Origin of the sequence: Pararhizobium sp. LjRoot238 (assembly GCF_964252955.1) — a bacterium.
In the GTDB taxonomy this organism is placed as follows: Bacteria; Pseudomonadota; Alphaproteobacteria; order Rhizobiales; family Rhizobiaceae; genus Pararhizobium.
Window position 1 is genome coordinate 111,269 of the sequence record NZ_CAXUPP020000004.1, and the last position, 115,343, is coordinate 226,611.

Annotated in this window: 94 protein-coding genes, 13 pseudogenes and 2 riboswitches (2 of these 109 running past the window's edge); of the genes and pseudogenes, 53 read left to right on the top strand and 54 right to left on the bottom strand. The window is 59.9% G+C overall.

Features of this window, described 5'->3' with window-relative positions:
• Nucleotides 1-690, bottom strand: partial view of a muconate/chloromuconate family cycloisomerase gene (locus ACSQ3F_RS26845; protein ID WP_436103228.1) — the 5' portion only. It extends 492 nt beyond the left edge of the window; 690 of the gene's 1,182 nt are visible here — the first part of the coding sequence; the start codon lies at nt 688-690; its stop codon lies beyond the left edge, outside the window.
• A 163-nt stretch (nt 691-853) separates the two neighbouring features.
• On the opposite strand from ACSQ3F_RS26845, the gene ACSQ3F_RS26850 reads away from it, so the two are divergent.
• Nucleotides 854-1,795: a LysR family transcriptional regulator gene (locus ACSQ3F_RS26850; protein ID WP_436103229.1), complete on the top strand. Its 942-nt coding sequence runs from the start codon at nt 854-856 to the stop codon at nt 1,793-1,795.
• 521 nt (nt 1,796-2,316) lie between these two features.
• Here ACSQ3F_RS26850 and ACSQ3F_RS26855 read toward each other — a convergent pair.
• The 4 genes from ACSQ3F_RS26855 to ACSQ3F_RS26870 form a co-directional block, all read right to left on the bottom strand.
• Nucleotides 2,317-3,357 (bottom strand): IS110 family transposase, encoded by a 1,041-nt coding sequence (locus tag ACSQ3F_RS26855; RefSeq protein WP_436103230.1) that lies wholly within the window; start codon nt 3,355-3,357, stop codon nt 2,317-2,319.
• Nucleotides 3,358-3,510: 153 nt separating this feature from the next.
• Nucleotides 3,511-4,728, bottom strand: a complete 1,218-nt coding sequence (locus tag ACSQ3F_RS26860) for an IS256 family transposase (RefSeq protein ID WP_436103231.1) — start codon at nt 4,726-4,728, stop codon at nt 3,511-3,513.
• Nucleotides 4,729-4,972: 244 nt separating this feature from the next.
• Nucleotides 4,973-5,284 (bottom strand): hypothetical protein, encoded by a 312-nt coding sequence (locus tag ACSQ3F_RS26865; protein WP_436103366.1) that lies wholly within the window; start codon nt 5,282-5,284, stop codon nt 4,973-4,975.
• Between the two features lie 764 nt (nt 5,285-6,048).
• On the bottom strand, nt 6,049-7,377 hold the full coding sequence (locus ACSQ3F_RS26870; protein ID WP_436103232.1) for a PLP-dependent aminotransferase family protein: 1,329 nt from the start codon (nt 7,375-7,377) through the stop codon (nt 6,049-6,051).
• A gap of 101 nt (nt 7,378-7,478) precedes the next feature.
• Between ACSQ3F_RS26870 and ACSQ3F_RS26875 the strand changes: the two genes are divergently transcribed.
• The 5 genes from ACSQ3F_RS26875 to ACSQ3F_RS26895 all read left to right on the top strand — a co-directional run bounded on the left by ACSQ3F_RS26875 (nt 7,479) and on the right by ACSQ3F_RS26895 (nt 12,403).
• Entirely contained in the window at nt 7,479-8,468 is a 990-nt protein-coding gene (locus ACSQ3F_RS26875) for a nitrate ABC transporter substrate-binding protein (RefSeq protein WP_436103233.1), read from the top strand.
• A gap of 37 nt (nt 8,469-8,505) precedes the next feature.
• The gene (locus ACSQ3F_RS26880; protein WP_436103234.1) at nt 8,506-9,396 is read left to right on the top strand and encodes an ABC transporter substrate-binding protein; all 891 of its coding nucleotides are present in this window, start codon (nt 8,506-8,508) and stop codon (nt 9,394-9,396) included.
• Nucleotides 9,393-10,361, top strand: coding sequence for an amino acid ABC transporter permease (locus ACSQ3F_RS26885; protein ID WP_436103235.1), 969 nt, complete (start codon nt 9,393-9,395; stop codon nt 10,359-10,361). The genes ACSQ3F_RS26880 and ACSQ3F_RS26885 overlap by 4 nt, the downstream gene beginning before the upstream one ends.
• A complete protein-coding gene (locus ACSQ3F_RS26890) occupies nt 10,358-11,137 on the top strand; it encodes an amino acid ABC transporter ATP-binding protein (RefSeq protein WP_436103236.1) in 780 nt (259 codons plus the stop codon). The genes ACSQ3F_RS26885 and ACSQ3F_RS26890 overlap by 4 nt, the downstream gene beginning before the upstream one ends.
• Before the next feature lie 87 nt (nt 11,138-11,224).
• Entirely contained in the window at nt 11,225-12,403 is a 1,179-nt protein-coding gene (locus tag ACSQ3F_RS26895) for a M20 aminoacylase family protein (RefSeq protein ID WP_436103237.1), read from the top strand.
• A 32-nt stretch (nt 12,404-12,435) separates the two neighbouring features.
• On the opposite strand, the pseudogene ACSQ3F_RS26900 reads toward ACSQ3F_RS26895, so the two are convergent.
• Nucleotides 12,436-12,649, bottom strand: a pseudogene (locus tag ACSQ3F_RS26900) (Tn3 family transposase); the annotation flags it as partial.
• A 578-nt stretch (nt 12,650-13,227) separates the two neighbouring features.
• Here ACSQ3F_RS26900 and ACSQ3F_RS26905 point away from each other — a divergent pair.
• The 4 genes and pseudogenes from ACSQ3F_RS26905 to ACSQ3F_RS26920 all read left to right on the top strand — a co-directional run.
• On the top strand, nt 13,228-13,608 hold the full coding sequence (locus tag ACSQ3F_RS26905; RefSeq protein WP_436103238.1) for a hypothetical protein: 381 nt from the start codon (nt 13,228-13,230) through the stop codon (nt 13,606-13,608).
• A 316-nt stretch (nt 13,609-13,924) separates the two neighbouring features.
• Nucleotides 13,925-14,230 (top strand): annotated as a pseudogene (locus tag ACSQ3F_RS26910) (carbon-nitrogen hydrolase family protein); the annotation flags it as partial.
• A gap of 115 nt (nt 14,231-14,345) precedes the next feature.
• Nucleotides 14,346-15,065 (top strand): DUF6088 family protein, encoded by a 720-nt coding sequence (locus ACSQ3F_RS26915; RefSeq protein WP_436103239.1) that lies wholly within the window; start codon nt 14,346-14,348, stop codon nt 15,063-15,065.
• Nucleotides 15,046-15,549 (top strand): annotated as a pseudogene (locus ACSQ3F_RS26920) (nucleotidyl transferase AbiEii/AbiGii toxin family protein); the annotation flags it as partial. The gene ACSQ3F_RS26915 and the pseudogene ACSQ3F_RS26920, both read left to right, overlap by 20 nt.
• Nucleotides 15,550-15,740: 191 nt before the next feature.
• Here ACSQ3F_RS26920 and groL read toward each other — a convergent pair.
• Entirely contained in the window at nt 15,741-17,366 is a 1,626-nt protein-coding gene (gene groL / locus ACSQ3F_RS26925; protein ID WP_436103240.1) for a chaperonin GroEL, read from the bottom strand.
• Between the two features lie 66 nt (nt 17,367-17,432).
• Complete coding sequence (gene groES, locus ACSQ3F_RS26930; RefSeq protein WP_436103241.1) at nt 17,433-17,729, bottom strand: co-chaperone GroES; 297 nt, start codon at nt 17,727-17,729, stop codon at nt 17,433-17,435.
• Nucleotides 17,730-19,094: 1,365 nt separating this feature from the next.
• Between groES and ACSQ3F_RS26935 the strand changes: the two are divergent.
• From ACSQ3F_RS26935 to ACSQ3F_RS26950, 4 genes and pseudogenes are all read left to right on the top strand, one after another.
• Nucleotides 19,095-19,740: pseudogene (locus tag ACSQ3F_RS26935) on the top strand (Tn3 family transposase); the annotation flags it as partial.
• Between the two features lie 83 nt (nt 19,741-19,823).
• Nucleotides 19,824-20,027, top strand: coding sequence for a hypothetical protein (locus tag ACSQ3F_RS26940; protein WP_436103242.1), 204 nt, complete (start codon nt 19,824-19,826; stop codon nt 20,025-20,027).
• A 768-nt stretch (nt 20,028-20,795) separates the two neighbouring features.
• Entirely contained in the window at nt 20,796-21,065 is a 270-nt protein-coding gene (locus ACSQ3F_RS26945; protein ID WP_436103367.1) for a hypothetical protein, read from the top strand.
• A 339-nt stretch (nt 21,066-21,404) separates the two neighbouring features.
• Nucleotides 21,405-22,289: a transglutaminase family protein gene (locus ACSQ3F_RS26950; RefSeq protein ID WP_436103243.1), complete on the top strand. Its 885-nt coding sequence runs from the start codon at nt 21,405-21,407 to the stop codon at nt 22,287-22,289.
• A 318-nt stretch (nt 22,290-22,607) separates the two neighbouring features.
• On the opposite strand, the gene ACSQ3F_RS26955 is transcribed toward ACSQ3F_RS26950, so the two are convergent.
• A complete protein-coding gene (locus ACSQ3F_RS26955) occupies nt 22,608-22,781 on the bottom strand; it encodes a hypothetical protein (protein WP_436103244.1) in 174 nt (57 codons plus the stop codon).
• A 134-nt stretch (nt 22,782-22,915) separates the two neighbouring features.
• On the opposite strand from ACSQ3F_RS26955, the gene ACSQ3F_RS26960 reads away from it, so the two are divergent.
• Nucleotides 22,916-23,191, top strand: a complete 276-nt coding sequence (locus ACSQ3F_RS26960; protein WP_436103245.1) for a hypothetical protein — start codon at nt 22,916-22,918, stop codon at nt 23,189-23,191.
• 382 nt (nt 23,192-23,573) lie between these two features.
• Here the strand turns inward: ACSQ3F_RS26960 and ACSQ3F_RS26965 are convergent, their stop codons facing one another.
• Entirely contained in the window at nt 23,574-23,741 is a 168-nt protein-coding gene (locus ACSQ3F_RS26965; protein WP_436083224.1) for a hypothetical protein, read from the bottom strand.
• Nucleotides 23,742-24,521: 780 nt separating this feature from the next.
• On the opposite strand from ACSQ3F_RS26965, the gene ACSQ3F_RS26970 reads away from it, so the two are divergent.
• The gene (locus ACSQ3F_RS26970) at nt 24,522-24,749 is read left to right on the top strand and encodes a hypothetical protein (protein ID WP_436103246.1); all 228 of its coding nucleotides are present in this window, start codon (nt 24,522-24,524) and stop codon (nt 24,747-24,749) included.
• 307 nt (nt 24,750-25,056) lie between these two features.
• Here the strand turns inward: ACSQ3F_RS26970 and ACSQ3F_RS26975 are convergent, their stop codons facing one another.
• From ACSQ3F_RS26975 to ACSQ3F_RS26985, 3 genes are read right to left on the bottom strand one after another with little or no spacing between them, the layout of a single operon-like run.
• Nucleotides 25,057-26,148, bottom strand: coding sequence for a lipocalin-like domain-containing protein (locus ACSQ3F_RS26975; RefSeq protein WP_436103247.1), 1,092 nt, complete (start codon nt 26,146-26,148; stop codon nt 25,057-25,059).
• Nucleotides 26,138-28,546: an ABC transporter permease gene (locus tag ACSQ3F_RS26980; RefSeq protein WP_436103248.1), complete on the bottom strand. Its 2,409-nt coding sequence runs from the start codon at nt 28,544-28,546 to the stop codon at nt 26,138-26,140. The genes ACSQ3F_RS26975 and ACSQ3F_RS26980 overlap by 11 nt, the downstream gene beginning before the upstream one ends.
• Entirely contained in the window at nt 28,546-29,202 is a 657-nt protein-coding gene (locus ACSQ3F_RS26985; RefSeq protein ID WP_436103249.1) for an ABC transporter ATP-binding protein, read from the bottom strand. Before ACSQ3F_RS26985 ends, ACSQ3F_RS26980 begins: the two co-directional genes overlap by 1 nt.
• A gap of 575 nt (nt 29,203-29,777) precedes the next feature.
• Here ACSQ3F_RS26985 and ACSQ3F_RS26990 point away from each other — a divergent pair.
• From ACSQ3F_RS26990 to ACSQ3F_RS27020, 7 genes and pseudogenes are all read left to right on the top strand, one after another.
• Nucleotides 29,778-30,485, top strand: coding sequence for a TIGR01458 family HAD-type hydrolase (locus ACSQ3F_RS26990; protein ID WP_436103250.1), 708 nt, complete (start codon nt 29,778-29,780; stop codon nt 30,483-30,485).
• Nucleotides 30,486-30,534: 49 nt separating this feature from the next.
• A pseudogene (locus ACSQ3F_RS26995) lies at nt 30,535-31,134 on the top strand (amino acid ABC transporter ATP-binding protein); the annotation flags it as partial.
• A 79-nt stretch (nt 31,135-31,213) separates the two neighbouring features.
• Nucleotides 31,214-31,939 carry an aspartate/glutamate racemase family protein gene (locus tag ACSQ3F_RS27000; RefSeq protein ID WP_436103251.1) on the top strand — a complete coding sequence of 242 codons (726 nt, stop codon included), beginning with the start codon at nt 31,214-31,216 and terminating at the stop codon, nt 31,937-31,939.
• Nucleotides 31,940-31,959: 20 nt separating this feature from the next.
• A pseudogene (locus tag ACSQ3F_RS27005) lies at nt 31,960-32,949 on the top strand (NAD(P)/FAD-dependent oxidoreductase).
• Nucleotides 32,850-33,233 carry an NAD(P)/FAD-dependent oxidoreductase gene (locus ACSQ3F_RS27010; RefSeq protein ID WP_436103252.1) on the top strand — a complete coding sequence of 128 codons (384 nt, stop codon included), beginning with the start codon at nt 32,850-32,852 and terminating at the stop codon, nt 33,231-33,233. The pseudogene ACSQ3F_RS27005 and the gene ACSQ3F_RS27010 overlap by 100 nt, the downstream one beginning before the upstream one ends.
• Entirely contained in the window at nt 33,230-34,036 is an 807-nt protein-coding gene (locus ACSQ3F_RS27015) for an aspartate dehydrogenase domain-containing protein (protein ID WP_436103253.1), read from the top strand. The genes ACSQ3F_RS27010 and ACSQ3F_RS27015 overlap by 4 nt, the downstream gene beginning before the upstream one ends.
• A gap of 70 nt (nt 34,037-34,106) precedes the next feature.
• Entirely contained in the window at nt 34,107-35,861 is a 1,755-nt protein-coding gene (locus ACSQ3F_RS27020) for a thiamine pyrophosphate-binding protein (RefSeq protein ID WP_436103254.1), read from the top strand.
• Between the two features lie 214 nt (nt 35,862-36,075).
• On the opposite strand, the pseudogene ACSQ3F_RS27025 reads toward ACSQ3F_RS27020, so the two are convergent.
• From ACSQ3F_RS27025 to ACSQ3F_RS27050, 6 genes and pseudogenes are all read right to left on the bottom strand, one after another.
• A pseudogene (locus ACSQ3F_RS27025) lies at nt 36,076-36,920 on the bottom strand (IS5 family transposase).
• A 74-nt stretch (nt 36,921-36,994) separates the two neighbouring features.
• A complete protein-coding gene (gene ribB / locus ACSQ3F_RS27030) occupies nt 36,995-37,630 on the bottom strand; it encodes a 3,4-dihydroxy-2-butanone-4-phosphate synthase (protein WP_436103255.1) in 636 nt (211 codons plus the stop codon).
• Nucleotides 37,631-37,720: 90 nt separating this feature from the next.
• A riboswitch (FMN riboswitch) is annotated at nt 37,721-37,867 on the bottom strand.
• Nucleotides 37,868-37,926: 59 nt separating this feature from the next.
• Nucleotides 37,927-38,715, bottom strand: a complete 789-nt coding sequence (locus tag ACSQ3F_RS27035; RefSeq protein WP_436103256.1) for an SDR family oxidoreductase — start codon at nt 38,713-38,715, stop codon at nt 37,927-37,929.
• A 17-nt stretch (nt 38,716-38,732) separates the two neighbouring features.
• The gene (locus ACSQ3F_RS27040) at nt 38,733-40,220 is read right to left on the bottom strand and encodes a sugar ABC transporter ATP-binding protein (protein ID WP_436103257.1); all 1,488 of its coding nucleotides are present in this window, start codon (nt 40,218-40,220) and stop codon (nt 38,733-38,735) included.
• 31 nt (nt 40,221-40,251) lie between these two features.
• Complete coding sequence (locus tag ACSQ3F_RS27045) at nt 40,252-41,190, bottom strand: substrate-binding domain-containing protein (protein WP_436103258.1); 939 nt, start codon at nt 41,188-41,190, stop codon at nt 40,252-40,254.
• Nucleotides 41,191-41,315: 125 nt separating this feature from the next.
• On the bottom strand, nt 41,316-42,290 hold the full coding sequence (locus tag ACSQ3F_RS27050) for an ABC transporter permease (protein WP_436103259.1): 975 nt from the start codon (nt 42,288-42,290) through the stop codon (nt 41,316-41,318).
• A 208-nt stretch (nt 42,291-42,498) separates the two neighbouring features.
• On the opposite strand from ACSQ3F_RS27050, the gene ACSQ3F_RS27055 reads away from it, so the two are divergent.
• From ACSQ3F_RS27055 to ACSQ3F_RS27080, 6 genes and pseudogenes are all read left to right on the top strand, one after another.
• Complete coding sequence (locus ACSQ3F_RS27055; protein ID WP_436103260.1) at nt 42,499-43,308, top strand: transketolase; 810 nt, start codon at nt 42,499-42,501, stop codon at nt 43,306-43,308.
• On the top strand, nt 43,308-44,276 hold the full coding sequence (locus ACSQ3F_RS27060; protein WP_436103261.1) for a transketolase family protein: 969 nt from the start codon (nt 43,308-43,310) through the stop codon (nt 44,274-44,276). Before ACSQ3F_RS27055 ends, ACSQ3F_RS27060 begins: the two co-directional genes overlap by 1 nt.
• Nucleotides 44,277-44,357: 81 nt before the next feature.
• A complete protein-coding gene (locus tag ACSQ3F_RS27065; protein WP_436103262.1) occupies nt 44,358-45,827 on the top strand; it encodes an FGGY family carbohydrate kinase in 1,470 nt (489 codons plus the stop codon).
• Between the two features lie 22 nt (nt 45,828-45,849).
• The gene (locus tag ACSQ3F_RS27070) at nt 45,850-46,800 is read left to right on the top strand and encodes a sugar-binding transcriptional regulator (RefSeq protein ID WP_436103263.1); all 951 of its coding nucleotides are present in this window, start codon (nt 45,850-45,852) and stop codon (nt 46,798-46,800) included.
• A gap of 50 nt (nt 46,801-46,850) precedes the next feature.
• Nucleotides 46,851-47,636, top strand: coding sequence for an SDR family oxidoreductase (locus ACSQ3F_RS27075; RefSeq protein ID WP_436103264.1), 786 nt, complete (start codon nt 46,851-46,853; stop codon nt 47,634-47,636).
• Nucleotides 47,637-47,954: 318 nt separating this feature from the next.
• Nucleotides 47,955-48,258 (top strand): annotated as a pseudogene (locus ACSQ3F_RS27080) (hypothetical protein).
• Between the two features lie 207 nt (nt 48,259-48,465).
• Here the strand turns inward: ACSQ3F_RS27080 and ACSQ3F_RS27085 are convergent.
• Nucleotides 48,466-49,411, bottom strand: a pseudogene (locus ACSQ3F_RS27085) (3'-5' exonuclease).
• Between the two features lie 112 nt (nt 49,412-49,523).
• On the opposite strand from ACSQ3F_RS27085, the gene ACSQ3F_RS27090 reads away from it, so the two are divergent.
• Complete coding sequence (locus tag ACSQ3F_RS27090) at nt 49,524-49,730, top strand: hypothetical protein (protein ID WP_436103265.1); 207 nt, start codon at nt 49,524-49,526, stop codon at nt 49,728-49,730.
• Nucleotides 49,731-49,765: 35 nt separating this feature from the next.
• On the opposite strand, the gene ACSQ3F_RS27095 is transcribed toward ACSQ3F_RS27090, so the two are convergent.
• Nucleotides 49,766-50,008 carry a hypothetical protein gene (locus tag ACSQ3F_RS27095; RefSeq protein ID WP_436103266.1) on the bottom strand — a complete coding sequence of 81 codons (243 nt, stop codon included), beginning with the start codon at nt 50,006-50,008 and terminating at the stop codon, nt 49,766-49,768.
• A 229-nt stretch (nt 50,009-50,237) separates the two neighbouring features.
• Between ACSQ3F_RS27095 and ACSQ3F_RS27100 the strand changes: the two genes are divergently transcribed.
• Nucleotides 50,238-50,846 (top strand): J domain-containing protein, encoded by a 609-nt coding sequence (locus tag ACSQ3F_RS27100; RefSeq protein ID WP_436103368.1) that lies wholly within the window; start codon nt 50,238-50,240, stop codon nt 50,844-50,846.
• A gap of 358 nt (nt 50,847-51,204) precedes the next feature.
• Nucleotides 51,205-52,302 (top strand): IS1595 family transposase, encoded by a 1,098-nt coding sequence (locus ACSQ3F_RS27105; RefSeq protein WP_436103267.1) that lies wholly within the window; start codon nt 51,205-51,207, stop codon nt 52,300-52,302.
• 172 nt (nt 52,303-52,474) lie between these two features.
• On the opposite strand, the gene ACSQ3F_RS27110 is transcribed toward ACSQ3F_RS27105, so the two are convergent.
• The 9 genes and pseudogenes from ACSQ3F_RS27110 to ACSQ3F_RS27150 form a co-directional block, all read right to left on the bottom strand.
• Complete coding sequence (locus ACSQ3F_RS27110) at nt 52,475-53,689, bottom strand: IS701 family transposase (protein WP_436103268.1); 1,215 nt, start codon at nt 53,687-53,689, stop codon at nt 52,475-52,477.
• A 107-nt stretch (nt 53,690-53,796) separates the two neighbouring features.
• Nucleotides 53,797-55,272, bottom strand: coding sequence for a group II intron reverse transcriptase/maturase (gene ltrA / locus ACSQ3F_RS27115; protein WP_436103269.1), 1,476 nt, complete (start codon nt 55,270-55,272; stop codon nt 53,797-53,799).
• A gap of 293 nt (nt 55,273-55,565) precedes the next feature.
• Nucleotides 55,566-56,825 carry a group II intron reverse transcriptase/maturase gene (gene ltrA / locus ACSQ3F_RS27120; RefSeq protein ID WP_436103270.1) on the bottom strand — a complete coding sequence of 420 codons (1,260 nt, stop codon included), beginning with the start codon at nt 56,823-56,825 and terminating at the stop codon, nt 55,566-55,568.
• A gap of 1,029 nt (nt 56,826-57,854) precedes the next feature.
• Nucleotides 57,855-58,288 (bottom strand): annotated as a pseudogene (locus ACSQ3F_RS27125) (transposase); the annotation flags it as partial.
• A 3-nt stretch (nt 58,289-58,291) separates the two neighbouring features.
• Nucleotides 58,292-58,749 (bottom strand): annotated as a pseudogene (locus ACSQ3F_RS27130) (NADPH-dependent F420 reductase); the annotation flags it as partial.
• Between the two features lie 135 nt (nt 58,750-58,884).
• A complete protein-coding gene (gene tnpA, locus ACSQ3F_RS27135) occupies nt 58,885-59,319 on the bottom strand; it encodes an IS200/IS605 family transposase (protein WP_436103271.1) in 435 nt (144 codons plus the stop codon).
• A gap of 55 nt (nt 59,320-59,374) precedes the next feature.
• Nucleotides 59,375-60,022: a TetR/AcrR family transcriptional regulator gene (locus ACSQ3F_RS27140; protein ID WP_436103272.1), complete on the bottom strand. Its 648-nt coding sequence runs from the start codon at nt 60,020-60,022 to the stop codon at nt 59,375-59,377.
• Nucleotides 60,023-60,163: 141 nt separating this feature from the next.
• Entirely contained in the window at nt 60,164-63,274 is a 3,111-nt protein-coding gene (locus tag ACSQ3F_RS27145) for an efflux RND transporter permease subunit (RefSeq protein ID WP_436103273.1), read from the bottom strand.
• Nucleotides 63,274-64,386, bottom strand: coding sequence for an efflux RND transporter periplasmic adaptor subunit (locus tag ACSQ3F_RS27150; protein WP_436103274.1), 1,113 nt, complete (start codon nt 64,384-64,386; stop codon nt 63,274-63,276). The genes ACSQ3F_RS27145 and ACSQ3F_RS27150 overlap by 1 nt, the downstream gene beginning before the upstream one ends.
• Before the next feature lie 98 nt (nt 64,387-64,484).
• Here ACSQ3F_RS27150 and ACSQ3F_RS27155 point away from each other — a divergent pair, with 98 nt between their 5' ends.
• Complete coding sequence (locus tag ACSQ3F_RS27155) at nt 64,485-65,072, top strand: TetR/AcrR family transcriptional regulator (RefSeq protein WP_436103275.1); 588 nt, start codon at nt 64,485-64,487, stop codon at nt 65,070-65,072.
• Between the two features lie 189 nt (nt 65,073-65,261).
• Nucleotides 65,262-66,527, top strand: coding sequence for a beta-ketoacyl-ACP synthase II (fabF, locus tag ACSQ3F_RS27160; protein WP_436103276.1), 1,266 nt, complete (start codon nt 65,262-65,264; stop codon nt 66,525-66,527).
• A 219-nt stretch (nt 66,528-66,746) separates the two neighbouring features.
• On the opposite strand, the gene ACSQ3F_RS27165 is transcribed toward fabF, so the two are convergent.
• Nucleotides 66,747-67,328, bottom strand: coding sequence for a MarR family winged helix-turn-helix transcriptional regulator (locus ACSQ3F_RS27165; RefSeq protein ID WP_436103277.1), 582 nt, complete (start codon nt 67,326-67,328; stop codon nt 66,747-66,749).
• A gap of 125 nt (nt 67,329-67,453) precedes the next feature.
• Between ACSQ3F_RS27165 and ACSQ3F_RS27170 the strand changes: the two genes are divergently transcribed.
• The gene (locus tag ACSQ3F_RS27170; RefSeq protein ID WP_436103278.1) at nt 67,454-68,890 is read left to right on the top strand and encodes an MATE family efflux transporter; all 1,437 of its coding nucleotides are present in this window, start codon (nt 67,454-67,456) and stop codon (nt 68,888-68,890) included.
• Nucleotides 68,891-68,894: 4 nt separating this feature from the next.
• On the opposite strand, the gene ACSQ3F_RS27175 is transcribed toward ACSQ3F_RS27170, so the two are convergent.
• Complete coding sequence (locus ACSQ3F_RS27175; RefSeq protein WP_436103279.1) at nt 68,895-69,887, bottom strand: LacI family DNA-binding transcriptional regulator; 993 nt, start codon at nt 69,885-69,887, stop codon at nt 68,895-68,897.
• Between the two features lie 215 nt (nt 69,888-70,102).
• On the opposite strand from ACSQ3F_RS27175, the gene ACSQ3F_RS27180 reads away from it, so the two are divergent.
• The 6 genes from ACSQ3F_RS27180 (at nt 70,103) to ACSQ3F_RS27205 (ending at nt 75,342) form a co-directional block, all read left to right on the top strand.
• On the top strand, nt 70,103-71,050 hold the full coding sequence (locus ACSQ3F_RS27180) for a sugar ABC transporter substrate-binding protein (RefSeq protein ID WP_436103280.1): 948 nt from the start codon (nt 70,103-70,105) through the stop codon (nt 71,048-71,050).
• Nucleotides 71,051-71,181: 131 nt separating this feature from the next.
• A complete protein-coding gene (locus ACSQ3F_RS27185) occupies nt 71,182-72,303 on the top strand; it encodes an ABC transporter permease (RefSeq protein ID WP_436103281.1) in 1,122 nt (373 codons plus the stop codon).
• 2 nt (nt 72,304-72,305) lie between these two features.
• Nucleotides 72,306-73,106: an ATP-binding cassette domain-containing protein gene (locus ACSQ3F_RS27190; protein ID WP_436103282.1), complete on the top strand. Its 801-nt coding sequence runs from the start codon at nt 72,306-72,308 to the stop codon at nt 73,104-73,106.
• A gap of 25 nt (nt 73,107-73,131) precedes the next feature.
• A complete protein-coding gene (locus tag ACSQ3F_RS27195; protein WP_436103283.1) occupies nt 73,132-73,929 on the top strand; it encodes a TIM barrel protein in 798 nt (265 codons plus the stop codon).
• A gap of 30 nt (nt 73,930-73,959) precedes the next feature.
• Nucleotides 73,960-74,982 (top strand): Gfo/Idh/MocA family oxidoreductase, encoded by a 1,023-nt coding sequence (locus ACSQ3F_RS27200; protein ID WP_436103284.1) that lies wholly within the window; start codon nt 73,960-73,962, stop codon nt 74,980-74,982.
• A gap of 33 nt (nt 74,983-75,015) precedes the next feature.
• Entirely contained in the window at nt 75,016-75,342 is a 327-nt protein-coding gene (locus ACSQ3F_RS27205; protein WP_436103285.1) for an RpiR family transcriptional regulator, read from the top strand.
• 145 nt (nt 75,343-75,487) lie between these two features.
• On the opposite strand, the gene ACSQ3F_RS27210 is transcribed toward ACSQ3F_RS27205, so the two are convergent.
• The 11 genes from ACSQ3F_RS27210 to ACSQ3F_RS27260 form a co-directional block, all read right to left on the bottom strand.
• The gene (locus ACSQ3F_RS27210) at nt 75,488-76,957 is read right to left on the bottom strand and encodes an NAD-dependent succinate-semialdehyde dehydrogenase (RefSeq protein ID WP_436103286.1); all 1,470 of its coding nucleotides are present in this window, start codon (nt 76,955-76,957) and stop codon (nt 75,488-75,490) included.
• Nucleotides 76,954-77,727: a TSUP family transporter gene (locus ACSQ3F_RS27215; RefSeq protein WP_436103287.1), complete on the bottom strand. Its 774-nt coding sequence runs from the start codon at nt 77,725-77,727 to the stop codon at nt 76,954-76,956. Before ACSQ3F_RS27215 ends, ACSQ3F_RS27210 begins: the two co-directional genes overlap by 4 nt.
• A gap of 2 nt (nt 77,728-77,729) precedes the next feature.
• Nucleotides 77,730-79,721: an alpha-glucosidase gene (locus ACSQ3F_RS27220; RefSeq protein ID WP_436103288.1), complete on the bottom strand. Its 1,992-nt coding sequence runs from the start codon at nt 79,719-79,721 to the stop codon at nt 77,730-77,732.
• Between the two features lie 41 nt (nt 79,722-79,762).
• Nucleotides 79,763-80,527 carry an SDR family NAD(P)-dependent oxidoreductase gene (locus tag ACSQ3F_RS27225; RefSeq protein WP_436103289.1) on the bottom strand — a complete coding sequence of 255 codons (765 nt, stop codon included), beginning with the start codon at nt 80,525-80,527 and terminating at the stop codon, nt 79,763-79,765.
• Between the two features lie 3 nt (nt 80,528-80,530).
• The gene (locus tag ACSQ3F_RS27230) at nt 80,531-81,415 is read right to left on the bottom strand and encodes an SMP-30/gluconolactonase/LRE family protein (protein ID WP_436103290.1); all 885 of its coding nucleotides are present in this window, start codon (nt 81,413-81,415) and stop codon (nt 80,531-80,533) included.
• Between the two features lie 10 nt (nt 81,416-81,425).
• A complete protein-coding gene (locus ACSQ3F_RS27235; protein WP_436103291.1) occupies nt 81,426-82,229 on the bottom strand; it encodes an HpcH/HpaI aldolase family protein in 804 nt (267 codons plus the stop codon).
• 10 nt (nt 82,230-82,239) lie between these two features.
• Nucleotides 82,240-83,985, bottom strand: a complete 1,746-nt coding sequence (gene araD / locus ACSQ3F_RS27240; RefSeq protein WP_436103292.1) for an L-arabinonate dehydratase — start codon at nt 83,983-83,985, stop codon at nt 82,240-82,242.
• Nucleotides 83,982-84,836: a carbohydrate ABC transporter permease gene (locus ACSQ3F_RS27245; protein ID WP_436103293.1), complete on the bottom strand. Its 855-nt coding sequence runs from the start codon at nt 84,834-84,836 to the stop codon at nt 83,982-83,984. Before ACSQ3F_RS27245 ends, araD begins: the two co-directional genes overlap by 4 nt.
• A 5-nt stretch (nt 84,837-84,841) precedes the next feature.
• Nucleotides 84,842-85,777 (bottom strand): carbohydrate ABC transporter permease, encoded by a 936-nt coding sequence (locus tag ACSQ3F_RS27250; RefSeq protein ID WP_436103294.1) that lies wholly within the window; start codon nt 85,775-85,777, stop codon nt 84,842-84,844.
• Between the two features lie 145 nt (nt 85,778-85,922).
• Entirely contained in the window at nt 85,923-87,158 is a 1,236-nt protein-coding gene (locus ACSQ3F_RS27255) for an ABC transporter substrate-binding protein (RefSeq protein WP_436103295.1), read from the bottom strand.
• A gap of 59 nt (nt 87,159-87,217) precedes the next feature.
• Entirely contained in the window at nt 87,218-88,282 is a 1,065-nt protein-coding gene (locus ACSQ3F_RS27260; protein ID WP_436103296.1) for an ABC transporter ATP-binding protein, read from the bottom strand.
• Nucleotides 88,283-88,566: 284 nt separating this feature from the next.
• On the opposite strand from ACSQ3F_RS27260, the gene ACSQ3F_RS27265 reads away from it, so the two are divergent.
• The 11 genes and pseudogenes from ACSQ3F_RS27265 (at nt 88,567) to ACSQ3F_RS27315 (ending at nt 102,909) form a co-directional block, all read left to right on the top strand.
• On the top strand, nt 88,567-89,595 hold the full coding sequence (locus ACSQ3F_RS27265; protein ID WP_436103297.1) for a LacI family DNA-binding transcriptional regulator: 1,029 nt from the start codon (nt 88,567-88,569) through the stop codon (nt 89,593-89,595).
• A gap of 185 nt (nt 89,596-89,780) precedes the next feature.
• Nucleotides 89,781-90,839, top strand: a complete 1,059-nt coding sequence (locus tag ACSQ3F_RS27270; protein ID WP_436103298.1) for an LLM class flavin-dependent oxidoreductase — start codon at nt 89,781-89,783, stop codon at nt 90,837-90,839.
• A 329-nt stretch (nt 90,840-91,168) separates the two neighbouring features.
• Nucleotides 91,169-91,279, top strand: a riboswitch (guanidine-I (ykkC/yxkD leader).
• Between the two features lie 75 nt (nt 91,280-91,354).
• Nucleotides 91,355-92,428, top strand: a complete 1,074-nt coding sequence (locus ACSQ3F_RS27275; RefSeq protein ID WP_436103299.1) for a putative urea ABC transporter substrate-binding protein — start codon at nt 91,355-91,357, stop codon at nt 92,426-92,428.
• A 67-nt stretch (nt 92,429-92,495) separates the two neighbouring features.
• Nucleotides 92,496-93,314 carry an ABC transporter permease gene (locus ACSQ3F_RS27280; RefSeq protein WP_436103300.1) on the top strand — a complete coding sequence of 273 codons (819 nt, stop codon included), beginning with the start codon at nt 92,496-92,498 and terminating at the stop codon, nt 93,312-93,314.
• Nucleotides 93,311-94,138 (top strand): ABC transporter ATP-binding protein, encoded by an 828-nt coding sequence (locus ACSQ3F_RS27285; protein ID WP_436103301.1) that lies wholly within the window; start codon nt 93,311-93,313, stop codon nt 94,136-94,138. Before ACSQ3F_RS27280 ends, ACSQ3F_RS27285 begins: the two co-directional genes overlap by 4 nt.
• Before the next feature lie 2 nt (nt 94,139-94,140).
• Nucleotides 94,141-94,959, top strand: a complete 819-nt coding sequence (locus tag ACSQ3F_RS27290; protein WP_436103302.1) for an urea amidolyase associated protein UAAP1 — start codon at nt 94,141-94,143, stop codon at nt 94,957-94,959.
• Between the two features lie 13 nt (nt 94,960-94,972).
• Nucleotides 94,973-95,635: an urea amidolyase associated protein UAAP2 gene (locus ACSQ3F_RS27295; protein WP_436103303.1), complete on the top strand. Its 663-nt coding sequence runs from the start codon at nt 94,973-94,975 to the stop codon at nt 95,633-95,635.
• Nucleotides 95,636-95,640: 5 nt separating this feature from the next.
• Nucleotides 95,641-99,180, top strand: a complete 3,540-nt coding sequence (gene uca / locus ACSQ3F_RS27300; protein WP_436103304.1) for an urea carboxylase — start codon at nt 95,641-95,643, stop codon at nt 99,178-99,180.
• A gap of 1 nt (nt 99,181) precedes the next feature.
• A complete protein-coding gene (gene atzF, locus ACSQ3F_RS27305; protein ID WP_436103305.1) occupies nt 99,182-100,996 on the top strand; it encodes an allophanate hydrolase in 1,815 nt (604 codons plus the stop codon).
• Nucleotides 100,997-101,282: 286 nt separating this feature from the next.
• A pseudogene (locus ACSQ3F_RS27310) lies at nt 101,283-101,984 on the top strand (DUF692 domain-containing protein).
• A 472-nt stretch (nt 101,985-102,456) separates the two neighbouring features.
• On the top strand, nt 102,457-102,909 hold the full coding sequence (locus ACSQ3F_RS27315; RefSeq protein WP_436103306.1) for a YHS domain-containing (seleno)protein: 453 nt from the start codon (nt 102,457-102,459) through the stop codon (nt 102,907-102,909).
• 4 nt (nt 102,910-102,913) lie between these two features.
• On the opposite strand, the gene ACSQ3F_RS27320 is transcribed toward ACSQ3F_RS27315, so the two are convergent.
• From ACSQ3F_RS27320 to ACSQ3F_RS27340, 5 genes and pseudogenes are all read right to left on the bottom strand, one after another.
• Nucleotides 102,914-104,797, bottom strand: coding sequence for an adenylate/guanylate cyclase domain-containing protein (locus tag ACSQ3F_RS27320; RefSeq protein WP_436103307.1), 1,884 nt, complete (start codon nt 104,795-104,797; stop codon nt 102,914-102,916).
• A gap of 197 nt (nt 104,798-104,994) precedes the next feature.
• Nucleotides 104,995-105,606, bottom strand: a pseudogene (gene tnpC / locus ACSQ3F_RS27325) (IS66 family transposase); the annotation flags it as partial.
• Between the two features lie 462 nt (nt 105,607-106,068).
• On the bottom strand, nt 106,069-106,398 hold the full coding sequence (locus ACSQ3F_RS27330; protein ID WP_436103308.1) for a type II toxin-antitoxin system RelE/ParE family toxin: 330 nt from the start codon (nt 106,396-106,398) through the stop codon (nt 106,069-106,071).
• On the bottom strand, nt 106,395-106,670 hold the full coding sequence (locus tag ACSQ3F_RS27335) for a type II toxin-antitoxin system ParD family antitoxin (protein WP_436103309.1): 276 nt from the start codon (nt 106,668-106,670) through the stop codon (nt 106,395-106,397). Before ACSQ3F_RS27335 ends, ACSQ3F_RS27330 begins: the two co-directional genes overlap by 4 nt.
• Before the next feature lie 367 nt (nt 106,671-107,037).
• Nucleotides 107,038-109,041 carry an aldo/keto reductase gene (locus ACSQ3F_RS27340; protein ID WP_436103310.1) on the bottom strand — a complete coding sequence of 668 codons (2,004 nt, stop codon included), beginning with the start codon at nt 109,039-109,041 and terminating at the stop codon, nt 107,038-107,040.
• A 381-nt stretch (nt 109,042-109,422) separates the two neighbouring features.
• On the opposite strand from ACSQ3F_RS27340, the gene ACSQ3F_RS27345 reads away from it, so the two are divergent.
• The gene (locus tag ACSQ3F_RS27345; protein WP_436103311.1) at nt 109,423-110,292 is read left to right on the top strand and encodes a helix-turn-helix domain-containing protein; all 870 of its coding nucleotides are present in this window, start codon (nt 109,423-109,425) and stop codon (nt 110,290-110,292) included.
• A 150-nt stretch (nt 110,293-110,442) separates the two neighbouring features.
• Here ACSQ3F_RS27345 and ACSQ3F_RS27350 read toward each other — a convergent pair whose 3' ends face one another.
• The 6 genes from ACSQ3F_RS27350 to ACSQ3F_RS27375 form a co-directional block, all read right to left on the bottom strand.
• Nucleotides 110,443-110,604, bottom strand: a complete 162-nt coding sequence (locus ACSQ3F_RS27350) for a hypothetical protein (protein WP_436103312.1) — start codon at nt 110,602-110,604, stop codon at nt 110,443-110,445.
• 49 nt (nt 110,605-110,653) lie between these two features.
• The gene (locus tag ACSQ3F_RS27355) at nt 110,654-111,502 is read right to left on the bottom strand and encodes a sugar phosphate isomerase/epimerase family protein (RefSeq protein ID WP_436103313.1); all 849 of its coding nucleotides are present in this window, start codon (nt 111,500-111,502) and stop codon (nt 110,654-110,656) included.
• 4 nt (nt 111,503-111,506) lie between these two features.
• A complete protein-coding gene (locus ACSQ3F_RS27360; RefSeq protein ID WP_436103314.1) occupies nt 111,507-112,502 on the bottom strand; it encodes an ABC transporter permease in 996 nt (331 codons plus the stop codon).
• Nucleotides 112,499-113,500 (bottom strand): ABC transporter permease, encoded by a 1,002-nt coding sequence (locus ACSQ3F_RS27365; protein WP_436103315.1) that lies wholly within the window; start codon nt 113,498-113,500, stop codon nt 112,499-112,501. Before ACSQ3F_RS27365 ends, ACSQ3F_RS27360 begins: the two co-directional genes overlap by 4 nt.
• Nucleotides 113,493-115,007: a sugar ABC transporter ATP-binding protein gene (locus ACSQ3F_RS27370; protein ID WP_436103316.1), complete on the bottom strand. Its 1,515-nt coding sequence runs from the start codon at nt 115,005-115,007 to the stop codon at nt 113,493-113,495. The genes ACSQ3F_RS27365 and ACSQ3F_RS27370 overlap by 8 nt, the downstream gene beginning before the upstream one ends.
• 99 nt (nt 115,008-115,106) lie before the next feature.
• On the bottom strand, nt 115,107-115,343 hold the final stretch of the coding sequence (locus ACSQ3F_RS27375) for an autoinducer 2 ABC transporter substrate-binding protein (RefSeq protein WP_436103317.1). The gene runs 741 nt beyond the window's last position; only the last 237 of its 978 coding nucleotides appear in the window; its start codon lies off the right edge, out of view; the stop codon is at nt 115,107-115,109.

Below are 115,343 nucleotides of genomic sequence, written 5' to 3' on the forward strand. Positions count from 1 at the left end.
GGCGTCGGCCAGCGCCGCCATGCCATAGACGGCCTCGGTCTCGCTCCAGGCCATGTTGACGTCGACGCGCACCGCACCGCGGTCGCCCAGCGCATGCTTGATCGCGGCGACATGGGCAATATCCTCGCGGATCGGCCTGGCGCCGATCTTCAACTTGAAGACCTTGTGCCTGCGGATGGAGAGCATCTGTTCGGCTTCAGCGATATCCTTTGCCGTATCGCCCGAGGCGAGCGTCCAGGCGACCGGAAGGCGATCGCGGCGGCGCCCGCCGAGCAATTCGCTGACCGGAAGCCCAAGCCGCTTGCCGTGTGCATCGAGCAGCGCGGTTTCAACCGCACTCTTGGCAAAGCGGTTCTCCTTCACCATTTTGCCGAGCCGCGCCATCAACGCCTGCACGCGGGAGGCATCCTGACCGACCATCACCGTCGCGAAATAGGTGTCGATGGCCAGCTTCATGCTTTCCGGGCTTTCGCCGCCATAGGCCAGCCCGCCGATTGTGGTGCCCTCGCCTACGCCGACGATGCCGTCGCTGCAGCGAACTTTGACCAGCATCAGGGTCTGGCCATTCATCGTCGCCATCGACAGCTTGTGCGGGCGTATGGTCGGAAGATCGACGAGCAGAGTCTCGACACGTTCGACGAGCGGGAACGCTGCTGCAATCGGGACAACGGATGTTGAGGTCGTGTTCATGGTTCGAATTTGCGCCGACCAAGGAGCGTCGTCCAACATCATTTGCGTCTGCTATGATACCTATATGGTATCATATCGCAAAAAATGCTAACCTATCTGCACTTACCGCACCTGCAACATGTGATAAACGGTGGTAAAATAGTCATAACGGATTGGACCAAGGATGGATCTTCGCCAGCTGCGCTATTTCGTGGCCGTCGCGCGGGAGCGAAATTTCACGCGCGCCGCCCAGACGCTGCACATCGCTCAACCGCCGCTGAGCCGACAGGTCCAGTTGCTGGAGGATGAACTGGGCGTCCCGCTCATCATCCGCAAGGTCCGGCCCGTCCGGCTGACGGAGGCGGGACGGCTGTTTTACGAACAGGCTCTGCAGGTGCTCGGCCGGGTCGAGCAGATGCAGGCGGCAACGCGTCGGGTCGGCCTGAACCAAAACAGCGTGCTTTCCATTGGCTTTGTGGCGTCGACCTTGTACGGCGGACTGCCTTCATTGGTGCGAAAGCTGCGGCAGCACGCGCCGGAGCTGGACATTCAGTTACTGGAAATGGTCTCTGTCCAGCAGATCCCAGCGCTTAAGGAAGGCCGCATCGACATTGGTTTCGGTCGCCTGCGGCACAGTGACCCGAACGTGGTCGGGACGGTTCTGCGTGAAGAAAGTTTGGTCGTGGCAATTCCGAAAGGCACGCCGCTCGCCCAGGATCCTTCGCCCCTGCGGGTCGCGGCGCTGGCCGGCCAGAAGATCATCGTCTACCCCAAGGAGCCGCGACCCGGCTATGCCGACCATGTGTTGAGCCTCTTGCACGGCCACGACGCGCGGCCGGCAGAAGTGCAGGAGGTGCGGGAAATCCAGACAGCCTTGGGCCTGGTCGCCGCTGAAGCCGGCGTGTGCATCATCCCCGCCTCCGCGCGCCAGATGCGCTCGGACGTGCACTATCGGCTGCTCGACGGTAAGGGCGCCACCTCACCGGTGATCCTCAACCACCGGGTCGGCGACAATTCGAGCTATATCGACCTCGTCAAGCAGCTGATCGAGGAAATGTATGCAGAGGATCCGCCCTGGTTGGACCTGGAACACAATCTTCTTCACCGTCCGCTTCTTAACCGCTAGGCCAGCTGAGCACGTTTAGAAGTGTTGGCATTCTGTGTGTACGCCTTGAAGGGATCCGAACCGAAGAACATGATATTCTGAAGCGCCTTACGCGCCTGTTTCTGCCGTTCTGGCTTCGTATTTGACATCAGCGCCCCCTAACCGCTGGCGAGTTTTTGTCGCAATGTAGTCCCAAGCCGACTGCGTATCCGACCTTATGGCCTTATTCGCACCATCCGTGAATCCCGCCTGCTGCACCAAATATGCGGAAGAACCCTTGTTCGTCGATCGTGTCCCGGGAGGTTCTCTAATCGCGGTTGTCAAGCTGGGCTCAGTTGGTATCGCGGGTCAGGCTCATGGTTCTCTTCGAGGTCGGTATTTCGACCGCCTCATCATGGCGTTGGATAGGCTCAGTCGACCAATGTGGTGTTCGCGGTTATCTGGACGAACCAGCACTCGCATTCCTGGGATCGGTCTTGACTGCGCCACCGTCCTGACCGGACGATTTCGCTGATCTCAGCAAGGCATAGACTTCGTTGCGATCATGCAAGCTCGTTTGGATCTTGCGACGACCAGCGGAACGGCTCGCCGGATATCCACATAGCATGAAGGATCACGGCGAGTTTTCGAGCCACGGCAACTTTAGCTTTGCGATAGCCGCCCCGCCGCGCAATGCGCAGCCCCCAACTCTTCAAAGCAGAGAACCGCGGAATACGTGTCAGTAGCGCGTTGGCCGCCTCGTATAGGCTGCGTCGAAGAAAGTCGTCACCCCGCTTCGAGACGCGTCCGGATCTCATTGTCTCGCCGGAGGCATAGATGCGGGGTGTCAGGCCAAGGTATGCTCCGGCACTGGACGATCGTTTAAATCGTGCCGGATCATCAATGGTCGCAGCGAAGCCGAGCGCAGTTATCACCCCGACACCGGGTACTGACATCAGGCGACGCACTACAGTGTTTTGCCGCGCTATCGAGCGTACTTTCCCATCGAGACGACGGATCTGCTCGAGGACGCCGGCGCGTGCCCCCATCAGCGCTTCCACCACAGCTCGGATTGTTGGAGACGCATGCAATTCGCCGTCGACGATCTCCTCGGCACGCTTGGCAAACCCGCCGACGCGTTTACCGAACAGGATGCCAAAGGTGCGTAGAACACCTCTGATCTGGTTTTCAAGGTCGCAACGGATTTGTACGAATTGGCTGCGGGTGGCAAGGAGCGCCCGCGCCTCGTGGCTCGCTGTCGATTTTACATGAACGCTCTTGCACCAACCGGTACGAATGATCTGCGCCAGGCCGATGGCATCGTTGCGGTCTGTCTTGGCGGGCATCATCTGCAAAGCTGCATGAGCGTGGCGAGCGTCCATGCAGATGATGGGAACGCCACGCTCTCTCAAACCATTCCAAAGCCAGACCGACAACGGACCGGTCTCAAGCCCTGCACGGGTTACGGCAAACGGCTCCAGCGCCTCCCCAATTGCGTCCGGACATGATGCTACCTTCCATTCGGCAATAATGCGGCCCTCGTCATCAACGATGCAGATCGAGGTCGTTTGCTGGCTGACATCCAGTCCGGCATAATACTTCATGGTGGTTCTCCTCATAGCTTCGGCACACTGGCCACGGTCAACAAGGGACAGTGTGGAGAGCCGCCGCCCTGAAGGCTAGGCCCTGAGCGATTACGCTATGTGGTGTAAGTCGCGGCTGAAGGCCGTGCTTTCCGACATAGAGCCGGAGGGATATCAGCGGGCCACAGCGGGCAGACTGATTTGCGGATCATCGCTCATTTGCGCCATGGTCTCAAGTGTCAGGTACCGGGCGCGTTGGACGGCCCATTCGTCATTCTGTTCGAGCAGCAGTGCGCCGACGAGACGGATGATGGCTTCGTCGTTCGGAAAGATGCCGACGACCTCGGTGCGTCGCTTGATTTCGCCGTTGAGACGCTCGATTGGATTCGTCGAATGCAGCTTTGCCCGGTGCTCTTTCGGGAAGGTCATGTAGGCGAGCACATCCTCTTCAGCGTTGTCCATGATGGTGGCGAGCTTTGGAACTTTCGGTCTGATCTGATCGGCGACGCTGCGCCATTGAGCGCTGGCTGCCTCCGAGGTCTCCTGGGCAAAGGCCGTTGCGATGAAGGCCGAGACGACCCGCCGGCCGCTCTTGCCGGCATGCGCGAGCACGTTTCTCATGAAGTGGACCCGGCATCTTTGCCAGGTGGCGCTGAGAACCTTGGTGACAGCCGCCTTGAGGCCTTCATGCGCATCGGAGACGACAAGCTTGACACCGCGCAATCCTCGGCGGGTCAGCCGGCGCAGGAACTCCGTCCAGATCGGCTCGGCTTCGGACGTGCCGACTTCCATACCAAGTACCTCACGCCGGCCGTCGCTGTTGACGCCGACGGCGATGATGACGGCAACGGAAACGATGCGCCCGCCGCGGCGGACCTTCAGATAGGTGGCATCGATCCAGATGTATGGCCAGTCACCTTCAATCGGCCTGTCGAGGAACGCCTTCACCTTGACGTCGATCACTTCGCACAGGCGGCTCACCTGGCTTTTGGAGATGCCGCTCATGCCCATGGCCTTGACCAGATCGTCGACAGAACGGGTCGAGATGCCTTGGATATAGGCTTCCTGGATAACGGCCGTCAGAGCCTTTTCCGCCATCCGACGGGGCTCTAGAAAGCTTGGGAAATAGCTACCCTTGCGCAACTTAGGAATGCGCAGTTCGACGGTTCCGGCGCGCGTCTCCCAATCGCGGTCACGGTAGCCGTTGCGCTGGGCGAGCCGCATCGGGCTCTTCTCACCGAAACCAGCACCGGTCGCGCCGCCAACCTCCAGCTCCATCAACCGCTCGGCCGCAAAGCCCCCTCGGACTTGATCCGGGGGCATCTCGCGCAATAAATCTGCGTCGGCGCTCTTCTCAACAAGCGAGCGCACGTTCATCATGTCATTGGTCATCGGTGGTCTTTCCGTCAGGTTGGTCTTCGACAACCCGACCCTATCGGAAAACACTGATGGCCGCCCGCAAAGCCGATCACCCGCTACAACGCAACGAGAAGCGCGCGGGCGTTCGGCTTTGCTACCTCCCGCCACCTACACCACCTGCCGGGACGCGATCAACATCTCCGGCAACGGTTGCGTGAGCTTAGCGCGGGTTGCCTTCGATTGCTGCGCTCGCAGGCGGTGCTGCAAGCTCTACCGGCTAGAAATCAAAATAGATGGTCACTCCCGACCGCCGGTGGTACGGGTAATGGTCACGATAGCCGTAATACCCGTCGTAATACCCGTAATGGCGAGGGTAGCACCTGCCGTAGTAGCGGCAGGAACGGGAAGCGTACCGCCTGTTCCAGTGGCGATCCGCGCGCCAATGACGATGACGCCAGTGATTGACCTGTTCGACAGCACCGGTCTGCACTTGCTCGGGCTTCGGCACGAAGATGGGCGCGGCATTTAGCGGCAAGGTGAAAGACGCAGCCAAGGCTACGGCTGCGAGGGCGGATAACAGCTTTGTCATCATGGACTCCTCGTCGTTGGCTATCACATTAAGCCATCGAGCCTGAACCTCCGGTGAACGGCAAAGCGGCGGCCTCACCCGCCTTCGCACTTCACCTATCCCGGCTTGGAGCCTTAAGACCTTCACAACGGAACTGATCGCTTCCCGACAGATAACGCCGACGATCGCCGCCGCGCATATCGCGATGGCGAGGACAAGCCCCGTTTGTTTTATGAGGTTTACAGAGTCCGCATGCCGCAATTCGCGGACGTTTTCTCTTGTGAGTCGCAGCAATTCTCGTATACCCGCCACTGCGAACCAAGTGCGTAACTTCAAGGATTTGACGTAGCGCCTGCGGCGTTCCACTTGGCAAAGATGGAGTGGTGCTAAGCTCCTCACGCGCGCTTGGCGTCTCTTGCCCGATCGGAAGCAGGCGTCGAAGTGCCGAATTGAAATTGTCTACTAACGGTTGGGCGTGAGCTTTGACGAATGAGAAGACCTCGTCGTCAACTTCAACCTGATGCGTTCGCATGGGGGTGGTCTCCTTTCCATGCAAAGCAATGTACAGCCCAACTTGCACCAACGTGACGTCGTATCGACAGGTCACCCAATCCCTTTCCTCGCCCCCTCCTTTTCTCGGGTGGGAGCTATCGGCACCTGGACCTGCAGACGCCCATTGAAACGCCGTGCCTCGCAATGGATCCACGGCTGGTGATTTGTCGGACTGACGCCAACGGCCTCCGACTACGGTGTGGATGTCGCGGTTCGGTCTGCGCCATGCGAACTCAAGGGGGCGTGCACGCAAGCGCGATACCGTCCGCAACTTCCTCACAACGGTCCGAGAGATTTCCTGTTGCTACTCTGATGTGATTGCTCGGGGAAATCGAAAACTTTGCGCCGGGGTGTACGGCAATGCCCCTGGCAGCCATCGTCACCATCGCGAACGGTTCCGATGAAACCGGAACCCAGCTACAAAGTCCCATCCCATCCTCCACGGCGACATTGCGCGCGCGCAGCGCGCTCGTCAGATCGTCCCGTCGTTTCTGATAGATCGCCCGGGCGCGCTCCAGGGTCTCTTCCGTTGCCGGATCGCGAAGCAGCCAGGCAGCCGCCGATTGCAGAATTCTGCTGGTCCAGCCGGCGCTGAAACTGCGATAGGACTGAATCTGTTCCACGATCACCTGGGAACTCGATAGAACAGCCAGGCGCAGGTCCGGCCCCAAGGTCTTCGAATAGGACAGGATATGGATCACGCGGTCAGGGAAACGGTCTCCCAGGGAATGCCGCGGCGCGGCGGAAATATCGGCCACGCCGTCATCCTCGATGATCAGCGTATCGCTTCCATCCAGGACGTCGGCCAAGGAATCCAGCCTTGTCTTGCTGACACTTTGGCCCGTCACCGAATGAAGGCGCGGCTGGAACAGGAATGCAACCGGCTTGTACTTCATCGCGTTCTGCAGCGACGACGGTAGCGGCCCGTTCCTGTCGCATTGCACCGGCAGGATGCGAACACCGCGATCCTCGAGGATATCGAGGAGACGCATGGCTGTCGGATTCTCGATGGCCACGGACGCGCCGGGCGTCACCAGCGCATGAAGCAACGTGTAGACCGCGTTGTAGCCGCCGTTTGTGGCGAGAAACGCCTCCGGCTCATATGGCCATGTCCGTCGCGCCGCAGCCTCGAGTTCCGGCAGAATACGGCTGCGTTCATAGCTATTGAGGTCGTCGGCGGACGCACCATAAGCCAGGGCCTTCTCCAGTTGTGGCAAAAGACGCACGTCCGGCACGGCACTTGTAAGATTAAGCACGCCCTCGCCGTAATTGCCCGAACTCGCCAGTCGCTCCGGTTTGGCGATGAAGCGGTCACCGCTGACCCAGGTACCGTTGCGGCCGCGGCCGCTGATGATCTTCTGGCGGCGCAATTCGCTCCATGCTTGGGAGATGGTTGCCGGGCTTATGCCAAGCACGAAGGCCAGGTCACGGATCGCTGGCAGTTTTGTCCCGACCGGCAAGGCACCAGCGCGGATCAAAGCGCTGGTTTCCAACGCAATTCCGCGAATGGACTTGTCGCTGATTTTTTCGGCAAACCATTTTGCACTGCGAGTTTCGCTCATTTTTACACCGTGTTTAAATGTTCAATAACGTAATAACATTTGATCAATGAAAATTGAACATTTATTTACACGCTCAGTATCCATTTTTGTGAGCGACCTGCATGCCTGTTACCCTACGTCTGGCTCTACGCGATTGGGATTACATGACCCCGCTCGTCCTTGGAGATGTTTCGTCCGCTCGCCTAGACGTGAAGGTCGACAGGGTCGGCACCCTGATCTCGCATGTGGGCAGAGACGAAGCCCATGATGCCGCCGAAATGTCCTTCAGCCGGTATGCTCAGCTTCGTGCTGATGACGACGACACGGTCGTTGGTGTTCCCAACTTCATCATGCGCGGTTTTCGTCATCGCTGCATCATCACCACGAAAAGCGGCCCGATCACGCAGCTCGGCCAGCTCGCAGGCAAGCGCATCGGCGTCACCGGCTGGCGTGATTCCGGCAACACCTGGACCCGTGCGGCCCTGCGTCGCGAAGGCGTGGGCGTCGAGGATGCGACCTGGTTTGCTGGCCGCTTGACCGAGGCCCATCCGATCACCGACCGTCTCGATGGCTTTGGCCGCCCTGGACGTATCGAAGCGGTGCCCGACGAGCGGCCGATGATGGACCTGTTGCGTGAGGGTGGTCTGGACGCTGTTTTCACCCCCTTCATGCCGGACGGGTTTTTCACTGCAAACTCTCCCTTCCGCCAGGTTTTGAGCGATTTTCGCAGCGCCGAACTCCAGTATTTCAACGATGTGGGCTATGTGCCCGGCATGCATCTGATCGGCATCAAGACTGCAATCGTTGAAGAGCATCCATGGCTTGCCGCGGAACTGAGCGAGCTGATCGACGAATCCCAGCGCGTCTGGACCGCCAAGCGCCGCAAATACGCCGAGACGACGCCATGGATGTTCGATGAGATTCTCAAGGTTTCGGCTGACCTTCCGGCGAACTGGAGCGACAGCGGCTTTGACGCCAATCGGGTGATGATCGCAGGCTTTTCCAGCGAATTGCACGCGCAGGGCATTCTTCCACGGACACTGACGCCGGAAGAGCTCTTTCCGCTCTACGCGAATTCGCATCGCCCACAACTCGCCGTGAGCGGATCCTAAACTCATTTCTATCAAAACCAAAAAAGGGGAATACGAAATGCCATTGAAATCCATCACATCCTTCATCCTTGCCAGCGTCCTGTTGTCGGGCATTGCCATTGCCCAGGAAGCAGCACTCCCGAAACTGGCCATTGACGAAGCGTTGCACGCAAAGCTTCCGGAAAGCATCAGAACCGCCGGCACGATGATCTCCGTCAACAACGGTTCCTTTCCTCCCTACGAGATCGTCAAGGGCACCGAAATGACCGGCGCCAGCGCCGACCTGACGGAAGCACTCGGACAGGTGCTCGGCGTCAAGATTGAACACGCCACGGTCGGCGGTCTGCCGGCGCTTCTTGCAGGCATCAATTCCGGCCGGTATCAATTCGCCTTCGGCCCCGTCGGCGACTTCAAGAGCCGCGAGGAAGCCAACGACTTCGTCGACTGGGTTCAGGAATTCGTGGTTTTCGCCGTTCAGAAGGGCAATCCCAATGGCATCACCTCGCTGGATACGGCCTGCGGACAGCGCGTCGCCGTCATGGCTGGCGGATCGGCGGAACGCGTGATCCAGGCGCAACTGGAAAAGTGCAAGACGGACGGCAAGAATCCCGTCGAGATCCAGTCCTTTACCGACCAACCAAGCTCGATCCTTGCCGTCCGGTCCAAGCGTTCGGATGCCTTCTTCTCCTCGCAGGCGCCTCTCACCTATTTCGTGTCGCAGGCGAATGGCCAGCTTGAACTCACCGGCGTCGGTCAGAAGAACGGTTTCGACAATCTCTATCAGGGCGCGGTCGTGCCGAAGGGATCGCCGCTCGGCGAAGTGCTTCGCGACGGCATCAAAGTTCTTATGGATAATGGCACCTATGCTGCCATCATGAAGAAATGGGGTCTTGAGAACAACATGATCAAGGAACCCGGTATCAACCTCGGCGGGACCTTGCCAAAATGAGCGCCCATAGCCAGAAAAACGCATCGCCTTCGGGCGGTGCCGACCCCCGCGATGTCGCAAACGCCCATCAACCGTTTCGCACAGATCGCCTTGTCCTTTGGGTTGGAACCCTTGCGATCGCCGCAAATTTTGCATGGATCGTCGCTAACAACGAAAATTTCGGCTGGCCCGTGGTCGGTAGATATTTCTTCGACCCAACCGTCATCAGCGGTCTCTACGTCAGCCTGGGTCTGACGGTCGTCGCCATGCTGATCGGCATTGCCCTCGGCCTACTGCTTGCGATCGCGCGGCTGTCCTCGGATCTGCTGGCCCATTCCCTTGCCGGCCTCTTCATCTGGTTCTTCCGCGGCACGCCGCTGCTGGTCCAGTTGATCTTCTGGTACAATCTGTCGACGCTGTTTCCCACGTTGTCGATCGCTATCCCTTTCGGCCCGACACTGGCCAGCTGGGATACCAATTCGGTGATCACGCCGATGACGGCCGCAATCGTCGGGCTTGCCTTGAACGAGGCGGCTTATATGGCTGAAATCATCCGCGGCGGTCTTCTGTCCGTCGACAGGGGACAGGCGGAAACGGCGGAAGCCTTCGGCATGACACGCGCCCGCGCCCTTCGCCGGATCATCATACCGCAGGCGATGCGGTCGATCGTCCCACCGACGGGCAACCAGCTGATCAGCATGATCAAGGCCACCTCTCTGGTCAGCGTCATCGCCATGGCAGACCTGCTTTATTCCGTGCAGTCGATCTATAACAGCACCTTCGAGGTCATCCCGATGCTGCTTGTGGCCGTGATATGGTATCTCCTCATCACCTCTGTCCTCAATATCGGTCAAGGCTACATCGAGCGCTACTACGGCCGCGGAGAGCGGCGAACGGACGACAGCGCCAAACTGGTCAAGGCGGCGGGCATCCCGGAAAACTCGGCCGTGCCGTCACCGATCCTCGCACAGGAGGCAAGCCATTGACCGCTATTGCTACAGGCGAGCCGCTCGTGCGTGCCCGCAATGTCCATAAATCTTTCGACCAACTGGAAGTCTTGAAAGGCATCGATCTTGACGTCGCACCCGGCGAGGTCGTCGTCATTCTCGGGCCGTCCGGTTCCGGAAAATCGACCTTTCTGCGTTGCATCAATCATCTCGAAGCAATCAACAAGGGTTCGATCGAGGTCGATGGAGAGCAGATCGGCTACCGTTTGCGAAAGGAGCGGCTGGAGAAACTTTCGAACAATGCGATCGCCGTGCAGCGGCGCAAGATCGGCATGGTCTTCCAGCAGTTCAATCTCTATCCACATATGACGGTGCTGCAGAACATCATCGAAGCGCCGGTCGGTATCCATGGGGAAAGCCGCAAGGCGGCGACGGAAAACGCCCTGAGGCTTCTGGAACGGGTCGGTCTTTCAGCCAAGGCCGACAGCTATCCGCGCCATCTTTCCGGCGGCCAGCAGCAGCGCGTCGCGATTGCGCGGGCGCTCGCGATCAAGCCGAAGCTGATGCTGTTCGACGAACCGACCTCGGCGCTCGATCCCGAACTCGTGGGCGAGGTGCTGTCCACGATGCGGGACCTTGCAAACCAGGGGCTGACCATGATCGTGGTGACCCATGAGATCGGCTTTGCCCGTGAGGCGGCCGACCGGGTGATCTTCATGGACGGTGGCTACATCGTCGAACAGGGCAAGCCGGAAGACGTTCTCGGCAACCCGCAGCATCAGCGCACGCGAAGTTTCCTGGCGCGCTTTATCTAGCAGACGACCCCTCGTCCATTTGCGCACCGTCAGCGCCGCGGCTTTGCGGTGCTGCGGCGCCTCCTTGTTCAATGATTGGAATATTCGATGACACGCGACAATGCCTTTGCCCGCATTTCTGATTTCGAACCGTTAGAGGAGCAGCTGCTCACCACGCGGCACTATCTTCACGCCCATCCGGAGCTTTCTTTCGAAGAGGCCGACACGGCGCGTTTCGTTGCGGAAAAGCTCGAAGGGTGGGGCTACGAAGTTGCCCGCAATGTTGGCGGCCATGGCGTCGTTGCTCGTCTCAAGGTGGGAACCGGCACCAAGAGCATCGCCATCCGCGCCGACATGGATGCGCTTCCGATCGCGGAGGAGACGGGCCTTGCTTATGCGAGCAAAGCCCCCGGCAAGATGCATGCCTGTGGCCATGATGGCCACACCACCATGTTGCTGGGGGCTGCCGAATACCTTGCGCGCACCCGGCGCTTCGACGGGACGGTCAATCTTATATTCCAACCTGCCGAGGAGGCGGGTGTCGGCAGCGGTGCTCAAGCAATGATTGCCGATGGACTGTTCGAGCGTTTCCCCTGCGATGCGATCTTCGGGTTGCACAATCACCCAGGCGCGCCGGCAGGCAGTTGGTTAATGCGGAGCGGGCCTTTGATGGCAGCAGCAGATACGGTGAAGATCACCATCACCGGGAAAGGTGGACACGCGTCCCGGCCGCACTTGACGGTCGACCCGGTTGTTGCTGCCTGCAATCTCGTCGTTTCATTGCAGTCGATTGTTTCCCGGAATGTCGATCCGACACAAACGGCTGTTATCACAGTCGGCTCCATCCATGCCGGCGAAGCGTCCAATGTCATTCCGAATACGGCGACGCTTTCGCTGAGCGTCCGGTCCTTCGAGCCGGGAATAAGGGAGATACTCGAAACCCGGATTCGCAAACTTACGACCGCCGTTGCGGAGGGGCATGGCGCGAGTGCCGAAGTCGCCTACCTCCACGGCTACCCGGTCGTCGTCAATTCGGAAGAAGAGACGGAATTCGCCCGCAGCGTGGCAGAGGAACTCGTCGGCACAGACAATGTTTCGACATGCCATCTGATCCCCGGAAGCGAGGACTTCGCCTATTTTCTGGAGCACAAGCCGGGAAGCTTCCTTCGCCTCGGCAATGGAATGAGCTCAGAAATTCTCCACAGCTCGAAATTCGATTTTGCCGATGAAAATCTGATCGTCGGCGCGGCACTTTGGTCCCGTTTGACAGAAAGGTTCCTAAGCTAATGCTGTCCGGGAAGCCTTTACCTCAATGTGTGGGATACCTCCGAGGAAGAGCACCGCTTGAGCTGTGAATAAACGCAAGTCGCGCGCTTCTCGACATGCCAGTAGATCATGACGCCACGCCCGCCGTAACGTGCATGCCGTGCCCGCGTCTCCCCATACTGCAGCACTGCGGATCGCCAGTGTCGCGTTTGCAACTCGTGCGCACGCCTCCCTCAACGCCGGCGCATGGATGAAACGGCGGTGGACAAGCGTCCGAAGAAGCGGAGCCCCAGCCGGTTGTCGTAGCCGCCGCAGGCCCGAAAACGAACGTAATCACCTTCCCCAATGCTGCATCTTCGGCCGACGCGGTTTTGCATGCCCTTTGACACATCATTCGGCGCCAATTCCGACCTCTAACGGGTGCACACAGCTGAATATTACTTTTCCGAGAATCTATCGAGCGGCGCTGCGCGACTAGGTGCACACTCTTTCTCCAGATCGCTCGCCCTACCCGGATCTTGGCAAAATGAAGCAGGTCCGCTCGATCGCCGCCGGCAATCGCTGCTCCGTCGTCGTTCGCCGGCACCAGAGCTTCGACATGGCGCACGCATATCTGATTGGTCTTAAAGACGGAGACCAGTCAGAGCGATATGACACAATCTGCCAGAGTGATCAGGAGCCTCAGTGCATTATTGGCACACAGATATCCGGTAGGCCGGTTTCGGGAGCCCATTGTCAATTTCTGAAGGGAACAGGAATGGCGATAGCGCAATGGGAAATAATTTCCTACATTCCCGCAGATCGCCAAGATCAATCGTGAACGCAGTGGTCGCGAAAGCGCAAACATGTTGGAAGATCGGTTTCTCAAGCGCCTGAGTAAGAAAGCCCGGAAGGGATTGCGGGGATGGCCAATTGCGACGATTGCCTTCTACGGTCCGGACCTGAGCCAAGCGACAAAGGTCGCTGTTGGCATCGTCCCATCCGAGAATGCAGCCGTGGAAGAGTTGCGCGACTGGAAAGTGGAACGTGGCGATGTCCGCGCCGACCCCGGCATTGCCCGTGAGATACTCGAATTTATCGAGGAGCATCAGGCGCGATCCGTCGTGATGACCGATGGCATCATTGGGTGCCCTCACCAAGAAGGGATCGATTACGAAGGCGAATGGTGTCCAGTTTGCGAGTTTTGGCACGGACGAGATCGCTTTACGGGGCAGAGGGTCCAATAGTTCTGTTGCAAGGGTGAGGCTTATCGTAGTCTGCCAGAGACGACGGATTGAGACGGCCGTGAGCGCCGATAACGCCGCCGGGCTAACGCGGCTTTCGAGTTGCCTTTAACTCGGCCCTGTCGGCCCGAAGCTGCGAAAAAGGCCAACTTGGCGAACGACGACAGTACATCGTGACAATCGAGATTGGTTGTTGCAAAAAATCGGTCGCAGAAAAGCGATTTTAATCGGGATTTTTGCGACAGATTGACGAATCGGCATTGGACCGACATCCTGAGTGTGGCGTGGCCTGCGCCTAACCTCCCAGACCTTCCCCAGCATGGTCTTGAACGGAGGCAAAGGGACTTTCGTCTCAGGTCACTATCTTGGTCCGATCGTTTCGGGCGGGTTGCTGGGGAACTGCGTCCGGGACGTGAAAGGCCTGACAATGACGCAAAATGGAAATCTCAAACGCCGTGTACGCGCTCGCGCAACCAAAACCGGCGAATCTTACACCGCAGCTCTCCAACACATCCGTCAGCCAGCGGACAATCCCGCGATCCGTTCAATACGGTTGGCTGTAGCGCAAACATCACTGTTCAACGATCCCCGTGACATTTCGGCGCTTCACGCCAGCGGGGCAGAGGGCGCTGCTTTTCATACTGACCAATATTTTGATGCAAATTTTGGTCAGTAACCGAGTCAACCCTTGCTACTGACCAAAATTTGTATATATTTTACGGTCAGAAGGAGGCGCTGTTATGCCTGATCCCACATCCGATACACTGGAGCGCATTCACGACCGTATTGCCAAGGCCGCACCTGCCGGCGTCTGGTCGCGTGCCGATTTCCTGGATATCGGAACCCCCAACGCTGTCGAAAAGGGACTGCAGCGGCTTACCAACCGAGGCGCTATTCGTCGCCCTCACCGAGGCCTGTACGACAAGCCAACCACCAGCCAATTGACCGGCAAGATGGTCTTTCCGCCGCGGGCCTCATTCATCGATGCGATTGCCCGGCGCGACAAGCTACGGGTATGCGTGGACGGCATGACCGCCGCCAACGACCTTGGTCTAACGACAGCCGTCCCGGCGCGCTCGACGATCTACGCCGACACGTATCCAAGGCCGATCGAGATCGAAGCCAATGCCAGCGACCCGAATGCGACGAAACCGGTTATCTATACGCTGGATTTCAAGCGCATCTCGGCAAAGACCGCTTTTTGGGCGGGACGACCGGCAATGCGTGTAGTCCAGGCGCTCAATTGGTTCCGGGACGGACGATCCAACTTGGACATCGTTGTCGAGGGTATCGCGCGCCACCTGGCGCAAAACCCGCACCGGGAGGCGATCGTCCAGGACCTGCGCGAAAACATCCACGCCATTCCCGCCTGGATGTATTCGGCCGTGGACGCGATAATCCGTGCTCCGCGCGTCTCAACCCACGAAACACTGGAAAAGCATGAAACAGGCGTTCATTGAAATCCTCCGCTCGACCGTGGATGAGCGCAGGGCGCTCTTTTCGGCCGTGGCTTCCGATCTGGAAACACGAGCTGAGAACATTGAAAAGGATCTATATGTCTGTTGGGTGCTCGACTTTCTATTCAATCGGCGCACGGCTGATCCCGTACGCCTTTACTTCAAGGGCGGCACCAGCCTAAGCAAGGCGTATGGTCTGATCCGACGCTTTTCCGAGGATATCGACATCGGCATCTACAAGGCGGACCTGAAGGTGCCGCTTGAGGCCGAGATAGCGGCTCTACCCTCCGTCAATCAGCAACAGAAGACGCTTGCCGATCAGGTCGACGAGGCAGCACGACAATATATCGCCGGTCCTCTCAGAGACTTGCTGAGCAACGAAATTGCCACCATCGAAGGAGAGACCGGACACGCCGGGCATTTCACACTCGACTTCGGCTACGACGCCTATCGCAAGAAGGACGCTCTCGACATTCTGGTTCTCCGATAAAAGAGCGTGTTTGATACGAGCGGCGGTTATGTCGAAGCAGCCGTGCGTAACCTGCCTTTCGGCGTTCAACGGCACATCGAGAATAGAGATTCAGTCCGGGAGCATTGCCGATGCGTCGCGAAGAGCGATCCGGTTGGCCGGATCCCTCTTCGCATCGAATGACGACCGTGGTTCCGAAATGAAACCCGTTACATCATGCCGCCCATGTCAGGCATGCCGCCGCCGGCAGCATCTTTCTTCGGAAGTTCTGCAATCATGGCTTCGGTGGTCACGAGCAGGCCGGCAACCGAAGCTGCGTTCTGCAGGGCCGTGCGAACAACCTTGACCGGATCGACGATACCCATGGCGATCATGTCGCCATATTCGCCGGTCTGGGCGTTGTAGCCGTAGTTGTCGGTGTTGCTTTCGAGGATCTTGCCGACCACGATCGAACCTTCGTCACCGGCGTTCTCAGCTATCTGGCGAACCAGCGACTGAAGCGCCTTGCGGACGATGTTGATACCCGCCGTCTGGTCGTCGTTGGCACCCTTGATGTCGAGAACGATCGAGGCACGCAGAAGCGCCGTGCCGCCGCCGGGAACGATACCCTCTTCGACCGCAGCGCGTGTCGCATTCAGCGCGTCGTCGATACGATCCTTCTTTTCCTTGACTTCGATTTCAGTCGCACCGCCGACGCGGATCACGGCGACGCCGCCCGAAAGCTTGGCCAGGCGCTCCTGCAGCTTTTCCTTGTCGTAGTCGGAGGTTGTTTCTTCGATCTGAGCCTTGATCTGGGCAACACGACCCTCGATCTCCGGCTTTTTGCCGGCACCATCGACGAGAATGGTATTCTCTTTCGTAATGGTCACCTTCTTGACGCGGCCGAGCATTTCGAGCGTGACGTTTTCCAGCTTGATGCCGATGTCTTCGGAGATGACCTGGCCACCGGTCAGGATGGCGATGTCTTCCAGCATGGCCTTGCGGCGATCGCCGAAGCCCGGAGCCTTGACGGCAGCAATCTTCAGGCCACCACGCAGCTTGTTGACAACGAGCGTTGCAAGCGCTTCGCCTTCGACGTCTTCCGAGATGATCAGGAGCGGCTTGCCGGTCTGAACGACGGCTTCGAGAACCGGGAGCATGGCCTGCAGGTTGGAAAGCTTTTTCTCGTGAAGGAGAACATAGGCGTCCTCCAGTTCGGCAACCATTTTCTCGGCATTGGTGACGAAATACGGGCTCAGATAACCACGGTCGAACTGCATGCCTTCGACGACTTCGAGTTCGGTTTCGGCGGTCTTGGCTTCTTCAACCGTGATGACGCCTTCATTGCCGACCTTCTGCATCGCGTCAGCGATGTACTGGCCGATTTCCGTTTCGCCATTGGCGGAGATCGTGCCGACCTGGGCCACTTCTTCCGAAGTGCTGATCTTCTTGGCCTTGGCGACAAGACCCTTGACCACTTCTGTCACTGCAAGATCGATGCCGCGCTTCAGGTCCATCGGGTTCATGCCGGCGGCAACAGCCTTTGTGCCTTCGCGAACGATCGCCTGGGCGAGAACCGTTGCAGTCGTCGTACCGTCGCCGGCGATGTCGTTGGTCTTCGAAGCAACTTCGCGGACCATCTGGGCGCCCATGTTCTCGAACTTGTCTTCGATCTCGATTTCCTTGGCGACAGTCACACCATCCTTGGTGATGCGTGGTGCGCCATAGGCCTTGTCGATGATGACGTTACGGCCCCTGGGACCCAGCGTTATCTTGACGGCGTCTGCGAGGATGTCGACGCCACGCAGCATCTTTTCGCGCGCGGTGCGGCCGAACTTGATTTCTTTGGCTGCCATTTTAAAAACTCCCGGGCTGGTGCCCAATTGGTTTTATGGAATTGTGGAGAAGGGAACCGGCCAGGATCAGCCGATGACGCCCATGATGTCGGCTTCCTTCATGATCAGAAGCTCTTCGCCGTTGAGCTTGACTTCCGAGCCCGACCACTTGCCGAACAGAATGCGGTCGCCAGCCTTGACGTCGAGCGCGATCAGCTTGCCGCTATCGTCACGAACGCCGGTGCCGACGGCAACGATTTCGCCTTCCTGCGGCTTTTCCTTGGCGGTATCCGGAATGATGATGCCGCCCTTGGTCTTTGCTTCAGCCTCGATACGGCGCACGACGACGCGATCGTGCAGCGGACGAAATTTGGTATCAGCCATTTTGGGTTCCTTAGCGGGATCGTAGCCGAATGGCTTCTCCCATCGAATAACAGTAGCACTCTCTACCTTAGAGTGCTAGCGATCATTCGGCAGCAGGCGACAATGATAATCCGGTGTAGCCAAATATTTAAAACATCGACCCGGTTTAGTATGCTAGAGAGACGCGGCTATCCGATTAATACGGGAGGCCTGCAATGAAATCGTTCTTCGATTCCTTTTATCACTTTGACTACGTGCTTTTTCTCATCAAGTGGACATTGGCGTTGTTCTTGATGCTTGGCGCCTATCTGGCGCTACACGAGGCATATTTCTAGAGAACTTGTTCGGCTGACCTTCCTTTTACGTCCACCAATTCACATGTGACGACGCGCGCCGTCAGTTTCCTGAAGCGCGACCAAAGGATCATTGAGATGATTAAGTTTCGCCCAAAGACTGAAGCTGAAGAGAAGAAGCAACCCGCTGCCCCTGCGCCAGGCAAACCCGACACCACGAAGTTTCCGGATGCGAAGAAGTCCGCGGGCGACTAAACGCGCGCGGGTTTGTACCAAGAAGCCCAGCGGCCGCCGAGGCTTCCAAGAACGCGGCCCAGCCGGGGAGATAACGCCTGTGAGATCATCTGAAATTACGCGACCACGATATCAATGGCGGCCGCTGGAGCTCTCTCCGGAAAATGATTTCATCGGCTTCGACGGAGAGATCCTGATCGGGCGGATATTTCTGGAGCCACGACCACGGTTCAAGGGGTTGTGGCATTGGTCGAATATCAGGAGCGAAACTGCCATTGCTTCGCAAGGCTACGCCGCATCAGCCGACCTCGCTGCCGTCACCGTCGAGGCGTTGTATGACGAACTAAGGGCTTTCGAAGGGAACGCGTTGGCAAAAAGCCAATAAGCCATTGATACTGATCAGCCTCCGTAGCGTGTTGCCCGATCAAGCATTCGACGGTCACTGAACAAACGAAAATTCGTACCGTTCGGCCTGTCTCAACAGGAGAAATTTCATGACGTCGATTTCGCAATCACCGGACGCCATGTGCACGAGATCAAAGCGGTGCTTCAATCCGTGGGAATCAACGAAGGAACCGAGTACGATGCACTGCCGTTCAACCCCGCAAGCCGCGCAAGTGGCCATCGACTCTGCTCCTGATCGAGGCATTGGCCCGCATTTTCCTGCAGACGCCGGACACTGCCCCTTCACACGAGCATGCACTACATCACAAGCAGCGGTTCCGATATTGTAAAGATCGCGCCACCACCGGCCTGCCATTTCCTGCCCCTCTTGATGGACCTACCGCGCCCGCGCCTATGTCGAAGCAGCCTGCTCGACCACTAGCAGCGCCGAGTCCGGCTTCGGTATCGGCTGGTCCTGCGCATCCGCGATCTGCCCTCGAAGCGCCTCTACGTGTTTCGATCCCTTAGGGACATCCAAAGACCTGCGCAAGCTGGTCGGTGGCAAAATTCGCGACGAACTGTTCATTGCAAACTGGCCTGACCTGTTCCGTTGTGCCGCCACCATGGCGGCCGGCAAGATCAGGACGAGCCGGTTGCTCCGCAAGCTTGCCTCCTACCCCCGCCAGAATGATCTGGCGGCTGCGTTGCGCGAGGTCGGTCGCATCGAGCGCACGCTGTTCATTATCGAATGGATTCTCGACACGGACATGCAGCGCCGCGCCCAGATCGGCCTCAACAAGGGCGAGGCCCACCATGCGCTCAAGAATGCGCTTCGCATCGGTCGCCAAGGTGAAATCCGTGATCGCACCACAGAAGGCCAGCACTATCGGATCGCCGGGCTCAACCTGGTTTCGGCGGTCATCATCTACTGGAATACCGTTCATCTCGGCCGGGCAGTCGTAGAGCGACGGAACGAAGGACTTGATGTGCCGCCCGAACTTCTGGCGCGCATACGGGTTTCTTTAGCTAGGCCGATTGATACGCTCCTTGTCCTCGTGAATTGGCCGCATGCCGAACAATTATCTTCACCGGCACATCCGGTATCTTTTGCGGTATATTAGAGAAGGCAGGCGTGAGGAGGACGAGATCGTGCTGGCAATTCTTATTGGCACATACTGTCCCGTCGCCGGCCGGAGGAACCAACATGCAGCCGATCAAAACCCCGAAGCAGGATGGCGACTACGACGACCGATTTCTCGATTGTCAGGAAGCGATTGAGAACAAGATCCAACAGGTCATGGAAGAAGCAATCCACGCCGGATGGACGCGTGAAGAGGCGGCAGCGGCACTCGTCGAAGTCGCGGATTTGGTGATGGAACTGGCGATCGAAAATAGGAAGGACGCGTGAAGGACGCATCGTTCGGAAAGAAGCGCGGTCGCGGATCGCAAATGGCGCTGCTGCGATCACCTTGCGGTCGACGATTGGGATGGGCGATCCGCCTCGAGAAAGTTGCTAGGCTGATTGTCAGGCTCCGGCAGAATATAATTTGATATTTGCTAATATTATCAGGAAAGCGCACTGTTGCGTTTCTGGCAGCTATTCAATACGGGCGCTGTCGCTTTGGGGGTTATTCCCCCTGCCCCAACACATAGGGAGGACGTGATGTCTTCCGCATTTAGACAACTTCGCGACCACGACTATAGGGATACGGCCTTTCGAACCGTGGCCGTGTTTAGCCTCGCCTTCATCTTGTATGTGGTGCTTGAGGGATGGCTATGGTGAAAATTCCGACCTTGAGAGCCGCATCTACCACAAACCGCGGGAGCCTCGTATTGCGGCGAATTCTCAAACGCGCAAACTATTCCACGTCAGATATGCGGGCCTCTGAGGGACGAACTGGTCCAGAAGAGGTTGCAATCATTCGTAGAGTCCTTGCGGGCTCTATCGCTTCACAGAACTATCCACAAACGGTGCGACGCCGGAAACACGAAGACGCAACTGCGCTAGCGTCTTGGGAGAACGAAGGCGGCGCAGTAAAGCTGCCTTGAGAGTGTTCCCGGTTATGGCGAGTTTCTCGGAGCGCTTGAAGCTGTCAACGCGCGGCACGAGTCTCAGCATCTCGGGCCAAGTCAACGCGACCTCGTTTGAGACGGCCGCATGGAAACCACTACGATCATGATGACACGGACGACACACCGAACCATTCATTTCAACGCGCCGGCATCGCTGGATGGCCTCGATGTTCCGCTGGCGCCTGGCGACTATGAAGTAAACGAGGACGAAGAATTGATTGAGGGTCTTTCCTGGCTCGCCTATCGCCGTGTCGCTACCTTCATCACCATACCGGCGACGCCGGAAAACGGCCAGGTCTCTTGCATGTTTCCGGTCGATGCCGAGGCGCTCGAAGAGATGCTGCGGCGTGATGGCATGGGCGAGGGACGATAGTTAGAAAGGCAGGTGGGGCATGGCCCGTCACAAATTTGCAGTCGGCGCAGAGGTTCGGCTCCTAAGCCGAGCTGGGCTCTCCCCAGTCGCGGCCGAGACGTACCGGGTAATAACACTTCTCCCGGTAATGGATCTTTCTCCGCAATATCGTCTTCGCAACGACGAGCTCGGGCAAGAGCGGGTATCCAAGGAGGACAATTTGAGCTGGGTCCCAACCGCCGCCACCGAGCCAAGTTATGAAGGATAAAGCCTCGAAATTCGGCACGCTGCGGATAATTCGCCCTGACAAGATGGTGGCCGCGCTGGCGGTTTATCTTCTCAACACGCAGTAACGGTGCCTTGTCAACTGTCCGCATCCGCCATTTGACGAGCTACTCTTACGATCGGCTCGTAAGCCTCTCGCCGCACCGCCTGATGCTGCGGCCTAGGGAAAGCCGCGATGTGCGCGTGAAGACGAGCAGCATCGAGACATCACCTTCTGCAACATTGACATGGGCCAGCGACGTTTTCGGCAATGCTGTGGCGACCGCTTCGTTTTTCCAACTCACCGACCGCTTGATAGTCACAAGCGACTGCGAAGTCGAGCTCAATGCCGCGCCCTGGCCAATCTTCACGATCGCGCCCTCTGCAACTTCCTATCCCTTCCTGCATTCGGCGGACGAATGGCAGGATCTCGGCACGCTAACCGTGCCGAGCTATGCGGATCCAAACCGTCGCCTGCAGAGATGGGCATCCGCCTTTGTCGCCGGGCCCGGAACAGACACACTGTCGCTGCTCAAGGATTTGAGCGTTGGCATCACCGGATGGATCGCATACCAGAGCAGGGACGAGGAAGGCACGCTGGCGCCTCTCCAAACGATCGATCGCGGCTGGGGAACCTGCCGCGATTTCGCAGTGCTCTTTGTCGATGCGGCGCGAAGCCTTGGTTTCGGTGCGAGATTAGTCTCCGGATACCTCTACAGTCCTGACACAGAGCAAGCGGCTTCGATTTCGTCCGGGTCCACCCATGCTTGGGCGGAGGTCTATGTGCCGGGGGCGGGCTGGATCACCTTCGATCCGACGAACCGAAGCGTCGGCGGCTTCAATCTAATTCCCGTGGCAGTTGCCCGCGATATAGCACAGGTCGTACCCGTGTCAGGTAGCTTTGTCGGTATGCCTGGTTCTTTCAACGGAATGCGGGTCGATGTCTCGGTTTCGAGCGCGCTTGCAGACACGTCGGCGTAGCCGCCGCCGACAGCCTCCTTCCTCGGAGGCTCGGTGATGATAATCCCGACCAGCGGGGTGATAATCGAGGCGGCGTTCCTCCCTTCGCCAACGGATGCTGAGAGTGCTCATCTAGAATTGGGACGTGCTCTCAGGCTTGCCGTCGGGACATGTTGTCGACGACAGATAATACGGGCTAATCTCGCCTTGTGGCGGGCGAAATGCCCTCCCCAAAACGCCAGATAGGGCGACAAGTAGTAGAGAGACAACTAGGCGGGGTGACATGGTGCATTATACTTGAAATGGATGCGACCAAAGACCGCGCAGCCGTTGGACAGGTTAATCAGCTTTGACAAGAAACCGCCCCAGAGCCTTTCGCAGGGTCTCTGCAGCGACACGATTGATCGCAATCTCGATTGGGCCATGTTCACATTGCAGGCTAAGCAAGCCAATCAAAGGGACTGCATGAAGGGTGATGACATCGCTTTCGTAGAGCTTGTTCCGCTCGGGCATGACAATCTCCAGTCCCAAATGCTGACTTTAACACAGTCGGAGTTGTCGCGGTAAAGAACATCAGTAACCGCGAAGCGAATCATGGCCCCAAGGAACAAATTACCCCTCCTGATATTCTAGTGCGAAAGGAGGATATGATGAAAATCGACCGCGACACCACCGTGGCGCACTATGCCTGGACGATTAAGGCGAGTGGCCGTCAAGACATCCACAAGGTCACCACGTTGGACGAACTGGAGGACGTTCTTCGCGCATTGGAACTTCCGGGGATAGCTCCACCCCATTGGGTAGTAATGAGTACCCACGGAGACGAAATCGCCGGGCACGGCCGTTACGTTCACAACGAAGGCAGCAAGGACGAGTGGTCGCTGACATGGACGACGGTGAATGATGCGCCGGAGGCCGGGTAGCGTGCATATTGCGCATAAAGTCCGATGGTCGGTAGCGATAAGGGTGATTATCGCTACCGACGCCAGCGCGACGCGAAGAGGAGGCAGCATGAATACGGAACATGTGATCTACTCCGCATTGGGCGTCTTCTTTCTGTTTCGCGCCGTGACTGGTTTCCTCGCCCAGAGGGTCCGCATGGGTTTGACGGCTTGATTAATTCTTTTGCTCGTTGTGTCGGCCTATGCGCAAATCCGAGGCCTCTGAGCAACGATCGGGAAGGGCCTGAGGGCCAAGCGGAAAAGCAGGCTGAGCATGCCGACGCCCAACCACAATGCCGAGGAGTAAAGTACGTGCTCTCATTGTCGCTCAGCCGCTTTGATGGCGCGGGGGCGGGCGCGGTATCTACTCGCGAAGCAGTTCTTTTCGCCAAGCCATCTCATCGATCTTGTCCTGCTTGGTCGGCTTCATTTCGGAAGTGCATCGGCGATTGCTAAAGACGCCATATGCGATCGCAGAACCGATGACAGTGGTTCCAACGAGCAGTGCAAACATCCAGGTAGCGTAATCCATGTCATACCTCCTTGGAGGCCATAACTGATGATGGGCGGGGAAAGTTCCTGTCTCGCCTTGTCCGATCGTGCGCTGAAGGTCAGCGATGGATGGCCGGGACCGGCACGGATCGCTCCCCTCGCAAATCTGTCCGACTGCACCATATCTCTCTTAACGAGGGAATGTGGACTATGGAAAACCTTCAGCAATTCGCTTCTAGCTCCAACGGCGATCGGTGGTACCTCGGCACGGACGAGGCAACCCGGAGAACGTTCGTGCTTCACAGGGCGAACGACTCATCCGGGGGGCATGAAACGCGAACCGACGTTCAGGCTTTTCTGAATGCGGGGTCGATGAGCCCCGAGCGCCAAGCGTTGATCACACTTCTCGGCGTTGGCAACGACAAGGACGATCCAGAGCAGGAGAGCTACTCGCCCTTGTCGTAAGAGGACTTCCGAACTGGCCAACTTGTTTTGAACATAATGGCCACCTATATACCGGTCATCGGCATTGCTACTTGAGCGTCCCACCCAAATTCGCGGAAGCTCGCAATGACCGGATATCGCTTAAGACTTTTGACCACGGATGTACTGGCACTGGTGTAGAAGCGATAATGAGGAAGGTCGGTGCGGTTTCGCCCCGGCCTTTTTTGTTGTCACCTCGCTGCTCCGCGGAACTGTCGTGAAATCAGCGTTCCCCACCCTCAGCGCCGGGTATTCGATCACAGGAGATCCGGGCGCCGTAACTGATTTGCCTTCGATGGATTGCACTCTGTTTCTGTGCCTTGATAGGAGCGGGAACATGCAAAGCATCAAGGAATGGTTGGAATCTAGAATTCCGGAACTTGTCAGATTCCAGAAACATCGCGAACAAAAGGCCGATCTTCAACTTGAAGCGAAAGCACTTTGGCTGAAGGCAGAAGCTGCCGGTTATTCCGTTGCTGAACTGAAAGAGGCATGCAACGGAGATGTTGAGCAGTATTTGCTTGATATGCAAAACATCAGCGCCAGCGCCAAAACCGCGACGTGATGGCATCTTGTCAGGCAGATCGGTTGGCGACAGTACGGAGCTGCGCTGGAAGCGTCGATAGTCCGCTCGTTTCTGGTTGCGCCGATACGATGCCGTTACCCCGTCTTGAAGCGGCACAAAACAACGTTTCAACCGTTTTGCTTTTCGAAAGGCTTGGTGACGCAAATGAAGATTCGGGCAATCCTTGGGCTTTCGCTGGCCACTGCCGTTTCAAACGTGGGCCCGGCACAGGCTTTCCCATCCATAGACGGAAGGGGGTTTGCCGATGAGATCGTGGTAGAGAATGGCTACACACTAGATCTGCCTCTCAATATCCAGTCATTTCGAGATAGCCCCGGCCGCCATGCGTGCCTTCGAAGCGGATCGGTCCTTCCCAATAGGGCGTCCGCGTTGCCATCCAGGCCCGTGGATTTAGCGCACTCGTCGTCACATCCAACCCAAGAGATGGCAGCTCGATACGCCATACGATAGGGATCTTGCGCCCGGCGACATCGGCCGTTTCGAGCGGTATTACCTTGAGTTCTCCCGGAGCCAGCGCCGCCGGCTTTCCATCCGCTGAAATCCAGGTAGCGGACGTGTAGCCTTGGCCGCTGTCGCGCAGTCGAAAACCCATCAACTTTTCGCCGGATTCAAAATGCAGCGAGAACCAGTCCCAACCTGTTTGATCCGCCGCAAGCGGCTGTGACGACCATTCCCGATCCAACCATGCCTGACCGGTAACAGCGATTTCCCCTTCGGGAAGCGCGAGCATACCGTCGACGGTGTAGAATGGCTGCGAGTAATAATAGCTGGCTTGCCCCGCGGCAGACTTCACCGAATATCCGCCCTGTCCCTGGGCCACGATCGGACCTCTAGCCTGAAGCTGGAGGTCATAGCGGAAGTCCTTGCCCGAGGCGTGAAGCACGGCTTCGGATAGCTCGTCGACGTTACCGGGGGAAGCCGGTGAAAGGCGCTGCATCCGCCAGTCGTCGATCCATGCCTCGAAAGGTGCGGCAGTGACGCCAGCCTGTCCGGTTCCGCCGCGGGAAAGGCGCTCGGCAAAGTAATGCTTTTCCGGCGTCGTCACCGCCGCATGCCCCATCCAGACCTGCGGGCTCGACCAGCCGTTCTTCTCGCCGGGCACAAGGCCCGAGCGGAAAAGCGTCCACTGCACGCCATATTTGGTGCCGTCAGCCGCCTCGAGGTTGGCGGTCAGATACCACCACTCGATGCGGTAGTCAGGATGCGGCCCATGATCGACCGGGAAGCTGAACGAGATACCTGGCCGGGGAAGCGTGAAACCTTCCGCCGTCGTGCCGAGGCCGGCAAATCCTTGCGCCTTGACCGGGCTTCGCAAGGCGACACCGCTCAGCATGAGAGCGATGGCGCAGAGGCATAAAAGCCAAGGCTTAGCGTTCATTGGCAAACACCTTAAGAAGGTCGGAGGGCGCAATCGCAGCCAGCCGCCGCAGCGGGATTAGCGCCGAAAGCAGGGCGGCAGCAAGCGCCAGCGCGCCGAGGCGCAGCCAGTCCGCGGGGAACAGATAAATCGGCAGCCGCCATCCGAATGCCTCGACATTGACGATAGCAAGCAGAATCCAGGCGAGGCCAAGACCGACTGGCAGTGCCGCGACCAGGGTGATGACGGCAAGAACCATCGTTCTCGCCAGTTCGAGGAGAACCAGATGTCGTCGTGTCAACCCCATCGCCCAGATCGGTGCAAGCTGCGGCAACCGCATGCCCGAAAGTGTCATCAGGCTTGCGAACATCGCCAGACCCGCGACGCCGAGCGTTAGCACATTCAACGTGGCGGTTACGGCAAACGTCTGCTCGAAGATCTGCAGCGACCGCCGCTTCAGGCTCGCCTGATCGACGAGATTTTGGGGCGGAAGATCGAACGCGTTGCGAAGCTCAATGGCGAGACCCGCCGCTTCCGGCGGCGACAGACGCAGACCATATCGAAGCCGCGACACATCCGGATAATGCGCTATCAGCGCATCGATACCGACGATCACTTGTCCCGTCGGATTGCCGTAATCGGAATAGACGCCTGCTAACAGAGTGTCCCAGTCTCCGGGCAGAAGGAGCCTGTCGCCGACAACGAGGTTGTCGCGGCGTGCTAGCTGTTCGTTGACCAGCGCGGCCTCGCCGCGCGCAACCCGATCCCAGACGTCGGGGAGCGCCTCAAGCAGTGGCCAGTTGTCACGATAGGTCGAATGATCCGCCATGCCGTAGATTTCCGCCGGTTGCTGGTTGACCACGCCATTCACGCTCCAGATCGGCAGCACCGCGTCCACCTTGGGGCGGAGCCACTGGCGCAGCGCCTGCGCCTCAATCTCGCTACGCGCGGTCACATAAAGCTCGGCGGCCAGCCGCTGATCCAGCCAGCCGGTGAAGGTCAGGCGGAAGCTCGATACCATCGTGCCCACGCCGACATTGGCCGAGAGAGCCAGGAGCAGCGCCATCAGAGCCAGCGAAAGACCTGGAAGCTGCTGGCGTGTATCGGCCCAGAACCATTGCGCGACGGGCCTGGATGCCCATCGCTGCATCAGAGCCAGGAAGAGCGCGAGGACCACAGGCAGCAGCAGCGCAGCCCCCAGCAGCAAACCGCCAAGAACGGAAAACCCCACGACCAGCCCTGACCCCCACAGGCCGAGCCCGATCGTCGTCGCAAACAGGCCAAGAGCAGCAAATGCCTGGAACCGCAGTGCGGTTTCCGAGGCGCGCGCCCAGGCGCGCGGCTGCGCCGGCGCCAGCAACGGCATACGCCACACCCGCCAAAGGCTTTGCGCAGCGGAAACGAGCGTGCCGAACACGGCGATCCCCAGACCTGTCACCCACCATTGCGGACGCAGCGTGAGCGTGCCGGGTACGCTTGCACCATAAAGTCCCTGCAGGGTGGCCGCGACGCCCGGAAGGAGGAACGAGGCCACAAGATAGCCGATCGCCACGCCGACGATGCCGGCCACCAGCGCAAGCATGATGAGTTCGGCCAGAAGAAGACCGGTCAGAGCGCGCGCCGATAATCCTAGCGAACGAAGTGTGCGGAAGGTCGGACGGCGCTGTTCGAAGGCAAGGCCGATTGCGGAATAGACGATGAAGAGGCCGACGGCGAAGGCAAGAAAGCCAAATGCGGTCAGGTTCAGATGGAAACTGTCTGTTAGCCTTGCCAGATCGCCTTGCGCATCTGGTTTCTTCAGCACCAGTTTAGGCGCGATTGCCGCAAGTGACGTGCGGTCTTCCGGCTGGTCCGGGGAGAGGATCAGCCGGCTGATCTGCCGGGGCTTTTCGAGAAGTCTCTGCGCAATCCCGATGTCTGTTATGGCGGTGCCAGGCAGTATATTGGCCGCAGTGCGTATTGGCGGCAGTTGTTGACCCGACAACTGCCGCGCGGTTTCGGGCGAAACGTAGATGAGCCCCGGCGGCATGATGAACTGAAGCAGACCGTCGCCGCTTCCGAGATCGACCTGCTGCGCTTCAACCGGCAGGCTCAGCGGTTCGATGCCGATCACGTGCAACCGGGTTGCGCCGACACGTAGCTGTCCCTCGATGACGGGTGACACCAGCCACCCTGCCCGACGGAGTTCGACAAAAACGTGCTGCGGGATCACTCCGCCGTCCGCGTGCACCAGTTGCTCCAGCCGGTCCTTGCCGAGAATTGAAGCGGCGCGATCATAGCTAGCACGGGCTTCGGCATTGATCGCCTGAACCCCGGACCACAGCGCCGTCGCCAGCGACAGGCCCATCAGCAGCATGACCAGCTGCATCGGTCGGCGCCGCCAATGGGACAGCAAAGCAGACATGGCGGCGCGCCACATCACGCAATCCGTCCGGAGCGAAGGTGTACGCGGGCATCCAGTCGTTCGGCAAGCCGCATGGAATGCGTAACCATCAGCAGGGCTGCCCCGGTCTCGGTCACCAGCGACAGCATTAGCGCCAGAACTGCATCGCCGGTCGTTTCGTCCAGATTGCCGGTTGGCTCGTCGGCCAATACAAGTTTTGGCCGTGCGGCCAGCGTCCGCCCGATCGCTACGCGCTGCTGCTGACCGACGGATAGCTGTTCCGGATAGCGCATCAACAGGGCACCTAGCCCAAGCCGTTCCGTCAGTTCCGTTTGCCACACGGGATCGTACCGACCGGCAAGACGCGTATGAAAGGCAAGGTTCGCGGCAACATCCAGCGACGGGATCAGGTTGAACTGCTGAAACACCAGCCCGACCACGGAACGGCGGAGGGCTGCGCGTCCGACATCCCCGAGCCGCGAAATCTCCTGCCCGGCGATCTCAATCCGGCCGGAATCGGGTTGATCAAGGCCCGCGGCAAGGTGCAGGAGCGTGCTCTTTCCGCTGCCGGACTCGCCTGTCAGCGCAAGGCTTCTTCCGGTCTCCAGCGAAAGGTTGACGTCGTGCAGAACCTCAAGCGGACCTTCTGCAGTCTGGTAGGATTTTGAAACACTTTGCAGCACGAGGATCATGGAGCTCCTATCGTTGCCCGATCACACGCAATTCCGTCATCGATACAGGTCGAAACTCTGAGAAGCCATGACCATAAGGAAAACCACGCGCCGATTGCTTCAGCATAAAACGAGGACGCGGCCAAGGACATTATGGGCTCGAGATACCGTTGAAGGGGGCCGACAAGCTCCTAAATTGATGTGAAACCGTGCGGCCGCTTATAGGAGACGCCGTTCCGGTTGGGAGACTCACGACGGGAATCGAACTGGACCACCGACCAGCGGCGTAACGAACCTGATTTCATGCAGTCATTGATGCATCGCAGTGATGCTGGTCAGGGTGAGGAGCGTGGTTTGAGGTTATTCCGTCGTGATGTCTTCGGGCCACATCTGGGCGCCGTGCAAGACGCGAAGTACACGAACTCGATCTTTTCGATTGGTCCTGACACCATCACGCTTGTGCCCCTGGGGGTGAGATTGGCGATAAACCGTGGCCCACGGAAATCATGGCGCCTTGACCTTCCCTATCGGACCGATTGAGTAGCATCCGATCCACAGTCATTGACCGACCCTTCGCGCTCATGCAGTATTCTCTCATGATCAAAGGCGTCCTGCTGGATATCTCCGGCGTGCTTTGTGATGGCTACGCGGCGATGCCTGGGGCCGTCGAGTCAATGTCGCACCTGCGCGCTGCCGAAATCTCTATCAGGTTCCTGACAAACACAACGCGACAATCCAAACGGCAGCTTATTCATCAACTCCAGTCCTTCGGCATCAGCGCGGCTCCGGACGAGGTGTTCACACCCGTTGCGGCCGCCCGTGCCTGGCTGGATAAGAACGGTTACGCGCCGCATTTGCTGGTCCATCCCGACCTTGAGGAAGACTTCGCCGATTGCCGCACTGAAGGACCGGTTGCGATCGTCCTCGGCGATGCGGCTCAGCGTTTTACCTATGACAATATGAACGTGGCCTTCCGCGAACTGCAGAATGGTGCACCATTTCTAGCACTTGCCCGCAACCGGGTGTTCCGCGATATTGACGGGCATCTCAGTCTGGACGCAGGCCCCTTCGTCGAGGCGCTCGAATATGCCAGTGGCACGAAGGCGAGGCTTTTCGGCAAGCCGTCGCCGGAATTCTTCCTCGCGGCTGTGGCGAGCACTGGTTGCGATCCGGCCGATGTCGCCATGGTTGGCGACGATGCGGAGAACGATGTCGCCGGCGCACTTTCTGCGGGTGTCGGAAAGGGCATTCTCGTTCGGACCGGGAAATATCGCTGCGGCGACGAGATGTCGTTTTGCATTTAATCGTAAGATTCTGCCCACAACAGTTTCAACAAGATAGCGTGGCACGATCCCAAATGCCGGAAGCTTGCGGGTTGGCGAGACGCGGTTTGATTTCGGCCCCGGAAGCAGGGTTCCGGGAGATCGGGAACTGGCGAGTTTCAGGGCTCGCACCGGTATGGTGTTTCAGCACTTCAATCTATTTCCGCACATGAGCGTGCTGCAGAATGTGATGGAGGCGCCGGTCCAGGTGAAGAGGATGAGCCGAGCCGATGCGGAGCGCATCGCCCGCGAGCAGCTTGCCAAGGTCGGTCTTGCTGATCGCGCCCATCAAAAGCCGGAGACGCTGTCTGGAGGGCAAAAGCAGCGAGTTGCGATAGCGCTGGCGATGCAGCCGGATGTCATGCTGTTCGACGAAGCTACCTCGGCGCTCGATCCGGAACTCGTCGGTGAGGTTCTCGGCACGATGAAAGCACTGGCGGCGGAGGGCATGACGATGGTCATCGTCACGCACGAGATAGCCTTCGCGCGGGATGTGGCCAGCCGGGTCATCTTCATGCGCGACGGAGCGATCGTCGAGGAAGGGCCGGCGCGTCAGATCATCGATACACCCCAGAAGGACGATACTCGCGCTTTCCTGTCGCATTTTCACCGAGGGGCCGAGGCCAACTAACGAATACGCAATCAAGCATGGTTTTTGAGCGGCCGCCCGGCCGCGCTGCAGAACCGTGTCCAGTCGAATGGAGACAGACATGATACTCAAGGGCGGCTTTACCAATTACGGCCAGGACATCGGCATCCTGATGCTGGATACCACGTTTCCACGGCCCGCCGGCGATATCGGCAATGCACGTTCCTTCGATTTCCCGGTTCGCTACAAGATCGTTAAAGGCGCCGTGACCAGCAAGATCATGGGCGATGCACCGGATGTGGATCTGATCGCGCCGTTCATCGAAGCGGCCCGTGAGCTTGAGGCGGAGGGCGTGAAGGCCATCACCACGAGTTGCGGCTTTCTTGCGCCATTCCAGAAGGATATCGCTGCGGCGGTCAATATACCGGTTTTCACCTCGGCGCTACTTCAGGCTCCGGTCATTCACACCATGTTGCCTTCCGGCAAGGTGATCGGTGTGTTCACGGAACGCGCGCATCATCTCAACGACCGGCATTTCAACGGCGTCGGCTGGTCGATGAGGACGATCCCCACCCAGATACAGGGCATGAAACCCGATGCCCAATTCCCTGCGACCTATATCGGCGGACGGGCGGAGCTCGATACCGATATCCTGAAGGAGGAGATGCTGGAAATGACGCGGGAATTCATGGCCACATGCCCGAACCCGGGCGCGATCCTGTTCGAATGCACCAACATGTGCCTGTTCTCGTCATTCGTCGCGGAAGAGTCCGGTCTTCCTGTGTTCGATATCAATACACTGATCAACACGTTCTACGGCGCAGCCAATCCCCGCCGGTATCTCTGAAGAACCGAAGGGGCTGACACATGCGTATCGTCGTCATCGGCGCGGGTATCGTGGGAGCAAGCTGCGCGCTTGAACTCCTGCGGGACGGCCACGAAGTTACGGTCATCGAGCCCGCTGAAGCAGGAGGGCCGCAGGCCGCCAGCTACGGGCACGGCAGCTGGATCAGTCCGGCGTCCGTGGTACCCATGTCCATGCCCGGCCTATGGCGACAGGTGCCGGGATATCTGCTGAACCCCAACGGTCCGCTGGTCATCCGGTGGCGGTATATCTTCAAGCTAATGCCCTGGCTGGTCCGGTTCCTGCGCGCGGGATCGACCGTCTCCAAGGTGGAGGCAACGGCATCCGCCCTGGCATTGCTGCTGGGTGACGCCCCCCAACGTCATCAGGCGCTTGCCGCAGAGATCGGGCGGCCGGATCTCGTTCGCCGGGAGGGGCTTCTCTACGCCTATGCGGATCGCAAGGCACTCGAGGCCGATGCCCTCGGGTAGAAGCTCCGGCGGATGACGGGGGTCTCCTGGCGGGAACTCGACAGTGCAGAGCTTGCGGAACGGGAGCCCCGGCTGGCGAAACGATATGGACTGGGCCTTCTGGTGGAAGACGGCGCCCATTGCATCGATCCGGGGTCGTATGTCGCCCGGATCATGAGGGTCGCCATCGATCGCGGCGCCGACCTTTCACGGGCAAGAGCGACCGGGTTCGTATTCGAAAAGGGACGTCTGATCGCCGTGAAGACCAATGTTTCGCAGATTTCCTGCGACCGTGTCGTCATCGCTGCAGATATCTGGTCGAAGGCGCTCGCCCGCATATGTGGCGACGCGATACCGCTCGAGTCAGAGCGGGGGGGTACCATGGCGAGATCATCGCGCCGGAGGTTGGCCCCGTTCATCCGGTCATGCCCGCAGACGGCAGAATGGCCAATACGCCGACAGCGAGGGGACTTCGGCTCTCCGGTCAGGTCGAGCTGGCGACGGTCGACGCCCCGCCGGACTGGCGCCGGGTGGATGTCTTGATGGAGCATGCCAAAGGCACTTATTCCGGCCTCGCCGGATCACCTGCGCAGAAAATGGAGCGATGGATGGGGCACCGTCCATCGACACCGGACGGGTTGCCAGTGATCGGGCCGTCGTCACGCTTTCCTGATGTCATCTATGCCTTCGGTCAAGGGCATGTTGGCTTCGCGTCGGGGCCAGTCACAGGCCGTATCGTCGCCGACCAGATTTCCGGTCGGGCGACGAACATCAATATCGGCGTTTTTTCGCCCCGCAGATTCCGTTGGAAGGGACAGACATCATGAAGGTTGGATTGGCAGGATTCGGCGCGTCGGGCAGAACGGTTGCGGCGGCACTGGTTGCAAATGCAATACCGGGGGTCCGACTGGCTGCCATTTCCGCGCGAAACCTGGAGAAGGCGCGCGCTCATGCCGAGACGCTGGGGGTTGCAGATCTCGTGATGCCACTTGGCGAGCTTGCGGATCATTGCGACGTCGTCGTGGAGGCTGCCACCGGCGCGGCCCTGCCCGAGATCGTGGACGCGGCTCTTGCGCGGGGACGGGATCTGATCTGCGTCAGCGCCGGCGGTTTCCTGAACGTCCCGAACTTGGAGCAGATTGCAGCGGAGCATGGAGCAAGGATGCAGATCGCCTCCGGCGCCATGCCCGGCCTCGACATATTGCGTAGCGCGGTCGAGGGGACGGTGCACAGCGTCCACCTCAAGGCACGCGTCAAGCCCGAATCCCTCGCCAACGAACCATTCGTGCTCGAGCAGGGCTTTGACTTCAGGACGAGCCGTCCGACCGAGGCAATTCGCGTCTTCAAAGGTTCGGCGACCGCTGCCGCCAAGCATTTTCCGCGGCATCTGAATGTGGCGGTTTCGATAAGCCTTGCCGGGATCGGTTTCGAACGGACCGAGATCGAACTCTGGATGGATCCCGACATTCCCGGCGCCATCCATCTTCTCAAGATCGAGGGTGACGAGATCGGCCTGACGATGGAAAGCCGGAACCTGCCGTCGTCCAATCCCAAAACGTCCCGGATCGTGGCGCCAAGCATTCTTGCGGCGCTGCGCTCCCGGGTGGCCACCATTCGCGTCGGGTCCTGACGTCAGGGCAGCGCAGGCCGCGACCTCCCATAAATCCAAATTTTCGAACAATCATGAAGGAAAACAAGCCATGCGCGGTGCAGACGTTCTCGTGGAAATGCTCATAGGCTACGGCGTCGAAGTGATCTTTGGCGTGCCGGGCGACACAAATGTTCCGCTCTACGAAGCGCTGCAGGTGAATGAAGACAAGATCCGCCACGTGATGGCACGCGACGAGCGCTCGGCCGGTTACATGGCGGATGCCTATGGCCGGTTCACAAGCAAGCCGGGTGTTTTCGAGTGCCCGTCGGGCGCTGGCGCCATGTATTCCCTGCCGCCCGTGGCGGAGTCCAATTCGTCGTCGGTGCCGGTCATCCTGCTGACCATCGATATCCCACTGCCGGGCGAAGGGCGGGGTGTTCTGACCGAACTCGATTGCGCCCGCCTGTTCGATCCGATCACCAAAATGTCCGTTCAGGTCAAATCGCCGGAAAAGCTGCCCGAGATCATCCGGCGCGCCTTCCGCATCGCCTGCTCGGGCAAGCCTGGTGCAGTGCATCTGCAGATCCCCGAAGACATGTTGCTGGCCGAGATAGATCCGACGCGCATCTCGACGCATGTGGAGACCGAATGCATGCAGTTCCCTGCCTATCCGACACTTCCGACCCAAGACAAGCTGGAAACGCTGCTCTCACTGCTGACGAGCAGCGCCAAGCCGCTGATCGTTTCGGGCGGCGGCGTCAACCGCTCGTGCACGGGTCCGCAGGTAACGGAGCTTGCAGAACGTCTCAACATTCCCGTCTGCACAACGATGACCGGTCAGGGCACGATGCCGGACGATCATCGCCTTGCCGTCGGAGTGATCGGCGACAACGGCTTTCATCCCCATGCCAACTGGGCACTGGAGCATGCCGACTTCGTGCTGTTCGTCGGTTCCAGGATGGGCTCGGTCGTCACGATCGGCTGGACGTTTCCGACGATTACGCTGAACAAGCGCGTCGCCCAGATCGACATTGATCCGGAGATCATGGCCAACAACTACGAAAATGTCCTCTCTGTTCCGGGAGATGCCAGGCTGGTGCTGGAGCAACTCATTGCCATGACCCCGGCAGATCGTGATTCCGGCAAGACCACCGCATGGGTCGACGAACTGAACGAATTGCGCGCGAATTTCTGGACGAATGCACAGGTCCTGCTCAATTCCGATGCGGCGCCGTTGCGCCCAGAGCGGGCCGTCCGTTGCTTCAATGAGGCTCTCGAGGCCTATGGCAAACCGGCACTGATCTACTCCGATGCCGGTACGCCGACACCGCACATGACCCGCTTCCTGAAGCTCAGCGATCGCCGAACCCGCATCGCCATCCCACGGGCCTTTGGTGGCCTTGGCTCTGCTCTGCCGGCCACGGTGGGCGCCTGGTTCGCCGACAAGAACAAGCGTCCTATCGGCATGTTCGGCGACGGTTCCTTCGGCATGTCCGTCGGCGAACTGGAGACGCTCGTGCGGTTGCAGATCCCGGCGGTGCTTCTTCTGTTCAACAACGGCACTTTCGGCTGGATCAAGGGGCTGCATCGCCTGCGTGGCCACAATCAATGCTTCGGCGTCGATTTCATGCCGCCAAAAGGACAGGCGATTGCCGAAGCCTTTGGCCTGATGGCGTGGACTGCGCGCGATGCCGGAGAACTGGATACGGCCCTGGCCGGTGCTTTCGCCTACAAGGACGGTCCCTGCATGATCGACATTCATGTGGAATCCATCGCGGATCGCGTGCCGCCGGTCTACTCCTGGCTTTCCAAGCGCGGAAAGGATCCGCTGAGCGTCGAGGCCGAGGAAGTCCGCTACTTCTAGGGTGGTTTCGAAATTTAGATCATAGGAACGGGCCTCAGTCGCAGGACCGGGTCAGTTCTCAGTGGAAATCAACAGCCCAACATCGATTGGACGCAGTTCTACATAAGTAAGTGCTACCGGAATGAGCAATGGAAATTTGGGCCGAGACGCTCGAAGAGTGAGGCACTTCGAGCGTCCGAAACTGAAGGGTCTCAGAGTCGGTCCGGAAAGTTATTCATTTTGAACAGAGCCTTCGCAGCATGAGGCGGATAGACGCCAGCTTGAGGAAGGCGAGCGCGTTGCGCGACAGATTTTCGAAATCCTTGGCCAGCCTGCGGCATCGACCCAGCCATGCGAACGTCCGTTCGACCACCCAGCGCCTCGGCAGAACCTCAAAACCCTTGGCGGTGTCGGAGCGCTTGACGATCGCGGTCGCAAGTCCTGGCATTGCCTTCTTTTGTCCCTTGGCGAAGACAGGCCCCTGATAGCCACCATCGGCGAACAGTTTCTTCAAGAACGGATAGCGCCCGAACAGCGTCTTCAGAACCAGCACGCCACCGTCGCGGTCCTGGATGTCGGCCGGATGAACCAGCGCATGCAGCAGAAGGCCTACCGTATCGACAAGGATATGGCGTTTCTTGCCTTTGATCTTTTTCCCCGCATCATACCCGCCCGGGTCAATGCAGCGCCCCCTTTTTCAGCGCCTTTGACGCTCTGGCTGTCCATGATTGCCGCCGTCGGACTGGCCTCGCGGCCCATCGCCTCACGGCATTTCACGTAGAGTTCCTCATGAATGCGGCCGAGCGTGCCGTCCCAGTTCCACAGGTCGAAATAGCTGAACAGCGTGCTCTTCGGCGGCAGGTCCTTCGGCACTGCCCGCCATTGGCAACCCGTGCTGAGAACATAAAGCAGGCCGTTGAGAACCTCCCGGACATCGACCTCACGCCTGCGACCGCCGTGCTTGGCAGGCGGAATCAAGGGTTCAGCCAGCGCCCATTCCGCATCCGTCAAATCGCTCGGATAGCGCAGACAATCTCGATTGTATTTCCCTCGGTTAGCCTTCGTCCACATCGCGTCCATGCCCTCATCGAATCAATTCAACTGCATGGAATCACAAACGATTCATATCATTCAACTTCTTTATGGACCGACACTCAGGCAGCGTGAACCGCAACGTGGCGCCAAGTCTTCTCGACATAGGCGATCAGGTCCTGAATAGTAACCAAAGGAAGTTGGTGCGTTTCGGCGAAGACTAGAAGCTCGGGTAGTCGGGCCATCGTCCCATCGTCATTGGCAACTTCGCAAATGACGCCCGATGCGGACTTGCCTGCGAGACGCGCAAAATCTACCGCGGCCTCCGTGTGACCAGGCCGGCCGCGAACGCCCGCAGGGTGCGCCCGCAACGGGAAAATATGGCCTGGGCGGGCGAAATCCGCCGACCGCGACCTGGGGTCCATCAACGCCCGAACAGTCGCGGCCCGATCGGCTGCGGAAATACCAGTAGTAGTTCCCGGCAGGTAATCGACCGAGACCGTGAAAGCCGTTTTGTGCAGTTCGGTGTTCCGCGGCACCATCAGCGGAATATCAAGCGCGTCGAGCCGCTCCCCTTCCATCGCCACGCAGATGAGCCCGCGAGCGTGTTTCATCATGAACGCGATCGTCTCGGGGGTTATGAAATCCGAGGCGACGATGATGTCGCCTTCGTTTTCCCGGTCCTCGTCGTCTACGACCACGATCATGCCTCCGCACGCCAGTGCCGCGATTGCGTCTTCAATTTTCGAGATTGCCATTTTCATTGCCTTTCAAGGGTTGCCGATATCGGCGTTATCAATCCCTTGGGCGAACAGGCCTACAGCCGCCCGGTGAGGAGCGGTTTGCAAGCATGCCCTCTTCCATCCGGACTGTAACCGTCGGCCCCGGCATCTCACCGGGTCTGCTGACCCTCCACCTTCGTGGAAGCGCTCGCGGGCTCCCGGATCGCTCCGGATACCGCCGGTGGGGATTTTCACCCCGCCCTGAGAACACACGTAAATAAGGAATTCCTCCGCTAAAATGCAAGAGGCCAGATTTGACCGGCCGCGTACCATTACCAGCAACAGAAACCGCCATCGACGAGAAGATCGACGCCGGTCACGAAACTCGCGGCCTCCGACAACAGGAAGACTGCGGGGCCGACCATCTCGTCGACATTTGCCATGCGCTGCATCGGCGTCTGTTCCTCGAACAGTTTCGTCTGATGCACCATTTCGGGGCGCGTGTTCATCGGCGTTGCCGTATAGCCGGGGCTGATCGTGTTCACGCGAATGCCGCGGCCGACCCATTCCATTGCCATGGATTTCGTCATGTGGATCACGCCGGCCTTCGAGGCGTTGTAGTGGCACTGGCTGAGGCCCCGGTTGACGATGACGCCGGACATGGAGGCGATGTTGACGATCGCCCCTCGCCCGGTCTTCAGCATGGAACGCGCTTCCGCCTGGCAGGAGAGGAAAACACCCTTCAGGTTGATGTCCATCATCGTCTGGAACTGGATTTCCTCCATCTCCTCCGCCGGATTGGCGTTGGCGATGCCGGCGGCATTGACGGCAAGCGTCAGCGCCCCAAGTTCCGCCTCGGTGCGTGCAACTGCTTCGTTGAGCGCCGCGCCGCTGGTCACGTCGGCGGCGATCTGGATGCTGCGGCGGCCTGCCCTGGCGATAAAATCGGCGGTCTTCGCAAGCCCATCATCGGTTCGGCGGTCGAGCAGCGCGACGTCCGCACCGCACTGCGCCAGCCCTATGGCGATGCGCTGCCCGATGCCGCTGCCTGCCCCCGTCACGAAAGCGATGTTTCCGGAGAGATCGAACAATTTCGGTGCATTCAGAGTGATTTCAGACATGATGAATTATTCCCTGTTCAGATCGTCGCCAGTTCCATGACCGAGACGTCGTTTGCATCCTCGCGGTTCAGGATACCGGCCTGCTTGCCCTGAGCCATGACCATGATGCGGTTGGAGACGCCGAGCACCTCCTCGAGGTCGGAACTGACCACGATGACCGCAACGCCCGCACGGGCAAGATCCATGATGAGATCGTAGATCGAAGAGCGGGCGCCGACGTCGATGCCGCGCGTCGGCTCATCCAGCACCACGACCTGCGGCTTGCGCGCCAGCCACTTGGCAAGCACCACCTTCTGCTGGTTGCCGCCAGAAAGCTCGCCGGCATTTTGCCCGCCGCGGCCCTTGACCCCGAACTTCCTGATATAGTCCTCGGCGAACTCATGGATGCGACCCGACGAAATCCAGCCCCTGCGGGAAATCTCGCCGAGGTTGGCATAACCGATGTTTTCAGCAATCGAGTGTTCAAGCACCACGCCTTGGAGCTTACGATCTTCGGGCACGAGGACGATGCCGTTGCGGATCGCGTCGATGGGCGCGCGCGGCGTGACGGGTTTGCCGTGCAACAGGACCTCGCCGCCGGAAATGGGATCGGCGCCGGTGACGGCGCGCACGAGTTCGGTGCGGCCGGCACCCATGAGGCCGGCGATGCCGAAAACTTCGCCCTTGCGGACCGAAAAGCTGATGTTGCGAAACGCGTTGGACGGCGATGTGAGACTGCGCACCTCCAGCGCCACCTCCGCCGTCGGTGTCGGAAGGATCGGAAACATGCGCTCAAGCGAGCGTCCGACCATCGCTTCGACGATGGTGCGGACCGGAACGTCGCCGCTGTCAAATTCCTGCACCTTGGCGCCGTCACGCATGACGACGATGCGGTCGGCGACCTGGCGGATTTCCTCAAGACGGTGCGAAATATAGATAATGCCCACGCCTTCCGACTTCAGACGTTCGATCTGCTGGAACAAGAGTTGGGTTTCTTCGCCACCCAATGCGGCGGTCGGCTCGTCAAGGATCAGCAAACGGGCGTTGAGCGTAAGCGCCTTGGCGATCTCGATCAACTGCTGCTTTCCGGTCGACAGCCCTTCGACAAGGCGGTCGGGCGAGATATCGAGACCCAGCCGATGCAAGCCGCTGCGCGCCTGCTCCTCCATTGCTTTGCGGTCAACCCGACCCGACTTCATCGGATAGCGGCCGACAAAGACATTCTCTGCGATGGAAAGCTTCGGAAGCAGTTTCAGTTCCTGATGGATCATGCCCACCCCCTCGTCCATCGCGGCGCGGGGATTGGCAGGGGCATAGGTCTTGCCGAGCCAGGTCAAGTCCCCTGCGGAGGGCTGGACGGTGCCGGAAATGATGTTCGACAGGGTCGATTTTCCGGCACCGTTTTCACCAAGCAGCGCCACGACCTCTCCCGGATAGATGTCGAGATCGACACCGAGGAGAACCTTGATCGGCCCGTAGGATTTCTGAATTCCGCGGAGCGACAGGATGGGAGAGCGGGTCGTCATGGCGCTGCTACCTTTCGGTTATGAAGCCGGATTACGGATGGCTCTTCACAAATTCCGGCGCGTTCTCGCAAGTTGTCAGCACGGCATTCGGCGTCTGGCGCTCTTCGACCTTTTGGCCGGCGGCGACAGCGAGCGCGGATTCGACTGCAAGGACGCCCATCTTCTGCGTGCTCTGCGTCGCGGTTGCGATGAACGGACCCTTGCACTTGGCGAGATATTCGAGTGCCGAGACGTCGCCGTCATAGCCGCCGATGATCACCTTGTCCGAGAGGTTGGCGACGTCGACCGCCTTGGCTGCACCCATGGCGAGACCGTCTGCCTGGCCGAAGATGATCGTAATATCCGGATTGGCCTGCAGCATGTTCTGCGCGATCGAGAACCCCTCATCCGCAGACCACATGTTGCTCCACTGCTGGTCGACGAGCTCGACACCCTTGTTCTCGTCGATGGCACGCTTGCAGCCGGTAAAGCGATCCACTTCCGGCGTGGTGCCCTTCTGGCCGTGGATGATCGCCATCTTACCCTTGCCGCCGGCCTTCTCGATAATGTGCTTGCACACGGCATAGGCGGATTCGACGCTCTCGCCGGCGATAAATGTGTCGCCCGGCGCGCCTTCCGGAACGCGGTCGACATTGATCACCGGAATGCCGGCTTCGCGGGCAAGACGGGTCGGCACGGCGGCGGCAGCGGCGCCAGCCGGGATATAGATGAACGCGTTGATGTCCTGTGTCATCAGGTCCTGCACCTGGCTAACCTGCGTATTGGTGTCGTTCTTCGCGTCAACGACGACGACCTCGATACCCTTTTCCTTCGCGTACTTTTCGACGCCGAGCTTGATCTGGTTGAAAAAGTCGGCCTGGAGGTTCGGAACGGCAAGGCCGATCTTCTTGATCTCTGCGGCCGACGCGCCGAACGGGGTTGCAAGGACCGCGGCCGCAGTTGCCGCCATCAGCAGTTTGGACAGTTTCATGGTTTCTCCTCCGAGTTGCCTGGTGTGCGACCTGCCTTCGCCGGACGCCACCTCCCTTTTGCCGGCCCGCACCATTGCGAACCGTTTTCAGCACCCCGCCGTTCGTTGCAGCGGGGTGAAAAACGCTACTTGCGCTTACGGTAGGTTTCGGCCGTGACGGCTAGTACGATCACGGCGCCGATGATGACCTGCTGCATGAACGGAGAGACGCTGAGCAGGTTAAGCCCGTTGCGCAGAACCCCGATGATCAGCACGCCGATAATAGTGCCGCCGATGCCGCCGGTGCCGCCTGACAGCGATGTGCCGCCGATGACGACCGCCGCGATGGCGTCGAGTTCATAGGAAACACCCGAGGACGGCTGGACCGAGTCGAGACGGGCTGCGAGCACCATGCCGGAAAGCCCGGCAAGGAAGCTGCACACGACGTAGACGAGAACGGTCGCTTGCTGGACATTGATGCCGGCAAGCCGCGCTACTTCCGCATTGCCGCCTATGGCGTAGAGCACGCGCCCTCCGTGACGGTAGCGCTGGTAGAGCAGGCCGACAATGAACACCAACAGCATCACGGCGACCGTCAGCGTCAGGAAGCCGCCGAAGCGCACGATCGCCATCATGTTGAACCAGGCGGGGAAGCCGATGATCTGCTGACCGTCCGTGATCATGTTAGCGATGCCTCGCGTAATCGACATCATGGCGAGCGTCGCGATGAAGGCCGGCACGTTGAAGCGCGTGATCAGCAGGCCGGCGATCAGGCCGTTCAGCGATGCCGCAATCAAGGCCAGCGGAATAGCGATGCCCATCGGCACGCCGAGCACAACGTTGAGGTAACCGAGAACCATCATCGCCAACGCCATGACCGAACCGACGGCAAGATCGATGCCGCCGATCAGGATGACCATCGTCATACCCACGGCCATGACGCCCAGCACCGTGATTTGGTCGAGCACGTTGAGGAAGTTTCGCACAGACAGAAACTTGTCCGTCGCGAAGGTTAGGAAAAGGCACAGAACGATAAGGCCGATCAGCGGCCCGGTCGCTCCCCGCAACGTTGGGAGTAGCCCGCCCACGACACCTTGATTTTCCTTCGCTGCAACCAGCATGAACCCTCCTCCGGTCAGCCAGCTGCCTCAAATAGGCAGCGTGCATAAATATTCATTACTGTCTGTAAATTCGTATACGATCGATCTAGGGTGTGTCAATACGACCAGGCTCCGTAATTTTTACCTGACTAGCCCTATTTTCACTTGACTTGCTCAATCTCCATGCAAGTATATAGGGCACTGTATATTTATTCACTATGGGGGTTTCATGCAGCCGAATGATCTCGACCGCATCGCTCAACAGATCCGCCTTCGCGACCTGCAAGCGGTGTTCGAAGCCGGCGCCGGCCACATTGGCGGGGAAATGTCCGCTATCGACATTCTGACGGCGCTCTATTTCCGTGTGCTGCGCATCTGGCCCGACCAGCCGAGGAATCCGGATCGTGACCGTTTCGTGCTCTCAAAGGGGCATGTGGCGCTGGCACTTTATGTGACGCTTGCCAAGCGCGGCTTCATTCCGGAAGACGAGATCGCCACGTTCCTGAAGCCGCATTCGCGCCTCAACGGCCATCCGAACTGCAACAAGGTGCCGGGCGTCGAGACCAATACCGGCCCGCTTGGCCATGGCCTGCCGGTTGCGGTCGGCATGGCGAAGGCCGCCAAGCTCACGGGGGCGGCGTATCGCACCTATGTTCTGACCGGTGACGGCGAAATGCAGGAAGGATCGAACTGGGAGGCTATCGCGTCTGCCGCGCAGTTCGGCCTCGACAACCTGACGCTCATCATCGACCACAACCGGTTCCAGCAGGGCGCGTCGCTGAAGGACACCAACAATCTCGCCCCCTTCCCGTCCAAGCTCGCAGCCTTCGGCTGGGATGTCAGCGAAATCAACGGCAATGCCATGGACGAAATCGTTCCGGCGCTGGAGAAGCGCGGCGATCGTCCGCATTGCATTGTCGCCCATACCAACAAGGGCCACGGCATCTCCTTCATGCAGGACAAGGTCGACTGGCACCACAAGGTGCCGAATGCCGAACAGTACAAGATTGCCGTGGCTGAGCTTTCGGAGGCCCTGTGATGAACGCCCTGACACCTTCTCCCAAGCTGCACGACTGCCGCGATGCCTTCGTCTCCATGCTGGAACAACTCGGCGCAGACAACCCCAGGATCGTGGCCGTCTGTAACGACTCGGTCGGCTCATCCAAGCTCGGCGGCTTCAAATCGAAGTGGCCGGAGCGACTGGTCAATGTCGGCATCGCCGAACAGAACATGGTGGGCGTCGGCGCCGGCCTTGCCAATGGCGGCCTCTTGCCCTTCGTCTGTGGCGCCGCCTGCTTCCTGACCGGCCGGTCGCTGGAGCAGATCAAAGCCGACATCGCCTATTCCAACGCCAATGTGAAGCTCATCGGCATTTCCTCCGGCATGGCGTATGGCGAACTTGGACCCACGCACCATTCCATCGAAGACTTTGCCTGGTTGCGCGTGCTGCCGAACCTCCCCGTCGTAGCCCCCTGCGATTCGATCGAAACGGCCGCGGCCGTGGAATGGGCCGCCCACTATGACGGACCGGTCTTCCTTCGCCTATCACGTGTGGGCGTTCCGGACCTGCTGCCGGTCGACCACAAATTCGAGCTGGGCAAGGCGAATCTGCTGCGGGATGGCGATGCGATCACCCTCATCGCCAATGGCACGGTGACCCACCGCATTGTGAAGGCGGCCGAGCTTCTCTGCGAGCAGGGGATCGAGGCGCGCGTACTGAACATGGCGACGGTCCGCCCGATCGACGTGGAGGCGGTGGTGGCTGCTGCGCGCGAAACCGGCGCCATCCTGACGGCGGAAGAGCACTCCACTATCGGCGGCCTTGGCTCAGCCATCGCCGAGTTCGTCGTGGCCGAAGCGCCAGTGCCGATGAAGATCCTCGGCGTTCCTGGCATCTTCGCCCCTACCGGCTCGGCAGAGTTCCTGCTCGACGAATTCGGCATGTCCCCTGCCGCCATCGCTGATGCGGCCGTAACGCTGATTGCACGGAAGCCTTCCCGCGCATGATAGTGCGCGTTTAGATCCCGTGCCGGGCGCGGCAAGACCTCCCTTTCGCCGCGCCCCCAATTCCTGCCTGCCGGAGCCGCCATGATAACCGCAATTCTCGCCATCGATCAGGGCACCACGAATTCCAAGGCCGTGCTCGTTTCGACGGCCGGGGAAATCCTGTCGCGCGGCGCGTCTCCCGTCGGCATCGAGCACCCGCAGCCTGGCTGGGTCGAACAGAGCCCGTTGCGCATATGGGAATCGGTCCAGGAGGCGATTGCCGCCTGCCTGCGAGCGGGACCTGCGGTCGACATTCTTGGCGTCGCGATCTCCAACCAGCGCGAATCCGTCACCGTCTGGGATGGCGCCACCGGCAAGCCGCTCGGCCCCGTGGTCAGCTGGCAATGCCGCCGCAGCGCGCCGGCCTGCGCCGAACTCATTGCGGCGGGGCATGCGGCGCACGTCCAGGCACTCACCGGCCTTCCCATCGATCCGATGTTCCCCGGCCCCAAGATGAAGTGGCTGCTCGACCGCGTGCCAGCGAGACACACGGTCCGGCTGGGCACGATCGACGCCTGGCTGATCCATTGCTTCACGGACGGAGCGGTCCATGCCTGCGACGCGGCCAACGCCGCCCGCAGCCAGCTTTACGACCTGAATCGTCAGGTCTGGAGCGACGAGCTTTGCAACCTGTTCGGTGTGCCGAAATCCGCCCTGCCCGAGGTGCGCGACAGCGCCTCAAACTTCGGCGTCACAAAGAACGTACGAGGCCTGAGGGACGGCATCCCGATCGCCTCGGCTATCGGCGACAGCCATGCCGCCCTCTTCGGTCACGGCGCCTTCAATCCCGGGGATGGCAAGGTAACCTTCGGCACCGGCTCGTCGATCATGACGACCCTGCCCCGCTTCATCGCGCCTGAGCACGGTATCACCACGACGATCGCCTGGTCGATCGATGGCAAGCCGACCTATGCCTTCGAGGGCAATATCCTCGTGTCGGCCGCGGCGCTGCCCTGGATGGTCGAGATACTTGGCCTGTCCGATGTGCAAGCGTTGACTGATCTGGCGGCAACGGCCGATCCTGGGGGGCCGGGCTTTGTACCGGCCTTCGTCGGCCTCGGCGCTCCCTACTGGCAGGCCGACGCACAGGCGCTGTTCTCCGGCATCACCTTCAACACGACGCGGGCCCAGATGGCCCGCGCGGTGACGGATTCGATGGCCTTCCAGGTCCATGACGTGTTCAAGGCTATGTCAGCGCAATCGCCAACGCCGCTCGGCCGTCTCTTTGCGGATGGCGGGCCGAGCAAGAACACCTTCCTGATGCAATGCGTCGCCGACACACTGAACCATGCCATCATCCAATGCGACGCACCCGAGGCCTCCGCGCTCGGCGCGGCCTATCTCGCCGGGCTTTCGCTGGGCGTGTGGCCCGATCTTGCCGCCATCGCCGCCTTGCCGCGCGCCGGCAGTCCCATCACGCCGCGTGCTTCCGACGCCAGGGAACGGCTTCTGGTTTGGCAGGACGCAATCTACCGCTCGACCGTTTCGGGTCCTTCAACTATGAGTGAATAAAAATTCACCACTGGAGAATCCCATGGGACGGCTCAACGAGCTGCGACTGATCGCCCGCATCGCCCAGATGTACCATATCGAAGGCACGCGGCAGGCCGAAATCGCCGAGATCATGCACATGTCGCAGGCCACCGTTTCGCGCATGCTGAAGCGGGCAGAGCAGGAAGATATCGTACGCACGACGGTCATTCCTCCGGCCGGCACCTTCGCCGACCTCGAAACAGCGCTGCGCGAGCGCTACCGCCTGACCGAAGCCATCGTCATCGACTGTTCCGAGGATCGCGACGGCGCGATCATGGCCCGCATCGGCGAGGCCGCCGCCCATTTCCTCGAGGTCACCCTGCAGCAGGACGAGATCGTCGGCGTCTCAAGCTGGAGCCAGACCATCCTGCGCATGGTGGACAACATCCATCCGCTCAAGAATGCCAAGGCCAAGTACATCGTGCAGATCCTCGGCGGCATGGGCGATGCATCAGTGCAGACCCATGCCACACAGTTGACGGCGCGTCTGGCAAGGCTTACCGGCGGCGAGCCGCGGCTGCTCCTTGTCCAGGGCATTACCTCGTCGCGCGAGGCAAAGCTGGTCATGCTGTCCGACCCGGTCGTGCGCGAGACGATGGACCTGTTTGGCCGCCTCAGCCTTGCGATTGTTGGCATCGGCGCGGTGGAGCCGTCCGAGCTCCTCGCCCGCTCCGGTAACACTTTCTCCCGCCAGGAGATGGCGGTGCTTCACGAGGCCGGCGCCGTCGGCGAGATTTCCTACCGGTTCTACGACAAGGACGGCAAGCCGGTCGAAACCCCGCTCAACGAACGCGTCATCGGCATCTCGCTGGAGGATCTGCGCAAGACCAGCCGCGTCATGGCGCTCGCGGGCGGAGGAGCGAAAACCCAGGCCATTGCCGGCGCCCTGAATCTGGGAGTCATCGATGTGCTTGTCACCGACAAGTTCACAGCAGCTCGGCTCACGGCCTGATCTCCCTCGAGATCAGCCTTCGGCCTGCTGCGCATTATGGAGGAAACACCATGAGACGTTTCGCAGGCCAGAGGGTGTTCGTTACCGGGGGCAACAAGGGCATCGGGCGGGGCATCGCCAAGCGCTTTGCCGAAGAGGGTGCAAAAGTCGCTATCGCTGCAATCGAGAAGGATATGGCCGCGGCAGCTGGGACGCTCGCTGAGGAAACCGGCGCCGAAGTGCTTGGTCTCGCCCTTGATGTGACCGATGCAAGGGCGGTGCGGGAGGCCTATGGCGAGGCCGAGGCGAAGCTCGGCGCTATTTCCGTCTCCGTCCAGAACGCCGGCGTCATCACCATCGCCAAGGTGGAGAACCTCACCGAACGCGAATGGGACCTCAACCTCGACGTCAACACCAAGGGCGTGTTCCTCTGCTGCCAGGAGGCGATCCGCCGTTTCCGCGCCAGCGACACCAGGGGCCGCCTCATCAACACCGCCTCAGGCCAGGCCCGCCAGGGCTTCATCTATACCCCCCACTACGCCGCATCGAAGTTCGGCGTGGTCGGCCTGACGCAGAGCCTTGCCAAAGAACTGGCGCGAGAAGGCATTACCGCCAATGCCATTTGCCCCGGTATCATCCATACCGAGATGTGGGACTACAACGACCGCGTCTGGGGTGAGATGCTCGGCGAGTATGGCCCGGGCGAACTCATGGCCGAGTGGGTCGAAGGCATCCCCATGGGTCGCGCCGGTACCCCCGCCGAAGTCGCTGCCCTCGTCGCCTTCCTTGCATCGCCAGACGCAGCCTACATCACCGGCCAGACGATCAATGTGGATGGCGGGCTGATCATGTCGTGATGCGCGATCGGTACTCATCGCTTTATGAATCCGCTCCGACCAAGCACGCGTCTCCGATGCGTGCATGGTCGTGCATTGTCGGCAACGTCTTTGTGACGCCGCACCCTGCAATGGACTTCCTTCGCCTCAAACGGATTTGAGCCCATTGCAAAGCAGGCTCAGGCAGAATTTTCTATTAAGTAAAGGCACGCCCCCGCTCTTGAGCGGTTATTCAAATTTTCCCGACTCGTCTTGAGAGGATGGCTTGTGCAAAGTTTGGGTTGACCGCTTTCGATGGCGAGGCGACACTCTACCTGCAGCAAGGCAGGAGAGAAGAACGTGGACGAGCCAGACAGGTGGCGCCACATGGCAAGCGCGCCGAAAGACGGGTCGGATCCTCGTCACGGTCCGCCCGTCTGAACAGGGGCCGGCGGAAGTTGACCTCGCCTACTGGTCGAATGGCGATCAGTTCGGCGCAGAAGGCTGGCGCGCCTCTGATTCCTCCCCCGGCTGCGTCATCGAATATGCCGAACCGGAGCTGAAGTGCTGGATGCCGATGCCTTCCGCCAATCGCAGCCGCGCGTCCATGCCCTCACCCTGGGAAGGCGACGACGCCCAGCAGTTCGACGGGTCGGGGATCTAACGCACCGGCTCCGACGTGGTGCACCGCCCGATAGCCGTTCGGGGCATAATCCCTTGAGGTTCTTTTTGACGCCAGGAGCTCCGTTTGGCCCCGGCGTCGTTTGTTGAATACAACATACGCCCTAACCCGATCGCAACAGCGACAATGCCTCACGCCACCCATGCGTGAGGCCCAAGGTCACCCTTCCGTTGCTGAAACCGTGTGGCATCACGCCCTGAAGCGGTCGAATGCGGTCAGCCGCTTGATGGGCCTATCGGCGTCCGGCCAGCGGTAGATTTCGGTCCGTAGATGGTGGAACTCCTTGTCGAGTGTGTCCTCATCGACCTCGATCCACCAGGATTTTGGCCGGCCGTCGCTTCCATCAGACCAGCGGTATCCACGGGATTTCAGATGGTCCTTCATGTCGAACGGACTGTTTTCGGCGAAGACACGAACGCGAGCCTGCTGGCTGGCCTGATAGAGTTCTGCAAATGCGGTCCGCATTTCGCCTGAGGTCTCGCGCATCAAAACTTCCAGGAGGGCGAAGCAATCATCGACGGCACGGTGCCCTTCGTGGAAATAGCCTGCCTGCCCCATCAGGTAGCCGAGCTTGGTGCCTTCATACCCCCGCGATGACCAGTCAATTTCCGATTGGAATAAGCCCAGGCCTTGCGCGCAAAGGTCTGGGAAAACACTTCGCAAAACGGCCGGTCAAAGCTGGCATTGTGAGCTATGATGAGATCGGCAGGATCGATCAGCGCCTTGAGGGCCGCTATGTCGATCACCTGGCCTTCGACCATCGCGTCGGAAATGCCGGTCAGCTTGGTGATATCCGCAGGAATGGGCACACTCGGCTGTTGCAATCCGCCATCATCGCATCGAAGGTGAATGCGATGATCCCGATCTCGATGATTTCGTCTTTGAGGTGATTGAGGCCGGTGGTTTCAGTATCAAGGATGACGCCTCTCAAGGGGAATTCGGGGCGGATTGTGATCGCAACCGCACGAGACTCCAGTTTTCGGAGAACACGGTACCGCCCCGTGTTCACCAGATGGTCAACCATACCGTCTTCACTCATCGCGCTCGGCGTCGATTGTGTCAGCTGCGCCTGGCGGCCGGCCTTCGGCAGTGTCGAGCTAACCTCGTCTGAAAACATATCGAACTGCGCTGTCATGCCCGCTGATCTCTGTGCCACCGATGGAAACATATCATGTCATGCCAATAGGCTGACTTGGATTGCTGATACCGATATACGGCAATCGTCTATGCAAATCAGGAGAAAAGTGATGGAAACGACCGAGATCGGAAGCCGTAGCGACTTTGCGCTCTGGGCAATCCAGCGTGCTCAGGAAATAGTTACTACCCAAGGTGCTGCCTTCGCGATGGCAGCACGTGATATGGACGAGAAGGCGCTGGCAACGAGCGCCGCTGACCTCGGGCAAGCGATCGCCGACGCAATGCTGGAAGTGTTCGACGGACTGATGGACGAGTAACGGACCTACCCTCTCCCATCACTCGGTCTTCGCGCTCAGGACATGCAATTTTCGGGGTCGGGCATGTCGTCGATCTGCGGATGAATAGTGTCGAGGCCTGCGACAACGCTTGACGGCATGGATACGACGTTGCCCGTAGCCGCGAGTTGTATCCGCTGCTCCGCAATCATTCTTGCGGCGCGCTCGATCAGGCGCCGGCGTTCGAAGGTTGATACCTGTGAGACCGCGTTGGCCGACTGATATAGTTCACTCAAAAAATCGGGGATGGCAGACGTCATCGATTGGCACTTTCAAAGCTGGCGTCAATGGCATGAATGGTCAACATGTGGCTGATGCAGCCATTTGTACCGGGTATGCCGATCATCACCAAACCATTCGAGGTTGCCTCGTTGAGCATGCGTGCTCATGCAAAGATCGCACTGATTTGGGTTTACTGACAGCTTGAGGGATTGGCGAGCGAATTTGCTAAATCTTGCCGAGGTGACGCGCGGCATCCATACAGGTGCGATGACGCTTGATTCGAAAATATTCGTGGGCCTTAGATCTGCTCGCAAAAAGTCCGCTTCCGCCAGCGAACCCACTGGCCCGAAATGCCAATGGGACGGTTGTGAAAAGGTTGGCACGCATCGCGCCCCTGTGGGGCCGGGCGCTGAAGGCCTTTATCTGTTGTTCTGTCTTGAGCACGTCAAAGAATACAACAAGGGATACAGTTACACGACGACTCCATCAAACGCGGACGTCGCTCGCTATCAAAGGGAGGCGACAGCCGGCAGTCGTCCGACCCGGGGAACGAGAGTCAGCCAGCCGACCGAAATCCCGATCCCGTCGACAGTCCGTTCCGGCTCTGCAAGGGCATTGAATGCCCGAAAAACTGCGGCACAACGCCAAGCCCAAAAAGCCGATTTGCAGAAACGAAAACTCAAAGTGCTCGAAGCCAAGGCTTTTGCGACACTCGGTCTCTTGCCGGAGGCAACACCGCAGGAAATCAGGAGCCGCTATAAGGAAAGGCTCAAAATGCACCATCCCGACGCCAACCAGGGCAACCGCAACTCCGAGGACGAGCTTCGCGCATCGATCGAGGCACATAAGATCCTTAAACTGAATGGATTTTGCTGAGGTTCACTCACTGAGCGCCTTGTAGGCCCATCCAATATCAAGCGGAGCGTTTGCCCAGCGCGGCCTTCAGCCCCTTCGCAGCAAGTTCGCCCAGCATATTGATCATGTGGCTACAACAGGGCGGCATTGGCAGCCTGACCAGGTGCGGGATTGCCGAACATAGCACCGAAAGGGGGCGCGGTCGCACTTTCCTGGCAAGATCACATTCAGTCAGAGCCGACTTGGCGGGAAACCTTGTTCTTGCTATGTTCCGGCCATTGCCTGCATCGTACCTGGCTTTTATCAACCAAAGACAGCAACGTCCTTGTAATACAGTGTCTTCCATGCGATTCTTCGGTCAGTCCCGAAGGAGGTAATTATGTCTGAAATGATGCTGGCAACGCTTTCCAATATTCGGACAGTTGAAGATATGGTCGCCGCGTTCCGGGACGAGGAGCATTGCCGTCGTTTGCTGGAAAGCATGGTATGGCCAGATGGCAGGGTCTGCCCCGCCTGTGGTTACAAGCGCTCGATCGCGATAGCTGGCCGCGACATGGGCAAGCGCCGTGCGCGGCCGGGTCTCTATCAATGCTCCAGCGGTGATTGCCGTTTCCAGTTCACGGTGACAACACACACGCCCCTGCACGCCACGAAACTTCCCTTGCGCCTATGGCTCAAGGCGATGTGGCTGTTGCTGCAGTCGGACAAAGGCTTGTCCTCGGTTCGTCTCGCCGAGACACTCGGGGTGAGCCAACCCACGGCCTGGCGGATCGGTCATGCGCTGCGTCTCATGGTGGCGCGCGAAAACATGCTGGACGGCACGGTGGAGATTGACCATTTCTATCTTGGTGGAAGGCCAAGAAAGCGGCCTGATGAACCGCCACCGGGGCGAGGCCGCAAGGGGCAGGCAAAAACGGAGAAGACGCCGGTCATGGCGATCGTGCAGCGACCGGCAGATGTCACCCCCGGTTCCACCGCGGGCGATGCCCGCGCCGCTGTCGTTACCGGCCTTTCATTGCGTGCTGCCGTAGGCGCAATTGCAACACAAATTGAGCTTCATGCGCATTTGATGAGTGACGAGGCAAAGGCATTCATGGCCATTGGCGAAAGCTTCGCCGCACACGAAACAGTCAACCACTCAAGCCGCGAATATGTCCGGGATGCCGTCCACGTCAATTCAGTTGAAGGGTTCAATGCTCGGGTCCGCCGAACCATCGCAGGTGTTTTTCATCACATCAGCCCGGAACTTGCCGACCTATATTTCCATGAAATCGGCTTCCGCTGGTCCCAGCGCATTGTTACCGGACAGGCTCTGCGAAAAAGCCGAAGCGGCAAGGAAAGCATGAAAACCCTTTGGTCACGAGTACCTCCCGCGCTGCAATTACTGCAAGTGTTCCGCGCTGCTACCGGCCGTCAGATGCGCAGAAGCCCGGATGGCGGCATCACCGTCAAATCTGCCGTGGCTGTCTTTGGTTGATAAAGGCCTCGTACCTAGCATTACAGTTGCATTTTAGAATTCAGGTGAGCTCGTCGAGCTGCCGCCTGATGGGCGCGTCTCCAGCATGACCATGCGATGACGTAGGCGGGGTTTATGCGACGCTGGGCGAGTCTGATGGCGATGCGGCGGACTTCCTGGATAGACCAGCGGATCAAATCCTGATGGTCGGCATCCGCGGTCTTTTTTGGGGCGTCACGTCATTGGCGCGGTACCGGATCACCGCCATCATGGCGAAGGCGAGCATGACGAGGGAGACGTGGCGATGCCAGCCATGCCATGACCGGGTTTCGTTGTGGTCGAGGCCGAGCTCGTTCTTTGCGGTCTCGAAGCTGTCTTCGATCGCCCAGCGATGGCCTTCGACGGAAACGAGCGTCTGGATGCCGGTCCCGGCCGGGCACCATGTGGTGAAGAATGCGAGATCGCCGTCGCTGATATTACGCCGGATCAGGAGGCCACGGGTCCAAAGCCCCGATTTCGTCTCGTTATATTCGTCGGCATCGAGATCGGCGAGTTCGCAGTAGGCCCAGTCATGAAGCCGCGCGCCTTTGGTGCCTTCACCGGCGGAAAGACGCTGCCATGCTTTTGGATCGAGATCACGGGCGATCTCCTGAGCTGTGCCGGCGACTGGAGGCTTACCCGACCAGGAGCCGAAATGGTGGTCCGATTTAACCCCAAGAACGTAACCTTTACAGGCTCGGCGCAGGGTGCCTTCAATGTCCCCGACGCCATATACAGCATCTGCAGCCACCCAGGAAAACGGCACATCGGCTGCCAGCGAACGCCGTATCATATCGACAGCCAGGCCTGGCTTGGTAGCGAAGGCCGTAGCCTCAGGAACATGAGTTGCTGCAAGCCTTGCCGGCTCGCCAGTCCAGCTCTTGGGCAAGTACAGGGCTCGATCGATAAAGGCATGACCGCGAACGGACACATAGGCGGCGAACACACCGATCTGGCAGTTCGTTATCTTGCCTGCCGAACCTGTGTATTGACGTGCAACACCGCACGATGTCTTGCCCTGCTTGAGGAAGCCCGTCTCATCGATGACCAGGACCGCATCATCGGTGGCGAGGTTTTCTACAACATACTCTCGCACGATGTCGCGAAGTGCGTCCGCGTCCCAACGCCCGCGACCCAGAATGGCCTGTTGCCGCCACGGGCCGGGATCACCGGCCGCCTCAGCGCGCATCCAACCTGTCTTACGCCGCTCGTCACCCAGCAAGCCGTCCAGGAAAAGGTTCGCAGATGCTGCAACTCGCTCCTGCGTAAATAGCTTCCGAATACGTGACTTTACGTCGCGCAGCGATGATGCCCAAAGTTCAAGCGTCTTCTCGATTGATGCACCTGCCATCCATGACCTCCGAATCATGGAGACCTATAGATTCAGACTACAGATAAATATGATCGCGGTAGGGACGCCCATTACTGAGCGCCCCCCGCACAGATCCGAGCGAGCGGAATTCCCGCACTCGGCTCCTACCTCGGGTGAGAGACGGCGAAACGCAATTGTGGCCATGGATGAAGTATCCGAGGTCTGGGGAGCCAGTGATCGGTGAGCCTTGTTGCGCGATCCCAGGTTAGGCCGCTCCGCTGGCTGCGCCGCCGAAGGGTGCGCCTCCAGAGATCGGTTATGTAGAACCGAAACGCATTCAGTGCTCGGCCGTTCGTGGGGACCGCGAAGTACGCAAAGTGCCCAGTCACGACCCGCTTCAGCCATCTCCCCTGTTCGGGGATCGGGCTGTGCATTCGACGCCGCAACTCCGCCTTGATCTCCCGAAGTTTGGTCCGCATGCGATCACGTCGCGTCTTCCGTTGAAGCAGGAAGTTCCCACGGCGTGATTTTCCACAAATGAACGTGAACCCCAGGAAATCGAAGGTCTCCGGTTTTCCGACCCCGCGCTTCTTGCGCTTGGCCGCTGCACGGCGACCAAACTCAATCAGGCGGGTCTTGTTCGGATGGAGCGACAGCATGAACTCCTCAAGCCTCGCACGCATCGCATCGAGGAAACGACGAGCGTCGTCCTCATGCTCGAAGCCGACCACCACATCGTCCGCGTAGCGCACGATGATCATGTCGCCGGTGGCCTCGCACCGTCTCCAACGCTTGGCCCAAAGGTCGAGAACGTAGTGCAGGTAGATGTTGGCGAGGAGCGGTGAGATTACCGAGCCCTGACCAGTGCCCCTGTCATCGACGATCACGACTCCGTCTTCGAGGATGCCCGCCTTCAGCCATTTCTGGATCAGACGGATGATGCGCTTGTCGCCGACCCGGTGCTCCAGGAAACGGACCAGCCATTCCTGGCTGACCGCCCCAAAGAAGTTTTGGATATCGGCATCCATGATCCAGTTCACCTTCCGCTCGCTGATCGCGACGGATAAGGCATCCAACGCATCGTGCGGCCCCCGTCCGGGTCGGAACCCGTACGAGAAACCGCAGAAGTCACCTTCATAGATCGCGTTGAGCACCATGACCGTTGCACCCTGGACGATTTTGTCTTCCAGGGCTGCGATCGCCAGCGGCCGCTGCTTTCCATCCGCCTTCGGTATGTACGTCCGGCGAGATGGTTGCGGTCGGTACGCTCCCCCGTGAACCCGTGCGTGCAGTTCCCGGAGCCGAGGCTCAAGGTCTGCCTCGTAGTCCTGCCATGTTATGCCATCCACGCCAGCGGCAGCTTTGCGCCTGAGCGCGTAGAATGCCGTCCGAAGTGCATCGACATTGATGTGGTGGAGAAGTGCGGTGAACCGTTCCTTCTTCTTTAGCCTTGCAGCTTTCCGTACGCGATCCAGCGCTTGGGTCACGCGAGCCCGGTCCTGTGCCCGGTGCGTGCTTTGCTGTCCCGCGTTCCCCTTGGTCCCCGGCCTTGGCTCCACCAACTCCGCGACCGGTTGCCCGGCTTTGTTCGTCGGCTTCATCGCTACTATGCCGAAGTCAGACTTCTCCGTGTCGTGCATCAGCGGCTACGGCTCCTCGCCTTCCCGCTGCGGACCATCCGCCCCAAAAGGGGTCATGGCCGACCAGGAGATCTCCCGGTTCCCGTACAAGGAGCTTCCATACATGCCAGGGTCTGCGACCACGCCGGGCCAGACGGATGCTCGCGATTGCACACCCACCCGTATCGCCTTCCGCTCAGTTGACAGCGTCGGCGCCCGGAAAAACATTCTTTCGCGGGTGAGTAGGCCGAAGGACTTTCACCTTCGGCCTCTCGCAGAACCCAGCGTGAGGCTCTCGCCTCACTGGGCTCCCATCAGGCCAACGTGCCTGTCCGACCGAGTTTCCAGTGCACAAAGAGGTTGGGGCATTCCCGCTTTAATCGGATGAGAAAGGTCCCTGCCTTTGTCTTGCGACCCTTAAAGCGCTTGAACTTCCGCATCATCCACGCCTGCAGTGTCTGATTGACGTATCGCAAGAATGGCCCCAGAGCCGATGCAGTGTATCGCCCGTAATACGCTATCCAGCCCCGAAGGAGTGGATTGAGTTGGCGGGCGATCTCTGTCATCGCTACCGAGGTCTGACGTCGGATGTCCAAGTCCCGGATCGTTTTCCGCATCGCCTTCAGCGCTACAGCGCTGACGCCCGGCGAGAAGTTGCAGAACATCTTATGTGTCCGCGCATTCCTTGCCCGTCGAGGCCGAAAGCAGTAGCCAAGAAAGTCGAATTTGACATTCTTATGGTTCCGTTTCCGGTTTCCGTCTTTGCAGTAAACGATCTTGGTTTTGGTGGGATGCATTTCCAGCTGGCATTCCGCCAGCCTTGCTTGAAGGGCGGCCTTGATGGCCTCCGCTTCCCGTTCGGACCGGCAGTGCACCAGGCCGTCATCCGCATACCGGCACCATGGAAGGTCGGGGTATGTCCGGTCCATCCAGAGATCAAATGCGTAGTGCAGGAAAAGATTTGAAAGAATCGGGCTGACCACTCCCCCTTGCGGGGTACCGCGATCACGCTCTATCCTTTGTCCATCCTGTTCCAGGGGCGCCGTCAGCCATCTTTCGATATAGAGCAACGCCCATTTACACTTCACATGCTTCCGGACCGCCTTGAGCAAGAGTTCGTGCGATATGTTGTCAAATAAGCCCTTGATATCAAACTCTAAAACCCAATCGTATTTCCAGCACCGCTGACGCGTGACCCCTACGGCGTCCAGAGCAGATTTGCCCGGACGGTAGCCGTAGGAATCAGGCCGAAAGATCTGATCAAGTTCCGGTTCAATGAGCCGTTTGACCACCATTTGCGCGATCCTATCGCTCACGGTGGGCACACCCAAAATCCGCTGGCCCCCAGTCTTTTTGGGAATGGGGACGGCACGCACCGGTGGCGGAAAGTAGCTTCCCGAGCTCATCCTGTTCCAAATCCTGTAGAGGTTCCTCCCCAGGTCGGCTTCGAACTGCTCGATCGTCTGCCCGTCCACCCCGGCCGCACCACCATTGGATTTGACCGCTTTATAAGCTTCGTGCACCAGCCGCTTATCGATCCTAAACGGCTTGTCTGTCGTATCCGTCGACGTCATCCTGTCTCCAGTTGTTTCAAAAGACACGACCACCTGACCCGACCCCTTCGCTCCAGCCCCATTACAGGACTTTCATCACTACTACGGGTCGGTCCGCCCCAGTCCTTGGCTTCGGTACTCTTGCCTCGCAGTTTTAGCCGCTTCAGCGTCTCCCTTGGCATCCAAGACCTGGTTCCTGCAGTTCCGCGCGAGAGCCTGCATCCGATTCACGCCCTCTCTGCGCCGGTTGCTATCCGCCCGGTAATCAGGTGTCCCGCGGATTTGTCCCAGAGGATTGAGCCGCCCCTGGTTTTAGCAACGCCTACCATTTTCGACGTGTCGTCGAGGGTTCATTTGCATTCGTCTCTCGGATACTTACCTGCCCGAATTAACTTCGGACTTTTCATCCAACGCTCACGACCGCACCTTTTGGATGCCGCCGCTTGGACTGGTTTGAGACCTACTCCTGAAAGTCGATCCCGAGGGGCCCACCCTCATCTTTCACGCAGCTTTACGACATGTCTCTCATTCATCTCCTCTCTGTCTGCATGTCTCTGCAGCACACGCTCAATGGCTGGCCTGTATGCTCCCCTACCGACGCTTCGCAAACACCCTCGCGGAGGCCTGCGCACGGCTCGGGGCCGATGTGGCTCGCTACGCCTTCATCGTAATGGACTTGCACCATCTACTCCTTGCCGGTCTCCCGGCGCACCAACCGTAATGATAGGCCGTGGTGACGATTTAACTATTTGAGCCAGATAGGCCTGATCGGCCCGAATCTGCGTGTGTGGACGCCCCCGGAAATGCAAGTGATTTTTTCACTTTGGCGATGAGCAATGCGGTCGAGTTCCGTCGTGTGTCCGGCCTCATGATGCGGCCTTACGGTGCCGCGGGCCCTTATGGATAGTTCGAAGATCGGATCCAAATCGAAATTGAGCGCTCTGCGGCGCATACAGCTTCACTGGCTCTTCCGATCTCGTCTTTCTCGACTGTTCGCCCATAAACCTCCGCTTAGAATCACCGCATTTCGACGTCTCCAGCCCGTCGCCGTCAGGCGGCAGCTGGGACCTGGTACACCCCGCCGCGAGCCATCAAGGCCCAGGCGACACGGGCGATCTTGTTTGCCAGCGCGACTGCAACAGCATTTTTGGTTTCCGCGCGAGCATGCGAGCTAACCAGGACCCGTCAACCGCGCCATGCCACGCAGCCTGTTGCACTACGGCCATCGCACCAAGGATCAGGAGACGCCGTAAGTCTCTTTGCCCCATCTTCGATGTCCCGCCCAGGCGCGTCTTGCCACCCGTCGAATTCTGTTTCGGTGTGAGCCCGAGCCAGGCGGCAAAATCACGACCTTTCGAGAAGGTCGAGGGCGATGGCGCGATGGCCGCCAGCGCAGCGGCGGAAATCGGACCAATGCCTGGGATCGTCGTCAGTTGCCGCGCGGTTTCATCCGTTCTCGCAATTTCCTTGATGCGCTCGCTCAACATGAACCCTCTCATCAAGGCGTCACGATTTTCAGGAGCACGAGATTGGTCCGCCGATTGCAGCGCCGTTTCTAGTTCACCGGTTGAAAGCTCGGTGCAATAGGCAGGAGTGCCGGGCTGCTGACGTCCGGCTGGTCGCCGGCAACTGGAATGGCAATTCGTCCAGCTTCGCCCTTCGGTCGACCTTTCTCCGCGAGCGCCGCCGCCAACGCCGCATTCCATGCCTTGACCACGGGACGGCCAATTTGCTCGCTGACCCAACCGCTTTCAGGCATGCCGCCATTGACCTCCGCGATGACACCGTCGCGGAAGGGATAGTAATTGGAGGTGTCGATCACGACGACGCCTTCAGGCACAGCCTCAAAAAGCCCGGCGAGATCTGGATAACGAGCAAAGGGGATTGACAGAACGATCACCTCGACCTCCTGCACGGCTTCATCTTTAGATACGGCAGCCGCGCCTCCGCGCGGCCGGTACGAGTGGATAGCGGCCAATGCTAGTCAGACCCGCCGAGAGCTTTCAGAAGTCATGACCTCCACCAGAGGTGGAGGTTTGAAACGCTGCGCTTGAACCACTAGAAGTGGTTTTGTTAGCGCCTAGTAGCTACGATTGAATTGGTCGGCAAAGTCGGAAGCTTTGTCGGCCTTTTCCTGATTACGGATATATTGTCTGACGACCTGCTCATTATAGCCCGTCGTCGAGACGAAATATCCGCGTGCCCAAAAGTGATAGCCTTTATATCGGCGCTTGCGCGCATATTTGTTGGCAACATAAAGGGCCGTCTTGCCCTTCAGAAAACCGACAATGTGCGCCACCGAATACTTCGGCGGGATCGATATCAGCATGTGCACGTGGTCGGGCATCAAATGGCCCTCCTCGATCTGGCAACCCTTTTGCAGAGCCAGCCGACGCAAGAGTTCACCCAACTCACGCCGTACGTCCCCGTAGAGTCTTTTCGTCCGGTACTTGCTGCCAAAGACCACATGATATTTGCAGTCCCAGGTCGCATGCGAGAGCGATTGTTCATCCATATAACCTCCATGTTTGAATGTCTTGGCCACGCCAATGGTTCAAGCAGGAGGTCTCTCAACTACCGTGTAGAACTCGTCCAGTCCTCCACCGTAGGTGGAGGTTTACTTTGCATGCAAAAAAGCGGATCTGCTCACGCAGACCTGCTTCGGTATCTTCGCCGTTTCGGACCCGCTGCTCGACGAGAACGGGGTGGTAGAACGGCATGAAGGCGTTCATCACACTTCGGGCAGCTTGCGCGGCATCATCAACACTAAACTCGCCTGCTTCGATCCCCTCTTTTACGATCGTCTCGATGATCGTCACGATCTGGGCACCATGGGCTCTGATGATCGCCCAGTTCTCTTCCGTCGCGGCGACGATCAGATCGTGGACCGGCTTCTCCTGGATGAACGTCGTTTTCCTTTTGTGTTGGAGGATATTTAAAAGATCTACGAGCTTCTCTTGAGCCGGCGCACGCATCCGGGCGATCGCATTTGCGGATCGAGCAGTTTCTGCAAAGAAGCGGCCACAGATCGCCGCGTTGATTTCCGCCCTTGAAAGGAAATAGCGGTAGATATTCGCGCTGCTCATTCCAAGGCAAGATGCAATGTCGGACACCGACGTCTTTTGGTAACCGATGCGGCGAAAGTGCTCTTCCGCCACATCCAGTATGCGCTCCCGAAAGAAGCCGACGTCAATTTCTCTGGAGGCAACTCGGCTCATGAGGTCTCCATTCCGACGTTTCTAACCAACCGGCGTTTCAAGACGCGCCCGATTATTGCAGGCGATCCGCTCCCCGACGCATAGCGGTCGGCACAGAAGCGGTGCTGAAAAACCGGAGGTATCTCTTGCAAACGAGATGCCCTACTCGGCGGCCATCGCCCTCGGGAGTTCCAGTTCTTCAATCGTTTCTCCTTGGTTGTCTTCTTTCGTTGGTTTGATCCGGAACCACACCGCATAGAGGGCTGGAAGGAAGAGCAGGATCATGACTGTGCCTGCCGCCGTTCCGCCAATCAGTGTGTATGCCATCGACCCCCAGAACACCGAATGCGTTAAGGGTATGAAGGCGAGAATGGCTGCCAGCGCAGTCAGAATGACAGGACGCGTACGTTGCACAGTGGCTTCAATCACCGCGTGATAGTCATCAAGGCCGGCGGCCTGATTTTCCTTGATTTGCTCAGTCAGGATCAGCGTGTTGCGCATGAGGATACCGGCCAATCCTATCAGTCCGAGAATGGCGTTGAAGCCGAAAGGCTGATTGAACAGGAGCAGGGTCGGGACGACTCCGGCAAGTCCGAGGGGGGCGGTCAACATCACCATTGTCATCGTCGACAGGCTACGCACCTGAAGGATAATGACAATCAACATGGCCGCGATCATCAGCGGAAAAACCTGGACGAGTGCGACATTGGCCTTGAGCGACTCCTCGATATTGCCACCCATCTCGATGCGATATCCAACCGGAAGCGATGCGATGAGCGGCTGAAGTGCCTTCATGACCTGCTGGGAAACTTCCGGGGGTTGCGTCGCTTCGTTGATATCGGAGCGTATCGTGATCACCGGCGTGCGGTCACGGCGCTTCAGGATAGGCTCCTCGAACCGGATCTCCGAATGCCCGATCTGATCGAGGGGGACCTGACGGCCCTCCCTGCTCATGAGCGAGAAATCGCTCAGCCGTGACGGATCAAGTCGGTTGTCACCTGCGCTGCGTGCGACAACGGGGACGTTGCGGATGTTGTCGCGCACCTGTGTGACCGGAATGCCGCTGAGCAGCAACTGCATCTGCTGGGCTGCCTCAGAGGGTGAGAGACCGATCAGATTGAGCCGGTCCTGATCTGGAACAAACCGCAGCACAGGGGTTCGGTTGCCCCAATCCCGGTTGGCCTGTCGTACATCGGGTACACTTTTCATAATTGCCAGGGCTTGCTCGGAAATCTTGTACAACTCATCCTGATCCGGTCCCATGATCCGAAACTCGACCGGAAACGGCGTGTAGGGGCCGAATACAAGCTGCGTTACACGGATAGATGCTTCAGGAACGAGCCCTTCCGAAATAGCGGCCCGAAGGCGGTGCTTTATAGCCTCGCGTGCATGGGCATCGGGCGTCAGCACAACGACCTTGGCGAAAGCAGGATCGGGAAGTTCCGGCGCCATGGCGAAGAAGAAGCGAGGTGCACCCTGCCCCACATAGCTGGTGACGATTTTCGCTTCCGGCTGAGTTTGCAGCCAGGCTTCGACTTTCTCTACTGCGGCTGTCGTGGTTTCGATGCTCGTACCTTCGGGCATACGAACTTCGACCAGCACCTCGGGCCGATCCGATGTCGGGAAGAACTGTTGTTTTACGCTTCCCATCCCGACGACCGAAACAGCCATCGTGATGCCGACCACAGCGCAGGTCACGAACTTGTGGCGAACCGCAAACTTGATGATGGAGCGCAGGCGCCGGTAGTTCGGCGTATCATAGATGGCGTGGTGTCCGCCTTCGACCGGTTTGATGTTCGGCAGCATTTTTACACCGAGGTATGGCGTAAAGGTCACCGCGATGATCCAGGAGACGATCAGCGCAAAGCCGACAACCCAGAAGATGTTGCCGGCGTATTCACCCGCAGTCGATCGTGCGAAGCCCACAGGCATCAGCCCGATAATCGTGACCAGCGTACCCGACAGCATCGGCGCCGCCGTATGGCTCCAGGCATAAGCGGCCGCCTTGATGCGGTCCATGCCCTCCTCCATTTTCACGACCATGACCTCGATGGCGATGATGGCGTCGTCCACGAGAAGGCCGAGCGCAAGGATCAAAGCGCCGAGCGTGATACGATCGAAAAACCGGCCAGTTTCCAGCATGATGAGGAAGACGACAGCAAGGGTGAGCGGCACAGCAAGCGCCACCACAATGCCGACGCGCCAGCCGAGTGCGACCAGACTTACGAACAGCACGACGCCAAGCGCCATGGCGAACTTCAGCATGAACTCGCCGACCGCCTCATCTATGTTGACGGCCTGATCGCTGACTTTGGTGAGCGTCATACCAAGCGGCAATGTCTGCGCAATCTCGGAGGACCGCGCTTCAAGCGCCTTGCCGAGCTCAAGGCCATTCCAGCCCGGTTGCATCACTGCACCCAGCATGATTGTCGGCTCGCCCTGATGGCGGATGATGTAGGTTGCGGGATCCTGATAACCGCGCCGCACCTCCGCCAGATCGGAGAGCTTTAGCGTCCGTCCGCCCGCCACGATCGGCGTGTCGGCAATCGCCTGTACACTGTTATAGGCTCCGTCGAAACGGATGAAGACCTGGGGGCCACGCGTGTCGATAGAGCCGGCCGGCGTGACCGTGTTCTGTCTCTGCAAAGCTGCGGCGATATCGGTTGCCGATATTCCGAGTGTTGCGAGCTTGGCATAGGAGAATTCGACGAAAATCTGTTCTGGGCGCTCTCCGAGAATGTTGATTTTCTTGACGCCCGGAACATGCAGGAGGTCCTGACGGATGACCTCCGCCTGGCGAACGAGGTCGCGCATCGGCATCCCCTTCGCCTTCAGTGCGTAAAGTCCGAAGCTCACGTCCGAGTATTCATCATTGACAAAGGGACCCATGACGCCGGGCGGAAGATTTCGGGCTTCGTCGCCGAGCTTTTTGCGAGCTTGATAGAACTCTTCTGCGACGGCGCTTGCCGGAGTATTGTCTTTGAGTGTGACCGTGAGGAAGGCGTAGCCAGGCCGCGTCGTGGTTTCGACACGGTCGTACCACGTGAGTTCCTGGATACGCTTTTCGAGCGGCTCAGCCACAAGATCCTGCATTTCGCGCGCTGTCGCGCCCGGCCAAACTGACGTGACCGTCAGTGTCTTGATGGTGAAAGACGGATCCTCGGCGCGTCCCAGCTTGACAAAGGCGTATGCTCCTGCGGCAGCCAGAAGAACGATAAAGAACAGAGTAACGGCGCGTTCGCGGACAGCGATGGCGGAAAGATTGAAGCTCATTATTTCGTCACCTCTTGCTGCGAGGCAATCCTGACGGCCACACCATCGTCGAGAAGATGTGCGCCCAGAGCGACAACCTGCTCGCCAATTCCAATTCCCGTGACAAATGCCGTTTCTTCGCCGATCTGCTGAACTTTGACCGGGGTGAACTTCACGGTGGATGTGCCGCCATCAACAACCCACACACCCGTGCGGTTACCGTCGTCCAGGATGGAGCCTACGGGAACAGCGACCTCCAACTGCCTGTCCGCGTCCAGAATTTTAATCGTAACAGTCGAGCCGAGCGGAGCAGAGGCGGCGGAGCCTTCAAGAACATAACGCGCGTCGTAAGTGCGGGTCTGGGGATCGGCAGCGTCGGAAATCTGTCGCAAACGAGCTTTTCCGCTGAGGCCGTCGCCTCCGTAGACACTGGCCTCCGCCACGGACCCTACCCGGGGTCGTAAAGTCTCAGGTAGCCAGACAACAGCTTCCCGCGGTCCAGCCTGCGCGAGTTGAACCACCGTCTGGCCTGCTGTCACGACTTGCCCGGGATCTCCAAGCGTATTGACGACCGTTCCATCCGAATCTGCAAGAAGAACGGAATAGGTGGCCGCATTTTCCGCAACCTTGGCGTCGGCTTCAGCCGCGGCGAGCTGTGCGGAGGCCGTATCGAGAGCCGCCTTTGCCTGTTCATAACGCTGTTGAGTGGCAGCCAATCCATTTTTCACCAGCGTCGCATATCGTGTCTCATCTGCCTGTGCCTGGGTCAGGACGGCACGCGCTGCGGTGACCGTATTGCGCTTCGCTGTCAGCGCGAGCTGGAGATCGGTTTCATCAATGCGCATCAGGGTCTGGCCTTGTCTCACCTGCTGGCCAACGTCGACCAGCCGCTCGACGATTTTGCCGGGAACCCGGAAACCGAGGTTGCTTTGTATCCGCGATGCAACGGTGCCGGTAAACGAACGCTCCGCCGTTTCCGTCTTCTTCGCCTCTGCCACCATTACCAGTGGTGAAGCGGTCCTTGGGTCTGCAGCCTCGGCTTCCCGTTTAGGCGTTTCGAACACCAGGAAAAAGGCAGCCGCCCCCGCCGCTGCGACGAGACCCACGAAAGTCAGGACATGTTTGCGTTTCATTTTGAGTTCTCTTCTTGACCAGCAACCTGGATGATTTAGATTGCGATCTAACTCTATTTTGGTTATAGATGTCAAATGAAATCTAATCGGAGGTCAGTATGAGAGTGAGCCGAGCACAGGCCGAGGAGAACCGGGAAACGGTGATCAACGTCGCAAGCCGTCTGTTTCGAGAACATGGATTTGACGGGATTGGCCTGAAAGATCTGATGAAGGGAGCCGGCCTTACGCAAGGTGGCTTCTATAAGCAGTTCGCATCGAAGGACGACCTTGCTGCACTGGCATCGAGGCGCGCGATGGAAAGCGCGACCCGGAGATGGTCAGCGGCGGCCGCGGACAGTTCCGATCCCCTCGAAGCTGTCATGGCGTTCTACCTCTCCCCCGACCATCGTGGAGAAATGGCCGAAGGTTGCCCTTTGGTGGCGCTCGGATCGGACGCCGCTCGGCAGAGTGAAGAGGTAAGACGTCCATTCGAGGATGGTATCCGCGCTCACTTTGAGGTGCTGGATGAGCTGATGGACGACGCCAAGAGCTCCAATCCCAGCGGCAAGGCGATGGCGATACTGTCTCTGATGGTGGGCGCCGTCACGTTGTCGCGGATTATGCAGGATGAGAATTTGTCGCAAGGCATCCTCGACGCAGCCGCTTGCGAAGTCAGGCGCATTGCTGGCGGCGATGGCGTCGCCTGAAGGCTATCGCCGGGTTCGATGACCTAGTGCGGATAAGGGCACGCGTTGACCTGCCGCCCGAATGTGCGGGCAACAGGGCTCCTTGAATCCTTGCGCAAACTGCATGTTTTGAGAACGGGCACTGGCCGTATCGTCGGCCGGCACGCGAAAAGCTTGCTTAATTTCAATGAGAAGACAGGTGGAAAACAGATGCGTCGTATCGTTGTAACGGGAATGGGAGCTGTCAGCCCCCTTGGAGCCAATGTCGGCATCTCCTGGTCGCGCCTCCTTGCGGGTCGGAGCGGTATTCGGCGACTGGGAGACGATGTCGTCGGAGACCTGCCGTCCAAAATAGGGGGAGTGGTCCCCTCGTTCGCTGAAGACGCCGAAGGAGGCTTCGATCCGGATACCGTCCTGGCTCCGAAGGATCAACGCAAGGTCGACCGATTCATCATCTTTGCACTGGCGGCCGCTGAAGAAGCGCTCGCTCAAGCGAAGTGGAAGCCGATTTCGAATGATGACCGGCTACGAACCGCGACGATCATCGCTTCGGGTATCGGGGGCTTTCCCGCAATCACTGAAGCGGTTCGCACCGTCGATCAACGCGGTGTCCGTCGTCTTTCACCTTTCACCATACCGTCGTTTCTCGTCAACCTCGCGGCGGGACAAGTCTCGATCCGCCATGGCTTCAAAGGCCCCCTCGGCGCACCGGTAACCGCGTGCGCTGCCGGTGTTCAGGCGATTGGAGATGCCGCCAGGCTTATTCGATCCAATGAAGCCGACATTGCTATCTGCGGCGGAACGGAAGCCTGCATGAATATCGTCAGTCTCGGTGGTTTCGCAGCTGCCAGATCGCTATCGACCGGCTTCAACGAAACGCCGAGCCAGGCATCGCGTCCTTTCGACACGTCACGCGATGGCTTCGTCATGGGCGAAGGGAGCGGCATGCTCGTCATCGAAGCCTTGAGCCACGCGCTTGCTCGCGGCGCCACTCCAATTGCCGAACTCGTCGGATACGGCACGACAGCCGACGCCCATCACATCACCTCCGGCCCCGAAGACGGGAACGGGGCGCGCAGAGCCATGGAGATCGCTATCGCGCAGGCCGGTATAGCCCCGCGTGAGATCGGACATCTGAACGCGCACGCCACCTCGACACCAGTGGGAGATCTCGGTGAGATCAGGGCCATCAAGACTGTGTTCGGTTCCGACAACACCATCGCTGTGAGCGGTACGAAATCGGCAACAGGACATCTGCTCGGTGCGGCTGGTGGGCTGGAAGCCATCTTCACAATCATGGCACTCAGGAACCAGATCGCGCCGCCGACCCTGAACCTGAGTTCTCCGGATCCGGAAGCCGACGGTATCGATTTCGTCGCAAACCAAGCGCGCCAATTGGACGCTGAATACGCAATATCCAACGGTTTCGGCTTTGGCGGGGTCAATGCCAGCGCACTCTTCAGACGGTGGACATAAAGGGATCAGTGGTAGCAATCCACCGTTGGCTGACTCTCATCGCCGCGGCCACCCCGTCCTGAAACTAGCCTTGCTTGGGAGCTGACCTTCTATGAACCAAACGATGGTTACCGCACCGAATATACGTCCCCTCCAGCCAAGGATTGCCGTCATTGGCGTGGGTGAGCTCAGCAACGTTCCTGGGGAAAGAAGACAGGCATGAAGGCGGGCGCGTGTTACTTAAAGGCATGCTTCTGCCAGACTGCTGAGAGCCTGACAGAGGCCAGGTAGATCGGTATTTCCGTCACACTCTAATGCCAGGCCGCCTTCGTATTCCTGGAGCTGCTTGATCCCCCTCTCAAGCCGTTCGCTCCCAGCCACGGTCAGAAAAAGCCGCCGCGCTCTGCGGTCGCTGATATCGACCGGCGCAAAAACCAATTCTTGCCTCATCAGAGGCTTGAGGTTCGCCGCAATCGTCGAAGCATCGATGCCGAGGCTGCGGGAGAGATCGGCGGCTCTAGGGGACCCCGCCTCGGCGATTGCCGCAAGCAGCAATGTCTGCTCGGCAGTCAGTCCTGTCGCTCGCAATGCAGAGTCAGCGCCGCGCGAAATAATGCGATTGGCCCGCTGAAGTACAAAGCATAGATCGTTGGCGATGGGGTTTTCCGCGATGTCGGTGGCGATTGGTTCCCGGTCAAAGAATATCGTTTTCGTCATTCCTGTATGGCCCCGGACGGCGCGTTCGCTCACCATCAAAATTAGATTGCGTCTAAACTCTATACGTGATTTAGATTTTAAACGAAATCTATTATCAAGCAGCATGATTCTCTGCCTGCCACTCAGGATGAAGCGTCTATGTGAGGCGTTTCCTGAGTGTGACGAGCTTCATGTCGGCTGCACGCCGATACCCGGAACATCGAGGCCGTAATGCGCGAAAAGGATCAGCCATGACCGACGTCTCCTCTTCAAAGGGTTCACCTGCCATGAAAATCCCGCCGCGGGCTCCACTGGGAGTTCTGGACGGCCCAATCACACCAACCCTCCTCCGATTGGCGCTTCCGACCGTTGTCGTTCTCGTGGTTCAAACACTTGTCGGGGTTGCCGAAACCTACTTCATCAGTTTTCTTGGCACTGAAGCGCTGGCAGGCGTCACCCTCGTCTTCCCAGTGCTCATGTTGATGCAGATGATGTCAAATGGCGGGATCGGCGGTGGTGTCTCTTCTGCGATTGCTCGGGCACTCGGGGCCAATCGCCGCTCCGATGCCGACGGACTTGTCTGGCATTCAGTCGCCCTTGCCACCGCTTTCGGCGCTGTCTTCTCGCTCGCCGCCATCCTGTTCGGGTCATATCTGTACCGCTCAATGGGCGGATCCGGAGCGACGCTCTCAGCCGCCCTCACCTACTCAGGGATTGTGTTCGCGGGCTCCATTCCTATCTGGATCACGGCACTGCTGTCAGCGGCACTTCGCGGCGCCGGCAACGTCAAGGTGCCCGCACTGGTGATCGTCTCGGGCGCCGTAATTATGTTGGCACTGTCGCCTCCCCTGATTTTTGGCTGGGGTCCGTTCCCACGGCTCGGCGTCGCCGGCGGCGGTGCAGCAGTCTTCATTTATTACCTTTTGGCGGCTGTCGCGCTGTCAATTTACCTGCGATCGTCACGTAGCCCGCTGAAGCTCAGAATTGTTCCGCTACAGGGTCGGCTGTTCAGGGACATATTGGGCGTCGGACTCCCCTCCGCTGTCGGTACGGTTCAGGTCAATCTCACGGTCACCTTCGTCACCGCTGCCGTTGGCCACTTCGGCGCGGATGCCATCGCGGGATTTGGAATTGCGTCGCGCCTCGACTACCTGCAGATCCCCATCATTTTCGGCCTTGGGACCGCCATTGTGACGATGGTCGGCATCAACATGGGAGCAAACCAGGTCGAACGTGCGCGCAGGGTCGCCTGGATTGGCGCAGGCATGGCGTTTGGAGTCACACAGATCATCGGCCTCCTCGCTGCGCTGTTCCCGCATGTCTGGATGAAGCTGTTCACCAACGACCCAAACGTACGGGAAATGGGATCCCTTTATTTGCGAACGGTGGCACCTGCATACGGGGCGATTGGATTGGGACTGGCACTTTACTTCGCGAGCCAGGGAACCAAGCGTGTGCTTCTTCCCGTAATGGCCGGAACCGTGAGGATGATTGTCGCCGCGGGTTTGGGATGGTCCGCGGTGATCTGGTATGGAGCGAGCGTCGGCGTCCTGTTCCAAATCGTCGCCGTGGCGGCGCTCGCTTACGGAGTGCTCACAGCCACAGCCGTTCTTCCGCGTCGGATATTTCGAGCGCGAGGAATTCGAGCAGAACCAATTGTCAGTAAATCGACCGCGCCTATTGTTTGATCGATCAAGCTGAATTTCTCACAACAAGCTTGCCCTGGAAATTAACTGTCTCCCTCGGCGCTCTTTCCAGAATCATGTCGATTGTCGCTTTGACCATCTGGTCGGTGGGTTGCTCGTAGGTTGTAAGGCTGTATGCGGGTGACGCCGCAGGGGCAGCGTTGTCGAAGCCCACAATGGCGAGATCGTTCGGCACACGTAACCCGAATTCGCTTCGGACAACATCCATAGCTCCGAACGCGAGGGCATCATTTTCGCACATGAGGACATCGATCCGGTCTTCTGGCGCGACTTGGGACAGATAGTCCCGGGCAGCCTGTGCGCCGGCCTCTGCGCTGTAGCGCTCGGCAGACATCTCCACAAGTTCGACCCCGAGAGAGGTTCGCCAGAATTCTTTAAAGTTCCTCCGCCTGCCAAGCGCCGTAGACAGGGTGCGAGCTCCGGCCATAAATCCCGGCCTCCGATATCCCTTTTCCAATAGGTGCTTGCCGATCTCGGCAATCGCTACGGCCGCATCGCAGGAAATAGCGGGAACATCTTCGATCTGGCTATCTCGAGCGAGAACAAACATCGGAGGCCCACCACGTCCCAGCTTATGATCTGTCAACATCTCGTCGCGAAACGCTGTACCAAATAGCACGATCGCATCAACCTGCCGCTGGTCGGCATTCAATATGGCATGCACGTGGCTGTAGTGCTGATTGATATTGATCAACATCGTCACGAGCCCCTCCGCCTGCAGGCTAGCGGTCAGCTTTTCAAGAAACGGAAGCTTGTGTGGGTTTGCAAAGTCATCAACGAGAACCGCGACCTGATGTGTAGAATTGGTGGCAAGGCTCCTGGCCAACAGGTTCGGCCGATAATTGAGTCGCTCTGCCGCCTCCAGCACTTTGGCTTTGCTTGCTTCCGTGATCGAGGCACCCGGGGTAAATGCGCGGATGACCGTCCACTTCGAAACGCCGGCCTCCATCGCCACGTTCTGCGCCGTCGCTCGCTTCATAATCGAACTTCTCCGTTTCGAAACGTTTATTCCATTTCTGCCGGATCGCGAAATGAATGGTTGATTTCTTCTAGCAAGAATTCTATAGCTATGCACGTTTGCTACCGGTAGCAAATTTTATACACCCGGTAGCATATTGGAGGACGCGCCGTCTGAGGCGTTTTTGGTGGTTCTCGCGCTGGGAGGTGTGGGGGCACCCTTTGGGAGGAGTTTTTATGAAATCGTTTCTTCGTAAAATCGTGCTGGGCGTTGCCTTGGTTGGAGCGCTTGGCGCTGCATCGGGCGTTGCCATCGCACAGGATATCAACATCATCGCCGTAACGCATGGCCAGGCCAACGACCCCTTCTGGTCCGTTGTCAAGAACGGGGTGAGCGCCGGTGCCAAGGATGCCGGTGTCAGCATCGACTATCGTGCACCGGAAACCTTCGACATGGTGGCCATGAGCCAGTTGATCGACGCAGCAGTCAACCAGAAACCAGCCGGCCTGATCGTCTCGATCCCGGATTCGTCCGCATTGGGCCCGTCGATCCAAAAGGCCGTCGCCGCCGGCATTCCGGTCATTTCCATCAATTCCGGCTCCGATGTCTCGAAGTCGCTCGGAGCGCTTCTCCATGTCGGCCAGGACGAATATAGCGCCGGCAAGGCAGCGGGTGAAAAGCTCAGGGAAATGGGCGGCAAGGTCGCCATCTGCGTCAACCAGGAAGTCGGTAACGTTTCCCTCGATCAGCGTTGCAAGGGCTTCTCCGATGGTTTTGCAGGCACCGTTACGGTTCTGCCCGTCTCCAACGATCCGGCCGACGTACGGGCCAAGGTGAAGGCTGCGCTCAGCTCCAATCCCGACATCGACACCGTTATGGCGCTCGGTGCGAGCACGGCAGGCGAACCATCCCTGGCTGCCGTCGCCGATGCAGGCGTGACCGGCAAGATCAACGTTGCGACCTTCGACCTTTCGGCGGACTTCTTGAAGGCTGTCGCATCCGGTGAAGCCGCTTTCGCCATCGATCAGCAGCAGTTCCTCCAGGGTTATCTGCCTGTCGTCTTCCTCGCAAACTATGCGAAATACGGCCTGATCCCCGGCGGCAATGTGCCTTCCGGTCCGAACCTGATCACCAAGGAAAAGGCAGCCCAGGTCGTCGAACTATCGGCAAAGGGCATCCGTTAATCCACGACTGTCGAAAGGCGTGATTGTCGAACACCCTCCCCGCTTTCGAGGACGGTGTTCGACAGACGACGTGCGTCGTGAGGAATGCCCTCGGCGCTTCGGCGAATTGCATCCATTGGGAGGTAGGTATCATGGCTCCGATCGAGCAAAAAATAGGAGATGCGTCAAACTCCGACGAGCGCATCAAACAAGTGGGCTTTCTTACACATATGATGCGTCGGCCCGAACTCGGCGCGGTTGCTGGCCTCATCCTGGTGGTGACGTTCTTCTTTCTTACCGCAGACCGTTCGATGTTTTCGCTTTCAGGTGTGATGACGATCCTGGCCCCAGCCTCACAGCTGGGAATTCTCGCCATTGCGGCAGCTCTGCTGATGATTGGTGGCGAGTTCGATCTTTCGATCGGCTCGATGGTCGCCTTCGCGGGTCTGATCTTCGGTGCGGCCCTGACCAATTTCGGCCAACCACTCTGGATTTCCATTGTCATCACGATGCTGCTTGCAGCCGCCATGGGCGCAGTGAACGGACAGATCGTCATCAGGACACGGCTGCCGTCGTTCATCGTCACGCTTGCCTTCCTCTTCATTCTGCGGGGTCTAACTCTTGTTGGACTGAAATGGGCGACTGGCGGCTCGACACAGCTTCGCGGTATAGGTGAGGTCGTCGGCGACGGTCCCTTGAAGCGCTTGTTCTCGGGCGTCGCCTTCCAGGACATTTTCAGCTGGCTTGCAGCCAATGACCTGATCGAAAAATTCGACAATGGTGTTCCGAAAGTCACGGGCGTGCCGGTATCCGTCCTCTGGTTCGTCGCTATTGCTGTGCTTGCCACTTGGGTTCTTTTACGGACACGGATCGGAAACTGGGTCTTTGCCGCCGGCGGCGATCCCAATGCGGCGAGAAACTCTGGCGTACCGGTCGACCGTGTAAAGACAGGCCTTTTCGCCCTCACGGCCTGCGCCGCAGCACTCGTTGCTATCATCACCGTGCTGGATGCCGGCTCGACGGACGCGCGTCGTGGTTTTCAGAAGGAATTCGAGGCGATCATCGCTGCCGTGATTGGCGGATGCCTGCTGACAGGCGGCTATGGTTCGGCGATCGGCGCCTTCTTCGGCGCCATCATTTTCGGCCTCGTCTCCATCGGCCTGACCTACACGAAGTTCGACTCGGACTGGTTCCAGGTGTTCCTCGGCTCGATGCTGCTTCTGGCCGTTCTCTTCAACAATTTCATCCGCCGAAAAGTGACAGGGGAGCGCTGATCATGACTGATACCCATTCAGGAACCGCTCCGCCGGTCATAGAAGTCAGAAATATCGTCAAGCACTACGGCTCCGTCATCGCGCTCTCAGGTGTTTCAATGAAGGTATCACAGGGCGAAGTGCTCTGCCTGCTTGGCGATAACGGAGCTGGGAAATCCACGCTCATCAAGACGCTGTCGGGTGTGGTCCGTCCCTCGGGCGGCGATTTCCTGGTCGAGGGAAAGCCGGTCGCATTCACCAGCCCGCGCGATGCACTCGATGCCGGCATCGCGACCGTCTATCAGGACCTGGCGATGATCCCGTTGATGTCGATCACGCGAAACTTCTTCATGGGACGCGAACCCGTAAAGGGCATTCCGCCGTTCCGTCGTGTCGATTTCAAGTATTGCAGCGAGGTGACCCGCGAGGAGATGCACAAGATCGGCATCGATATCCGCGACCCGAACCAGGCGGTCGGCACCCTTTCCGGCGGCGAGCGGCAATGTGTGGCGATCGCACGGGCGGTCTACTTCGGAGCGAAGGTCCTCATCCTCGATGAGCCGACATCCGCATTGGGCGTCGCCCAGACATCCATGGTGCTGAAGTACATCCACCAGGTCCAACAAAAGGGACTCGGCGTCATTTTCATTACCCACAATGTCCGTCACGCCTTTGCTGTCGGCAACCGCTTCACGGTTCTCAATCGTGGAAAGACGCTCGGCACCTTCGACAAAAGCGAGATTTCTCTCGAGGAACTGCAGAACCTCATGGCCGGCGGCAAGGAACTGCAGGTGATTTCTCACGAGCTCGGCGGGACGATCTGAGCAATACAAGCATTGGAAAACAGAAATGACCACGATCTTAAAAACCTCGCCTTTCACGCTCGCAGTCTGCGCGGAAATGGTGTTTCGCACCCTGCCCGTCCTTGATCGGCTGAAACGCATCACAGAACTCGGCTTCCAGGCGGAAATCTGGGACTGGACGAAACACGATATCAAGGCGATCGCAAAGTCCGGCACCACGTTCTCGTCGATGACCGGATACGTTTCCGGCACTTTGGCCGACGAGGAAGGCGCGGATGAACTTCTGCGCACAGCGCGCCTGTCGATCCCTGTCGCCAGGGAACTGAATTGCCCGCGCCTCAACCTGCACGGCACGGGGCTCGACGGACAGGGCCTGCCGGTCGTGAAATCGGACATCGTCACCGGCGCCATGTGGCTGAAAGCCGTCGATACGCTAAAGCGCATCGCGGATCTTGGGGAAGAGGAAGGCGTTACCTTCGTCCTCGAAAACCTGAACGAGGCTGTTGACCATCCAAAGACGCCGTTTGCCAAGGCCGCCGACACACTCGCTTTGGTCGCGGCCGTCAACCGGCCGTCGCTGAAGCTCAACCTCGATCTTTACCACGCGCAGATCGGTGAAGGGAACTTGATCGAGCTTTGCCGCACCGCCCTTCCGCATATCGGTGAAATCCAGGTCGCGGACGTTCCGGGCCGCAAAGAGCCGGGCACCGGGGAAATCAACTATCCGGCAATCGCACGCGCACTGAACGAGATGGGATACCGCGGGACGATCGGCATGGAAGCGTGGCCATCCGGCGATGACGAGCTGGCGCTTTCCCGTTTCCGCGACGCGTTTTCCCTCTGATCCGACAACAGCATTTTTCAGGAGCTTTTCATGCCCTCCCACCGTCCCGTCAATCTCGCTCTCATCGGTGCCGGCCGCATCGGTTCGTTCCACGCCGAAAGTGTCGCTCGGCGTCTCGTCGATGCCAGTCTCGTGGCCGTCGCCGATCCGGCGCCGCACGCTGCCGAAAAACTGGCTGCGGCGCTCGATGCGCCCGAAGCCTATACCAGTGTGTCGGAACTTCTCGCCAATCCCGAGATCGATGGCGTGATCATCGCCACACCGGCGCGCTTCCACACGAGCGTCGTTGTGGAAGCCGCGCGGGCCGGAAAAGCGGTCTTCTGCGAAAAGCCGATGGCGCTGACGCTTGAGGAAGCAGACCAGGCGATCGCTGCCACAAAGTCTGCCAAGGTACCGCTCCAGGTCGGCTTCAATCGCCGCTGGGACCAAGCTTTTTACGAAGGCCGCGCGGCGATCGACGCTGGCAAAGTTGGTTCCGTCCAACTTCTTCGCTCGTTGACGAGAGACCCGGGTCCCTACGGAGGCAACCCGGAAAAGACGCCGCTGTGGACGATCTTCTACGAGACGCTGATCCATGACTTCGACACGCTCCTTTGGCTGAACCCGACAGCGAAGCCGGTCGAGGTGACGGCGATTGCCGATGCGCTGGTGCGGCCGGATTTCGCCGACAAGGGTTTTCACGATACCGCCGTCGTCACCATCCGCTTCGACAACGGTTCGATCGCCGTGGCGGAGGCGAATTTCTGCGCCATGTACGGCTACGACATCCGCGGCGAGGTCTTTGGCTCCGGCGGCATGGTGATGATGGGCGACGTGCGCCGTTCCTCCATGACGCTCTACGACAAGAACGGAGTGTCGAACGACACCTGGAGGCGTGACACGGATCACTTCGTCCATGGTTACACGGCCCAGCTCGCCTCCTTCGTCGACGCCATAAGGACGGGCACCGTCACCGGCCCGACCGGTGAAGACGCCCGCAATGCGCTTGCCATCGCGCTTGCCTGCATCCAGTCGGTCACCGAGCGCCGGACGATTCCGCTCTCCAGCCTTTGAGGCCGGATCGCAAAAGACGGAGTGTGCCAAGAAATGCCGCAGCATATCCGCAATCTAAGCAGCCCGCCGGCAAGTTTCGAAGAGCTGAAGCGGGCCATCGCCTGCCGCGACGTCACCTTCCCTTTTCGCGTCGAGAATGTCGCGAAGAGGGTCCTGGCCAAACCGGAACTCATAGCCTTTGGTAGCGCGACCTCAATCGCGAACGACTGCGGCGTCTCCGTCTCTACGGTCATGCGCTTCGTTGCGCATATCGGCTTCCACGAGATCGCTGAGGCACGCGCAATTTTCAGAAGCGAGTTACGCCGCCGCCTGTCTGTGCTGTTGATCGGGGCGGGTATGAAAAACCCGAGCGATGGGTAAGCGGAACCTTATCCATCCTACGCCTTGAAGGGAACCGAACCGCACATCGGGGCAATAAGGACGACGACCGCTTGGCCACCGCGTATCAAGAACTGTCCATAGAAACTTGAAATACCGGCATTGTCATCGGCTTATCAGCAATTCGTCAAAGACCCCCGAGGGCAACATACTTCAGCTCAAGAAATCCTTCGATTCCGTATTTCGAGCCTTCACGGCCCATGCCGGATTGCTTGATACCGCCGAAGGGCGCCATTTCGTTGGCGATCATGCCGGTATTGACGCCAACCATGCCGGCTTCGAGCGCTTCTGCAACGCGCCAGATGCGGGCCATGTCCTTGGCATAGAAATAGGAGGCAAGGCCGAATTCGCTGTCATTGGCCATGGCGATGACATCATTTTCGTCTTCGAACGAAATGATCGGCGCCAGCGGCGCAAAGGTTTCCTCTCTGGCCACCTTCATCGCCTGCGTCACGCCGGTCACGACCGTCGGCTCGAAGAAAGTGCCGCCGAGCGCGCTGCGCTTGCCGCCGGAAACCACAGTCCCGCCTTTTGCGACCACATCGGCGACATGCTCTTCCATCTTCGCCACGGCCTTTTCATCGATGAGCGGCCCCTGGCTGACGCCGGCTTCGGTGCCGCGACCGAGCGAAAGACCTGAAACCTTGGCAAGCAGCTTTTCGGTGAAGGCTGCAGCGACACTCTCCTGCACATAGATGCGATTGGCGCAGACGCAGGTCTGGCCGGCATTGCGGAATTTGGAGATCATCGCGCCTTCGACGGCAGCATCGAGATCCGCGTCGTCGAAAACGATGAAGGGCGCGTTGCCGCCCAGTTCCAGCGACAGGCGCTTGATGCCGTCGGCCGCCTCCTTCATCAGCCAGCGGCCGACGCCGGTGGAACCGGTGAAGGTGATCTTGGCGACCTTCGGATTGTGGCAGAACTCGAGACCGATCGGCTTCGCCTCGCCGGTCACGACCGAAAACACGCCCTTCGGCACGCCGGCGCGCTCGGCCAGAACGGCGAGCGCCAGCGCCGATAGCGGTGTCTGCGAAGCCGGCTTCAGGATCATGCTGCAGCCGGCGGCAAGGGCCGGGCCTGCCTTGCGGGTGATCATGCCGTTCGGGAAATTCCACGGCGTGATCGCCGCGCAGACGCCGACCGGTTGCTTCAGCACCATGATGCGCTGGCCGGCATTGGGACCGGGAATGATATCGCCGTCGATGCGCTTTGCCTCCTCCGCGAACCATTCGAGATAGGCGGCATTGGAGACGACCTCGCCCTTCGCCTCCGCCAGTGGCTTACCCTGTTCGGTCGTCAGGATCAGCGCCAGATCGTCGGCGTTTTCGACGATGAGATCATGCCAGCGCTTGAGCACCTGCGCCCGTTCCTTGGCCGTGCGCCTTGCCCAGAGCTTCTGCGCGTCCGCCGCCGCATCGATCGCCTGGGCGACAACCGCCTGGCCGAGATCCGGCACATGGGCAATCAGCGCGCCGTCGAAGGGGTCGGTCACGGCAAAGGACTTGCCGTCGGGCGCGGTGATCCACGCGCCGGCGACGAAAGCCTTGTCTGTGAGCAGGGCGGGATCCTTGAGGGCAAGCGTGCGGCGCTCGGTCATGATGCATGATCTCCTATGATCTTCAAAAGGGCGGGAACGGCCAGCGACAGGCCGGACAAGAGAAGCAGGCCGAAGGCCATGCGGCGGATGGACAGGGCAGACAAGGGCGGTGGCCACCGTTTGGCAGCGAAGGTCATGATCATCACGACCGGAATGCAGAGCAGGCCCCACCAGAAGCCGCTGTGCGGCACGTCGCCGGCAGCCGCGACCATGGCCAGCCGAATGACGGCATTGACGGCAAAGACCGCCACCAGCGTTTCGCGGATGCTGATCGCCGGCAGCGGCTGCCGGTAGAGATGATAGACAAGCGGCGGACCGGCGGTGGAAAACAGGCCGCCCATGAGACCGGCAACCGCACCGAAAAACACGAAGGAAGCGCTCGAAGACCGCACTGCCAACGGCTGAGGCTTCAGTGCAAGCTGCAGGCTCGAAGCGATGATGACAATGCCGAGCACAAGCTTCAGCCAGTCGATCGACGCCGAAACCATCACGCCCAGCAGCCAGTATCCGGCAGTAAGAGCCGCAAGGCTGAAGATGATGACCGGCCAGAATTCAGGCCAGGCGATATCGCGCCAGCCGCGTGCGAGAACCTGCGCGGCATTGACGAGCACCATGCAGCCGACGAGCACGGCGGCTTCCGGCAGGGGCATCAGCCCGGAAAGCCCGATGCCGCCCATCATGATCAGGCCGAAGGCAAAACCGGTCAGGGTCTGCATATAGGCGGCAACGCCCGACAGCAACAGAAGCCCCGCAAGACCGGCAGCGCTCACCGTCACAGACCTCGAAGACCAGCAAACAGCGCCTCGTATGCGCAACCTGCCCGATAGAAGACGGGCGGCTGCCCGAGCGGCGCGGCAATCCGCAGCTTTTCGCCGCCGGCAAAGATTTCTCCCGTCCAGGCATGAACCCAGCGCTCGCCCCGCGGCAGATAGACGACGCGATCCGCCTGCGCTGCCTCCCAGACGGGCGCGACCAGCATGTCGGCGCCGTAGAGATAGCTGTCCTGGATCGCATAGGTCTCGCGATCGTCCTGGTGATGCAGGAAGAGCGGCCGCTGCACCGGCAGACCCCGCGCAACCGCCTCTTCGGACAGGGATTTGAGATAGGGCGCAAGGTGCTTGTAGACCCGCGTCATCCGGGCAAAATGCGACAGAACGTGCGGATCCTGATCGATCTGCACGTTTTCACGCGGACGGTTGCCCTCGTGGCTGCGCATGACCGGGGTAAAAGCCGCCATTTCCGCCCAGCGCATCAGCAGCTCCGGTGTGCGGACATTGCCGAACAGGCTGGTGTAGCCGCCGATATCGGAGTGATGATAGGAATTGCCCAGCAGGCCGGACGAGAGCGCCGCGCAGATGACGGTGACGAGTCCGTCATGGCGGGAGAAGTCCACCGACTGGTCGCCGCCCCACAACAATGGGCAATGCTTCTGCACACCGGTAAAGCCGGCCCGCATGAAGAACAGCGCCTCGCCGCTCATGCCACGGCTTGTCACGGCGTTGGCGTTGACCTCGGCCCAAAGCGTCGGCCACCGATTGTGCATCAGCTTTGCATCGATACCGTTTGAAAGCTGCACGTCGATCGGCAGGTATTCGCCGAAATCGGCCATCCAGCCGGAGAGGCCGTAGTCCAGCATCTTCTTGCCGATGATCTCCTCGGAAAACCATTCGGCTGCGGCCGGATTGGTGAAATCCACCACGCCGCAATCGAACTCGCCGAAATCCACGAGCGCAGTCTTGCCGGCTGCATCCGTCGCGAAATAGCCGGCGGCTTCGGCGATCGCAAACAGCGGGCCATCGACGCAGAGATACGGATTCACGTAGCCTAGGAACCGGATGCCGTCGTCGTTCAGCTCGGCGATCCTCTGGCGTAGGTCGGGATAACGATCCTCGTTAGCCTGCCAGTCCCAGAAAAGGCGCGCGCCGAAAGATGTCTGGCGCAGGCCGACCCAGTCCTCGCACCAGAGAGCAGACACCTCGACACCGGCATCGCGCATCGTCTGAAGACGCTCGAAGGATTTCTCTCCATCCTTCAGCCCGATGATCGCGCCGTTGTAAACCCAGTCCGGAAGCGGCGGCTGACGCCCGAAGCGCTCGGACAGTTGTCCGACGATATCGACAAAGGTCGGAGCGGCAAAAAGCTCGATCCGCTCGGGGATCGCCCAGATCTCGATCTCGTGGAAGGTCTTGCGGCGGAAATCGAAGACGGAATAGGCCGAGGTCTCCACATGCAGTGCGTAGAGCGCGGAGGAGACATAGGTTGGCTGCGGGTAGTTCGTGTTGAAGTAATCTCCGCCGGCCCGGTCCTTGGCGTTGGATCTGAAGGTGATCTCGCTGGTCCTGTCGCGTCCCACGCCGGGCTCCGAGGTCCACATGGGAAACCGGCGGCCGCGCATGTCGAGATAGGACATCTGCTCGCCACCGCCCCAGACATGTTCGTCAGGATCGGCGGGAACGCGGATCCAGAGACGATTGACCAGCGGGTCCATGGCTTCGAACTCGATGGCGCCGCTGGTCACCGTGAGGGCCAGCCGGGGTTTCTGGCCGGCCTTTTCGGACAGGGCAATCCGGTTTCCATCGATCTGCGCATGGGCCAATCGGCTACGCTCGACGACATAGTCCTCGATCTCGAAATTGCCGCGATACATGTCCATGCGCTCTTCGCCTATGCCGGCGTAGATGCAGGGCGCGCTGGTGCTGTGATCGAGAATCGTCCGGCCGTTGATGGACAGGGTAAAGCCGGTTTCTGTCTTTTCGAGTTTCATCGTGTTTTCTTTCAGGTCTTTCAGGTCCAGTGAGGGCACGCTCAATTCTGGGTGAGCCCGGCATCGACGACAAAATTGGCGCCGGTGCAGCCGCCGCTTTCGTCGGAGGCGAGAAACAGCGCCATGCGCGCCACGTGGCTCGCATCCAGCCGGAATTTCAGCGCCTGCAGGTCGATGAACTGCTGGTTCTGCTCCGGCGAGGTCCACAGCTTCAATTGCCGCTCGGTCACGATCGCGCCGGGCACGATGCAGTTGATGCGGATTCCGGAAGGACCGAGTTCGCGGGCAAGCGTCTTTGTCATGCCGTTGATGGCCGCCTTGGCCGTCGTGTAGCCGACCATGCCCGGACGCCCGCGCATCCAGGAAATCGAGCCGAGCATGATCACCGACCCGGCTCCCTTCTCCGCCATGCGCGGGCTGACGGCCTGGGTGGCGAAGAACTGGTGATCGAGATTGAGCGACAGCGCCCTGCGCCAGCTGTCCGGTTCGACATCGGCCATCGCGTGGCGATCGTCCTTGCCCGCATTGTTGACGAGCGTATCGATGCCGCCACACACCTGCTCTATCCCGGCAATGGCGACCCGCAAGGCCGCAATGTCGGTGATATCGCAGACGGAAAAGGCGGCCCCTGTTTCGGCGGCAAGCCTTGCCCCTTCGACAGCGTCGATATCGATGAAGGAGACGTTCGCGCCCTGCGCCGAAAAAGCCTTGACCATTTCCGCGCCGATCCCCGAAGCGCCGCCGGTGATCAGCACGGCGCGGCCTTCGAGAGATGCATAGCTGACGGTGTCATAGGTGGATGGCATGGATCAGACTTCCGGATTGAAAAGAGGTTTTGGCAGCCCCGAGACGTCGGTCCGCATGGCAAAGAGACCGCCCGATAGCGGAAATGCCGCGAGCTCGGCGTCGGAACGGCCGACGCTGGCGCTGGTGCAATAGAGCGTGCGCATGTCCGCGCCGCCGAAGGTGACCATGGTCGGGCATTTGACGGGAACCGGATATTCGGCTAGCAGCGTGCCATCGGGGGTGTAGCGCTGGACCCGTCCACCTTCGAACAATGCCGTCCAGTAGCAACCATCGACGTCGACCGCGCCGCCATCCGGGCGCCCCTTGTCCGTCTCGCTGCCAAACCGGGCAAAGACTTGCCGGTTGGATGCAGCGCCGGTTTTCGGCGCGTAGTCGTAGGTATAGAGCGTGTAGCGCAACGTGTCGGCGTGATAGAGCCGCGCTCCATCCGGCGAAAAGGCGACGCCGTTCGACGTCAGAAGACTGTTCGCCAGTTGGGCCAATCCGGTGCGATCATATCGATAGAGACCGGCAATCCCATTTTCGCGGCTTTCATCCACCGTTCCGGCAATGAACCGGCCCATCGGGTCGACCATGCCGTCGTTGAAGCGGCTGATCGCCTGGTCCTCGGGATTGGCGGCCAGCTTGCGAACCGGCCCGCCATCCGCATCGATCAGCCAGATCCCCGACCGCAAGCCCGCCACGAAACCGCCCCCTGCAACAAGTCCGATGCAGCCAACTTCCTCTGAAAGCTGGAGGGTCTTCAAGCCGCCCGTCTGCGGATCGAAACGATGGATGCGGCAGCGCTTGATATCGACGAAATACAGCACCTGCTCGGCGACTGACCACAAGGGGCATTCGCCGAGAGACGTCTTTGCGTCGAGAACAAGATCGAAGCCGGTTTGCACGAAAATATCCTCAATAGGCAGCGGCTGGTGCCGCAACAGGAGCCGCCTGCCCCTTCAGGACGCCCAGCCAGTCATTGGCGCGGCCGGTCATCATCGCGATATCCGAAGCGATAGCAGCGAAGTCGTAGCCGTACCCGAGGAAACGCTTCACCATGTCCGGATTGGGGCCGACGATACCGACAGGTATGCCGGCCGCACGCGCATCCTTGGCCGCCTTTTCGATCAGCGCCTGAACTTCCGGATGGGCGATATTGCCGATATGGCCCATGGCCGCCGACAGATCGCCCGGCCCGACGAACAGCGCGTCGATGCCATCAACCGCTGCGATCTCCGGCAGGCGCTCGATTGCTTCCGGCGTTTCGAGCTGGACGATGGTGCAGACTTCGCCGTTGGCCTTCTTCAGGTAGTCCGGGATCGTTCCGAACTTCGAGCCGCGATGAACGGCGGCCACCCCGCGAATGCCCTGCGGCGGATAGCGGGTGTAGGACGCAGCCGCGCGCGCTTCCTCGGCCGTCTGGACGAAGGGCAGCATGACGGTGCGTGCGCCGGCATCGAGCACGCGCTTGACCAGAACCTGATCGTTCCAGGCAAGCCGCACCACCGCCTCCGCCGGCGTGCAGCCGATGGCGCGCAGGATGCCCGCGACATCGGAGACCTCGACCGGCACATGCTCCATGTCGACGACGAGGAAATCGAAGCCGGCATAACCGAGCGCCTCGGCCGTTGCGGGTGCTGCAGCCATCAGCCAAGTTCCGAGCGGTGTTGCCCGCTCCTTTTCGGTAAGCCATGTCTTGAAATGGTTCGTCAGGCTCATGGTCGTCTCCTCAATAGATCGCAGGATCGGGCACGACGGCCGTTCCACTCAGAAAATCGAAATCGCAGCCCTGATCGGCCTGGCTGACATGCTGCTGGTAAAGCGCTGCAAAAGACCGTTGGTAGACCGGCGATGCAGGCTTCCACTCGGCTCGCCGGCGGGCGATCTCGGCCTCATCGACCCGCATGTTGACGGTCCCAGCCTCAACGTCGAGTTCAATCAGATCCCCGGTCTTCAAGAGCGCCAGCGGTCCGCCGATTGCGGCCTCGGGCGAGACGTGCAGGATGCAGGTGCCGTAATGCGTGCCGCTCATGCGGCCGTCGCAGATGCGCACCATGTCGCGCACACCCTGTTTCAGAAGCTTCTTCGGGATCGGCAGATTGCCCCATTCCGGCATCCCCGGTGCGCCAACTGGACCGGCATTGCGCAGCACGATCACTGTGTCCTCGGTGATATCCAGATCGGGATCGTCGAGCGTCGTGTTCATGACGCCGGGATTGTCGAAGACGATGGCCGGGCCGACATGCTTCAGGAATTTCGGATTGGCCGCAGAGGACTTCATCACGGCACCGTTCGGCGCCAGATTGCCGCGCAGAACTTCCAGCGTCTTGCCGCGCGACAGCGGCACCACCGGATTGTCCTCGCCGCGAATGACATCGTCGTTCCAGCAGTCCGCACCTGCGATGTTTTCGCCGAGCGTCCGGCCATTGACCGTCGGCCGCGTCAGATCGAGGTGACGGGAAAACTTGTGGAGAAGCGCCAGAAGACCGCCGGCGAAGTAGAAGTCCTCCATCAGGTATTCGCCGGATGGAAACACGTTGGCCGCCACGGGAACTTTACCCGCCATCGCCGCCATGTCGTCCAGCGACAGATCGACCCCGGCGCGGCGCGCCATGGCGACCAGATGGACGGCCGCATTGGTGGAGCCGCCGAGCGCCATATACGCAACGAGGCCGTTGAGGAAGCTCGCCTTGTCGAGGATGTCGGAGGGTTTCAGGTCCTCCCAGACCATATCGACGATCCGCACGCCGCAGGCCGACGCCATGCGCGGGTGGCCGGAATCCGTTGCCGGGATCGAGGACGCGCCCGGCAAGGTCAGCCCCATCGCATCGACGATCGAGGTCATGGTCGAGGCCGTGCCGATCGTGTTGCAGGTGCCGGCCGAACGCGTCATCCGGCTTTCCAGATCGACCCAGTCATCCTGCGTGATATTGCCGGCACGAAGCTCGTCCCAGTATTTCTTGGTGTGGGTTCCGGCCCCCGTCTTCATGCCGCGCCACTGTCCGTTCGACATCGGCCCGGCCGGGCAGTAGATCACCGGGATATCCATGGAGATCGCGCCCATCAAAAGCGCCGGCGTGGACTTGTCGCAGCCGCCGAGTAGAACCGCGCCATCGACTGGATGCGAGCGCAAAAGCTCCTCACATTCCATCGCCAGGAAATTGCGGTAGAGCATGGTGGTAGGCTTGACCATGACTTCGCCGACAGAGAGCGCGGGCATCTCGACCGGATAGCCGCCGGCCTGCCAAACGCCGCGCTTTACCGCCTCGGCGCGATCGCGCAAGTGCGCATGGCAGGGGCTCATCTCGCTCCAGGTGTTAATGATGCCGATCACCGGCCGGCCCATGAACTCGTCGCGACGCATGCCCATCTGCTGCGTGCGCTGGCGATGGGCAAAGCCCCGCATGTCGTCGGAGGCGAACCAGCGCTGGCTGCGCAGTTGCGAAAGCTCGCGCCTTTTCTTCACATCGCTCATCCCTTGATACCACCCGCAGTCAGGCCGGAGACGACACGCTCCTGGAAGATGACGATCAGGATCGCGACCGGAACGATGCCGACGACCAGTGCTGCCGAAATGACCGGCCAGGGAAAGGCGAACTCGCCCTGATAGAGCTGGATGCCGACCGGCAGCGTGCGCAAGGACGGGTTTGAGTTGAACGACAGCGCCAGCAGGAACTCATCCCAAGCATTGACGAAGGCAAGAATGCCTGCCGTGAATACACCCGGTGCACAGAGCGGCACGACCACCTTGAACAACGCCCCCATGCGCGTGCAGCCATCGATCATCGCCGCATTTTCCAAATCGCGCGGAATGCCCTCGAAGAACGACACCAGCATCAGCGTGCACACCGGCAGGCTCAGCACCGTGTAGGGCAGGATCAGCGCCGTCCAGCTGTTCAAGAGATTGAGCGCCCGCATGATCTCGAACAGCGGCACCAGCAGCGTCACCAGCGGGAATGTCGAGACGGCGATGATCAGCGACAGGATTAGCCCGCGATAGGCCAAGTTGAGTCGGGCGAGCGCATAGGCCGCCAGCACTGAGACGAGCAGCGTCAGCGCGGTCGAGAGTAGCGCCACCATGAAGCTGTTGAACAGGAAGATGTGCAGCGGCTGGTCGGAGAAAGCCTGCACATAGTTCTGCACGGTCGGCGCATGCGGGATCCAAGTGATCGGCTTGGCCGTCAGCTCCGCTTCCGTTTTGAGTGAAGTGAAAAGGATCCAGAGCGCCGGGAACATGCCGTTCACCAGGAGAATGCCGGCTGCGATGAAGCGCAGCGGCTTTCCAGACAGGAAGGACGTCGAACCGGCGGTTGTTGTCGTGCTCATGGCGATTACTCCTTGGTCCGGATCATGCGGAGGTAAACGGCCGTCACGCACATCGACAGGGCGAACATCACGACGGCGAGCGCCGAGCCGTAGCCGAGATCGAGGAAGGACACGGTGTTCTGGTGGATGTACATGGCAAGCGTCGAGGTGGAAGTGCCCGGCCCGCCGCCCGTCATCATGTAGGGGATGTCAAAAGTCTGCAGCGCGGTGATCGTGCGGAAGATCAGCGCCACGACGATCGACGGCTTCAGAAGCGGCAGCGTGATCTCGAAGAACTGCCGCATGCGCCCGGCGCCGTCCACGTCGGCAGCCTCATAAAGTGAGCGCGGAATGGTCTGCAGCCCCGCCAGGATAATCAGCGCCATAAAGGACGACGTCTTCCAAACGATGGTGAGACAGATGGCGGCAAAGGCCCAGTTCGGCGAGTTGAACCAGATGATCCCCTCGAACCCGAAACGGTTCAGCACGTCATTAACGACGCCATATTCCGAATGGAAGAACCAGGCGAAGATCAGGCCGGCAAAGGACAGCGGTAGCGCCCAGGGGATAAGCAACGACAGGCGAACGGGCCACTGCATCGCGAAGGGAAGGTTTGCCATCAGGGCCAGACCAAGCCCGACCAGCAGAGCGCCGGGAACGGTGATCAGCGTGATTAGAACCGTATTCCAGGTGGTTTCCCAGAAGACCGGATCATCGATCATCAACCGGTAGTTCTCCAGCCCTACGAATTCGGCAGGAAGGCCGGAGGTCAGCGACAGGTTGAAGAAGCTGGTATAGGCCAGCCGGCAAACCGGATAGACGATGATCAGCGCCAGAAGGATCGCGGCCGGCGCCAGAAGCAGCACGGCCAGCGAACGGTCGCTGAGATCAAGCCAGCGTGTCCAGCCCGCAGGCGGGGCTTCCCGTATGTCCGTTGCCTTGAATGTGGTTGTCGTCGCCATGGTTTCGTTCCGAAACGTTGAGAGGTCTGGACGGCAAGGCCTATGCCTCGCCCGGCGCAGCCGAAAGGCCGCTCGTCCTGCCTCTTGAGAATATCTCCCCTCCCCGCAGCACAGGGAGGGGATGGAGCAAGGCGTTAAGGGCTCCTCACCGCAGGATGCGCTTCAGGCGTGCCTCGATCTGGTCGGCGCCATCTTCCGGCGTCGTCACCCCGGCGAGAACCGCGTTGACCGTGGTGCGTATGACTTCGCTCACTTCGTTGTAGCGCGGCGTCACCGGACGCGGCTTGGCGGTCTCGACCACCTGCAGCGCATCGGCAAACCACGGCGCGCTCTTCGTAACCTCTGCGTCCTGATAAAGACCGGCATAGGTCGGCAGCAGCGAGGCGTTGATGGCCATGAACTTCGAAACGTCCTCAGACGACAGGTATTCGACCAGCTTCTTCGCCTCGTCCTGATGCTCGGAATAGGCCGACACGCCCCATTCCCAGCCGCCGAGGCAGGTGGCCTGCTCGCCACCCGTCATGGCCGGCAGCTTGGCAACGCCAACCTTGCCAGCAACGGCGGATTCAGCACCTTGCGACTGCGCCCAGGCATAGGACCAGTTGACCGCGAAGATCACGTTGCCGGCCTGGAATTCCTTGCGCGTATCGTCGGTGCCGACTTCGGCGATGTTCTTCTTGGCAACGCCTTCGTCGGCAAAGCTCTTCCAGAGGCTCAGCGACTTGATGGCCGCATCGCGATCGAAGGTCAGGCGGCCGTTGTCGGTCAGCATCTTGCCCTGGCTCCAATACGGCAGAAGGAAGGTGCAGACGGCACCCTCGATCGCCTTGCCCTGGAAGGACAGGCCCTGCAGATCGGCATTGCCCTCGCCTTCGGCGATTTTCTTCGCCGCAGTCTTCAATTCGTCCCAGGTCTTGGGCGGCTCGATGCCGTATTTCTCCAGAAGATCCTTGCGGTAGTAGAGGAACTGGGAGTCCGCGAAGGCCGGCAGCGCGATCACCTTGCCATCGACGGTGTTGGCGCCCGCATAGGCCGGCAGGAAGGACGACATGTCCTTATCCGCGAAATCACTGGTCCAGCCGGCAGCGGCAAACTGCGCCGGGCGGATGACGTCGAGGATCAGGACGTCGAGCGAGGTATCCTTGGCCGACATCACGGTGTTGAGATACTGCGCCTGGGCTTCGGACGTATTGCCGCCGGTCTCGATCTTGACCTTCACGTCGGGATTGGCGGCTTCATACTTGTCGAGCGCCTTGCGCCAGACGTCCGGCTGGTGCTGGCTGGAGATATAAATGTTCAGCGCCGTTTCAGCCGAAGCCGGCACAGCGAAGGCCAGCATTGTGCCGCAGAAAAGGGCACCGGTGAATTTTGAAAAAGTCATCATTTCCTCCCGTTTGGTGTTTGGTTGCGCGGTCTTGGCATCCTCCCCGCGCGGGGTCGTCAATGGACGGCGCGTTCCGTTGCGGCGTCAAAGAGATGAATTTTCGTAGGATCCACGCCGATCTTGAGCGTTTCGCCAGCTGTGACCCGCGTTTCCGGCGGCATCCGGGCCGTCAACGTTTCGTTGCCGACAGCGAAATGGACTAGGGTATCGGAGCCGAGCGGCTCGACGACCTGAACATGACAGGTCAGCGCCACCTCGGATGCGTTTGCCGTGAAATGCTCCGGTCGGATACCGACGACGAATTCGCGGCCGTCGACAGCGCGCGCCTGGATCGCCGACAGCGGCAGGTGGTCTCCATTGGCAAATATCAAATGACTGCCATCGGCCTTTGCCTTGGCAAAGTTCATCGCTGGCGATCCGACGAACCCGCCGACGAAGACACTGGCCGGGCGATTGTAAACCTCGTCCGGCGTTCCGACCTGCTCGATCTCACCACCGCGTAGGATGACGATCCGGTCGGCGAGCGTCATGGCCTCGACTTGGTCATGGGTGACGTAGATGATCGTCGTGCCGATCGCCTGATGCAGCTTCTTGATTTCGGTCCGGACCTGACCGCGCAATTTCGCATCCAGGTTGGACAACGGCTCGTCGAAGAGAAACACCTGAGGACGACGCACGATGGCGCGCCCCATGGCGACGCGCTGGCGCTGGCCGCCTGACAGCTGGCCCGGCCGGCGATCGAGCAGATGGGAAATTCCGAGCATGTTGGCAGCCTCATCGACCCGCGCCGCGGCCTCGCCGGCAGCAATGCCGCGTACCTTCAGGCTGAAACCCATATTCTCCCGAACCGTCTTGTGCGGATAAAGCGCATAGTCCTGAAAGACCATGGCGATATCGCGCTCGCGCGGCGCCAGCCGATTGACGACACGGTCGCCGATCCTGACCTCGCCGCCGGTGATCGATTCCAGCCCGGCAACCATACGCAGGGTCGTGGATTTGCCGCAGCCCGAAGGACCAACGAAGACCACGAACTCACCGTCGGCGATCTCCAGATCGATACCCTTGACGATCCGAAGGGCGCCATAACTCTTGTCCAGCGCCCGTAGGCTCACTCCCGCCATTTCAGCCTCCCGAAAACGACACCTCATCCTGTGCCGATCGCTATTTCTTGTGCAAATAATAGCGCTACGATTTAACTTTGGCAAGCAGGCCCGCTCAAAATCGCTGTGTGTGATGCTGGCAAACCAAAACGGGCGCCAAAAATTTGCCAATTTATGGAGCCTTGTCAGATAAGTAGCGTATTCTCGGTCAATGGGAATTGTTCCATGGAACCCCATGCGCTATCATGCATCAGAATAATAGCGCTATTATATTGACTGGAAAAATGGTGGATACTCGACGCTCCGTGAAGCCGACACGCAAACGCCGCAAGATGCAGCGGGTGACGATGATGGATGTCGCGGCACGGGCCGAGGTTTCACCCTCGACCGTCTCGCTCTATCTGCGCAAGCCGGACGCCGTATCAGCGTCAGCCAGCGAGGCGATCGCAAAATCCATCGAAGCGCTCAACTATGTCCCGAACCTGATGGCGGGAGGGCTCGCCGCCGCCTCTTCCCGCGCCGTCAGCATCATCGTGCCTTCCGTGCGTAATGCCTTCTTCGCCGAAACAGTTGCAACCATGCAGGCGGAACTGGGCAAGGAGCGGCTGCAAGTCCTGCTCGGCCACACTGAATACAGCGAGCGCGAGGAGGAAAATCTGGTGCGGATGGCTTTGTCCTGGGCGCCGGCTGCAATTGTGTTGACGGGGCTCAGCCACAGCACCGCAACCCGAAAACTACTACGCGAGAGCAACGTGCCGGTGGTCGAAATCTGGGAGCTCGGCTCCGAGCCGATCGAGATGGCCGTCGGTTTCCACCACGAACAGGTCGGCCGTTCGGCCGCCGCGCATCTTGTTCAGCGAAATCGCCACAACCTCGTCTTTCTCGGCGCCCGCTTGCAGGAAGATAAAAGAGCGACGCACCGCGCCGAGGGATTTGTGGAGGAAGCCCGTAAAACACCAGGTGTTACCGTCGATATCATCCAGCATCCCGCGCCGTCGAGCGCCGAAGTCGGCGCCATGCTGCTAGGCGAAACCATGCGGAAATTTCCGCAGGTGGATGGCATTGCCTGCTCCAACGACCATGTGGCGCTGGGCGTTATCTTCGAATGCCAGCGGCTCGGGATCGACATCCCCGGACAGCTTTCGGTCGTTGGCTTCGGCGACCTCAGCTTCAGCGCCGCCTCAAATCCCTCGCTCACCACCATCCGCCCGCCGGGCGATCTGATCGGCACCGAGGCCGCCCGCCTGATCCTCGAGCGCATCGCCCATGGCGGCGAAAGAACGCCCACGGTCATCGACACCCGCTTCACGCTGCTTCACCGGCAAAGCAGTTGACCGAAGACAATCCACCCCGCGCGGCCATTCCGCTTCGAAAATTGATCTACGAAACGGGAGAATGGCAAAGCGCCGTTTCTTCCTTCGATAGGGAACGGCTGCTACCAGAGACGCTTGCGCCAGAGACCGAGCCGACAGAGAAATGCTGCGCGAGAATGCGCCGACGAGACCGGAGACACCATCTCATGACCACCGCCTGCGAAGTAAGCTGGTTTTCCGCCCTGTGCGACGACGACTACGAATTCCTCGGCGTTCCGGACCCGCGGCTACAATCGAGCTTCGAACACTGTCGTGATATCGTCCTACAGGCCGAAAGCGGCGGCTTCGACAATATTCTACTTCCGTCCGGCTATGCGCTGGGCATCGACACGACGGCTTTTGCATCAGCGATGGCGGCGCTGACCCGCCGGATCAAGCTATTGATGGCTGTGCGCATCGGTGAAAATTGGCCGGCGCAGCTGGCCCGCCAGATTGCCACCATCGACCGCATCGCCAATGGCCGCCTGGCTGTCAACATCATTTCCAGCGAGATGCCAGGAGAAACTCTTGCGAGCGGCCCGCGCTATGCCCGCACCATCGAGGCTATGTCTATCCTGCGCACGCTTCTTGACGGAAAGCCACTCGATCACGACGGAACCTTCTGGAAGCTGAAGGTCGAGCCGCCGCGGATCGCGCCGCTATCGGGACGCTGCCCACAATTCTATTTCGGCGGATTGTCGGAGGACGCCCGCGAAGCCGCGGCTGAAGGTGCCGACGTCTATCTGATGTGGCCGGACCGGATGGAAGCTGTTCGTGACACCATCGCCGATCTTCGCAACCGGGCACAAAGCCGTGGCCGCCCGCTCCGCTTCGGCTACCGCGTGCATGTCGTCATCCGCGAAACCGAATCGGAGGCACAACTTGCTGCCGACCGGTTGCTCTCAAAACTCGATGACGCCACCGGTGCGGCTATTCGGGCAAAATCACTCGACAGCCAGTCGGTTGGTGTCAGGCGACAAGCCGAGCTGCGCGAGCAGGCCGGCAATGAGGGCTATGTTGAAGACAACCTCTGGACCGGCATCGGCCGCGCCCGCTCCGGTTGCGGTGCCGCGATCGTCGGCGATCCCGATCAGGTTCTGGCAAAACTGCGGGCGTACCGCGCGGAAGGGATAGAGGCTTTCATACTCTCGGGCTATCCGCACGCCACTGAGGCCGATCTTTTCGCGCGTCATGTTTTGCCACGGCTGGACCATGGGCCGCTTTGACAGAGGGAACTTGCTCGCCTTGAAAGGATTCGAATCGTAGCCCCAGTTATTCTGGATCGTCTTACACAGCCTATTCTGCGGCTTCTGCCTTCGTATTCGGCGTCGGCGGGATCCGTAAAGGCTGGGCAGGTCGACAGACGCGACTATAACTCAGCCGTGGCCCCAAGCCTCTTTCTTACATGGTGAAAAGCATGATGACTTAAAAGGCGTGACGGCGCCCAAAGAATGGGCATCTGCATGCACTTCACATGGCCGGAAGTTTGATCGCTCTACACATGCCGTAAAATCAAAGTGTTAGCAATTGGCACAGGCTTTGCTTGTTTCATTGCAGAGTTGGTGGCTAGGGTTCCGGCGCTTTATTGAAGCGTGCTGGTCCGAGAGCTACCACCGGTTGGGGAGACATCCAGCCGGGTGCACGGCGGGACAAAAGCCCGGGAGACCTCGTTAGCCAAGGGATTGGCGGCGCGATGGTCTATGCCGATCCCTTTTTGAAGAAAAGCAAAAGGGGAATTTCAATGCAGACTTTTTCGAAACTACTTTCGATCACAGCACTCACGGCATCGCTGGCATTTGGCATGGCCACCGTTGCCATGGCCGCGCCCAAGACAGATTTCAAAGTCGCTTGGTCGATCTACGTCGGCTGGATGCCGTGGGGCTATGCCGCCGATCATGGCATCGTCAAGAAATGGGCGGACAAGTACGGGATCACGATCGAGGTCACCCAGTTCAACGACTACGTCGAGTCGATGAACCAATATACGGCCGGCGCCTTCGACGCGGTGACGCTCACCAACATGGACGGCCTCTCCATCCCGGCCGCCGGCGGCGTCGATACGACGGCGGTCATTGTCGGCGACTTCTCGAATGGCAACGACGCTGTCCTCCTCAAGGACAAGGACAACCTTGCCGATGTGAAGGGCCAGAACGTCAATCTCGTTGAATTCTCCGTCTCCCACTATCTGCTGGCACGCGCGCTCGAGAGCATCCAGTCGTCCGAGCAGGATGTAAAGGTGGTCAACACATCGGATGCCGACATGGTTGCCGCTTATGAGACGGCGGATGTCACGGCGGTGGTCACCTGGAACCCCCTCGTCGAAACAATTCTGAAAAATTCGACGGCCAAGAAGGTTTTCGACAGCTCGCAAATTCCCGGCGAGATCATCGATCTGATGGTGGCGAATTCGGGCGTGCTGAAGGACAACCCGGATTTCGGCAAGGCGCTGGCCGGCATCTGGTACGAAACCGCAGACCTGATGACGGCAGACAGCGCCGAAGGCAAAGCGGCGCGGGAAGCGATGGGGTCGGCTTCCGGCACGGATCTCAAGGGCTTCGAAGCGCAGATGGCAGCCACCAAGCTGTTCGCCAAGCCCGCCGATGCGCTGGCATTTACGTCATCGCCGAGCCTGCCGAAAACGATGGACCTCGTGCGGAGCTTCCTGTTCGAGAAGGGCCTGCTCGGCAACGGCGCCGCCTCGGCAGACGTCATCGGCATCGAAATGCCGGACGGCAAGGTTCTCGGCGACAGCGCCAACGTCAAGCTGCGCTTCACCGAGACCTATATGAAGGCCGCGGCTGACGGCTCGCTCTGAACGATCGATGACCGGCGGTGCGGATTTTCCCGTTCCGCCCCTCCCCTTCATCCGTGGAGCCACGTTTATGCGCTGGATCAACACCAGGCCGAGCCGGGGTGCGCAGTTCACCCTCATGCTTTTGCCCTTCGTGCTTATGATTGCCGCCTACATCGCGGGAGCGGCCGCACGGCTCGCCGAGAATGCCAATGACAAGCTGCTACCCGGTCTCACGGGCTTTACCGACGCCATCAATCGGCTGGCTTTCCTGCCGGATGTCCGCACCGGCGACTATCTTTTGTGGTCCGATACGGCCGCGAGCCTCATACGCCTGTTCGCGGGTCTCGGCATATCGACGGGAACCGCTCTGCTGATCGGCATAGCGATCGGCATGCTGCCCTATCTGAGGGCGCTTCTTGCCCCCGTCGTTGCGGTCATTTCCATGGTGCCGCCACTGGCGCTGCTGCCCATCCTTTTCATCGTCATGGGCCTTGGCGAAGCGTCGAAGATCGCGCTGATCGTTATCGGCGTCACCCCCGCCATGATCCGCGATCTCGCGTTCAAGGCGCTGGAACTGCCGCGCGAGCAGGTCGTCAAAGCCGAAACGCTCGGCGGTTCGTCGTGGCAGATCGCACTTCGCGTCGTACTGCCGCAGATCCTGCCGCGGCTGATCACCTGTCTCCGGCTGCAGCTCGGCCCGGCCTGGCTCTTCCTCATCGCCGCAGAAGCCATCTCGTCTGACTCAGGGCTCGGCTACCGCATCTTTCTCGTCCGCCGCTACCTGTCGATGGACGTGATCTTTCCCTATGTCGCCTGGATCACGCTGCTGGCCGTCCTGACCAACATCATCCTCGACCGTCTCCGCGTCGCTCTCTTCCCCTGGTCGGAACTGGAGAAGCAGGCATGAGCGAACTCGTCATCGACAACGTCTGGAAGGAATATGGCGATCAGGTCGTGCTGGAGAACGTCTCGCTGACGGTTGCCTCCCGCGCGTTCGTCGCGCTCGTCGGCCCGTCCGGCTGCGGCAAGTCGACATTCCTGCGCGTGCTGCTTGGCCAGGAGCGGGCGACGAAGGGCACGATCCTCATCGATGGCAAGCGGCTGCCGCCCGAACCGGGCCCGGATCGCGGTGTCGTCTTCCAGCGCTACTCGGTCTTCCCGCATCTGACCGTGCTCGGCAACGTGCTCATCGGCAAGGAATTCTCCGCTTCGCGAAGCGCAGCAAGGCTTTTCGGCGCGGCTCGGCGCAGCGCAATCGAGGAGGCCCGGCAGATGATCGCCGAAGTGGGTCTCTCCGGTGCCGAAGACAAATATCCGGCGCAGCTTTCCGGCGGCATGCAGCAAAGGCTCGCGCTGGCGCAGGCGCTGATCATGAAGCCGAAGCTCCTGCTTCTCGATGAGCCGTTCGGTGCGCTCGATCCCGGCATACGGGCAGAAATCCACACCTTGATGAAACGGCTGTGGCACGAAACGCAGATGACCGTCGTCATGGTCACGCACGACATGCGCGAGGCCTTTACGCTTGCTACCCGGGTCGTCGCTTTCGAGCGGCCGCACAATCGGCCGGAAGAGAAGGAGCGCTACGGCGCGACCATCACCAGGGATATTTCCATCTGGCCGCCGCGCCGCGCGGGCGAACGGTCGATTTTCAGCCCTGATCGGGACGGCCCGGTCGCCTCGAAGGGCCCTCGCCGGGACGACCCGGCCTTCAGTCAATCAGAGGAAAAATAGCCATGCACGTCAGGCGCTCACAGGAAGAAATCGCTGCCAACAGGCAGCGCTACGAAGATCATCAGAAGAAGGGGCTGGAGTTTGCACCCAAGGCATTTCCGGCGCCGAGCACCCTGCCCGCGCCTCAAATCGAAGCGGCGGCGATTGTCCACCAGGAGACGATACCCGGGGGCTGGTACTGGTCAACCTTGCTGAAGCGCGGCGAAGCGCTGCGCATCGACCAGCAGCATGGTGGATCGACCGTCGCCCTGATCGCGTGGAACACGGCGGACACCAGCGAGCGGCTTAATCTGGTGGATACCGCAAAGGTTCAGTGGACGACGGCGCTCGGCAAGGGCCGCGTGATCTTCTCGGATATGGGCCGCGTCATGTTTTCAATGATCGAGGATAGTTCCGGCACTCATGATTGCCTGATGGGAGGATCGACGGCCGCTTCGAACGCAGCCAAATATCCCGGCGTCAAGACCCGCAACACCCGGGACAATTTCGTACTGGTTGCCGGCAAGCTCGGCCTCGATCGTCGCGATATTCCTGCAATTCTCAATCTCTTCGCACCGGTGCGGCTCGACGACGCCGGCACGTTCCACTGGCAGGAAAAGCGCTCCAGCAGCGGCAACTACGCCGAGCTGCGCGCCGAGATGGATATGCTGGTCGGCCTCTCAAACTGCCCGCATCCGCTCGATCCAAATCCCGCCTATGCGCCGGTTCCGGTCATTGTGACCCGCTTCTTTTGTGCGGCACCCGCGGCGGACGACCTGCCTCGCACCGCGACAGCGGAAGCCGTGCGAGGCTTCGAAAACAACGCCCTGATGCTGGCCTGAGGAGGACTGAACAATGACCGATTTCATTCAGACCTCGTCAGCCCGTTCACTTGAAAACGCCGCCGAGGACCACTTCATCCCGGCCGAAGCGCCATGGTCGGGCATCTTGCGCAAAGGCCAGACGATCCGGATCGAGGACAGCTACGGCCAGCAGGCGATCGATACGCTGTTCTACCGCGCCGACGACTTTTCCGAGCGCTATTCCAATCAGGACACGATGCGCGAACAGGGGGCCGCCTATGTGGGCACCGGCACCAAAATCATATCCAATGAAGGCAATGTCATGCTGACGATGACGGCTGACAGCTGCGGCCGCCACGACACCGCTGCCGGCGCCTGCTCCTGCGAAAGCAACACCGTCCGCTTCGGCCACGGCACAAAATATCTCCACGCCTGCCGCGACAATTTCGTCCTGGAAGTAACAAAACACGGAATGAGCAAGCACGACATCGTGCCGAACATCAACTTCTTCATGAACGTGCCGATCAAGCCGAACGGCGAGATGACCATCGTCGACGGCATCTCTTCGGCGGGCGACTATGTTGAGCTGGTGGCCGAGATGGATGTGCTCTGCGTCATCTCCAATTGCCCGCAAATCAACAATCCCTGCAACGGCTTCGATCCGACACCGATCCGCGTGCTCATATGGGATGCGCCTGCGGACTGTGAGGTCTGACGGCCATGTTCAGGAAAGTCTTGATCGCCAATCGCGGCGAAATCGCCGTCCGGGTCATCCGGACACTGAAAAGGATGGGCATCGCATCGGTTGCCGTCTATTCCGACGCCGATCGCTTCGCCCTGCCGGTGCTTCTCGCCGACGAAGCGGTTCGTCTTGGCCCCGCTCCTGCCCGCGAAAGCTACCTCAACGTGGACGCGGTCATTGCCGCCTGCAACGCCACGGGCGCGGAAGCCGTGCATCCCGGCTACGGTTTCCTGTCCGAAAATATCGGCTTTGCCGAGCGGCTCGCCGCTAAAGGCATCGCCTTTATCGGTCCCCGCCCGGAACATCTTTCCGCCTTCGGGCTGAAGCACACGGCGCGCGAGCTGGCGAAGGCGAGCGGCGTGCCGCTCCTGCCGGGCACCGATCTGCTTTCCAGCGCCGCGGAAGCGCTTACGGCCGCCGAAACGATCGGATATCCGGTAATGCTAAAAAGCACGGCCGGCGGCGGCGGTATCGGCATGCAGCTCTGCGCCGACGCGGCGGCGCTCAAGGCCTCGTTCGAGAGCGTGCAGCGCACGGCGCGCGCGAGCTTTGGCGATGCGCGCGTCTATATCGAGCGGTTCGTGGCCGACGCGCGCCACGTCGAGGTGCAGATTTTCGGCGATGGCAGGGGCAAGGTCGTGGCGCTGGGCGAGCGGGATTGCTCGTTGCAGCGGCGCAATCAGAAGGTGGTGGAGGAAACGCCGGCGCCTGGCCTTTCGGCTGCCACGCGGGCGCGGCTGCACGAGGCGGCTGTCGATCTGGGTGCTTCGGTATCCTACGCGTCGGCAGGCACCGTCGAGTTCATCTACGATCCGGCGCGCGAGGAGATCTACTTCCTCGAGGTCAATACGCGTCTTCAGGTGGAGCATCCGGTCACAGAGGCCGTCTTCGGCATCGACCTCGTCGAATGGATGATCCGCCAGGCGGCCGGCGAGGATGTGTTGTCAGGCGCAGAAACCTTGCGGCCGAGAGGCGCGGCGATGGAAGTGCGCGTCTATGCCGAGATGCCGCATGCTGATTTCCGCCCGAGCGCCGGCCTTTTGACGGAGGTCGTATTCCCCGCTGACGCTCGTGTCGATGGCTGGATCGAGACCGGCACCGAGGTCACGCCGTTCTATGACCCGATGCTGGCAAAGCTGATCGTCACGGCGGAGGACCGGCCGGCGGCGATCGCAAAACTGCAGACGGCGCTTGCGGCAACTTCGATCGCGGGCATCGAGACGAATCTGGGCTATCTGCGGGAAATTGCGGCTTCCGAATTGCTTGCGAGCGGTAAGGTGGCGACCACGGCGCTGCATGATTTTTCCTTCGTGCCGGATGTCGTCGAAGTTCTGTCGTCCGGTGCGCAGTCCAGTATCCAGGAACTGCCGGGGCGGCTAGGCCTCTGGCACGTGGGCGTGCCGCCGAGCGGACCGATGGACGAACGATCCTTCCGCCGTGCCAATCGCCTTGTTGGCAATGACGATACGACCGCGGCGCTGGAATTGACCGTTTCCGGCCCGACGCTGCGCTTTTACGCCGACACCGTGGTAGCGCTTGCCGGAGCGCATATGACGATGACCCGCGATGGCGAAAAACTGCCGCATGATGCGGCGGTGAAGATCCGTGCGGGACAAGTGCTGTCGATCGGCGTCATCGATGGCCCCGGCCAACGCGCCTACCTCGCGGTTGCGGGTGGTTTTGCGGCCCCCGTCGTCCTGGGCTCCCGCGCCACCTTCGGCCTCGGACAGTTCGGTGGAAATGCCACCGGACCGTTGAAGACCGGTCATGTGCTCCACCTCGCAAGACAGGTTCCCCCCAGGCCGCCGGAACCCGCTGCGGATCCAGCCGCGCTCACCCGCGACTGGCAGGTCGGGGTCGTTTACGGGCCACACGGCGCGCCGGATTTCTTTCAGCCGGAGGACATCGATACGCTGTTTTCCACCACATACGAGGTACATTTCAACAGCGCCCGCACTGGCGTTCGCCTTATCGGCCCTGCGCCGAAATGGGCACGTCATGATGGCGGCGAGGCAGGGCTCCATCCTTCCAACCTGCATGACAATGCCTACGCGGTCGGAGCGATCGACTTCACCGGCGACATGCCGATCATCCTTGGTCCCGACGGTCCGAGCCTCGGCGGCTTCGTCTGCCCGGCGGTGATTGCCCGTGACGAACAGTGGAAAATGGGTCAGTTCAAGCCCGGCGACCATATCCGCTTTCATCCGGTCGCCCGCCCGGACGATCCGCTTGCCGGTCCAGCGGTCCATCGACCCGTTACGGATGCCGGTTCGGCAATCGTCGGAACGCGCGATGACGGCCCCGTCTCCGTCGTCTACCGCCGGCAGGGCGACGATAATCTGCTCGTCGAATACGGTCCGATGGCACTCGATATCGCCCTACGTCTGCGCGTGCACCTCTTGATGAATGCGATCATCGAGGCCCGTCTCCCCGGTCTGATCGACCTGACGCCTGGCATCCGCTCGCTTCAGATCCACTACGACGGCACGACATTGATGCGGAAGCGCCTGCTCGGATTGCTGGCGGATATCGAAACGACGCTCCCATCGGCGCACGAAGTCATCGTCCCGAGCCGCATCGTCCACCTGCCGCTGTCGTGGAACGACCAGGACGCCGAACTCGCCATGCGCAAATATCAGGAGCTGGTCCGCCCGAACGCCCCGTGGTGCCCGTCGAACATCGAGTTCATCCGTCGCATCAACGGGCTTGCCGACGAGCAAGCCGTGAAGGACATCGTGTTCGACGCCAGCTATCTGGTGCTCGGTCTCGGCGACGTCTATCTTGGAGCGCCGGTCGCAACCCCCATCGATCCACGCCATCGCCTCGTCACCACCAAGTACAATCCGGCCCGTACATGGACACCCGAAAACGCCGTCGGTATCGGTGGCGCCTATATGTGCATCTACGGCATGGAAGGTCCGGGCGGTTACCAGCTGTTCGGCCGCACCATCCAGGTCTGGAACACTTGGCGGCAGACACCCGCATTCGCCAAGGGCAAACCCTGGCTGCTCAATTTCTTCGATCAGATCCGCTTCTTCCCGGTTAGCCATCAGGAACTGACGGAGGCGCGCGCCGCCTTCCCGCACGGCGGCTATCCGGTCAGGATCGAGGAGACGGAATTCTCCTACGCGGCCTACGAGAAGGAGTTGCAGGCAAATGCCGAATCGATCGGCCGCTTCAAGGCGACGCAGCAGGCGGCTTTCGACGCCGAGCGGCAACGCTGGAAGGACGCCGGTCTCGATAGCTTCGTCAGCGACGACGGCATAGGCGAAATGCTCGACGGTGATATCCCGGCCGATTGCTTCGGCGTCGCGAGCAGCGTTCCCGGCAATATCTGGAAACTGCTGGTCGAGCCGGGCGCTACCGTCGCCGCCGGCGAGACCGTTGCCATCATCGAATCCATGAAAATGGAAATCAACATCTCCGCCCATGCCGCCGGACGTGTCCGCGATCTGCGCGCCGGGCCGGGAAGAAACGTCAAGGCCGGCGATATCATCGTCGTTTTGGAGAACTGCTGACATGCTGCCGACAATCCTCGATCTCTCAAGCCTCCGGGCTGCCTATCAATCCGGCCTGACGCCACTCGATCTCGTCGAAACGGTCATCGCCCGTCGCGCTGCTTCCAAGGACCCGGCGATCTTCATCACCGCCACATCCGCAGAGGATCTGCGCGCGGCCGCGCGTGACCTGATGGCCCGTGCGCCCGAGCCGAACAGTCTGCCGCTGTGGGGCATCCCCTTTGCGGTTAAGGACAATATTGATGCCGCCGGCCTGCCGACCACCGCCGCCTGCCCGGCCTATGCCTACGACCCGGCAGCGGATGCCACGGCGGTCGGACGGCTCAAAGCCGCCGGTGCGATCGTCATCGGCAAGACGAACCTCGACCAGTTCGCAACCGGCCTCAACGGCACGCGGTCTCCCCATGGCGCACCGCGCTCCGTCTTTGACCCCGAATACATTTCTGGTGGATCGAGTTCCGGTTCGGCGGTCGCGGTCGCATCCGGCCTCGCCACTTTTGCGCTTGGTACCGACACGGCAGGCTCCGGCCGCGTTCCGGCCGCCTTCAACAATCTCGTCGGCATCAAGCCAACGCCGGGACTGCTGTCGAATACCGGCACCGTACCTGCCTGCAGGAGTGTGGATTGCATCACAATCTTTGCCGCGACGGTTGGCGACGGGATTGCGATCCGGAAGGTCGCCGAGGGTTTCGATGCCGCCGACCCGTTCTCGCGAGAAGCCAAGTGGACGTCGCTGCCCACATCCGGACTGCGAGTAGGGGTCCTTTGCGGCGCGGAGCGCGAATTCTTCGGTGATGCCGACGTCGAGCGGCTCTACGATCAGGCTATAGAACGGGCGAGAACGTTGGGCGCGACAGTCGTTCCCTTCGACTATGCGCCGTTTCGGGAAGCCGCGGCTCTTCTTTACGAAGGCCCGTGGGTGGCCGAGCGTCTCGCTGCCGTCGAGGATTTTCTGGCAACCAATGCTGGGGATTTCGACCCCACGGTTTTAAAAATTATCGAAGGTGCAAAGGACAAAACCGCGGTCGATGCGTTCAACGGCCGATATAGGCTGGAAGAATTGCGCCGCAAAACACAAGCGGAGTGGAAAAAGGCCGACGTGCTGGTCCTGCCGACCGCGCCGACCACCTACACGGTTGTCGAGATGATGGCTGATCCGGTCACGCTCAACGGGCGGCTTGGACGCTACACTAATTTCGTCAACCTGCTCGATTGCGCAGCCATCGCCGTCCCGGCCGGCTTCGGCAGCAACGGTCTGCCCGGGGGCGTGACACTGGTTGGTCCAGCCTTCACAGACGACGCGCTGGCGTCCCTTGCCGATTCACTGCACCGGTCTGCTGTATCCGGCATGGGCATCGACTGCACAGGCGGCATTCCTGATGAAAGTCGTGTCGCAACGCATGACGATGGCTTTGTTCCGATCGTCGTTGTCGGTGCACACCTGACCGGCATGCCACTCAACCATGAACTGACGGGACCCGGCGGATATCGCCTGAAAACCTGCCGGACAGCCGGAGACTACCGCCTTTTCGTGCTACCGGACACGCTACCGCCCAAACCCGGCCTCCTCCGCGAACCAGGCTTCGCCGGAAACGGCCTTGAGGTCGAAGTCTGGGCGCTGCCGCCTGCCGCCTTCGGCAACTTCGTCCAGAAGATTCCAGGACCGCTCGGCATTGGAAAAGTGGTCCTCGAAGACGGCAGCAGAATCTCCGGTTTCCTCTGCGAAGCCCACGCTGTTGCGGGTGCTGAGGAGGTCACCGCGTTGGGCGGATGGCGGGAATATGTCCGCACGAAAAACCCACATTCGACCGTGTAACGAAGGAAGCAAAATGATGACGAGATTGCTCAGAAATCTGGCTCGTTTATTCCGGGAAGGGCTGATCGCTCGCACATTCGCTATCGGCGCTCAGTCTCGAAATTCGATACCAAGCGGTAAACATGAGCGGGGGCTACGTCGTAAGCCCCGAACGATGGTTTAAGCCCGAAGCTTTCGAGAAGCGTCGCCGCCGTGATTCTAGGCGCCTTCTGAAATACCGGTAAACAACGAAAGACGGCGGGCCGAAACTGTCGGGTCTCGGGGTCGCGGACATAGACACGCGGATATTGACCCGTCGGGAGTTCTCCGCTTTCCGGCGCATTCGATCGACGGCCGGGCTGGTACCAGCTTCAAGCACCAGCATCTGCCGTCCATCCTCGCGGACGAAGGGTCGGCTGGCGGCTTCTTCGAAATTCATGCGGAAAATTACATGGGTGCTGGCGGCCCGCCGCATGTCGCGCTCACGCGCATCCGCGAGGCGGCGCGTCGCCGAACATATCGATGAGGTTCAGGAGGTGATCCGCCGGCCGCTTCTGTTGGAGAATCCTTCAACTTACGTGCTGTTCACGGAGTCGACGATGAGCGAGACAGCGTTCATCCGGGAAATTGTGAAACGTACCGGCTGCGGGCTGCTGCTCGACGTCAACAACGTCTTTGTCTCGGCGACCAACCACGGCTTTTCCCCTCTCGAATATCTTTCCGACTACCCGCTCGAACATGCCGGCGAGATTCATCTGGCGGGGCATACGGAGCAGGAGGACGACGAGGGCGATCGGCTGTTGATCGACAGTCACGACGGGCCGGTCGCCGATGCGGTCTGGAAACTCTTTGACATCGTGATCAGCCGGCGTGGCCCTATTCCGACGCTTATCGAATGGGACAGCGCCATTCCCGATTGGCCGGTATTGAAGGCCGAAGCAAGGCGGCGCAGTCGATCCTCGATCGGCACGCGGCTCAGCGACTGGAGCGGATCCATGCACGCGCCTAGGGACTATCATATCGAAGCTGCCAACGGCCTCGACTATCCGGCAGGCTTCGTGCCTGGGCTGCTCGATCCCGCTCACGCAACACCCGCGCTCGTTGCCGACCCGAGCAGGACTGCCCGTTCTCAAATGCGCGGCGTTTGGCTCGGTGCACGACGCCCACCACAGGCGCCATTGCCGCGCGAGCGGCTTCGTCCTCGGGTCCAGAACCGGACCATCAATGACGGATCGGTAGCGTCGCGTCTCGACCCCAAAAGCAGACACAGTGCTCCTCCACTAGACAGTCCGCTTCCTGGCGAAAACACGTCGCTTGAAGCTTGGGACCACCCCTGCTAATGCCCGATCGCTGAGTGGGCGCGCCGGACAGAATCTCCTCGCTGAGCTATCCTCCCACGATCACAGGGAATTGCCTTTCTATCGCGGCGGCAACGCGGTACGTTCTCTTTTTGGTTAGTGCTCTGCATGCGGAGATCATCCATGGACAGACGCAGCCTTTTGCTGGTTGGGCTCGTTGCCGGATTATCGTTCGGTCTTGGGACGGCCAATGGGTTGGATGATCGCCTCGCGATCAAGGGCTACGATCCCGTGGCCTATTTCACCGACGCCAAGCCGACGCTCGGCGACCCGCGGTATGAATATGAGTGGGACGGCGCCGTCTATCAATTCGCCTCGGCGAAGCACCTCGAGCTCTTCAAGGCCGATCCCGACCGCTATGCCCCGCAGTACCAGAACTGGTGCACAGCGGCACTGTCGAAAGGCTATAGGCTGGTTGCCGATCCGAACATTTGGTTGATTCACGAAGGTCGCTTGTACCTGTTTGGAGCGCCGGCCGGTCCAGCGAAGTTTGCTGCCGATCCAGCGGCTTTCGTGAGCAACGCGGACGCGAACTATCCGCGAGTGTCAGGGCTCCCCGAGTGGCCACGGCAATAGCGCCTCATAAGCCAGCACGCCTGAGTCCTTCTCTCATATACGCCGGATGGGCCGGATCTCTGAAGCGTGAACCAAGAAGATCAACATTGAGCTGCGGCAGTCGTCGCCGTATTTCGGTGACGTAGAAGGCCGCCTGCTCCTGGCGCCCGAGCTGTGCAGCCGCCGCTGCAGCAGGCACGTTGAACATCACGAAATTCGGAAACCGTGAGATGCCGCGTTCGACGACGCGCAGGGCGTCTTCGTGCCGGCGCGCGAGGTAGTAGCTGATGGCAAGATCGAAATGAGCGTTCGGCTGGAGCAGCGGATCATATTTCAAGGCCAGTTCAAGCGACTCGATCGCGCGTGGAAGGTCCCCAATAAAGGATTGGAGGGCTCCCCAGACGGCCAAGGCATTGGCGTCACTCGGATTGAGGTCAATCGCCCGCTGCAGCGCGTTGCGCGCCGGCTCGTATTCGGCTCGGATCAGCAGGATGCGGCCAAGGATGCGGTGCCCGTCAGGCTCATCGGGACCTAGCGCGATGGCCCGGCGCGCGAGGTCCTCTGCACGGGCAAGCTCGCGGTCGGGGAACTCCGTCCAGCCCTGAACCACTTGCGAATATATGGCTTCGGCGAGAAGAGCATGGCTGGTGGCATAGTTCGGATCTAATTCGACTGCCTTGGTCATCAACTCCCGAACCTGTCGGTTGGCGGCCCGCGAAGAGCCATGCCCGATCGCACGGGCGCGCAGCACGAGATCGAAGGCGGTCTGATCCGGCCTCCCCTCGTCGAGGCGGCGCCGGCCCTCCAGCTGAGTGATGTTGGCTGCGAGCGTACCGGCAATATCGCGTGCGATGCGGTCCTGAAACGCGAAGATGTCCGACAGCTCTCCATCATAGCGGTCGCTCCACATGACCGTGCCGGATTTCGCCTCGCTCAGCTGGGCGGAAATCCGCACGCGGTCGGCAGAGCGCCTGACACTGCCATCTACGAGATAGCTTGCGCCCAGCTCGGAAGAAATCTCCACCCGCGCCGCCAGCTGGTTCCTGTAGCGTAGCACTGCATTGGGACCGATCACCCGCAGGCTCTTGAAACGGCCGAGGGCATTGATAACCTCCTCTGTAACCCCGTCGGCAAAATAGCTTTGCGCCTCATCGCCGGTCTGGTTTGCGAATGGCAGCACGGCGATGATAGGAAAAAGGGTGGCAGCTTCCAGGGCGGAACGCTCCGCCTGCTGTTGGGGCGCAGGAATCCGGCCGAGACCGAACCACACTGCCGCCGTGACGATCGCACTCAGCATGGCAGCGCCTGCCAGCGCCAGCCCAAGCGGCCGCGCCCTCCAATCTGCATGCTCGGCAAACCGCCTCCTCGCCTTTGCCTGCGGTGTCAGATCGATCCGGTAAACCCGGACGGGGTTGGCGATGTTCTTAAGCCGCTGCTGGCCGACATCGTATACGGCAACATCGAGTTTGTTCCGTACCTGCCGATAGACATCCTCCGACAGGCAAATGCCGCCGGGCGGAGCGATCTGTTCCAGGCGTGCCGCCACATTGACGCCGTCGCCGAAGACGTCCCCGTCCTCGAAGATCACGTCGCCGATATTGATGCCCATGCGGAAATCGATGCGCCGGTCCGCGAGGACACGGCGATTGCTCTCAAGCATTCCCCGCTGCACGTCTACCGCGCAGGCAACAGCCTCGACGACCGAGGGAAACTCAAGCAGCAGCCCGTCGCCCGTCGTCTTGACGATGTGCCCCTTGTGTCCGGCGACAAGCGGGTCGATCAGGTCCTTGCGGAGGACTTTGAGGGCGGCGAGCGTCTCTACCTCGTTCTCGCCCATCAGACGTGAATAGCCGGCGACATCGGCAGCGACGATGGCGGCAAGGCGACGCTCTGCCGTGGCGGTAAGCACATCGGACCCCCCGGCTAAATCCGGTTACCATTCTACAGCATTTTCCATCCGAGTTGAATCTCCACTCACCCACCTCCGGGTTAGCCGCATGCTCCAGCGCAGCGTCCAAGATGTAGCTTCACTCGTAAGCGCTCTTTTCCACGCACGTTGACGTCTCTTGCGATGACCGTTCGCTTTCAGAGGAAGGCGTTGCGGGGTCAGGTTGCTGTGGTTTTGGAGAAGTTGAAGGGCATCAGGTCGTCAATATCTGCGTCGACAGCGCGTTGAGGCAACTCTGTGAGGACGTGGCGCAACCACGCTAATGGTTCGACGCCACAGGCGCGGCAGGTCAACATCAGGCTATAGATGACGGCGCTAGCCTTGGCTCCTTCGACTGTGTCGCTGAACAACCAACTCTTTCTGCCGGTTGCAAAAATTCTTATGTCGCGCTCCAGAAGGTTATTGTCGATCGGCATCCTGCCATCTTCGGTGTAGCGCGTCAGATAATCCCACTGGTTCAGGGTGTAGGAGATGGCATCGCCGAGCTTGCTGTCAGGCAAGACCTTCGGGGCGATTTCGTCGAGCCATTCCTTGAGGGCGTTGAGGACGGGTATGCTGTGTTGCTGGCGAAAGCGGCGAATGCAGTCGGCCTGCGTTTCACCCTTGTCCGGTTTTTCGTTCCGCGCTTGCCTTTCAACCCGATAGAGCTGCTCGAAGAACCGGAGCGCCTGCTCCGGCGGTCCGCCACCTTTCTTTCTCGCCTTGAGGGCATCAACAAAGCGCCGCCTGGAATGGGCCATACATCCAAGATGGGTTGCCCCCTCCAGCGATGCGCCTGGATCCGGCATTCCAGCAGCAGTATATGCACTTCCTAGGCACTGCCCATTTCGTGGCCGGTGACTACGAGACCGCTGCGGCTCTGTTCAGGGATAGGATCGCGGTCAATCCGACCACGGATTTATCGCGCGCCTTCCTTTCGTCGGCGTTGGGTCATCTCGGCAAATTGTATGAGGCCTGCGAGGTTTGGCGCGAGCTCAGGGAGATCAATCCGAGGTACTCCCCGGTCGAGCATATCGGTCGCTTGCCGTTCAGGGAGCCCTCGGATGCAGAGAAGTTTATCCTTGGCCTCCGCAAAGCGGGACTGGTCCGGTGATCTGCGACACCGCAGATCTGTTTGGTGTACGGTCGCTCGGGCGCGCCGTAAGCAGGCCTCTCAACCATGCTTGCAAACGGATTCGAATCGACGGCCCGCTCAGACAAGGAGCCCACAACGACGCAAATGTTTCGAGGGGTCAGTGATTATCTGGTTCCTGCATCAAATGCGGGATGTCCAGTTTGGCATGAAGCACGCGCCATACGTCGACATAACCGGTGTGGTCACGATAGAAAACGAGATAGGGGTATTGCTTCAGCGAAATACTCCGCAGGTCAGGCAATCCCAACTCGTATGCATATCGCAACGATCCGGACTCCGGATGGCTAGCGATCAGATCGTAAGCTGCTTGAAGAGCGTCGATAAAGCCCAGAGCGACCTCGGCTCCAGCTTCGCGTACATAATAGTCGACCGCTGCCTCGACATCGCTGCGAGCCAGCTCCCGGGGGATTATCGTCCTATTATTCACTTGCTGTGCCGAGCGTGTACTCGATCGCGCAGACTGGCGAAATAGTCCGCGTCGACCGGTTTACTCTGCGCGGACGAGGCTCCGTCAAGCAACAGCCTACGCAAATCGAGACGGTCCTGATCTCGACGTATCAGTTCCCGGATATACTCGCTGCTCGTCCCATAGCCTCGCCCAGCGACTTGCTCATCGATGAAGCTCTTAAGATGGTCAGGTAGGGAAATGTTCATCGTGCTCATGCGAAAGACCATAGCAATTTTGGCAAAAATTGGCAAGAACGTCCGCTTTCTCCCTCGCTACGAGTCCGACGCGGCACGTGCCCGATGGTCGCTCATGCGCCTGAGCCTTAGGTCTCTACCCTCCTCGTTGAAACAGACAACTGGCGGTTCGAAGATCAGGCCGCCGCCGGAGAGCTGCAGGAACTGTCGCAGGCTCCTGCGGCGGCAGCGAACCGACCATTTGCTCGAAAGCGGCAAACACTTCTTCCGGCGCAATTTTCCCGCCCTCGTTCTTGATGACTGCCGCAAATTCCTCCCGTGTGATTCAATCATCCTTTGCCAGCAGAAGTGGTTGAAACGCGTAGATAGCTATGAAGTGCAGCGGGCAGCAATCGAAGGACGCGCAAAAGCGCAGCCCAATCGATCAGCCTTCCAGCCAACGCACCTCGTCCGGAGCAAGCGTGATCTGAATCGCCGAGAGGCTGTCTTCCAGTTCCGCCACGGTCCGCGGACCGATGAGCGGGATGATCGGGAACGGTTGAGCGATGACATAGGCGAGGGCGATGTGGATCGGGCTGCAGCCGTGCTTCTTGGCGAGTTCGATTGCGCGGTCGCGGCGTTCGAAATTGCGGCCGGAATACCAGACCCGGACGATTTCCTCGTCGTCATGCTTGTCGCGCCCTGCCCGGTCGGTGAAAAAGCCCCTCCCTTGGCTCGACCAGGCGAAGTTGGGAATCTGCCGGTTCTTCAGCCAGACTTTCCAGCCGTCGTCGGACGCCGCGACGCAGCCGGGCCAGATGGGATCGAGCATCTGCGCCAACGAGAAGTTGTTGGAAAGAGCCGCCGGGGCCGCCTTGCCGTTTTTCTTGGCATAGACGGTGGCCTCGTCCATACGCTCGCGCGTCCAGTTGGACCCACCGAAAATACCCCGGATCCGCCCGCGCCGGACTTCGGCGTCCATGGCATCGACGAATTCGCCGACCGGGACGTCCAGATTGTCGCGATGCATGAAATAGACATCAACATAATCCGTCTTTAGCCGCTCTAACGACTGATCCAATTGTCTGGCGATCACGTCCGGATAGCAGAGCGGCGAATGGGCGCCCTTGCCGATCAGGACGATGTCCTCGCGGTTGACCTTGCGGCTCGTAAACCAGTCGCCGAAAATGCTCTCGGTCTTGCCAGCACCGTAGACGAATGCGGTATCGAACAGGTTTCCGCCCGCCTCGTAGAAGGCATCAAGCGTCAGTGAGGCGGAGGCGAAACTCGGGAAGAACTCGAAGCCCAGCGCAACCGTGGAGGCCGGCTTGGCCACGCCGGGGATCTGCCGCTTGGGCACGCTCTTCCCGGCGACGACTGCCGCGCCCGCGATGTTGGCGGTCCGCCTGGCGGCCGTCTCGATCCCATACTCGAGACCGACGGATGCGCGCCAGCGGTCGAGAACGCGCAGATTGGCGCGCGTATCTTCGGCGCTCATGCCGGGGAAGGTGAACTCGGTGCGGCCGGCACGGATCGCCTCGCCGACCGCGTCGACCTCGAACGAGTAGAGATAGCGCGTCTCCTCGACCTCGATTGCCTGCTGTCCATCGCTCGTAATGACTTCGATGCGCCCTACCCCGCCCTGCTTGCCGGAGGCGTACCAGAAGTCCTTCACCTCGATGCGGCCTTTCGAACCGATGATGCGCAGCACGTTGTCCTGCTGTGCCATGATCGAGCAGGACACCTCCGCGACGATGTCATTGGGGAACTTGAGGACCGCCGACGCCCACTCGTCGACGCCGGACGGCCCCAGACGGGCAGCGCCAGACACCGTCAGCGGTTCGAGGAAAGGCTTGTTCTCGGCAGCACCGGCGAGCATGCACACCATTGAGACCGGGTAGCCGCCGACATCGAGAATGCCGCCGCCGGCGAGATCATTGGCAAAGAGACGGTGCTCAGGGCGATAACCGCCCATGTCGAAGCCGAAACTCGAGCGGATAATCCGTACTTCGCCGATCGTCCCGTCCCGCACCAGGTCGACGAGACGGGCCGTCTGCGGATGGAGCCGGTACATATAGGCTTCGCCGGCGAAGACGCCGGCCTTTGTCGCTTCGTGGAAGATCGATTGTGCATCGAACGCTGAAAGCGCCATCGGCTTTTCGACCAGCACATGCTTGCCGGCGCGCACCGCCTTGATCGCCCATTCGGCATGGCTGGGGTGCGGCGTGGCGATGTAAACCGCGTCGATCACCGGATCGGCGACAAGCGTGTCGTAACCCTTCACGATGCGCGCTCCCGGAAAGCCCTCGCCGAGGCCGGGCTTGTCCGGATTGCGGGTGGCGATGGCCACTAGGCGGCCCGTCGCGGAATGGGCAATCCCTGCTGCGAATGTCCGCGCGATGGTGCCAGGGCCGATGATACCCCAACGGATCGGTTGTTCTGAGCTCATGGAATATCCTTTTTGGTCAGTCCAGGGAGAGTGGATTGATCAGCGCAGCCGCCTGCCTTGAGCATCGGACGGGAAGCAGCGTCTGTCGGAGAGCCCGACGGGGCGCGATTCCGGCCTCCCGATGATCAGCGGTTCGCCGGAAACGGTGGCATAGACATAGAGGTGCTCCGCGACAGCCACGCGGGCGGAAAGGTCGGCGTCGCCTCGGTCAGAGGAACTGGTTGGTGGGATCGCCCTAGAGATCTAGAGGTGCCCCGAAATACTTGATGCACATTGAAAACCTCCCTTTTTCAATTGTAGTCCTTCAGCGAACATGGGCACATTATCACCGGGCGAAAATCTGTCTCGTACAAAGGGAATGTAGATTTGGCGGAAAGTAAGATGGTCGAACGAGCGATCGACCAGCCGGGTGCCAGCAGCATCGAGGGCATGCCAACCCGGCTGCATTTCTTCCACGCCCATCCTCCGATTATGCTGCGCGCGCATTGGCATGCGCAAATCGAAATAAACTATGTGATGCGAGGCTCGGTGCATTATCGCATGGCCGGCCATGATCTCAGGCTCGGCGCCGGACAGATATGTCTGTTCTGGGGCGGGCAGCCGCACAGGATGGACGAATCCTCCGACGATTCCATCTATGCCGGCGCTCATCTGCCGCTGGTGCATTTCTTCCGCATGCGGCTGCCGCCGGCAATCTCGGCAATGCTCATGGGCGGCGCGACGATGCTGACATCCGAGACGGATTGTGCCGACGACCGGAACTTTCCGCGCTGGCGTAGCTGGGCTAATTCCGGAGACGAGATGAAGGCCCAGCACGCTGTGGAAGAGCTGCTGCTGCGCGTCGAACGAATGTTCATGGAGCCTTTCACGATCGTTTCGACCGGCAAGGAATACAAGGCCGAGACCGCCTCGGCCTCGTCTTCGCTCGGCGTCGAACGCATGTGCGATTTCATCGCTGCCAATTTTCTCGAGGAAATCGATGCAGTCGATATCGCCGCAGCAGCCGGATTGCATCCGAAATACGCCATGAACCTGTTTCGCAAGTCGACAGGTATGACGCTGATCAAGTACCTGACCCTGCTGCGTCTTTCGCGGGCGCAAGCCATGCTGATGAATTGCAACGACAGCATTCTGCAGGTGGCGCTGGATAGCGGCTTCGGTTCGGTGAGTGCCTTCAACAAGGCTTTCCGGCAGATTGCCGGCATGCCGCCTTCGGATTTCCGCCGCGACGTTCGCGCCGCGGCCAGGTGAGCGTCACCAAGCGTCAGTTTGCCTTGCCTGCATCTCGCCTCTCCTGTCCGGCAATCGACCGTTTTCCAGGGCGTTGGCCTTCCCCCTACCTCGACGCGTCGATCCCAATGGATTTAGGTGTGGTCCTGGACCTGTTCCGGTTTGCGTCCCCTACGCTCTGGACGAGCATGCTCGGCATCGCCTGGCCGTTCCTGAACAGACCACGTCTATCATCAGATCGAAGCACAGCAGCTTGGTCTTGCCGACATCGAGAACCGCACCAGTCGCCGATTGCCTGTCTTCCATCCGATCGATCGTCCGCCCTTTCGTCATTTTCGTTTCCACAACTTGCTGCATGTGCGGCTGGAAACAGCCCTGGTTTTCAGATCAAGCCGTACTGCCGCGCCTTGTTGCGCAGGAATGGCAGGCCGTTACCCATCACTTCCGCCTCATCCTTAGCCACCGGGCGCCAAACAGCCAGGCCATAGGCCACCTGCGGCGGCATGTTGATGAAGCTCTCCATCGCCAGCCCACCCTTGAAGCCGATGGCAGCGAGTGCCGTGTAGATTTCGTCCCAGGGCACGTTGCCGTAACCTGGCGTTCCGCGATCGCTTTCGGAGAGGTGGATATACTTGATGTGGTCGCGCGCATCGAGAATGCCGTTAGCAGCCCCCTTCTCCTCGATATTCATGTGATAAGTGTCGAGGTGGACGAAGACATTGTCGGCACCAACGCGCTCGATCATATCCACCGCCTGCTGGGCCGTGTTGATCAGATGGTTCTCGTAGCGATTGACCGCCTCGACACCCAGTTGGATGCCCCGTGTCTTTGCATGTTTCGCCGCCGCCTGCAGGGCGCGGGCGATGTTGTCATATTCCTTTTCGGTGGGCGGAACGCCGGTGCGCTCGCCGATACCGCCGAAGATGACGCCGGACAAGGCTTCCGCCCCCATGTCTGCCGTCTTGTCGATGGCGACCTTCAGGTACTCGACAGCTTTTTCCGGATGCACCGAGGCCCATGCATGCTCAGGCAGCCCAAGCGAGCAGACCGAGCGCAGCTTGTGTTTCTCGAGAAGCTTGCGGCTATGGTCCGCATCCACCGCCGGCGCATTCAGGAGCGCGATCTCGATGAAGTCCATCTCGTATTTGACCGCGGCGGCAATTGCCTTCTCCGCCCCTGCGCGGTCCCAGTTCATGGTCCACATGCTGGTATGAACACCAAAACCTTCCATGGCTCTATCCTTTTTTCCGTTTGAGAAATTTGAGATGCCCGGCCGCGAAGCGCAGGATCATCACGGCAATGAGCAGAATGCCCCAGACGGCCGTGGCCAGATGCTGGTTTGCGCCCATCAGGTTGAGGCCGGATGCCAGAAGCTGCAGGACAACGAGCGCGACGAAGACCGGAATGACCCGGCCAAAGCCGCCGAACGGATTGACGCCGCCGAGAAAGCAGGCAAGCACGGTGATCAGCAGATAGGATTCGCCATGGCCGACGCGCACCGAATTGAAACGGGCGAGCATGATGATGCCGGCAACCGCGCACATCGCGCCCGACAACGTGTAGACCAGCACCAGAACCTTGCGCGTATTGACGCCGGAATAGCGCGCTGCCTCGATGTTCGAGCCGATCATGTAGGTGTTGAAACCGAGCTTCATCCGCGTCAGAAGCAGATGCCAGATCGCCACGCAGCCGATGAAGACCAGCAGCGGCACCGGAAACCCGAGGATGCTGCCGTGGCCGAGCGGTTGGAGGAAAGCTGGAAAACCCGAGACATCGCCGCCGCGCGTCAGGAATTCGCCGAGCCCGCGCAGGAAGATCATCATCGACAGCGACACCAGGATCGGATGAGCGCGTGTATAGGCGATCACCAGTCCCATCACCACGCCGCTGAGCGCCCCGACGCCGATGCCGAGCAGAGAGCCGAGAAAGAAGGCGACCGGTCCCGCATCTGCGCCGCCATACTGTTGCAGCACCCAGGCCAGCGTCAGGCCGGCGATATTGGCGGTGAAGGTGATGGCAAGGTTCAGTCCGCCGGTCAGCACCGGCAGCAACATGGCAAGCGTCAGAAGGCCCAGTTCCGGCAACTGGAAGGCAACCGAACCGAAGGTGGCTCGGCTGAGGAATTGCGGTGAGACCAGGCTGAAGACGACGAGAACGGCAAGCAGCGTAAATCCCGGCCCAGCCATTTCCGGCCCGAGGAAAGCCCTGGTGCGATTGACGATTGCGGTCATTTGCGGTCTCCGTCCTGGCGCATGAACGGCAACAGCTTTTCGATGCTGGTGTTCGAGAGCGTGATGGCAACCAGAATGATGGCGCCGACGATCATCTTGAAGGCATAGGGCGAGACGCCCGCGAGATTGAGGCCATTCTGGGTGATCGAGATCAGCAGCACGCCGAGCACGCAGCCGAGCACAGATCCTTTGCCGCCGCCGAGCCGCGCCCCGCCGAGCACCACGGCTGCGAGCACATCCAGTTCGCGGCCATAAAGCGCATTTGGAACCACCTCCTGGGCATAATGCGCCTGGATCAGACCGCCGATCCCTGCCATCAGGCCAAGCCAGCCGAAGGCGATGAACTGCATCGCGCCGATATTGATACCGAAGCGTCGCGCCCCTTCCGGATTGTCGCCAAAGGCATAGAGCTGCCGTCCGGTCGTCGTGCGGGTGATAAACGCCCATGTGGCCACCACGCAGATCAGCATGACCAGCACCGGCAGCGTGATCTCGATCCAGCTGCCATCGGCCAGTTCATGTTCGAACAGGATGACGCGCGTCGTCAGCCAGTCCGGCAGGTTGTAGATCGAGACGCCACGCGTGAAGAACATCAGCAGCCCGAAATAGATATTGAACGTGGCGATGGTCGCCACGATCGAGATGATCCGGAATTTGTGAATCAGGAAGGCGTTGACGGCCCCGAGCAGAATACCGAGCGCGCCTGCGATCAACAGGCCGCTGATCCACCCGCCGCCACCCATCCATCCAAGCAGGATGGCCGTAACGTATTGAACGACGGATGCCGCGACGGCGAACGAGATGTCGATGCCACCAGCGATCAGCACTACCAGCAGACCGACGGCGAAAATGATATTGACGGAGCTTGTGTTCAGCAGATCGAACGCGTTTCCGAGAGAAAAGAAGCGATCGGTGATGACGGACAGGAACAAGCTGATGATCACGATGACCACGAGCAGCGCAAATTCCGTCGCGTGGGATTGAACAACCTTACGCATAGACGGAAGCCTCGATATCCTGGAGCGCGCAGTCCGGTGGCGTGAACTGGTTGACGATGCGCCCCTGTGCCATGTGCAACACGCGGTCCGCATTGAAATAGACCTCCGGCACCTCGTCGGAAATCAGAATGATCGCAAGGCCGCTTTCGGCGAGCTTCGCGACGATGTCGAAAATGCCGGCACGGGCACCGACGTCGACGCCGACGGTCGGTGCATCGAGAATGAGTAACTTCGGATCGGTCGCCAGCCATTTGGCGATGGCGACGCGCTGCTGGTTGCCGCCGGACAGCGTCGAAATCGCATCGCTTTGCAGTCCGATCTTGACGCCGAGATCGGCGATCCACCGTGCGACCAGATCCCGCTTGCTGTTATCTGACAACAGCCCGCCGGCCATGATCCGGTCGAGAGATGCGATCACCAGATTGTCGGCGATCGACTGCTGCTGGATAAGACCGAGCGACAGCCGGTCCTCTGACAGATAGGCGATGCCCGCGGCGATAGCGTCCCTGTTGGAGAAGAAATGGACCGGCTTGCCTTCGAGTTTGACGGTGCCCGATCGCGGTTTCAGCATACCGAACAGCGACAGCGCAAGTTCGGTGCGCCCTGCCCCAAGCAGTCCGGTGATACCGAGCGTTTCGCCGCGCCGCACGGTGAAAGAGATGTCCTCGAACTGGCCCCGGCGGGACAGCCCCTCCACCTCCAGAACAACAGGATTATCGCTGACATCGCGGGCGCGAATGGTGTGGTCGAAGGTCTTGCCGGTCATCAGCTCGGTGATGCGCGATTGGGTCATGCCAACAGTCGGGTAGACACCGACAAGCGCACCGTCGCGCAGGACCGTAAGCCGGCTCGATATCTCCAGTACCTCGGCGAGCCGGTGGCTGACGAACACGACCGCGACGCCGGATGCAGACAGTGTCCGGACGATATCGAGCAGATGGTCGGTTTCCGATTGCGTCAGCGATGCGGTCGGCTCATCCATGAACACCAGCTTGGCTTCACCGATGAGCGCACGCGCGATCGCCACGATCTGGCGCTGGGCGATCGGATAATCCTTTAGCGGCCGGTCGACATCGAGCGTGACACCAAGCCGCGCCAGCGCCTTTTCCGCCGTCTCGCGCACGCTGCTGAAATTGACGAAGCGCGGCCAACGGCCAAGAACGGTCTGAAAGGCAATGTTCTCGGCAACGGTCATTTCCGGAAACAAGGCAAGGTCCTGCCAGATGACCTGGATGCCGGCAGCTTGAGCGGTCACAGGCGACATATGCGAATAGGTCTGCCCGTCATACTCGATGACCGCGCCGTCTTGCGGCCGGTAAACGCCGGTGATGATCTTGATCAGCGTGCTCTTGCCGGAACCGTTTTCCCCCGCCAGGCAATGCACTTCGCCCGGCAGCACGTCGAAGCTGACGTTCTTCAGCGCCCTGACGCCGCCGAAGGTCATATTGATGTTGCGCAGGGACAGAAGCGGCTTTTGGCCGCTCTCCACGCTTGCACGTCCGATCATTGTATCAACCTGTAAAAATGCTCATCTGTGAAAGTTTCAGGCACCGCCGAGCCGGCCGAAGCCAGCCCAGCAGCCCGGGAGAACCCATTCCGGAGAAGGTTACAGGCCCATGCCTGCAAGCTCGTCCACGGTGTCCTTGTTGATCGGCAGCAATTGATCGACAATGATGTCGTTACCGACCGGCTTGATGACGCCGAGACCGGGAATATCGTCGCCATCCTTGACGCTCTCACCCTTGATCAGGCGATCGGCCATCGTGACGAAGACTTCACCGGCCTGTTTCGGATTCCACATGAAGCCGCCGGAAATCGCGTCGGACTTGATCAGTTTCTGGCC

Excerpts from the sequence above, each read along its gene's own strand:
- ACSQ3F_RS26850 (WP_436103229.1), top strand. The coding sequence starts at position 854 with ATGGATCTTCGCCAGCTGCGCTATTTCGTGGCCGTCGCGCGGGAGCGA.
- ACSQ3F_RS26855 (WP_436103230.1), bottom strand. The coding sequence starts at position 3,357 with ATGAAGTATTATGCCGGACTGGATGTCAGCCAGCAAACGACCTCGATC.
- ACSQ3F_RS26860 (WP_436103231.1), bottom strand. The coding sequence starts at position 4,728 with ATGACCAATGACATGATGAACGTGCGCTCGCTTGTTGAGAAGAGCGCC.
- ACSQ3F_RS26865 (WP_436103366.1), bottom strand. The coding sequence starts at position 5,284 with ATGACAAAGCTGTTATCCGCCCTCGCAGCCGTAGCCTTGGCTGCGTCT.
- ACSQ3F_RS26870 (WP_436103232.1), bottom strand. The coding sequence starts at position 7,377 with ATGAGCGAAACTCGCAGTGCAAAATGGTTTGCCGAAAAAATCAGCGAC.
- ACSQ3F_RS26875 (WP_436103233.1), top strand. The coding sequence starts at position 7,479 with ATGCCTGTTACCCTACGTCTGGCTCTACGCGATTGGGATTACATGACC.
- ACSQ3F_RS26880 (WP_436103234.1), top strand. The coding sequence starts at position 8,506 with ATGCCATTGAAATCCATCACATCCTTCATCCTTGCCAGCGTCCTGTTG.
- ACSQ3F_RS26885 (WP_436103235.1), top strand. The coding sequence starts at position 9,393 with ATGAGCGCCCATAGCCAGAAAAACGCATCGCCTTCGGGCGGTGCCGAC.
- ACSQ3F_RS26895 (WP_436103237.1), top strand. The coding sequence starts at position 11,225 with ATGACACGCGACAATGCCTTTGCCCGCATTTCTGATTTCGAACCGTTA.
- ACSQ3F_RS26905 (WP_436103238.1), top strand. The coding sequence starts at position 13,228 with ATGTTGGAAGATCGGTTTCTCAAGCGCCTGAGTAAGAAAGCCCGGAAG.
- ACSQ3F_RS26915 (WP_436103239.1), top strand. The coding sequence starts at position 14,346 with ATGCCTGATCCCACATCCGATACACTGGAGCGCATTCACGACCGTATT.
- groL (WP_436103240.1), bottom strand. The coding sequence starts at position 17,366 with ATGGCAGCCAAAGAAATCAAGTTCGGCCGCACCGCGCGCGAAAAGATG.
- groES (WP_436103241.1), bottom strand. The coding sequence starts at position 17,729 with ATGGCTGATACCAAATTTCGTCCGCTGCACGATCGCGTCGTCGTGCGC.
- ACSQ3F_RS26940 (WP_436103242.1), top strand. The coding sequence starts at position 19,824 with ATGCAGCCGATCAAAACCCCGAAGCAGGATGGCGACTACGACGACCGA.
- ACSQ3F_RS26945 (WP_436103367.1), top strand. The coding sequence starts at position 20,796 with ATGATGACACGGACGACACACCGAACCATTCATTTCAACGCGCCGGCA.
- ACSQ3F_RS26955 (WP_436103244.1), bottom strand. The coding sequence starts at position 22,781 with ATGCCCGAGCGGAACAAGCTCTACGAAAGCGATGTCATCACCCTTCAT.
- ACSQ3F_RS26960 (WP_436103245.1), top strand. The coding sequence starts at position 22,916 with ATGATGAAAATCGACCGCGACACCACCGTGGCGCACTATGCCTGGACG.
- ACSQ3F_RS26965 (WP_436083224.1), bottom strand. The coding sequence starts at position 23,741 with ATGGATTACGCTACCTGGATGTTTGCACTGCTCGTTGGAACCACTGTC.
- ACSQ3F_RS26970 (WP_436103246.1), top strand. The coding sequence starts at position 24,522 with ATGCAAAGCATCAAGGAATGGTTGGAATCTAGAATTCCGGAACTTGTC.
- ACSQ3F_RS26975 (WP_436103247.1), bottom strand. The coding sequence starts at position 26,148 with ATGAACGCTAAGCCTTGGCTTTTATGCCTCTGCGCCATCGCTCTCATG.
- ACSQ3F_RS26980 (WP_436103248.1), bottom strand. The coding sequence starts at position 28,546 with ATGTGGCGCGCCGCCATGTCTGCTTTGCTGTCCCATTGGCGGCGCCGA.
- ACSQ3F_RS26985 (WP_436103249.1), bottom strand. The coding sequence starts at position 29,202 with ATGATCCTCGTGCTGCAAAGTGTTTCAAAATCCTACCAGACTGCAGAA.
- ACSQ3F_RS26990 (WP_436103250.1), top strand. The coding sequence starts at position 29,778 with ATGATCAAAGGCGTCCTGCTGGATATCTCCGGCGTGCTTTGTGATGGC.
- ACSQ3F_RS27000 (WP_436103251.1), top strand. The coding sequence starts at position 31,214 with ATGATACTCAAGGGCGGCTTTACCAATTACGGCCAGGACATCGGCATC.
- ACSQ3F_RS27010 (WP_436103252.1), top strand. The coding sequence starts at position 32,850 with ATGGCCAATACGCCGACAGCGAGGGGACTTCGGCTCTCCGGTCAGGTC.
- ACSQ3F_RS27015 (WP_436103253.1), top strand. The coding sequence starts at position 33,230 with ATGAAGGTTGGATTGGCAGGATTCGGCGCGTCGGGCAGAACGGTTGCG.
- ACSQ3F_RS27020 (WP_436103254.1), top strand. The coding sequence starts at position 34,107 with ATGCGCGGTGCAGACGTTCTCGTGGAAATGCTCATAGGCTACGGCGTC.
- ribB (WP_436103255.1), bottom strand. The coding sequence starts at position 37,630 with ATGGCAATCTCGAAAATTGAAGACGCAATCGCGGCACTGGCGTGCGGA.
- ACSQ3F_RS27035 (WP_436103256.1), bottom strand. The coding sequence starts at position 38,715 with ATGTCTGAAATCACTCTGAATGCACCGAAATTGTTCGATCTCTCCGGA.
- ACSQ3F_RS27040 (WP_436103257.1), bottom strand. The coding sequence starts at position 40,220 with ATGACGACCCGCTCTCCCATCCTGTCGCTCCGCGGAATTCAGAAATCC.
- ACSQ3F_RS27045 (WP_436103258.1), bottom strand. The coding sequence starts at position 41,190 with ATGAAACTGTCCAAACTGCTGATGGCGGCAACTGCGGCCGCGGTCCTT.
- ACSQ3F_RS27050 (WP_436103259.1), bottom strand. The coding sequence starts at position 42,290 with ATGCTGGTTGCAGCGAAGGAAAATCAAGGTGTCGTGGGCGGGCTACTC.
- ACSQ3F_RS27055 (WP_436103260.1), top strand. The coding sequence starts at position 42,499 with ATGCAGCCGAATGATCTCGACCGCATCGCTCAACAGATCCGCCTTCGC.
- ACSQ3F_RS27060 (WP_436103261.1), top strand. The coding sequence starts at position 43,308 with ATGAACGCCCTGACACCTTCTCCCAAGCTGCACGACTGCCGCGATGCC.
- ACSQ3F_RS27065 (WP_436103262.1), top strand. The coding sequence starts at position 44,358 with ATGATAACCGCAATTCTCGCCATCGATCAGGGCACCACGAATTCCAAG.
- ACSQ3F_RS27070 (WP_436103263.1), top strand. The coding sequence starts at position 45,850 with ATGGGACGGCTCAACGAGCTGCGACTGATCGCCCGCATCGCCCAGATG.
- ACSQ3F_RS27075 (WP_436103264.1), top strand. The coding sequence starts at position 46,851 with ATGAGACGTTTCGCAGGCCAGAGGGTGTTCGTTACCGGGGGCAACAAG.
- ACSQ3F_RS27090 (WP_436103265.1), top strand. The coding sequence starts at position 49,524 with ATGGAAACGACCGAGATCGGAAGCCGTAGCGACTTTGCGCTCTGGGCA.
- ACSQ3F_RS27095 (WP_436103266.1), bottom strand. The coding sequence starts at position 50,008 with ATGACGTCTGCCATCCCCGATTTTTTGAGTGAACTATATCAGTCGGCC.
- ACSQ3F_RS27100 (WP_436103368.1), top strand. The coding sequence starts at position 50,238 with ATGACGCTTGATTCGAAAATATTCGTGGGCCTTAGATCTGCTCGCAAA.
- ACSQ3F_RS27105 (WP_436103267.1), top strand. The coding sequence starts at position 51,205 with ATGTCTGAAATGATGCTGGCAACGCTTTCCAATATTCGGACAGTTGAA.
- ACSQ3F_RS27110 (WP_436103268.1), bottom strand. The coding sequence starts at position 53,689 with ATGATTCGGAGGTCATGGATGGCAGGTGCATCAATCGAGAAGACGCTT.
- ltrA (WP_436103269.1), bottom strand. The coding sequence starts at position 55,272 with ATGCACGACACGGAGAAGTCTGACTTCGGCATAGTAGCGATGAAGCCG.
- ltrA (WP_436103270.1), bottom strand. The coding sequence starts at position 56,825 with ATGACGTCGACGGATACGACAGACAAGCCGTTTAGGATCGATAAGCGG.
- tnpA (WP_436103271.1), bottom strand. The coding sequence starts at position 59,319 with ATGGATGAACAATCGCTCTCGCATGCGACCTGGGACTGCAAATATCAT.
- ACSQ3F_RS27140 (WP_436103272.1), bottom strand. The coding sequence starts at position 60,022 with ATGAGCCGAGTTGCCTCCAGAGAAATTGACGTCGGCTTCTTTCGGGAG.
- ACSQ3F_RS27145 (WP_436103273.1), bottom strand. The coding sequence starts at position 63,274 with ATGAGCTTCAATCTTTCCGCCATCGCTGTCCGCGAACGCGCCGTTACT.
- ACSQ3F_RS27150 (WP_436103274.1), bottom strand. The coding sequence starts at position 64,386 with ATGAAACGCAAACATGTCCTGACTTTCGTGGGTCTCGTCGCAGCGGCG.
- ACSQ3F_RS27155 (WP_436103275.1), top strand. The coding sequence starts at position 64,485 with ATGAGAGTGAGCCGAGCACAGGCCGAGGAGAACCGGGAAACGGTGATC.
- fabF (WP_436103276.1), top strand. The coding sequence starts at position 65,262 with ATGCGTCGTATCGTTGTAACGGGAATGGGAGCTGTCAGCCCCCTTGGA.
- ACSQ3F_RS27165 (WP_436103277.1), bottom strand. The coding sequence starts at position 67,328 with ATGCTGCTTGATAATAGATTTCGTTTAAAATCTAAATCACGTATAGAG.
- ACSQ3F_RS27170 (WP_436103278.1), top strand. The coding sequence starts at position 67,454 with ATGACCGACGTCTCCTCTTCAAAGGGTTCACCTGCCATGAAAATCCCG.
- ACSQ3F_RS27175 (WP_436103279.1), bottom strand. The coding sequence starts at position 69,887 with ATGAAGCGAGCGACGGCGCAGAACGTGGCGATGGAGGCCGGCGTTTCG.
- ACSQ3F_RS27180 (WP_436103280.1), top strand. The coding sequence starts at position 70,103 with ATGAAATCGTTTCTTCGTAAAATCGTGCTGGGCGTTGCCTTGGTTGGA.
- ACSQ3F_RS27185 (WP_436103281.1), top strand. The coding sequence starts at position 71,182 with ATGGCTCCGATCGAGCAAAAAATAGGAGATGCGTCAAACTCCGACGAG.
- ACSQ3F_RS27190 (WP_436103282.1), top strand. The coding sequence starts at position 72,306 with ATGACTGATACCCATTCAGGAACCGCTCCGCCGGTCATAGAAGTCAGA.
- ACSQ3F_RS27195 (WP_436103283.1), top strand. The coding sequence starts at position 73,132 with ATGACCACGATCTTAAAAACCTCGCCTTTCACGCTCGCAGTCTGCGCG.
- ACSQ3F_RS27200 (WP_436103284.1), top strand. The coding sequence starts at position 73,960 with ATGCCCTCCCACCGTCCCGTCAATCTCGCTCTCATCGGTGCCGGCCGC.
- ACSQ3F_RS27205 (WP_436103285.1), top strand. The coding sequence starts at position 75,016 with ATGCCGCAGCATATCCGCAATCTAAGCAGCCCGCCGGCAAGTTTCGAA.
- ACSQ3F_RS27210 (WP_436103286.1), bottom strand. The coding sequence starts at position 76,957 with ATGACCGAGCGCCGCACGCTTGCCCTCAAGGATCCCGCCCTGCTCACA.
- ACSQ3F_RS27220 (WP_436103288.1), bottom strand. The coding sequence starts at position 79,721 with ATGAAACTCGAAAAGACAGAAACCGGCTTTACCCTGTCCATCAACGGC.
- ACSQ3F_RS27225 (WP_436103289.1), bottom strand. The coding sequence starts at position 80,527 with ATGCCATCCACCTATGACACCGTCAGCTATGCATCTCTCGAAGGCCGC.
- ACSQ3F_RS27235 (WP_436103291.1), bottom strand. The coding sequence starts at position 82,229 with ATGAGCCTGACGAACCATTTCAAGACATGGCTTACCGAAAAGGAGCGG.
- araD (WP_436103292.1), bottom strand. The coding sequence starts at position 83,985 with ATGAGCGATGTGAAGAAAAGGCGCGAGCTTTCGCAACTGCGCAGCCAG.
- ACSQ3F_RS27245 (WP_436103293.1), bottom strand. The coding sequence starts at position 84,836 with ATGAGCACGACAACAACCGCCGGTTCGACGTCCTTCCTGTCTGGAAAG.
- ACSQ3F_RS27250 (WP_436103294.1), bottom strand. The coding sequence starts at position 85,777 with ATGGCGACGACAACCACATTCAAGGCAACGGACATACGGGAAGCCCCG.
- ACSQ3F_RS27255 (WP_436103295.1), bottom strand. The coding sequence starts at position 87,158 with ATGACTTTTTCAAAATTCACCGGTGCCCTTTTCTGCGGCACAATGCTG.
- ACSQ3F_RS27260 (WP_436103296.1), bottom strand. The coding sequence starts at position 88,282 with ATGGCGGGAGTGAGCCTACGGGCGCTGGACAAGAGTTATGGCGCCCTT.
- ACSQ3F_RS27270 (WP_436103298.1), top strand. The coding sequence starts at position 89,781 with ATGACCACCGCCTGCGAAGTAAGCTGGTTTTCCGCCCTGTGCGACGAC.
- ACSQ3F_RS27275 (WP_436103299.1), top strand. The coding sequence starts at position 91,355 with ATGCAGACTTTTTCGAAACTACTTTCGATCACAGCACTCACGGCATCG.
- ACSQ3F_RS27280 (WP_436103300.1), top strand. The coding sequence starts at position 92,496 with ATGCGCTGGATCAACACCAGGCCGAGCCGGGGTGCGCAGTTCACCCTC.
- ACSQ3F_RS27285 (WP_436103301.1), top strand. The coding sequence starts at position 93,311 with ATGAGCGAACTCGTCATCGACAACGTCTGGAAGGAATATGGCGATCAG.
- ACSQ3F_RS27290 (WP_436103302.1), top strand. The coding sequence starts at position 94,141 with ATGCACGTCAGGCGCTCACAGGAAGAAATCGCTGCCAACAGGCAGCGC.
- ACSQ3F_RS27295 (WP_436103303.1), top strand. The coding sequence starts at position 94,973 with ATGACCGATTTCATTCAGACCTCGTCAGCCCGTTCACTTGAAAACGCC.
- uca (WP_436103304.1), top strand. The coding sequence starts at position 95,641 with ATGTTCAGGAAAGTCTTGATCGCCAATCGCGGCGAAATCGCCGTCCGG.
- atzF (WP_436103305.1), top strand. The coding sequence starts at position 99,182 with ATGCTGCCGACAATCCTCGATCTCTCAAGCCTCCGGGCTGCCTATCAA.
- ACSQ3F_RS27315 (WP_436103306.1), top strand. The coding sequence starts at position 102,457 with ATGGACAGACGCAGCCTTTTGCTGGTTGGGCTCGTTGCCGGATTATCG.
- ACSQ3F_RS27340 (WP_436103310.1), bottom strand. The coding sequence starts at position 109,041 with ATGAGCTCAGAACAACCGATCCGTTGGGGTATCATCGGCCCTGGCACC.
- ACSQ3F_RS27345 (WP_436103311.1), top strand. The coding sequence starts at position 109,423 with ATGGTCGAACGAGCGATCGACCAGCCGGGTGCCAGCAGCATCGAGGGC.
- ACSQ3F_RS27350 (WP_436103312.1), bottom strand. The coding sequence starts at position 110,604 with ATGACGAAAGGGCGGACGATCGATCGGATGGAAGACAGGCAATCGGCG.
- ACSQ3F_RS27355 (WP_436103313.1), bottom strand. The coding sequence starts at position 111,502 with ATGGAAGGTTTTGGTGTTCATACCAGCATGTGGACCATGAACTGGGAC.
- ACSQ3F_RS27360 (WP_436103314.1), bottom strand. The coding sequence starts at position 112,502 with ATGACCGCAATCGTCAATCGCACCAGGGCTTTCCTCGGGCCGGAAATG.
- ACSQ3F_RS27365 (WP_436103315.1), bottom strand. The coding sequence starts at position 113,500 with ATGCGTAAGGTTGTTCAATCCCACGCGACGGAATTTGCGCTGCTCGTG.
- ACSQ3F_RS27370 (WP_436103316.1), bottom strand. The coding sequence starts at position 115,007 with ATGATCGGACGTGCAAGCGTGGAGAGCGGCCAAAAGCCGCTTCTGTCC.